The organism is Chitinophaga sp. CF118, from assembly GCF_900112615.1.
In the GTDB taxonomy this organism is placed as follows: Bacteria; Bacteroidota; Bacteroidia; order Chitinophagales; family Chitinophagaceae; genus Chitinophaga.
The window spans coordinates 1-115,343 of sequence record NZ_FOMK01000001.1; the positions used below are offsets into that span (position 1 = coordinate 1).

The following is a 115,343-nucleotide window of genomic DNA, read 5'->3' on the forward strand; positions in this document are numbered from 1 at the left end:
TCTTAAATTTACGGCTCATCTTCAAATCCTGCAGCCTTCTTCTGATCTCCAAGTTATTTTTAGCGAAACATCAGTCCCTTATTGGGTGACTAGAAGTATGCTTCATTTATGCTTTATATATGCTTCACATATGCTTTATATATGCTTTATCTCTCTGAATGTCTTAATGGCAGAGAGTTTCAGTGGGGTTTATTTTCTTGAAATAGAGGGAAATTAGAGCTAAAGAGGATAAGAAAAAGTCTTTTATTTATCTTGATGATGGAAGTTGGTTCCTCATATTTTTATTATCTAAGTTTCGTAATTGAACGTGAATAATTGTGGGGAAATTTGGGAGAGGGGATTACTGACTGTATAATTAGATCACTGTTAATTATAATCGGGTATCGGATTTGTAAGCTTGGTTTGTGTAAATGCTTGCTTTATATATTAGCAAAGGAGATGCTAAAAACCCTGGAACAGAGTATTCAACTTAAAGTTTTTATTGCTTTTGGATTCATAAAAGCATCTTTTCTTATGGCAACTTCATGGTTTATATTTGTTTGCCCTGGCGTATCTCCTGCCCCCAATCATCATCCATGTAGCTACGTAACATTCATAGGAGTCCCCCGCACTGTTACTGGAAGTCCAACAATTAATTTTATATTCGCAAGCACCCAAATCTTGACTTGTTCCCCTGGAGGAAGTGGAAGTGTAAGGCCGATTATTACTGCTGCTTTAAGTGCAGAAATTAATACCGCGGTGGCCACTTATAACTCTTCTAATAATGTATATGTGGCTCATGAATGTGCTTGAATCTGAAAAATGAACAACATGTTAATATTAATTGGATCCTGGCATGTTGATTCAGTGAGGTATATTGTATCAACATCTAAAGATAAAAACTTCCTAGGAACAAGCGACAATGCGGTACGCGTTCAAATATATGATTCTCCTTCTTGCATTAAAGAAGTTTGAAATTTGTTCGAATCAACATTTGGCTGACCGTAAGGAATAATTTAAAACCTCCTTGCATATTAAGTATAATATAGTGGGATATTGTCCAAGGTGCTTACGCTGACATTGAAAGAAGATAAGCTTGTGATTCATACTACATATCCTATAGTATCACCTTACGTTGGATACAAGTTATCCAAAGCGGAAATAGGAATGCAAGCCGATGAGGATCTGGAACCAAAAGCAAGTGGAATATGAAGCTAATCCTATGGAATAACGTATACATTAGGGCTTGAAGTTTGATTTGTAGACGCAACAATAATTTCATAATTTAAAGCGGGTGTAATAACCGGCCTTATAGATCCGGATATGACTTGTTGACTAGCAAAGATGAAGCTTATATAGGGACCACCTGTAGTATAGCCCGGGGTACCAGAAAATTTCACGTAATTAATTGGATTAAGTGCTGAATAAGGAGGTATAATTCCTACAAATTTAAACCATGAAGTTGGAATTGTGCATGCCATAATATCAGATGTTTTTTTAATTAAAAAGTAATAAAGATTTAGCTGAATGACTACTATGAATAAGATTTTGGGTCTACTCTTTGATCCGAAAATGAAACCGATTACCTTTTATATGATGCTTCATTCTTGCATATTGCTATCCTTCTTTCAACTCTAAATTATCCGCAAATTGCCGTTATTCTAAATACAAATAGACTCGGAGAGTAGAAATATTTGAATTTATTGCATTTAGTATCTCATTTGATAAAGCTGAGTCAATAGTAGGTCTTATTACACTAGCTATGATTTGAGGACTCGCATATATATATTGGGGGGTATTACCATTAGGAGTTATGCTTGGTACGCCTCCAAATTGGGTATAGCTTAATGGATTAGTAAAAGCGGAGGGCCAAGAACCTACACCTGGAAAATTGAATAAAAACCATGAACATGCCATAATATAAGGAGCTTTTTATAAATCAAAAAGCGATAAAAATTAATTGAACGCCTACTCTGTTCAAGATTTTCGGCTTCCTCTTTTAATGTTACCTAAAATTCTATTACGCATTTGTAATTATATTAGAAGAGTATACATACTTATTCAATACTGTTTGTATTACTTTGCATATTGTATCGCAAATAACAGATCTCTGCAAGTCGTCCATTATTTTTATGTAAGCGTAACTATAATGTAGATTCTAACCAATGTTAAAATGGGTAAGGCCCTTTAAATATCATGTAATTCAATGAATCATAAGCTGAATCGATGCCAATATCTGAAGCTGTAAATTCAAATCAGACACATGGGCGAGTACATGGACCTCCTTGTATAAATTTCAACACAATTATTTATATCTGATTATGGGTTGCCGCTAATAAAATTATGAGATTCATTTTATATTTCATTCGGAAGATATCAATTAAACACAAATCTGAATTTTTATACTCCCGGTATTTATGAACTATTATTAACAGGATCAGGGTGATATTAATCCCTTGAATTATGCTGAATGATTCTCATGGCATAATGAATTAGGTGGGGTATCTGCAAATTAAACATCTGCCTAAAATTTCGTTAAAATTTCTGTTTACAATGATGAAACTTCTTCATTTTATTCTTGGATTGATCGTAGATAAAAAATACCATTGATAGATACATGGACATAATCATAATGAAATTCTATTTCGCTTTTTATTTAATTATTCAGAGATATTCATAGCGTTATGTAAAGCCTTTAATTGACAATGGTTTTTGTGAGAATGGAGGAGTTTATTATTACTTTCATTGTCAGTCTGTGAAATTATGTAAAGAACGTTTCCGGATCAAGCAGGCCCAGATCGAAGGCTATCAATGCATAAGTTGTCGAAGAACTTAAAAGATCATCAAAAACCCAAAGGGTAAGTATAAATATGGGTCTGTTATTGTTAACGATCTATATTCCTTTACAGAAAATGGCTGCTATAGGGATGTATTAACTACCCTTTAAAGCTAATTATCGTTTTCACAAAGAGATTCCGATAAATGCCCGGTCTTTCTTAAAGGAGAAATGAGGTTGGTTTATCATAATTTTATTATTGCATGTTCATTATTGAATACAAAGAATAGTCAGGAAATTTATATCAGGAATAGAACGTCAAAATACTATCGTAATGGGACTTTCGCAGACAAAAAATACTAGTCAATTTTCGAAGTATAACCACAACAATACTATAAGTCACATACAATGGGGGGAAATAAAACTAAGTTGAAAAAATTTTAAACATACAAATGACTTGAGCCTCAGTTTAGCTAGCCTGTATAATGTTTCTCACAAAGCTATTCAGCAACAAAATGTATCAATCATAGGGTCGTTCTAAAAGGAAGGAAAATTGATCTCTTCTTTCAAACCTGAATTTAGTCTATTTGTTCGTACGAAAACTCACTTCTTAACTCACAAAGGATAACTCAATAGATTAGAGTCATATTCGCTTAGATATTTCCGATTGTTGAATTGATACTATAAAAAATTTTCGATTCGTTAAAATCAACAATGGAGAGAACTGAAAATCCCCAAGAGAGTAAGTACGGGGGATGCCGAAAACCCTAAAATAGAGTAGGCATTCAAACTAAAGTTTTTATTGCTTTTTGATTCATAAAAGCATTTAATATTATGCCTTGTTCATGTTCAGGCTCATGCCCATGTTTATGGTTTAAATTTGTACCTCCAGGGGTTGCTCCTAATCCCACTATCAACCCACTTAGTTACGTACAGTTTTTGGGGGTTCCTCCTTTCACGACTGGCGGTAGCGGATCTCTAGCTTATATCTATACTTGCTCTCAAATAACGGGAGCTGGAATAAAACCAGTTATTGATGCTACTTTAACAACCACAATTAATACTGCAATACTTACTGTTACGTCCGCGTGTAATGTATATATAGTTTAATAAAGGTTTGATAACATAGTTTGAAACAATTCTATTGGGCTGAGATATTAATAACCAAAAACGTGTGAAAAGTGTTAGGGGTGGGTACTCCGACATTGTCTAATGTGCCTTCTCTGATTGATCCCACGTAGGGTATTTAGATGTATTTTACTCATATTCTGATGACGAATCCAATTTCTCCAATCTTCACTACGACAATTGGACTATTCTGTTTCGTCATCTTTTGAACTTTCATGCACAACAAACTTTCAACCACGTTACATACATATGACTGATTCGGCCTAATATTAAAAGCATAAAAGATGGTTTTCAAACAAAACAATTAGCCAATTCTAATTAGCAATAGCAGGTATTATTTTAATGGAATGAGAGCAACAATAATGTATAAAAATAAAAAAAATCAAGATACATTCTCCATCTAAGTTGTCAAGGAAGCTAAAAAGCTCATCAAAAACCAAAAAATAAGTATAAAATAAAGTTTTTACTACTTGTATACTGCGAGCAAATATACGATTTATGCTAGTTTGAAAATTAATGCTAATATCCTACTGTCTATACATGTTATTTTAAACAGTTTTCTAATGATGATACAATAACGAATGAATTGTCTATTCCTAAGATGCCTTGGAAGAAACACATGAACAATATAGATCTACAAAACAGGTTTCTAGTCAAAAAGAGGAAGCCGAAAATCTTGAATAGAATAGGCACGGGGAAAACTGAAAACCCGTTAACAGAGTAAGTATTAAAACTAAAGTTTTTGATACTTTTTGATCAATAAAAGTATTTGTTATTATGGCAGATTCATATTGGAGATTTGTAACTCCAGGTGTTTTCCCTACACCTGTTCTTAATCCGAATAGTTACGTACAGTTCTCTGGTGCTCCTCCCTTTACTACAGGTGGTCCCAATATGGCTTATATATGGGCAAGCGTACAAATTTTAGGTTTTATAACAAGACCTATCATTGGTCCCGCACTAACTGCTGAAATAGCTAATGCGGTTATTAACCAGGTCTCAACACCAAATGCATACGTAAAGCCTTAATCCAAGAAATACGACATGATTTGAAACTATAATTTTAACCAATGACAATTACGATAAAATGAGAGAGGTGCACATTTGCACCTCTCTCATTTTATAAATAAAAAAAAGTTAAGGGAAGTGAACATATACGCTAAATTTTTATTGCTTTCGATTCACAAAAGCGTCTTGCATAATAGTTAATTCAAATTTTATATTTTCAACTCTGTAGTTAACAATCCCTCCTATACAGGAAAAGGGCGATAATGGGTATCGCCATATGCAAAATTGCATTATAGCTTTAACAAAAGAAATTCAGTCAGACCAGGGCATTTCTTAAAGAAGAAATAAGATTTGTTTCTCATAATTTTTTTATTTCAGATTCATTATTGAATACAAAAAAAAGTCAGGAAATTTACATCAGAAAGAGAAAGCCTTAAATACCATCACAACTGGGATTAGGCTCGTAGGACAAACAATACCAGTCAATTTTGGAAGTATAAGAACAACAATACTACAGGTCAACATACAATGGGAGGAAATAATACTATGTTGAAGAAATTCTAATAGATACAAAATGACTCGAGACCCAGTATAGCTAGCTCGTATAATGTTTCTCATAAAGCTATTCAGCAACAAAATGCATCAATCATAGATGTGCCCTCAAAGGAAGAAAAATTGATTTTCCCTTTCAAAACCGTATTTAGTCGATCAATTCGCACGGAAATCTACTTCTTAACACACCAAGGATAAGCTCAATAGTTTGGAGTTACCGTTCCTTAGATATTCCCGATTGCTAAATTGGGCAGTATAAGACTTTTGCTGTACGTTAAAATAAACAGCCGAGAGAGCTGAAACTTAGTAATAGAGTACACTAAGGGAGATGCTGAAAACCCTAGAATAGAGTAAGCATTCATCTTAAAGTTTTTATTGCTTTTTGATTTATAAAAGCAGATTATGCTATGGCTAATTGCCCTTGCCCCTGCTGTGGTCCTAGTGGATGGTTCAAATTCAATACTCCAGGTATTCCTCCAATTCCAGCATGTAATCCATTGAGTTATACATTTGTACCGGGGATACCGCCTTTCTCTCCAGTTGGGCCAAAGATCCAGTATATCTACGCATGCATACAAATAATTAATAGCGTACAAAGACCTGTTATTTGCTCAACTTTATGCACGGAAATCCAGACAGCATTGGCTACTTTAGTATCCTCTCCTAATGTAATTATGGGGCTTTAATAAGGAGATTCATATTTTAAATTTAATCCTCCAGGTATAGGAACACCACCTTCAAATTTATTCAACCCTCTTAGTTTTACACAATTTTCAGGTACACCAACTTACACTACAGGAGGGCCAAACCTGGCTTATATTTTCGCAAGCGTCTAAATAATAATAATAATAATGGGTACTCCTCCAGTTGGTGCTCCCAAACCGATAATGACCTCCGCCTTGGTAAGTGCAATTAATACCGCAGTATCTACATTAACGTCCTCTGCTGATGTATATGTAAAGTCTTAAAATTGTGATTAAATCATGTGATTTAGAATTGCGGTTTGTAGTTATGGTCCATGCGTATGTGCAATTTGTGCGAACGTACAAATTATAGGAGGTATGTCAAGACCGATTATAACAGGGACGTTGTGCACTGAAACCAAGTTGCGACAAGTACTCAGTCTCCAACTAAAAATGTGCTTGGAATGTCTTAATTTTTTGGTAATAATATTAACAGAATAAGTATTTAAACCAAAGTTTTTAATGCTTTTTGATTCATAAAAGTATTGTATATTATGGCAGTTTCATATTTTAAATTTGCGACTCCGGGTATAGCTCCTAACCCTAATACGAACCCCCTTAGTTATGTGTTATATTCTGGGACTCCTATCTTTTGTACTGGTGGTCCACGCATTTGTGTAATCTGGGCGAGTGTTCAAATATTAAACGGTGTACCAAGACCGATTATGACCCCTGCGTTGATAGCTGAAATTAATACGGCTGTAGCAACTCAAGTTTCAACTGCAAATGTGTGGGTAAAGCCTTAATATCAAGCTCACAACCTGAGCTTTAACTTGCAATACTGAGTCCAATATGAGAAAGGGGATACGCGATCCCCTTTCTCGTATTAATCATCTATAAGATAGGGAACTGAAAATATAGCAGGAACAAATGTACATATGAGATCTTGTTAAATGATGATATAAAAGAATAAGTATTAAAACTAAAGTCTCTTTGTTACTTTCTGATTCATAAAAATATTTTAAATCTATCTTAAATCATGACAGATTGATATTTTACATTTTTGAATCCAGGCTCACCACCTAATCCTATTTTCCATCATTCCATTATCACTATTCAATCCTAAGACATAAAAATGTTCCTCATAATTTTTCAACATCAAAATCATAATTAAATGAAAATAATTATCAGGAAATTTACTACAGATAAGAGAGAATAAAATTTGCGATGATGACAGTATGGTACTGAATTTTGGGAACAACAAACATTATCAATATTGGTAATTATTTCGCAATAGCTATTATTCATACAGAAATAAAACTTAATTGATAAATTTAAAAAGTATTACATCTGAGGTAAACCACAGAAAGGAATTCCACTATTCCACATATTAGAGATGCTGTTTAACCCACAAAAAACACGACTATTTCAAATAAAGAATTTATTACCTGATTCTACTGGATCACGGACAGTGAATAATGCGATATGTGCAATCCTGATATATCTCAAGTGGAATTGAAATAATATCTTATTCAGAAATGGAGAACGCTGAAAATCCAAAAGAGAGTAAGCAAGGGGGAAGCTGAAAATCCTTGAATAGAGTAAGCATTCAGACTAAAGTTTTTATTGCTTTTTGATTTATAAAAGCATCTCATGTTATGGCATTCGGATGGTTTGTTTTCAATGGAAATAATTCTTGCGATGGTCCCACTGACCCAGCTAATTATTGTCTTATAAAGATAATGCCAGATTGTATTTGCGGAAATGAGATCTGTGCTATTTATGCAGAAATAAATATCGTTTGTTGTAAAATGAGACCCTGCATTACTTCACAACTGCAAACAGAAATTACAATAGCAAAGTTAACCGGAAAACCTTCTTCCAATGTTTTGTTGAAGAATTGTTAAGATAGTATATAGTTTCCGAAATTATGAAGGGCTGATAATATTATTACTAAGATTATATTCTATCGTTCAAATCCCTATCTACCAAGTAGATCCTTAAAATATTCATTCGCGAACGAATCGTGCAAAATATGACTTACAAACAGCTGTTTTTGTTTGTTCCATCAATTAGGAGAAATTTTTTGTGCTGCAATACAAAGTAGACTCAAGGAGAAGAGCTGAAAATCCTGAAAAGAGTAGGCAAGGGGGAAGCCGAAAACCCTGAAGAGAGTAAGCATTAAACTAAAGTTTTTTGTGCTTTTTGATTCATAAAAGCATTATTTATCATGGCATCTTCATATTTCAGATTTGCAACTCCGGGCATAGCACCTAATCCGGTTATCAATCCGCTTAGTTACGTGCAAATTTCCGGGGTCCCTGCATTTACTACTGGTGGTCCAAACATGGCCTTTATCTGGGCAAGCGTTCAAATATTAGCAGGTGTGCCAAGACCGATTATTCCTGGTGCATTGCAAGCTCAAATTAATACCTCGATCGCTACATTAACTTCAGTTCCTGATGTATATGTAAAACCTTAATATTGGAATTACCATATATCATTGGGGACTGTGGGTTTAATCCGCGGTACTAATGCTAAAATGGATGGAAGCCGCCTCATACATTTTTGAAACGGCTTCCATTCTATAATAATAATATTATTACTAAGGTAATATTTTATTGTTCAAATTCCTTATCAACTGGGCTTGGTATAAAAATATTCATTGACCAACGATTCCAATCTGTGAAATATAACCTACAAGCAGTTGGCATTTCCTGGGTATATCAAGCGGACGTTTTTTTGCATGCAGTAATTAAGGAGAAAGCTGAAAATCCGAAAAAGAGTAGGCAAGGGGGAAGCCGAAAACCCTGAAAAGAGTAAGCATTAAAACTAAAGTTTTTGTGCTTTTTGATTTATAAAAGCATCATCGATTATGGCATTTTCATATTTTAAATTTGCAACTCCGGGCATAGCCCCTAATCCCGTTATCAATCCGCTTAGTTACGTACAATTCTCCGGGGCACCAGCATTTACTACCGGAGGTCCAAACATGGCTTATATCTTTGCGAGCGTTCAAATATTAGGAGGTGTGCCAAGACCAATTATTCCTGGTGCATTGCAAGCTCAAATTAATACCGCTATAGCTACCTTAACTTCAGTTCCTGATGTATATGTAAAACCTTAATATTGGGATTACAATATATCATTGGGGATTGTGGATTTAATCCGCAGTACTAATGCTAAAATGGAAGGAAGCCGCCTCAGGCACTTTTGAAACGGCTTCCTTTCTATAATAACATTATTATTACTAAGGTAATATTTTATCGTTCAAATTCCTTATCAACTGGGCTTGTTGTAAAAATATTCATTGACCAACGATTCTCTGTAAAATATAAACTTACAACAGTTGATATTTTTTGGGTATTGTTATATCAAGCAGGAGGAATTTTTTGTAGTTCCAAAGGTGAAAGGAAAAAATCCTGAAAAGAGTACGAAGGGGGAAGCTGAAAACCCTGAAAAGAGTAAGCATTAAAACTAAAGTTTTTCGTGCTTTTTGATTCACAAAAAGCACCATCTATCATGGCATTTTCATATTTTAGATTTGCAACTCCAGGTGTAACACCTAATCCTGTTATCAATCCGCTTAGTTATGTACAGTTCAGTGGTACTCCTCCATTTACTACTGGTGGTCCAAACGTGGCCTTTATCTGGGCGAGTGTTCAAATATTCGCCGGATCTCCACTACCAAGGCCAATTTTGACTGGTGTATTGCAAGCTGAAATTAATACCGCTATAGCTACATTAACTTCAACCCCTAATGTATATGTAAAGCCTTAATGTTTTAATATATGATTAGGGACTGTTGGTTTAATCCGCGGTACTAATTTTAAAATGGAAGGAAGCCGCCTCAAACACTTTTGAAACGGCTTTCCTTCTAAAGAGGAATTTATCCCTACGAACAATTACATCTTTTTCAGATAATAGATCTGATATACATTTGACATCAAAACATTCAAGATGTCGATAGGAACAACCATACCCAAGGCTCCGAGAAAAACATGCAATAGAACATAATTTTCATAAATGAATAGATTAACGAGCATTCAGCAATTGATTTGGGTCATCCAAAAAGAAGTTCCGACATCTTCACTCTTAAATGTTGGGGCGTATACTCGGATAACAGGTAGTTTAAATATATCCATATTGATGGAAGCAATTAATACTACAGTTAATAATATCGATGTTATCGATACTTTACACAAAGCATTGAATAAATTATTATTAAAAGAAAATATCCAATTTATTAAATGCGATATAGCTACTCTTGACTTTTCACATGATGAATCTCCAAATAAAACTGGGTTACAATGGATTTATAGTGACATGAAACAATATTTTGATATAACTAAAAATCTGTTAAAGATCCGAATTATTCATTGTTCAGAGAATGATAATTTATTATACATCAAGGCTCATAATTTAATTTTTGATAATTATTCCATTCATTTATTTTTTAATAATACTGTATCACTATATACAGCAACACTAAGAAATAAAATACAGAATATTAATGATAAAACATATTCGTATGAATATTTTATAGAGTATGAACAGGAGTATAAAAAATCTGAAGATTTTATAAATGACAAAATATTTTGGACAAATCGAATAAAAGACATACAGCCGACAAGGGCTTTTGAATCTTGTATGAATCATGCCACTGCAAGATCACTTAATTCAAGGCGAAAAGAGTTAATAATATCAAGAGAATTATACCATCAGGTAGAATATTTTTGTCAGCAATATAACTGCACTGTTTTTCATTATTTTATTGGAGTATTCTTTATCTTAAATAATTGCTATGGCAATGAAGCCCCGTTAATAGGATTGCCAATTAATCGCCAGCAAGAATGGTTTAAGAATATTATTGGTCCTTGTATAAATACATTAATTTTCTCGATAAAAATTAGTAAAAACTTATCATTTACAGATATCATAATTTTAATTAAAAGTGAGTTAGAAGAATGTTATAATCATCATAGATTTAATTTATATGATTTACTAAAAGAATTGGATGTTGTAGATCATATCCATAATTTGGTATTCGCATATCAGGACGAGACAAATATAATAGAGGGAAACAATCAGTTTTCTTCTATTAATTATTTACATTCAGGAGAGCAGCAGGAAGATCTGGTTTTTCATTTATTTTCTTTGTCAGAGAAGGAAGATTACATCTTATCTGTTAATTATTGTGAAGATCTGTTTACTTCAGAGATAATAGATACCCTTTTAAGACATTTTAAACACATACTGGAATTTCTACTGTCTCATCCCTCTCAACCTATTATTACCATTCCGTATCTGCTGAAGGATGAACAGCAACAATTGCTGGTTACTTTTAATGATAACTACTTACCATTACCTAATGATAAGACAATCATAGATTTATTCGAAGAACAAGTTGTGTCTAATCCTGCGGCAATAGCCTTATTGTTTCAAGATCGATCGTTTACCTATTTGCAGATTAATGAAGTGGCCAACCAAATGGCCGCTTACCTCAGGCAAGAGTATCTAATCCAGCCAGGACTAATTGTTGCTATCTGCCTTCAACGCAGTGAATGGATCGTCATCATTATGTTAGCTGTACTTAAAACAGGAGCTGCTTATTTGCCGATTGATCCTCTTAATCCACCGGCTCGCAAGAATCATATGCTTCAGGATTCAGACTGTTCTTTAGTTATCGATGGGCATATATTGGATACATTTAAGGAGGTACAGCGATACTACTCGATTATTAACATTCCTAGATGTTTTACCCAGCAAAATACGGCATATATAGTTTATACTTCCGGTTCTACAGGAACCCCTAAAGGTATTGCCATCTCGCACCGAAATGTTTTTTCATTTATTTGGTGGTGTAAGCACTATTTTATTGAGATTCCCTTCGATACTTTGTTTAGTTCGACCTCTGCATGTTTTGACCTATTCATATTTGAAATCTTTTATCCTATTTCATCTGGTAAACAAGTCCGACTGCTTGAGTGGGCAATGTCGATTCCTTACTATTTATCTAAAGCAACAAAAGTAATGTTGAACACTGTGCCAAGTGTAGTGGGCTCCTTACTTAGGGATAGGGTGGATCTAAGTAATGTAAGCGTTTTAAACATAGCAGGGGAAGCTATGCCGCCATTGTTTCTTAAATATCTTGATCCGAATCTAATGGAAATCAATAATTTGTATGGACCATCCGAAGATACCACTTACAGCACTGTCTATAAGATAAAGACAGATGGCAAAGTATTAATTGGTAAACCTATTGCTAATACACAAGTATATATATTGAATGAACAACAGCAACTTGTACCTATCGGGGTTACAGGTGAAATCTGTTTAAGTGGAGAAGGACTTGCTACAGGATATATCAAAAACCCTGCACTTACCGCCGAAAAATTTGTGTCAAACCCCTTCAGGCCCCAAGAACGAATGTATAAAACTGGAGACCTCGGGAAGTGGATGCCTGACGGAAATATTGCTTTTATTGGACGCAAGGATGAACAAATAAAAATTACAGGGTACCGTATCGAGCCTGGGGAAATTGCTTCATGCCTCATGCAGTATCAATATGTTACCAATGCGGTAGTAACTGCGATGACAAATTCGGATGGTAGAAAAGAACTCGTAGCATATGTCGTAAGTCCAGATGAACTAGATGCTGCGGTTCTCCAGAACTACTTGGCAACACTGTTACCGCCTTATATGGTACCAGCGCACTATGTACAGTTACATGAAATTCCTTTGAGTTCAAATGGGAAAATAAATAAAAAACTACTGCCTCCCTTAAATATTGGATAGAAACACATTTTAAACAACAAAAATTTCAATATGAATAAAGCATAAATGGTGAAAATTCAGTGTCTGTTAAATTCTCGATCTCTTAACAAAAAAATTATTCTATTAATTTAGATATTGAACATTAACGAATTACGAAACCTAAGCAATTATTTGAAAATTAAATTTTATTTCATAAGCCTCTAATTCCTTGTGGAATTTAAAAGTCTCAAGGGACTCATTTTAACCGTATAATTCTCTAGAATAATTTCATTTATTCCTGAAATAATCCAACAAGAATCAGATGGATCAAATTTTATAATAAGACAGCAACGAATATCATCTTCTTGATTGATAATTTTAATTAACTCGATTATTTTTAAAGTTCGTTGTATGACATAGTTAAAACTTTGTAAGAAATAGGTATTATTAATTCTTCACACTAAACCAAGATGAGTTTGAAATGCTAAATATTAAAACTAAAATAACGAGGAATAAAGTACATCAAAATATGCTAACGAATTCTCTTTAAAAATTTACAAAAAATGAATGAAAAAACATGGGATAATAATTCTATATATGAAATAATTCAACACCAAATCATTATTCAATTGAAGGAAGAAATAGAGATCAGCCCTGAACTGAGGATAAAAGAAGATCTTGGGTTTTCCTCACTGCAACTTGTTTTTTTTCTGTCAGAGATTACTAAAAAATTAAATCTAAACATATTTGATTTTTTTGATTATGAATTATTAAACTTAAAATGTGTCGCGGATATTTTAGCATTATTATCTAAAAAACTAAATAATGGAAATTGAAGATCAATTATTTGATCTCTTTCCAGAGATAATCCATTAGATTATGTTAAACCCAATCTGCATTTTATCAGTCAACGATTGGTTCTTAGGTTAGCTGTAGAGGCATTAAATTTACTAAGTTTATGAAAATATATGATGTCATAGGGATAGGCGTCGGTCCTTCAAATTTAAGCACGGCTGCTTTAATAAAACCTTTTTCATCAAAGTTAAGTTCCATATTCTTTGATCATAAGAAAGAATTTTCTTGGCATCCAGGATTAATGTTTCCAGATGCAAAACTTCAAGTTTCGATTTTAAAGGATCTTGTTACAATGATTGACCCTACTAATAAGTTTAGCTTTCTAAATTATTTAAAAGAGGAGAGGAAGTTATACATTTTTGCTGCTCGAAATGGATTCAGTAATGTTAAAAGAAAGGAATTCGAGGCTTATTTAAAATGGGTTGTTTCCAAGTTAGATAATTTGTATTTCAATTCCAATGTTGAGGAAATTGATCATACAGGAGAACTTTTTAAGGTTAAGGTGAATAGCGAAATTTTTGAAACAAGAAATATTTTAATGGGTGCCGGATTAACCTCGAATATTCCTAACTTTTGCAGAAGTTGGCTATCATCCACTTTGTTCCATAGTTCACAATTTTTAAAACAATATAACAATTACCGTGGTAAATCAGTTGCAATTATTGGAGATGGACAAAGTAGTTGTGAAATTTTGAAGTTTATTCTAGAAAATGACGATGATTCCCTCCCTTCTCGGATCAATTGGATATTTAGAAACCATAGATTGAATTTACTTGAAGACACACCGTTTGCTAATGAATTATATACACCTAACTATAGCGAGTATATCTACTCATTAGAAAAAAACCAAAGGACAAAATTAATTGAACAAGAAAAATATACTTCAGATGGTGTTTCAGGAAGCATGTTAAATGAAATATATGACTTATTATATTATATGAAATTTAATACTAAATGTGAAATCTCCATTTATAACGATTCTAGTTTAACAGATCTTAAAAAAGAAAACGAAAAATATTTCATGAGCCTCAATAATGAGAGTACGATAGAATCTGAAATTGTTATTTTGGGCACTGGATTCTACTATCAAATACCTAAATGTATAGAACGGTTGTCGAAAGAATATTATATAGAGGATGGCGTGTTTAAGATTGATAAGAAATTCAGGTTGATACCCAAATCTAATATTAAGGGGAGTATCTTTATCCATAACGGTGCAAAACACGTAAGAGGAATTGCAGATCCTAACCTTAGTTTAGTAGCCTGGAGAAGTGGAGTAATAATTAATACATTGCTCAATAGTGATATATATAACATAAGTGATGAAATGACTATCATTGATTGGAAAAAAAAATAATCTCTGTTGTGGCCTAAATGACCAGCTATTGGTTTCCTTAATTCTTACATTGGTTAACTTGAATATAATATGATAAATACAGAATCGGAAGTTTTCTCCCTTACCTGTGGTCAACGTTATTTAGTCTATCGTATCGAAGCTAACCCTGATAGCGGGAAGCCCTTACAAAGAGTCTATCGACTCAACAAAGATTTTAATTATATGGCATTCTGTAAGGCCTTCCACCATATAGTTGCATCTCATCCGGCCCTTAGACTACAACTTTTAAATGTTAAAGGTGAGTGGAAACAATACTTTCCGGATCAAAAGATCAATGTTCCACAAATAAAAGTAAGGGGAATATTTCGTCTATTTAGTTCAATTTATACGGAACTGCTTATATCGGATGAAATAAAAAAAGCATTTGATTTGAGATCTGAATCTCCTATTAAAGCAAAAATATTCAAGGCAAACGGACAGAATATATTGAGTCTATGTGTAGATCATCTTGCAGTCGATGGTATATCATTCAACCTGTTAGAACGAACGTTATTAAACACCTATCAGCAAGTCCTGAATGGATTTTCATTGTCCGACACTCCATCTGAATCATTTTTTAAATATCTATATAAAGAAGTTGAACAAGAAAAGTTCGAACGAGACAATTTGCTATATTGGCAACAGCACTTAAAAGGTTCCCTTCTGAAAATGAATTATCATGTTGAAAATTTATATGTTCCTGCTAATACTTTTAAGTGTCACCTTATTGGTCCGTCATTTGCAACTTTTATTAATTTCTGTCAGACTAATAATTGTTCCATCTTTACTGTTCTAATAGCGATTCAACTACTTATGTTATCTGATATTGGAAAGCTAGATGACATAATACTGAGTATCCCTGTATCCAATAGAGCAAGTGCCGAAGAAGAATCGATTATCGGCAATTTATTTATGCCTTTGTATGTGAGCTTTCCTATTATTTCCGATGAGCCAATTTTACAATTTTTATTTCGAATAAGAGTGTGTATTTTAAATGCATTGCTCCATAAACAATATGATTTTCCCTCGTTGGCTCAATTTATCAATAATGAATCTAGAAAAATGAGGCGAAAAATTATTTTTAATAAAGAGTGTAATTTAATTACAGATGATAACCCAATGGTTTATCCAAATGTACTTTTTGCAGAACGATTAGATAATAATCTAAATAAATCTTTAAAAATTCCTAAATCAAGTTTTAACATAGACGCTGTTCGTACTGAATCAGTATTAGACATTGACATTATATGGGATCATACAACTTGGCCTATTACAAACAGTGATATGGAGTCAAAATTCGGAAGTACACTTCAGACGATTTATGCAATGTGAGACTTGCCATTTTTGTTACCATATACAGTCGAATGGCCTGATGCGAATCTGAATAGAGATAATCGACAATTTAAATCCAACTAGCTTGAAAATTAATGAATTAACCGATAAAATGAAATCCAGCGCGGGAAAGCTGATTGCTTTTCACAATAGAAAGAGAGTAGAGTATACATTTCTTGAATTACATCCACTGGTTCTAAGGGGAGCCTCGTATCTAAAACAAAAAGGGTTTAATCGGGAGACCATATTGGGTATAATATGCAGTAATGATTTAGAATGGGTACTCGCCGACTTGTGTTGCTTATATTGTGGCATAAAATTATTGCCATTGGAGCGGAATGACGATAGTCACCAATATCAGTGTGACAATTTGAAATTAGGCGGCATTTTGGTGGGAAATATCCATTATGCGCCTCCAGATAGATTGAGTATCCCTTTGATTAAGATTGGCGAATTTTTTGACTCAGAAGTAGAAAATTTTCAGATAGATTTTCCTGCTTTCTCTTATGGCCCAAGGGATGTTCTATCCTTTAAATCTACATCGGGCAGCACCGGGCGTCCTAAAATTATTGGACAGTCTGTTGAAAGTGTTGAAAATTCAATATGCGGAATTCAGCATCTATTCAATCATTCTAGACAAGATAGAATTCTGGTTTTCTTACCCCTGAGTTTATTGCAGCAACGTTATTGGCTTTATTCGGCAATATACTATGAGCATACCGTGATTATTGTTCCCTACGAATATTTGTTTACTGCATTAAAAAAGGAAAAACCTACAATACTTATGGGAGTACCGCACATCTATGAACTTATATATAATGAATTTACCTCGATTGCGAAAAAAAATAGCGAGCTAAGTCTTTTGGATTACCTGGGTGGACAAATCAGATATTTATGGACAGGATCTGCTCCCATCGCAAAAGAATTGGTGTCCTTTTATTTTGATTCAAACATACCGCTTTATCAAGGATATGGGATGAATGAAACAGGTATTATTGCTAAAAACGGACCTCATGTTAATAGGATCGGAAGTGTAGGTAAGTTGTTCCACAATATGGAATTGAAATTTGATGAAGAGCAGCAAATCCTGGTCAGAAGCAAACATCCCGTTTGTCACCAATATGAGTTGTCTGCAGAGGAAGATTATTCCAGAGTGTTCAGGAAGGATGGATATGTGGCCACGGGCGATATTGGCTATATAGATGAAGATGGCTATTTATTTATAAACGGGAGGATAAAGGAAATGATTGCCTTATCTAATTCAAAAAAGATCATTCCAAGTGGTATAGAAGCAAAACTGATGGCTCAGCCTGTCATAAAACGCTGTGTAGTGTATGGTGATAACAAACCTTATTTGACGGCTCTGATCATTCCGGAGTCCCAAAACATACTGTTTGATACCATACAGCAGGTAATAAACAATTATAATGAAAGCTGTAAACAGGAGGAATATATTTATAGGTTTTTCCTGCAATACGAGGATTTTACTGAGTTCAATAATTTATTATCCAATCAGAATAAAATCAAGCGGCGAAACATTCTTGAAAAATTTAAATCTGAATTTGAAAAACTATATGAATAACGTTTTATTTTATTATTGAAGAACTCTGTAATGAATGGAAGATTTTGGCCAGCTGTCCATGAAGTCGTTTTTTTAAACTTTTGTTACGGATATACTTGGAGGCAGTATCATTGATTTTGTGGGCAATGGTTTATTAAACCTGAAGACAGTTGGAAATATTTATAACTTATTGAATGATATAATGAAACAATTAAAATGATGGAAGTACAGTTATGTGGCTCCTATTTTGAAATGGGAGAACAACATGGGGCTATATTGAAAGACGAGATTAATGCCTTTTTAAACGATGGCTTATTCCAGATCAATGAGCTATCATGTAAGCCCATTAATAAAAATAACATACATGTTTATGTGGAGGTTTACAAGGAAATGATTCAATTACATTTACCGGAAGTCTATGAAGAAATTACTGGATTGGCTCAGGGTGCAGCAATTACCATTGATGAGGCTATCTTGTTGCAGGTGAGAAGGGAAATAATCGGAATCGGTTCTTTCACGTTATTGGGTGACTGCAGTTCATTTGGCATTCACAAGCCGGGTAATATCGTGACAGCTCAGACGATTGATTTGAATGGACGAATGACCAGCCTTGGTCATGTTATTAGATGGAGGCCAACTAATAAAGATAACCTTGAAGTGTTGCAGTATTCATTTGCGGGATTATTAGGTTATGCAGGCATGAATAACAGGGGACTTGCGATCACCATCAATCTTGTTGTTTCTGATGGTTGGAAAGCAGGCATACCACCCTATCTTTTGGTACGGAAATTTCTAGAATGCAATACTATAAATGAGTGTATAGATTTAATTGAGGAGATACCCATTGCCAGTTCTCGGAGTTTTATTATCCAGGATAAGGAAAGACAGATCATTCTGGAAGTTACCCCGACTCAGCATCGAATAATTGAATCTGGGATTCTACTGCATACAAATCATTATTTGCATGAAGAGCTTCTGCACTTAGACAAGCTAAATATTTTTAGCAAAAATTCATCGATTAAACGGCTTAATATTTTGAAGTCTCATTTGAATGAGCAAAGTGGTTTGGAAGATATCGTTTCCATTTTCAAGGATCATTCCGTATTCCCTGTAGGTATTTGTGCACATAATGAGGATAATTCTAAAAGTAATGAAACGGTAGCATCAGTTATTATGTATCCAGAGAAACAACACTTTTATGCATTAAGAGGTAAGCCTTGTCAAAATAATTATAATCTATATTCATTCTAAAATTATAATAAATGCAATTTAAAGCAAATCTCAGTTTGGAGTCCGATAGTTTGCTACTCAAACCAGTATCATTGGATGATCTTGATTCATTAAGGACAATAGCTTTTGATGAAGACTTATGGCTTTACACACCCACGAAGGTTAGTGACGGCAATTTGCAATCATATCTTGAATCCGGTATCAATGATTGGCAGGCAAACAGAAGGATGATGTTTTCGATATATCAAAAACAAGATGGCAAGATAATGGGGAGTACAAGCATTGGAAATTTTGATTTTAAGAACAGGAGGGCCGAAATTGGTTGGACATGGCTTGGCAATGAATTTCAAGGAAAAGGCTTCAATGAGGAGTGCAAATATCTGCTTCTGTCTTTTTGTTTTGACGAACTTTCATTGCATAGGGTAGAGTTTAAGACAGATGTGAATAATATAAAATCGAGGAAGGCCCTCAGGAAGATTGGAGCTGTAGAAGAAGGTGTTTTAAGGCAGCATACATTGTTGAATAATGGAAAATGGAGAGATACTATATATTATAGTATTTTGGAATCAGAGTGGACTCTTTTAAAAGAACTGTATCATGTTAGTTGAATTTTTGAGCAGCCACTCCTCAGTAGTGGGGACTCTTTTTAGTCAGTATAATCTTGACAATGCTCCTTTCAAGAGTGGCATCTTTATTATTGAGCCAGGCTTTACTTCTATCTTGGACGCACATTCAGTAAAAGAATGTTGGTTTGTTTTCCAGGGTAGCGGTGAGCTATCTTTGGAGGGAACCGTGAAAGTGGTACGCGAAGGAGAGATGATATTTTTCAATTCATTTGAAAAACACCAGATCACGAACACCGGTCCCCGGGATATTAAGATCCTTTCAATCTGGTGGAATGCATAACGCAGATCAATACGACTTGTTAATTGTGGGCGGTGGCATAATCGGATTATTTTCTGCTTACCATATAAAATATCTGCATCCGGAAAAAAAAATATTGCTAGTTACAGAGAAAAAGGTAGGATATGGAAATACAGAAAACTGCGTTGCCCTATCGAGCCCAATATGCGAAAGCCGCCAGATCTATAAAATGTACCTGGAAAGCCTGCTATTATTTGAGCGATATTCAATGTTGGTAGGATATAAAATTTACAAAAGCCCCATTTATTCTATTACTTCATCTACATATAGTATGGGTTTTGATCCTTTGTTCACTAGGCTAAAAGATTCTGATAAAACAGATTTCATAAGGAAATATTCCGATTTTGTGAAGATCCATAAAGACGATCATATTTTTTTCAATGGAATTGCTCATCATTTTAATGTCCATGAATTGATATCGAAGATAAAGGACAGCTATATACAACTGGGAGGAGTTATTGCTGAAGCAACACCTGCAAAGGGCATTGTATATACGGATAATAAGGCTCATATCAATTTGATTGATGGGAATATTATTTCCGATAAGGTTATACTTTGCATGGGGAGTTACCTCCCTTCAAACAACATTATAGATGGCTTACGTATAAGTTCAAAAAACAAGAAAATAGTTGCATTCCAGTCTGACTTTATTCCTGATATTCCTAATCTTCCCGTCTTCAATTTTCCCGATGAGCGATCCTTTTTACTGGCCAGGGGTAACCATTTCTATTTGAGTCTTACTTCTAATGAATGGGGAAGTGGCAAAGAAACGGCCTGGAAATATACAGCAGAGGACGATAGTATCCTGGACGCTATTTTACATAAAAGGATAAACATCGAAAGAGGTATACTGAAAGGCGTTTGGGGAGGAGATAATTATACGGAAGATAAAATTCCCAGAATAAGACATTATAATGAACAAATACTCTATGTGGAAGGCGCTTCAGGTAGGGGACTTAAATTGGGTCCTTACATAGCTGCTGAATTTGAAAGAAAGATGTTTAACTAATAATATTATATATCGTGAGTTTTACTGAGGAGTTAATCAGATACCGTTTACATAGGATGTTAATAATTCCATCTCCGCCAACACCTAACGGGGGATTACATTTGGGACATTTAGCAGGTCCTTATTTGAGATCAGACTTGTACAAAAGATTTTTACAGGTTCGGAATTCGGATGTAAAAATGATTTTTGGAATTGATGCTTTTGATTTGTATATGGCCTTTGATGCAAAAGCCAAAGGAAAGGAGGAAGTCGCTCTCATTAATGAGAACTACGACAAGATCAAGACTGACTTGTCTGATGCTGATATTGCTGTAGATGACCTTATTAACCCATTGGATTATACGAAGGAATTGGAAGATATTGCTGATACCTTTTATAGTTTGGTTTCCGGGCATACCAGGCATCTTAAAAAAATCTCTTATGTTATTAGAAATCCAGGAGAACCTGCTGTACTGCCACCTATGATCCAAAGTACCTGCTTGATTTGTCAAAGTTCTATGAGTGGAAATGTTTGTGAAGGTTGCGGCGGCACTTTTAATATATTCGATTTAAAGGAATGCACAATTGATAGTGAATTGTTATTACCGGCAGAAGAGGATTGTATCTGCCTGGAGATTGACGGGTGGGATGATATATTAACAAGTACATTGAGTTCTCAGCCGATCGTAAAGAAAGTCTGGGAAGGTGTTAGTGATTACTATAAGGGGTTAAAATATATAAACCTTTTGCATCGATACGACTGGGGAATCAAAGTAAAATACGAAGGTATTTATTACAAGCTGAATACATACGCTAACAGATTTATTCTGAATCAGATTTATGGAGCAAGATATCAGACCCTTACCAACAGCGATAGCAATCCATACTCGAGAGGAACTGATGTGAAAATAGTCTCTTTTTTTGGAAAAGATAATATCCTTAGTAATCTATTCAATAAGTTTCATTTCGTTCAGGCCTTGTCGGAGTTTAAAATGGAGGATCTATTTATCGTGAATGATTTTTATTTATTAGAGGGTAAAAAGTTCAGCACAAGCAGAAATCATAAGATTACCTGTAAAGAACTGATGACATCTTATGGTGTAGGGTCGGACGAAATCAGGTTTTATTTGACATTGACTTCTCCTTCAAACAATGAAACGAATTTTACAAAGCAGGGTTTTGAAGAATGCCTGAGTACTGTTATTAATCCTCTTAAGGAAACGATAAACACGTCTGAAATCGACGTTCATAGCAGCGATTTTAACATTAGTGACTTTATTAGAAATGCTGGTAGCGCCTTCTTTGAAAAACAGAACGTAATAATGGATGCTGGTAATTTTGTTCCGGAGAAAAATATAGAACTGATCCATGAATGGCTTGACGTAAGGAATAGTATTGATGCTGATAGTGATAGGGTGTTCTGGATGAAATTAATGCTCCTGTTTCTCTACCCGATCATGCCTTTCTACACCAGTGAAATATGGCGCAAAAGGTTTGATCATCAGGAGATGTCTTTTGAATGTATAAATAATTATGTATGATAGAAGAAATAACGTACACACGCAATTCTAGATGATTTGCTTATAATTGTTGATTTGAGATTTTTGGCAAAGGGAGATAAACGGTTAAAAATAAGCGGAGAATAGCAAAACATAAACAACATCGCTTTGATACGGAGTCTATATTTGAAATATTAAACACAATCAACTTTAAGCGATTTATGCTTTAATGTATTGATCTGACTATAGTGTTGGCCCTTGGAGATAGAAGAGTGATAGGTTGGTCGTTAAGCTCTACCATGAAAGCGATTGACACTGTTATACCGACCTGGAAGATGGCGGAAAAGAACAGAGCCGTAACGCAGCGGTTAATCTTTCACTCAGACAGAGGTATTCAATATGCTTGTAGCGATTTTAAGACCCTTTTAGCCGCCAATCCCATGGTCAGTAGGAGTATGGAGTCGCAAAGGGAATTGTTGGGGTAATGCGATCGTGGAGAGCTTTTTCAAGACGCTAAAACAGAATGTGTATACGAGCAGAAATTCATCAATAAAGAACAAGCAGCGTTAATTGTGTTTGAATTTATAGGAATCTCGTACAATCGCAAAAGATTATATTCTACCTGGGGTACTTATCCCCAGCGGAATTTGAAAGAAATTTAAACAAATTAAATACTACAGCTTAACTGAGTGTTTATTTTATTGTTGCAATTCCATATTAAGTAGGATAAACTCTTTGTATGTAGCACTAAAGGGGGAAGCTGAAAACCCTGAAAAGAGTAAGCATTAAAACTAAAGTTTTTTTTGCTTTTTAACTCACAAAAGCACCATTTATCATGGCATATTCATATTTTAAATTTGCAACTCCAGGCATAGCACCTAATCCTGTTATCAATCCCATTAGTTACATACAGGTCAGTGGTACTCCCCCTTTTTGTACAGGTGGCCTAAACATTTGTTTTATCTTTACGACTGTTCAAATATTAGGAGGTGTACCAAAACCGATTATTACTGGTGCATTGCAAGCTGAAATTAATACCGCTATAGCTACGTTAATTTCAACCCCTAATGTATATGTAAAGCCTTAATGTTAGATTATAATATATAACTGGGAGGACTGTGATTCTAACCAGTGGTACTAAAACTAAAGAAGACACTTAAAAAGTATTTTAGATATCTTCTTTATTTTTAGTAAATAAAAGATAGTGAAAACTTTAATTTGATTAGTCCTTCACGTTATAGTTATATGTTTTTTTATTAGTATGATAGTCTGTAATTATGAAGGTTCATATTTTAAATTTGTGGCTCTGAATAAGAAACTCAACTCAATAGTAAATCTGAAAAGTTGCGAATCGCACTCCTAGCCCTCATTTAATACTTATGGTCAAAACATGATCACTATTTGTAAATCCATACCTCAGAAAAATCATTTTCCCTAGGAATCATTACTACTTTCATGAAAAGTTGTTCCCAATGGTCGTTATTAATAGTATCCCGCATTTTGAGCCAGTTGAGGAGCTTTTTTCAACTCAGTTAAAGGAATAGGATATAGTTGATCAGTTGTTTTCCAGCTCGCACCTTTTTGATGAGCTACCAAACTCATTACTGCATCAATATTACCAGTTCTTTTCAAATCCAGCCAGCGATGTCCCCATTCCGTAAATAATTCAACCTTTCTTTCCTGGAGAATTGCGGTAAGTAAAGTTGTTTTATTATCTGCAGTTGTATTAGATAAGCCAGCCCTGGTACGAATTGCATTTACATCATTTTGTGCACCACCAATATTATTTTGTTGTGCTCTTGCTTCTGCTCTTATTAAATATTGTTCCCCTAAACGCATCACTATTGAGTTTTCAAGGGAGTATGGAAGATCCGTAACACCTATTTTATATTTAAAGGGATAATAATAGGTATTGCTTCCCACTGTAACACTATTTACCCAGCTCATCTTTCGCTGATCATCTGCTTCAAAATTACTCGCAATATTATTACTTAGATAAACGGGATTACCATATGGACTAGGCCCCCATGATGGAAGAATAAATAAAAGGCCTTCTCCTGTATTGAGTGTAGTGGCTGAATTATAAACATCTGGCTTTGCACCTACTCCCCGCAACTGCCAAATGGTTTCCCTACTAAATCTCCTAAAAGCATAATCTGGAGCAGGTAAGTCAAATAACGTTGAATTATTTATAACTGCAGTAGCTTGTATTTCCGTATTAGCCCAATCTTCAGTATATAAATAGGCCCTTGCAAGTAAAGCGGTCGCGGCCCATTTGGTAGGTCGAACCCTTTCGCTTGTTTTTGACATTACATCCGCCTGTAAATAGATTTCACTCAACAAACTTTGTGCGTCCTTCAAATCTGAAATGATCTGTTGATATACCTTTGCTACAGGAGAACGGGAAAGCACTGCATTCACTTGCCAATCAGTACTAATTGCAAGAGGCACAGCTCCATATAAATTGACCAAGTAAAAATAGCAAAACGCTCGCATAAACTTGGCTTCACCCATTAACTGTTGTTTTACTATAGGAGTTAAATGAGGTGCATTCTCTAGCCCTTCAATAGCAGAATTGGTAACAAATATAATTGGATAAATGATTTTCCAGTAATCAGGAGATTGATACGGATCAATTGAACTAGTTAACTCATTAGTATAATAAGCATTATACGTCAAACTACCAGGAGCTACAGATGTCAGCTCATCTGCCGATAATGATGGGAAAAGTGACATACTTGTAAATCCACCTTTGTAGAATTCAGTTGAGTTACTATTACTCATATTGGTGTAGATACCGGTTAATACCGCTGCTGCACTAACATCAGTTGTAAATACATCCGTAACACCGATGGTACTTTCCGGAGGAGCTACTTCTATCAATTTTTTGCAGGCTGTTTGAACAAGCACTAGTAGAAGAAGCACCCACCTTCTTCTCCAGATGTTACAGGCTCTTAAGGAGCACTTAAATGTAGTATTTATACTTTCCATTTTAGTTTCTTTTGAATTTTATCAATTTACTATTTAACGCTGTCCATTGACTATCTATTCACATTTAATCATAGTGTTACCTGGATTCCGGTCGTCCATATTTTTAGTGGAGGAAGTGTAAGTAACCCAAATGGAGTTGCCGTTTCCGGATCTAACCCTTTATAATTGGTGAGCGTCAATAAATTCTGACCTAGTATATATAATCTGGCATTACCCAAATGGATTTTATTTCTCCATTTCTCAGGTAGTCGCCATGACAATGACAAGTTTCTTAGCCGGATATAAGATGCATCAGAATATGCCGCATCGCTAAAATTCGCATTACTCCATGATGCAGTATTGGAGGAATTATCAAACTTCGGCATGGCCTTAATGTCCCCTGGTTTTTGCCAACGATCTAAAACAGAAATGGGCTGATTAGCACTGCTTAAGTCAAGCGTTCCACTGTAATAGTATCCCGCTGGCGATGAACCAAACAAATAATTATGCCTTACTTGCTTTACCACCTGGATTAACAGATCCAATTCAAACCCTTTATATTGAATATTGTTTTCAAATCCACCATAAAGATGAGGTATTGGACTGACCCGGGCTGTCAAGTCCGTAGTCGGATTAGGATATGTTGTAGGTTTACCATCTTTATCAACAACTTGATAATTACCGGTTGCTGGGTCCACTCCTGCTGCATGGTATATCTTCAGGGTCGTTATTGGCTCACCAATAATTAATGTATTAGATAAACTTGAAGCTGTCAAATTAGGAAAACTCAGCAACTTATTTTTAGGAAGACTCAGGTTGATATTACTTGTCCACGATACATCACGATCTCGAATATTCGTAGTACTCAGTGTGAATTCCCAACCGTAATTTTGCACTATGGCGGGAAAGTTCCTATACTCAATAGATTCGAAACCAGTCATTATAGGTAAAGGAGAAGATAGTAGTTGGTTGGATGACCGGTTCTGATAATAGTTAGCATTTAACAGTATCCTATCTTTTAAAAACCCGAGATCAAGGCCAAATTGTAATTTCCGGGTCTCTTCCCATTGCAGGTAGGAATTTGGCAAATTATAAGGCGTAAGTCCAACTGCTCCTTGGTAAGGTATAGGTACAGTCGTATTTTTATAGGCGCTAAGGTACTTGTAATCACTGAACTGGTCGTTACCAGTAGAGCCATAACTAGCTCTAAATTTACCAAAACTCAGGATAGATAAATTCTGCTGTGCAAAATTCTCATTAGAAAAAATCCAACCTATTCCTACAGCACCAAAATTGTGGAACTGATTCCTTAAACCAAAACGGCTACTACCATCCCTACGGGCAGTAAGATTGATGATGTATTTTTCTTTCCAGTTATAATTTATTCTGCCAAATAACGCATTATATCTATATGAGGATGATTGTTTAGCATTACTTACGTTTTGCGCGTTACTAATATTTCCCAATACAAGATCATTAGCATAACCCCTCCCATATTCTGTTTGTAGCGTAGTATTGTTTTGTTGGATAGTTCCTCCAACTAATGCTTCCAATCGTCCCTTTCCAATCTCTTTCTTAAAATTTATCTGAGGTTCAATCAACCAGGAGTTAATGTTTCCATGGTTAAAGGAAGAAGTTCTTTCATAGAAAGATCTAAATTCAGGAGGAATAGATAATGATGGTTCTATACCTATTTCATTTGATTGCAGGCTACCAAATCCAAAATTTGTTTTTATGTCAAGCCCTGGCAAAATCTCATAACTGATCACTGCACTACTCATCAAGTTCGTAGTTTTTACTGTATACCGGTTATATAAATATGATAATGGATTAATCCAGGTAGAGTTACCACTCGCATCAGGAGCCCAGTTCAAACTGCCATCAGATTTGTTTAAATCCGGCGCTACAGGTGCTAATGTAACCGCAATATTGGTAAGGTCTTTTTGCAGGAGTTGATTTTTATCTACCATGTAGGCACCAGACAACTGGAAACGGAATTTCTGGTTAGAAGAAACATTATTCAAATTGAAGCGAAGTGAAGCTTTTTCATCATAAACATCACTGGGAAATACAGTCGTTTCCTTACGATATCCAGTACCTATCAAAAATTGAGTATTCTCATTTCCCCCGGAAATGTTACCCTGTATATTAGTAATATGCGCCGTACCACCTATTAATTTTTTTTGCCAATTAGTATATCGGGTAGTATCCCACGTGCCATTAAGATCATAATCATAATCACCAGGGGTAGAGGTTGTATTCCTGAGTGCTTCATGGCGCATTTCAAGATATTGTTGAGTGTTAAGCAAATCTAACATATGGGTTACTTTCCCCCAACCACGTTGTATATTAAAGTCCACCTTTGTTTTCCCGGGCTTTCCTTTTTTAGTAGTGATCAGGATTGCACCATTGGCGGCACGTGAACCGAAGATAGCCGTAGCATCAGCATCTTTTAGAATATCTATACTTTCAATATCTGTTGGGTTGATAAAACTAAAAGGACTACCAGCCCCGGCTATTAAACCATCCAGGGTAGTCGGACTTTGGGTACCGGAAGTACCCAGAACAGTTTTTGTTGTCCATAATAATCTGGATGGATAGGGCACCCCATCAATAACATATAGAGGATCGTTCCCAACCCTAAAAGAAAGACTATTTTGGCCTTGAATTTGAACGTTTACACCCCCACCTGCATACCCTGTACTTTGGGTAATATACAAACCGGGTACACTTGCTTCAAGTGCGAGTAATGGATTGTTTACAGGTTGTCTTGCTATGTCTGCAGCTTTGATTGATGATATATTACCAGTGCTGTTACGTTTGGAGGTTTGGCCGTAACCAATTATTTGTACTTCATCTAATGAGGAAGCTGCTGCCTTTAATGTAATAATTCCCAGATTATTTCGGTCGATTTTCAATTCGTAGGATTCAATACCAATGCAACTTATAACAAGTATGTCTCCAATATTAGCTTGTATAGAAAAATGACCTTCTAAGTTCGATTTAGCACCTGTTTTGGTACCTTTAACAATAATCGATGCACCAACGATGGGCTCCCTTGTTTCCGCTAAGAGAAGAGTACCAAAGATTTCCGCTTGTGATGGAGACGCGCTGAACTGTTGGTTAGCATAAACAATAAATGGAGTAAATACAATTAAAAAAACAGCCAGCATAAATAAGAAGGCTTGTTTCATCGCATTCACAAATATATTACTGTTTATTCGATGATATATTGTATTACTGTTCTTTATGCGTTGGCTGCTAAAGCCAGGTGCAGTAATTGGCTGGTTATAATACGCAGATTTTTGCATAAATTGTAGGAGTTTAGTTGATAAAAAATTAGAGTCTTGAAGATTACTCAATGTTGGATCGACTGATCGATAAACCGCTACGGATTAGGCTCCGTAGCGGTTTGCTTTTACATTATTTTTTCTCAGGATCCATTTCTATGTCTATTAGATTTCCCTGGGTAAATATCTTTTTTGCAAAATCACGAATCATTTCCGGCGTTACTGAAGAAACAAATTTTTCATAGTTATTATGTCTGTCAATTCCATAAATAACGTATTGGGAAGCTGTATAATTCCAATAATTAGCATTTTTTTCAGCAGCCCATTCCCTGACAGACTTAAGTAAATTCCCTTTTGCTTTATCCACATTTTCAGGAGCTGGACCTTGTTCTATGAGTTTATCGATCTCTGCATACATAATCTTCATCAGTTTTGCTTTTTTAATTGGATCAGGATCTGTAGCAAACCATATCGAGAAATTAAAATTGTCTTTAGGAAACTTGCTAATGGACCCAGCAGCACCAACATAATACACCCCCCCTTCTTTCTCCCGCAAGTTTTCAGTGTAATTGATTGTTAATATTCTTCCCACAAAAGACATCATCACTTCGTTTTCCAACGTATAGGGGATATTATCTCCGGTATACGCCACATGAACACTTGATTTAGGCGTTACCATACTATGGGTAAACTGTTTTCTGATCATTCCTTTAGGCGGATAGATTCCATAATCTTTCACTTTTTCATAGCTATTTACGGAAGGAAGCCCTCCTAAATAAGTTTCTACAAGTGGCCGGATACTATCTACTGGTAAATTTCCTGTAATAATGAAAGTGAAATCGCGAGCATTAGCGAAACGCTCCTGGTACATACGAAGCACTTTATCATAATCAACTTTATTTATTATCGAAGAATCACGTTCTGCTGAAATTGCCCTCGGATGGTGATTACTCATAATTCCGGCTACTGTATCCCTGAAAACAAAACTGGGTTCAGCATAACGGTTATTAAATGCTTCTAAGGACGATTTTTTCCAAGTATCAAAATATTGCTGATCCTTACGAGGAGGAATCGCCATTCTCAAATACGTCAGCTGAAATAGCGTTTCTTTATCCTTTATGGAGCCTTCCCCTTCCAACGACTCACTGAATTCTGTTACCGATGGAAGTATCCATGCATCTTTTCCAATAAGCACTTTATTCAATTCACTCATGCTCAAATTTCCAAATCCCCCATAAAAGCTCATTCCGGTAAGTTTAGCAGATGGCAGATTCTGATCACTTGCCTGGGAGTAGCCACCTGGGCTATAGGCAGATATATTCAATTTATCTTCTTTATAGTCTATCTTTTTAAACCAAACTTTTGCTCCATTGGAAAGAGTCCAACATGTGAAGCCGAACGGCTTACTTTCCGTTTTTACTATTTTACCTGGGATAGGTTTTTTCTCCAGTAATTGTGTAGAGGCCGTTTCATATACATAAGGTTCTAGTTTGACGTTTTTTGATTCGTTCCAGATCCGGATGATGTCTTCTTTAGCTGGAAGATGATTATCATCTTTGGGGGTCATAGCATAGATCACAAGATTAGAATCTCCCATCGATTTTTTTGCATAGTAATTGATGGTGTCAATGGTCAGCTCCGATAATAGCTTTTTACCCATATTGTATTCCCATTCTGCCCCTGGAGCTGGCTCATTGGTCAGAAAATGTTTAGTATACTCATTTATATATATAGATGTTATCTTATTAGCGCGATCGGTATATTGTTTTTCCAGTCCAGTTAATGTGCCCTTTTTAAAATCTTCGAGTTCTGCTGCTGTAAAACCAAATTGATGCATCCGTTCGATCTCAGTAAAAGCACCATTAAATGCCTTTAATACCTCATTTTTTTCTTTTGGATAAACTGTGAGGTTCCATGCTGGTTTTAAAGAGGCAAAAACAAAAGTTGATGAATAAATAGATGCAGAGGAAAAGGGGGCATTTGTCTTTTCACGTACTTCATTAAAGCGATTAATTAATAAGCTAGCAATTGTCTGGTTAATGAGATTCATTTTATACCACGCCAATGCTGATTTCTGTGCCATAGGCCATTCTTCCATTTTCCAGTACGCAGCTAATGTGGTCGCAGTAATTTCCTTATCGATCCCATAAGCAATGATGGGTTTCGCATTATCCGGAATAAGTGAATAAACCCGTTCAGCTGGTTTGATGGGAACCGGGATATCTGCAAAAAGGCGTTTGATCTTTTTCTCAATCTTATCTACATCAATATCGCCTACTACGATAATACCCTGCAAATCGGGACGATACCATTTTTTATAATAATCCCGAAGTTCCTGATACTTAAAATTATTCACCACATCTATACTACCGATCGGAATCCGATTGGCATAAGGTGTACCCGCGTAAATGACTGGGAAAATCTCATTTTGCAGTACTCGCAAATCACCTCCGGAGCTGAGTCTCCATTCTTCCCTAACAACTCCCCGCTCGTCGTCGATATCCTTATCATTAAGTGTTAAAAATCCAGCCCAATCGTGCAACACCAATAAAGATGTATCTATAATACCCTCCCGGTTTAAAGGGATATTGATCAGCTTATAAATCGTTTCATCATACGAAGTTGAAGCATTGATATTACTTCCAAACCTGATTCCTTTTTTCTCCAATTCTGTTATGAGGGAATTTCCTGGGAAGTGCTTTGAGCCGTTAAATGCCATGTGCTCCAAGAAATGAGCCAGTCCACGCTGATTTTCATCCTCCAGAACAGAGCCTACTTTCTGCACTAAGTAGAAATCAGCCCGTTCCTTGGGTATTCTATTATTTCGGATATAATACGTTTGCCCATTAGGCAATTTACCAGTACGGACCTGGGGATCCAGAATGATTTGTTGCCCCCTGCTAATATTAATTGCTGCAAAGAGAAAGAACAAGCAAAAGGAAAGAATAACTTTTTTCATATTACTTTTTGAATGACGCATTGCTGCTTAAGTTTAGATTGATTCTTATTTTTACAGTGCTGTTATCTTGGGTTCTGAGGCATTACTTCTCTCTTTAATACCTCTTGAGGAATCAACAACACATAACGGGAATCATTTGGTGGAAGAGTATAAGTTACTCCGTTCAAAACACGGGTGAGTGAGACAGCGAACCTTGGATCTTTATTCAATCTTCTCAAGTCTGTCCATCTCAATCCTCTGTACAACAATTCCTTTCTTCGTTCCACAAGTATTTTTGTCAATGCATCAACGGCGCTTGTTGCTGTCATATCTGTATATTTTTTCGTCGCCCATCTTGTTCTGATCAAGGTATTCAGATCTGTAATGGCACTACTAGTGTTGCCAGCCCTTGCATAACACTCTGCTCGTACCAAATACATCTCGTCGGTTGCCAGCCCACAAAACAACGTATAACTTAAGGATCCGTCATAACTCCCCCTGAATTGATATGTATTTATGTCTACCCCGCTATTTTGACGAAAGAAAATAACTTGCCTCAAATCATCGTCCTCGTAAGATTTATACAAATTAGAATCCACCTTCGCTACGAATGGGTTAAGAGTTGGCGTTGCTGAACTAACGGCAGAAAAAATGACCTCTGAATTATATTTGGCAATAGGCAAAAATGCATTAACATTTAGTGTATTGAAATCGATGAGTGTATTATAATTCTGGAGGCATTTATCTGCATGAGTAAACGCATTCGGATAATCCCTCATGGACAGGTATACACGTGCCAGCAGGGCATGAGCCGCCGCTTGCCCGGGTCTGGCTTTGGTAATAATAGAAGTAGGCCGGGTAGCTGGGAGTAATGTTACTGCTTCATTCAGATCCTCTAGTATTCTATCGTATGTTTGTTTTACAGTTGCTCTCTCTGATTTCTCACTAATATCTGGCGATAAGCGCAATGGAATGCACAGATCCGTTCCGGACGTTGCTGAATCAAAAGGTTTGGCCCATATTTGTGCAGCCTGATAAAAGCTAAAGCTCCTGAAAAACAAAGCAGCGCCTTTTATTTGACTCCAAGTCGCCTGCTCATCTATAGTTGGTGTTATCTTTCCTAGTGTTTCCAATACCTGGTTAGCGTACAATACTTTCTGATAAGTAGCTGACCATTGAAATGTTGGTACATCAGCATCAGCGTTCCATATATAGCCATCTCTATAAACAATGGACTGTGTATTCCAATTTGCAAACGTAAGATAATAGTTGTCAGCTGAAGGTTCACCTACAGGATAGCTAATACCCATAATTATATAATTATCCAACAACGCCTGGCAATCTGCTAACGTTGAAGGCAATACCATCTTTTTGTCGGGTTTGACATCAAGATATTTCTTGCAGGAACCGAGGCCACAAATTAAGGAAAGGCATAGCAACATTCTACAAATGGCATTCGCTATAATAGAAAATCTGCTATATGTTATAATAGTTTTATTCATGGTGCCTAATTTTTATAATAGTTTAGAAATTGGCGTTTAATCCGAATGCAATTGTTCGTGGAGCAGGAAACCCTGCTCCATAATCAGGATCTATTCCTTGCTTATTAGCCCGCCATATGATACCCAGGTTAGATACATTAGCATAAAAACGTATATTCCTGAAATACCCATTGGATTTATCAATGTTATAACTGGCTGTGATATCCTGCAGGCGGATGTGGTCGGCTTTTGACACCAGAGCGGCTGAACCTTGATAGAAGAGATCCCTGTAATAATCAGCAGGATAAACCATAGAAGGTACATTCGTTATTTTTTCATCCCCTGTTTTTTGCCAACGTTGTGCAAAGTCCGCATGTCCTTGCCCGTAATAAAATAGTTGATTATAATTAGTGCTGGTTCTGCGGAAATAGTAATTAAGTTTATAAATAATGTTTGCAGAAAGACTAATATTTTTCCAGGAAAAAGTATTCCGGATAGACCCAAAATAAACAGGTATTGCACTGCCATGATATTTCAAGTCATCCACGCTAGGAGCATAAAGATTTGCATAATCTTTACTGATCAGTCCTTTACTATCATAACCTTGCGGATCACCTGTTAAAGGATCAAGGCCTGCCCATTTATAACTATAAACAGCAAAAAGTGGTTTATTTATGATTGGTATTAAAGCATCTGAAGCAGATGTGAATAGACTGCCAGAAGGAACTTCTGCTGGTATATAATGGGTTATTTTGTTTTCGTTATAACTGAAAACAAAATCTGTATTCCATTTAAATTGATGAGCTTCAAAATTGGTAGAATGCAAGGTCAGGTCAATTCCTTTCCCCTTCATATCCACACTATTTATAACTGTAAGGTCAAATCCGGTGCTCAGACCAAGAGGAGTAATATATAACACATCCTTAGAATTCTTAGTAAAATATTCTACGCTTCCCGATATACGATTATTTCTAAAGCCAAAATCAAGTCCAAGATTCATAATGCCAATCTTTTCCCAACGGAGTTCTTTGTTAGCCGGATTCCCTATACTAGCGTAAGGTAAATTTGTAAAAGGAGCAGGGTAATTAGCATACTTAATAATACTAAGGGCAGATATGCTATTGCTGCTATTACCATTATAGCCATAGGTTGCCCTGAACTTGAGATTCGGTAATACCTTAGCTTTGTAAAATGGCTCTTCAGAAATATTCCAGGCCGCGCCTGCAGACCATAACGGTACGCCCCTTTGGTTGGTTTTAACTCCAAACAAATTAGCAGCATCTTTCCTGGCACTTGCGGATATTGTATAACGGGATTTATAAGTATAAGCTGCATTAGCGTATATAGAAGTAAACCGGTTGGTATTGTCTCCAAAATACAGACTATTAGGTATCGTTCCTCCTCCTGTTGGTAATGTTGAGGCCGGGAAATAGGTTGTAAAGTCAACGCTTTTATAACCTAATATATTGTCATCATATCCGTAGGTAGTATGGGTATTGGAAAGATCATGTCTTTCCCTTACTTCAGCCCCTGCAATGGCAATCAAATGATGTTTGGAGTTCCAGCTTTTATTCGCATTAATTTGTCCGCGAAGAGTATGCGTATTTACGTTGCGGTTGCTTACATCAAGAATGCCACCCAAGGGTATTGGCCTTTCGATAAGAGAGCCCACCGGTTGGGTAAACAAATTGATCAGGTTTCGAGTATAGTAAGATTCCATCCCCTGCCAGTTCCTTGCATCAAAAAGCGTCCTCCCGTATTGATATTTCACATCGACACTGAAAACATTATTGAATTTATAATTAGCACCCATGTTCATTAACCAATCGTTCGTCCTTACGATATTTGAACTTGCATCCAGTTCTGCTAAAGGCCTGTATTTCCAATCCAACAAACGTGGGTCTATATCTCCGGCTTTCCCAACAAATTCCTCACGATAATCTCTCCCTACCACTAATGGATTGCCCTGGCCATCTGCCAGGCGGCTATAAGGCAGTATAGATGGAGAATAATATAGCGCACTAAAAACACCAAGATCTTTAGATTTAGTTTGTGTATAAATATTGCCAAATTGGACTTCCAGGTTTTTAAAAGGTTTGAAAGATAAATTAGTCCTAAGTGTAATGCGATCATTCGAACTACGCACTGTACTACCAAGGCCTTTGTCATAGCCAGCAGATACAAAGTAGTTCACCATTTTAGAACCACCATTGAGGTTGATAGCATACTGTTGATTGATAGCCTTACGATAAACATATTTCAAATAATCATTTCGCACATCATATTGGCGTAGGGCATCAATCTTTCTCTCAGCAGTATTAAGAGTGATAGTACCTGATCGCTGTTGATCCAATATTTCTACTACCGGCGATATCAGTGGCCAATAATATGTATCATTAAGCTGGTAATCATAATTTCCTTTAGAGAATAACCATTTTTCAACATCAATAAAATCGCTTGATTTTATCTGCGGCAGGTAAAACAGGTTGGGTTTATTAGTAATGGCTACGTTAGAATTGAATGAAACCTGGAGGGGTTTATCATACCCCCCTTTTTTTGTAGTTATCACAATTACTCCATTGCCCGCCATTATTCCCCAAATAGATGCAGCCGCTGCATCTTTTAATATTGTAATGCTCTCTACATCATTGGGATTAATATTGCTCACATCACCCTCATATGGGATGTTATCCAGAACAACTAATGGAGTTTTTCTCGCTTCCAGTGTGCTCAGCCCTCTAATAGTAAGTTGATTTAAGCCGGGTGAAGCACCAGGTAGCAACCGTTTGTCAAATAATATACCTGATGCAATTCCTTCAAGCCTTGCTATAACAGTTGGCCCTGTTGTACGGTTGAAAAGCTCGTTATCTATTTTCTCAAATGAGCCTGTAGCTCTCTCTTTGGGAAGGGTTTGGTAACCGGTACTTACGATTGTAACATCTTTCAATGCCAGTGTAGCGCGCTCAAGATGAATCTGTAAGTCCACATCAGCCCCGGAAACAGAAATTTCTTTGGTTGCATAACCTAAGTACGAAACCACCAATACTGCTTCATCGGCTGGAACAATAACAGAAAATGCCCCGCCACTCCCCGCTCCAATTGTATACTTTGTTTTCTTCACAACAATTGAGGCGCCTGACAATCCTTCACCTTTTTCATTATATACCTTACCCGTTATTCTAATTGAGCTCGTATCTACAGCAGGAGAATCTTTCTCTATCCGGGAAATACTTACGGTACTTCCCTTTAGCCTCAGAACTATCGTTTTACCTACAATGGCATATGTCAAAGGCTGATCTTTGAAACATATCTCCAATGCTTTCGCAAGTGGAACATCTTTAACCTCTATACTAATCTTATTATTTGCCTTCTCCAGCCATGCATTATCATAAAAGAACACCAATCCGGTTTGTTTTTCTATCGCTTTAAAAACCTGTTCTAGCGGCGCATTTTTTACCGAGAGGGTGATATTTTGCGAATATCCCCCGGCACTTGCCTGCAAGCAGGCAACCAGTAATAAAAGACCTGTAAACTTCATAATCAATAGCGTTTTATTTCTATAGGTCCGCCGGGCATGAAGAAATACTTTAGCCCATAGGGACTCTTTGCAAAGAGTAATCAATTGCATAACTTTGATTGGTTTGGGTGATACTAATAAACTGTCTTACACGATTGGTTGTATAGAGAAACCCAGGCATTAGCCGGAGGTGCAGCAAACACTTCCGGTTTTATGCAAGTGGGCATAAATAATGTCTTATTTTCATTCATTTGAAAAATAGATCCTACCTGGAAACGGGCTGGTTGTTTCGGATCTGTTTAAGAAAATATATAACCTAGAAACATTCTATGTAAACCATCTAAGGTATTACAACAATCTGTTTGTTCTCAATTCTAAAATGCACATCGCTTAATTCCAGTATTTTTAACACCTCAGATGCATTGGCCTCACGCGAAATTTTACCTCCAAATTTCCTATCAGGGATTTTTCCCTCATAGCTAATATCAACATTATACCATCTGGCAATCTGACGCATAACTGAGGGCAAGTCTGCCCGATTAAACTGGAAATATCCATTTTTCCAGGCCATCACTTCTTCAATATTGGCATTTTCAACAAGTTTGATTTGCCCTATCTCTTCCATCTGTGCCTGCTGTCCGGGAGCAAGCAAGGTAGTGCTTGCCCCCTTTGTCACTTTTACGGCTCCTTCCAATAAAGTTGTTCTAATGTCTCCTTCATCAGCATAAGCCATTATGTTAAAATGAGTACCAAGCACTTTTACCTGGCCAACGCTGGCTTCTCCGGGAGAAGGGAGAATATCTACCATAAAAGGAATTTTCTTTCCTGCTTTAACGCTTACCTGGGCAACCTCAAAATATGCCTCTCCAGCCAATTCAACCTTTCGTTCCTTATCATTGAAAACAGTTGGAAAACGTAGGGAGGATGCCGCATTCAGCCATACTTTACTGCCATCAGGTAATTGCAACTGGTATTGACCACCACGGGGAGTAGAAATAGTATTATAAGCAGCGGCTGCATCGCTTGAATTATGGCCCTTTTCATATACTAACTGACCGCTATCCAGCTTTATGACCTTAGCGTTCCCCTGTTGAGCAAGGACACCGTTCTCCGCACTATCCAAAGTAATTACTGAACCATCTGCCAGTAAAAGTGTAGCAGTATTCCTGCCGGGAGCTAAATCCTTATTTCGAACTTCGATACTATAATCCGGGGTACTATTTTGATTGATTAAGTAAAATGCTGCCATGCTAATGAATAATATGCTTATAGCTGCAGCTATATATCTGAATTTTCCGGAACTCAACAGCCAGATAAATCGGGACCTTGGCCGGTCAATTTGGTCACAGATATGCTGAAATACCTCAGCCTTCCCTTCCTCCAACTCTTTAAATCTTGTTGTAAAAAGAATCATAGTTTCCTGATCTACGATCTCCCGGAATAACTTATTGTTGGTCTTTTTTTCGCCTAGCCAGTGATTTAGTTGTATTTCCTCCTTGTCATTAATATTCCCATTCAGGTACTTAAGAATAATATCTCTTATCTCATATACCTGTTTTAAGTCCATCTCATTCATAGAGCAGATACCTTTTACGGATATTCATTAATAGAAACAACTGAAGGAAGGAATAGTATGAAAGAAAGAGAAGAAATATGAGGTTTCTGTATTATTTATTTATAAGCTGTACAAAGTAGGGCCACAGCAGGAGGCCAACCATTAAATGTTTGTTGCCAAGTTTTTTTCTTAAAAGCAGTAAAGCCCTTGCCTTTTGGGTTTTTACCGTATTAATGGAAATATTCAGTTTATCAGCAATCTCCTGGTTTTTCATCTGTTCCAGGTAACTCATTTTTAAAACGTTCTGGCATTGATTAGGGAGTTTTTCAATGGCATTATACAGGGTCCAGTATACTTCTGTAAAAAGGATCTTATCCAGCACCAAATCCTCCTGATAGATAGGATACTTAGTTGATTCTTCGTATTTCTTAATATGGCTTTTATGTTTTAAAATATTACGGCAGGCATTTTTTGTGCTGATATACAGGAAAGCTTTGATATTTTCTTCCGTATTAAAGCTTCCACGTTTTTCCCATAATTTAATAAAAACATCCGTTACAACATCTTCAGCTGCAGGTTTATCCAAAATTATTTGTTCGGCAAAAAAAGAAAGTGGTATATAAAATAAATCATAGAAATGACCAAAGGCAGTGATACTACCTTTTTTGAATTCAGTAATGTAAGAAAACGTGATACTATTGTATTCTACACGATGCATTGAGCAATAAATAATTAATTGTTTATAATTTCCTTTTACTCAACTTAATGTAATGTAATAATTTTGGCCTGCCGCCAATTGGATTATTTAAATATCTGTATCAATATGAGTATACATGTACAGGCATATCCTCTTTGTATTTCATAAAGTAGTAGCAGGCCGGCGAAACTTGTCCAAACTGGATAAGTTTATAACTTCAATTGTTCTTAGTAAAAAAGATTAAAACGATAAGTCTAAGGTAAGAATTTTTGATTTCGATAACAGATAATTTACTCATCAAAATCACATACGTGCAAGTAATAATATTACCTGATTATAAATACATTCCCTGGTAAATACTTTTTCCCGGATGTAAGTATACAAAAGAAATATAAGCAATTAGTTAATAAGATGTTAACTAAACAAATCACATTGTATTGAGGCTATCCACATCAAGAAAACTTGAGAGTTTTCCAGTGTTATATAAGTCATTATAAATATGAAAATCATTCACAGAGTCAAACTCAAGCCATCCATTTTTTATTTTCTCCACATGCAATGTCACTCCTTTAAAGATCAACCAATTCAGGAATGGGGTAATTGAAGTCTGGTGAGCACTCTCCTCTCCCATCTCAACTATATAAATTGCCCACATATTTCTCAATAATGGAATCACTTCCCTGGAGATTTTTATAAGCCCGATATACTGGGCATCAATAAGGGAATAATCTTCTACCTTATTCCCAATTTCCAATAATTCACCCTGTTCATTGATTGAGCAACTCTCCAGATCAGCAAAGGGGTTTTCCATCCGCATCGTCCAGTAATCCAGATACTTTTCATCTACTGCTACTACAATGGGATTGTTATTGATCAACAGGCCATCCAGTACTTTTTGCTCGAATATAATATCACCATAACAAATAAGAATATCAGTATCCTCATCCTGCAATCCTAAAAATAAACTGTATAACATATTTGTACTTTTGTACAACCTGTTATATACCGTATTGTACCCCAGCGTATCAATGGCTTCATGCAAATAGCCGGTCACAATCTTAATATCATCGATACCGGCATTCTTCAGTACTCTTATTTTGTACTGCAAAAGATCTGTGCCCTGAAAGGTTATTAATGACTTTGGTATATCGGCAGTGAGGTGAGCCATTCTTTTGCCCTCTCCGGCAGCCAGGATAAGTGCTTTCATTTTGTTAATGCTTTTAGTATATAGTTATCTACTTCATTTAATGATACTGCCCGCTCCGGGTGCCACATAATTCCAAAAATCTTCTTTCCTCTGTATTTAAATGCTTCTACTGTTTCATCCTCCGAATAGGCTAATGGGATTAAATTGCTTCCCAGTTTGGAAATACAGTAATTATGATAACTATTTACAATCATCTTTTTTCCAGGTATAAAATTCCCGGTAGAAATAAGATGATCCCCTACATGTCTTTTATAAATTATTTCGGATCCGAAATAATCTGCAATTACCTGTGCACCTCTGCAAATGCCAAGAACAGGAATGGCATTTGCCAAAGCATAATCTATAATCTTCCTGTCTATAAGATCTCTTTTTATAGAATCATTATTATTTGAGAATTTCGACAGATCATTTCCTCCTGAAAGGATGAAACACGAAAACTTAATATTGGCTAAATAACCATCTACGATCTCCTCATCATTCACTAAAAGAACCGGAATGAGAGAAGTTCTCTTTGCAAAGTTATACAACTGCCTGTCTATGCAATCAATATATTCATTTCTTGCATCAATGTAATCAGCTCTTACCGTTATTCCAATAAACATATTCTATTTTTTGATCCTTGCAGTTCAAAATAATGTATGATTTGTCCACCAGGTCATCAAACAGGTTATCACATCCTATTGCAGCAGGGATTCCCAATTCAGTACACCTGAGTGCAAGATGGGAATTACTGCCACCATATTTTGTTACTATCCCCAGAATATCGCTGGAAAAGATGAAATCATATCCGGGATCTGCTCTCTCAATAAGAACAATCTTATTCGTAAAATCAACATCGGCATCTATTTTATCCATCAGCACCACTTCTCCCTTCACTATTCTTGTGGTAATAAAGTTGGGTTTGGGAGTATACTCTTCGGCATAATAGATGTCCTCCATGGAACTGATATAAGAAGGCAATGGAATACATTGACCAATCATATGTTCAACGGTATTCTCCTCTATTTTCTTCTTCAGTTGGCTCATAGTAATCTTCTTCTCATTAAAGCTACGCAAAGAAGGAATATCAACATCTAACAATTTATCAACTGGTATTTTATGTTGTTTACCCCACATTTTTATCTTTTCAAGTGAATCCGAAAGGAATATTGAAAAGATGAATTTTCCACGTTCCCGGTTTATAATTGCCTTTTCGAAAAAGCTAAATAATGCCTTTGGTGTGGTATCCAATGAATATAAATTCAACAATGCTGCCAGTTTCTTCTGCTGCTCGCTGGTAATCTTGAATTTAGTATTCAACTGTACATTTGAAATGTAACTATTATTTATTAAAAAAGACTCCATTTGCAGGCTATCTAACCTGTCTTGTGTAAGATCGTAAGTCCCGGGCCTTAAATGGCCATACTTACCCTTGAATTCTTCAAGAGAAATAATGCCCTTTCTAAAATTATCCATATCGAACAGCATCTCTTTCTCTACCGTATCCAGAGATAGTTTAAAGCGCTCTACATCAGTTTTACTGAACAGGTTCAGTTCTATAAGATCCCTTAAAATACTTTCCGCAATAAATGCATACCGGGCCAGTATTGCAAAATAATAAGTACCCGTTCTTGCTACATTCAATATTTCGAATAAAGCATCCAGTGAAGGGTCATTTTTCAGAGAGCGATACTTCTCTGACTTTGAAAAACTTTCCAGCTTTAAGGTTTCTTTCACGATAAACTCAAGACTGCTATCGCTCTTTGGATTAAGTCCGTTTAACAGAATATCTCTCAATGGACCCTCTAATTGTTCGCCCGCTTCTTTGTTTGTCAATCCAATTTTTGCTAATTTCTTCTCCATTAAAAAGGAGAAACTTGAAATAGCAATTTCAAACTCCATTTTATCATGCAGTGTTTTGTTGGAATTTAAAAGCGCAGTAGAGCGCTCAACAATATCATTCTTAAACTCCGAACTCAATTTCTCCGGCAAAAGACTTCTTATTGACTTACAAACATCTATATATGGATGATTGCAGATCTTTAACATTAAATCCGGACCTACCTCCTTATTATATCCCATTTTCACTCTTGCGGCACGCCAGATCTTATTTGTGATAAGATATTCATATAAAGAATAACTAAGTGCATGAGGATTAAACCCTATCATTTCCGCAGGATTCCAATCCGTCATATTACTTAACGCCAGTAAATGAGGATCCTTGAAATGACCGTTTGAAAGATGTTTTATTTCTTTAAATATTTCCTTTTCGGAAACAGCCGTTTGTATAGTGGCTACAGAGGGAGACATAAACCTCACCTGGAATAAATGAACGGCATTAGACTCGTCAATTCCAAATTCAATGTCTATACATTTCTTTTCGAAAAGAGATTCTATTTCATTTAGTGCTTTAATCAGCTGAACTAAATAAGCCGCATTCTTTTCCAGGATCTCCTGCTTGATATTCTTCTGAATAAATATCTTTCTCGGAATATCTACTCCTTGTGTAATAGTATCCGTAGTACCATTTGTACTATTTATATTTAATAAATAATACGGTGAAACAGAAGTGGGTTTATAATTTAAAGCTACTCCATGATAAACAGTATTGCCTACGTATTTCTGGACAATTATTTTGTGCTTGTCATTCACCCCTTCTTTCTCTATGATCTCCTCAAATATGGAATCAATTTTCTGTACCAGGTTATCATTAACTTCCTCCCTGGTTAATACAATAGAGTTGTACTGACCAACAGTTGATCCCAGATCAATATCTTCGGAAGCTGAGCTGGATCTGAGTATAACAGAATGGTTTCCCAACAAAACACTGCGTAGACCAACAAAAAAATCTTCACTTCTCGAAATCCATTTATCATACGATATAACATGAAATTGTGGCACTGTGGATTTCTTAATTATGTCGCTGAGGTATAACAGTAAATCTGCTTTGTTGTATGTACTCATGTTGGCTGTATTTCAGGGTTATCGAGCCTGGTTAGTTAACAAATAAAAATCATTTCAGATTAAATTTACAAAAACATTTTTTCAATAATCACGCATGTAGAATAAGGGATGGGATATCATAACTCCCAACCAAAAATCATAATTCGTATGCTATAAAAATGCAGTGAGATAAAATAATTTTAGGTACTTTTTCACCATACAAAACCCGCCCATATGTTAACAGAAAATTCTGCTACAAATACAAAAACAGAAAATGCCTATAACGAAACAGTACCTTATCCTGACAATGACATTAACTATTCGATGATAGATAATGTTATAACCAGCCACTTAAGCCTGAGCGGATTTACTGCGTATAATAAATTTGATGAATTATTATATTGTTTGAAGATCCAAGAAGATTTTCCTTCTTTTCAGAGTATATCCAAGTGTTTCTCCGATTGGGGCATTCCCAATCAGATTCAACAAATAAAAGAAGAGCAGTTCAGATTACTAAATAATTACTTTTTTTTAACTACTCTTCAATGGCCAGAAAGATGCATTCTTGTTGTCAAGGCAGATGATCTGGGAGTTACTTATTTATCTTCAGTAGGAGAATTTACAAGAATAGGATACGGTGATTTCTTCAAATTATGGAATGGTTACATTCTCACTATCCAAACTATTCCTAATGAAGAGATGAAATTGGTTCGCAATCCAGCAGACAAATATTCCATAGAAGAAAAACTAGGCGATCGTGAAAGTATTAAATCTGAGATTGCCAGACTATCATCGAAAAAATCACCCGTGTTAATAATAAATCTATTCCGTTTAATATCCTATCATTTTACATATATATTTTTCCGGCTAGGAATTAAACCGACTACATTAACTTTCCTATGGCTCTTATGCTTATTAGGAGCATCAGCACTGCTTGCAGATAATCTATCACTAACTAATAGATTAATCGCTGCCGGGTTGATTATCTTTCACTACATATTAGACTGTTCAGATGGTGAATTGGCAAGATTCACTAAACAAGAGTCTTCATATGGACACACAACAGAACATATAGTACATTATACTTCAATGTTTTGTTTAATTGTTGGAATAACAATTGGTTTATACAAAGAAACAAATAATCCTAATATTTTATTTACCGGACTAATCTGCCTATTATTCGATACTTTATTTCATACCACTTTATATCTTACACAACTTTGGTATAATCCCAGTCTTCAATATAAAATACTAGATAAGATTCGTCCCATACTCAACAAAGTTCTACCTATCAATCCAAATTTATTCTTAGTCTGTATACTCTTAAATTGTCTTTATTTCTCTTTGATCTTCTGGTCAATTCTCGCTTTTATATTATTCATCACCATGACATTGGCATATCTCATTCCTGAATATAAATTATTCAAACGGAACAGTGCCTTACGAAGCCATTATATAAAATAGCCCAATTCTTTTAAAGCAGCTGCCAGGTATTCATACTGGCTGATATGGTTATATGCCTGTACCGAAATACGGATCCATAATTGAGGGTCATGTTTAGGAAAGATCATTACAGGAACTACAATACCATAAGCAGAGAAAAGAACTTCCGGCAAAGGATGGATATAGTTAAACCCCTTAGCAGACAAAACTCCTTTACCCAGGTAAATATTAGCAAGACTTCCTATCATATTATCAGGAATTGGGGGCGTTGTCCCCAATTCCTTTTCAAGGTATTGTTTTGCTGTTAGTGTCAAATCCCTGTTATGTTTCCTTAGCAGTTCCCAGGAACCATACAGGTCGTTCATCTGCTGCAAAGCAGTGGGTACACATAAGTATGCGGTGGGGTCATCGGTTCCACTCCAGAAAAACTTTTTTGCCCACTCGTCAGACAGATCATAGTGATAACTGATTTGTAAAGGACTTATCTTTTCCTGCCTGGAAGGATGTACATATAATATAGCAGATCCTTTTGGAGAACATACCCATTTATGACAATTCCCTACATAATAATCAGCCCCCAGTTTATCTATGTCAAGGTCCAGCATCCCGATTGCGTGCGCTCCATCAACCAATACTTCTATCCCTCTTTGCTTAAACAGCAGCAGGATTTTCTCCAATGGGAAAATAGTGCCCGTTACAGAAGTAATATGGTCTATCAACAGTAATTTTGTACGGTCTGTTATTTCATTTTTCAATGCATCCACCACTTCATCTTCATCCTTTAAAGGAAAAGGTACTGTCGCCACTTTAATAGTAAATCCCTTTTTTCCCTCATAGTATTTTAACACCTCCATACAGGCACCATACACATGACTGGTAGTGAGCACTTCATCTCCTGGATTAAAATCGAGTGAGTGAAAAATGGTGTTTACCCCCATTGTAGCATTCTTCACAAAAACGAGATTACTGGCTGTGGTACCAATAAACTTTGCAATTTCTTCCCGTGCATTATCCCACAGCGGCTCCAGTTCACGTTTCATAAAACTGACAGGTTCCGCCTCCATCCGTTTTCTGAGTCTTGATTGTTCTTCCAGAACGGCAACAGGTGCTGCTCCATATGAACCATGATTTAGAAATGTATTTTTGGGGTCCAGTGACCAGAGATGTGCTTTGTCCGAATAATGTGCAGCAGTCATAATATGTATGTTGGAAACGAATGTATGTAATCCCGGAATAATAAAAAACAAAACGGTTTATATCAGCTGGCAGTAAGAAAGGACGGTTTAGCATAATTCCCCTTGCACAAATTCATAACTGAAAACGAATTTTTATAAGGAAATTGACATTAAGAAGGGCTGAAAAAGATAAATCTATATAATCCTGTTATAACAAAATCTAACCTGCTAACTTTTGCTTATGTAAATGAATATGCAATGGATAGATGCTACAAGAAATAAAAAGGGAGATCCTATGATTCTTGCAAAAATATGTTAGTCGAAAAATTACCCGAATAAATATGATTGCGAATTTTTTCATCATCTTGATAAGCGTAATACTCATTTCCCTTTGGACCTATGCCACCTATTCTAAATTGAGCGATACCAGGAAGTTCAGGCAAAGTTTGATGCAGCAGGTATTCCCAAAATGGGTTGGTAGCATACTGTTTTGGGTATTACCTCTTGCCCAGTTAACCACGATCTGGCTATTGCTGTTTACAAAAACAAGGCTATTAGGAATGTATGCCTCCTTCTTGCTGATGTTTGCCTTTACACTGTATGTGGCAGGCGCAGTATACCAGGTGTATGACCGTTATCCATGCCCTTGCGGAGGTTTGTTCACCCGTATGGGCTGGTATAAACATCTCCAGGTAAATCTGTTGCTTACATTATTGGCTTTCGCAGGAATCCTTCTGATGGAATTCAGATAAAAAAAAGGAAGGGAAAGTAAAAACAATCCCCTCTACGGATAAACTAAAATCTACTACTAAGGAATAGATTGATATTAGGTGACAACCAAGAAATAATCACCTAATCCCCTGTTACGTAAAAATATCTTTCATAATCGAGTTGCTGTCAAATCATAGAAACAACTGAATGGATACTTAGGATGAAAGAGTATCAAAATAAATGTTGTAGTTCATCATAGATATTCAGTAGATCATTTGACTTACCCTGCTTATCAAAAATTGCTTCCCAGGTATTAAGAGGTTCCCAGATACAGGTACCTATCTCTTATGATCCGGCAGATTAAAAACCACCGCATTCAATACGAAACATGCAAAAAGAGAATATATCAGTTTTTTCATAAAATGGACCTTTTAATAATATAAGGTCAGTTTAACGGGGCCTATCCCCTACTTATTTTCCCGAAACTATCTGCGCTATTTTTAAACATAACGATGTTTCATGTTTTACTTCCGCTATAGCAAACAGACTCTGGATCTTACCAATATAGTCCATCTTTAATAATTTGTTCGAGCTGAACAATTCAAACTCCTGTATATCTGCCACCAGTATTTTTAAAAGATAATCGGAGCTTCCATTCACCCTGTAACATTCCAGCACTTCGGGGAAGGCCTTTATCTTCATCTCAAAATCTACCAGAACATCGTGCCGGTGCTCCTTTAAAGTAATAGTGGAATAAGCCATCAGGTGTTTTCCCAGCTTCGCTTTATCCAGAATGGCAACATAGCGCTGAATGTATCCTTCTGTTTCCAGTTTTCTGATCCTTTCAAAAACCGATGTTACAGATTTACCCAGCCCCGCAGCAATTTCTTTATTTGTAAGCCGGGCGTCATCCTGCAAAAGATCGAGGATACAGAGATCCGTTTTATCAGGTAAGAAACTCATGGTGTATAATTTCTTTTATTAAATGTACACAAAGCTTATTGATAAGAAAAAAAATCTGCTATCGCCCCTCTTTTCAGTTTTGTTTTCGGCGCAGCAATTTTCTGCAACAATTATGATGACCTTGCAACGACTCACCAAAACAAAATAGCTTTATGGATCCACGCATAATACTGCCCCTGCATGCATTAAATATTTCAGATATAGCGCTGGTGGGAGGTAAGTGTGCCTCTCTCGGAGAGATGATCAAAAACCTATCTGAAGCAGGTATCAGAATCCCATCAGGGTTTGCAGTTACCACTACAGCTTACTTCCAGTTCCTGCAGTTAAGTGGTCTTAAACAGCTCATAGAAGAGCAAATGGCCAGCGTTAACTTTAACGATCTCGTTACATTAAGGAGGGCCGGTTTAAAGATCAGACAAGCTATCAGTAATACAAAATTCCCTCATGAACTAAGCAAAGAGATTATATCTGCTTACGAAGCATTATCAAAAGAATACGATCAGGAGTATACCGATGTGGCCGTAAGATCATCTGCCACAGCAGAAGATTTACCCGATGCTTCATTTGCAGGCCAACAGGAAACCTTCCTGAATGTAAGAGGTCCTGCGGCGCTTATAGATGCCGTACGTAATTGCTTTGCCTCTCTGTTCACCGACCGCGCTATCAGTTACAGAGCCACCTTCGGATATGATCATTTTAATATAGGTCTTTCTGTATGCGTACAGAAAATGGTAAGATCCGATCTCGGTGTTTCCGGTGTAGCTTTCTCCCTGGATACAGAATCCGGATTTAAAGATGTAGTAGTCATTAACGGATCATATGGTCTGGGAGAAATGGTTGTACAGGGATCGGTATCACCGGATGAATTCATTGTATTCAAGCCTGCACTGTTAAAGGGTTATTCCGCTATCATTGAAAAGCGGATGGGGGTGAAGGATAAAATGATGGTATATGGTGAAAGCAGCGATCAGCGAACAAAAATAATTCCTATAGAAAAAACACATCAGAATAGTTTTTGTCTTGATGAAGGCAACATATTACTGCTTGCAAACTGGGTATGCAAAATAGAACAATACTACTCTACATTAAAAGAGAAATGGTGCCCGATGGACATCGAATGGGCGGTAGATGGATTAACAAATGAACTCTATATTGTACAGGCAAGACCTGAAACAATTCACTCCCAGAAAGATCATAAGTCCATTACCTCCTATACAATTGATTCTGCTGCTACAGCCGGAAAGAAATTGTTAAAAGGTATAGCTGTAGGCGATAAAATAGGTGCCGGTAAAGTGAATATTCTTTTCTCGCTCGACAAAAGAATTACTGAGGGCATAGTGTTTAAACCAGGTGATGTACTCGTAACAGATATGACTGACCCCGACTGGGAGCCTATCATGAAATTAGCGGCTGCCATCGTTACCAATAAAGGAGGAAGAACCTGTCATGCGGCTATCATTGCCCGCGAAATGGGTATCCCGGCTATTGTTGGTTGCGGTAATGCTACAGAACTCTTATCTGCTGGTCAGGAAATAACTGCCAGTTGTGCGGAAGGCGACGAAGGAATTATTTATGATGGCATTCTCCCCTTTACAGAAGATTTTATAAATCTGGACGAACTGCCCGCTATCAGAACTCCTCTCATGCTCAATGTAGCTTCTCCTTCACTGGCATTCCGTTTTTCTAATCTGCCTGCTAAAGGTGTTGGTCTGGCCAGGGAAGAGTTCATTATCAACAACTACATTAAAGTCCACCCGCTTGCGCTGCTGAATCACAAAACATTGCAGGATCCGGCATTAACAGCGGAAATAAATACACTGATAAAAGGATATAAAAATGAAGAAGATTTCTTCATCACCAAACTGGCATATGGCGTTTCTAAAATAGCAAGTGCATTTTATCCCAATAAGGTAATTGTGAGATTCTCCGACTTCAAAAGCAACGAGTACTATAACCTGCTGGGTGGTAAATACTTTGAACCGGTAGAAGAAAATCCAATGATTGGATGGAGAGGTGCTTCCCGTTATTATTCTGAAAAATATAAACCGGCATTCGCACTTGAATGTATGGCTATCAAAAAAGTACGGGAAGAAATGGGCTTGTCCAATGTAGTGGTGATGATTCCTTTTTGTCGTACCGTTCCTGAACTACTGCGCGTATTAGATGTGATGAAAGAATATGATCTGGAACGCGGTGTAAACGGACTGGAAGTATATCTCATGGCCGAAATTCCGTCCAACATTATTATGGCGGAAGAATTTGCTGATCATATAGATGGCTTCTCCATAGGTTCTAATGACCTTACCCAACTAACACTGGGACTGGATCGTGACTCATCACTCGTAGCTCCTCTTTATGACGAAAGAAATCCAGCTGTACTGAAAATGATCAATATGCTGATTACTGCTGCCAAAAAGAAAAATGTTAAAGTGGGTATTTGCGGTCAGGGACCATCCGACTACCCCGAATTAACAAGACTACTGGTAGCAGCCGGAATAGACTCCATTTCAGTTACACCGGATGCTATTATAAAAACAGTATACGCCATTCACGATGCAGAAGCAAATACCCGCTCTCACCAGCCCAGGGTAGTTACCGCTCCCATCTAACCTATATTACTTGTCCATTCTGGGGCTGTATTCTCAAAAGCAGAATACAGTCCTTTTTTATTATTTTCCTATCCAAAAAATATCATAATTTACTCTAAAATTACATCCATGAAGAGAATAGCTTTTATTCTGATTACCCTCCTGTTTACAACAGGCAAAATGTTTGCACAAAATACAACTGCGGATAAAGTTTTAGGCATCTGGCTGAATGAGGAAAAAGATGCAAAAGTAGAGATCTATAAAACAGGGAATAAATACTACGGGAAAATAATCTGGGGGAAAAATATCTTTGATGCTGAAGGTAAACCAACCCGGACCGACATTAAAAACCCTGATCCAAAACTGAAGAGCAGACCTCTGATCAATCTTGTAATACTTACAAATTTCACTTACGATGACGGGGAATGGGAAGGAGGAAAGATATATGATCCCAAAAGTGGAAAAACATATAGCTGTGTGATGAAATTTAAAGGCGAAATCCTGCAAATAAAGGGTTACATCGGCATTACCCTCTTTGGCAGAACTACCGTATGGACACGGGGCTGATTATTGCCAATACTATGACTAAAATATAATGTGCTGACAGAGCGCAATTGTTAATGATCAATAAATACACCTTATCTGCGTGATGCTTAGCTGAAGTAAAATAAAGATCTGATCTAAAATCTTATCTCAAGCTAAATTAAAAAACAGGCAGATACAGCGTATTTATTGATCATCAGCAATCTGGCAAATACTATTAAACCATTACCTCTACCGCTTTATCATACAATAACTCTTTCTCTCCAAATAAACGCTCCGCAATAATATCACGCTCTTTACAATATGCAATCAGTTTATTCGACTGGATAATAGGATTAGACTCATCCGTATATTTAATACTGCTGATGAACTCTACCCAGGGCTCCTGTCCCATTGCATACACATAAACCTCCTTAGGATTAAAGATATTGATCAGTGAGATTCCCTTTTCACTATCCGATCCCGACAAGCGACGGCTGTTATCCTGCTCCCTGGATAGTTTCTTGGTAAGCAACGGACCATACAGCCAGGAAAGCGGAGCGCCATCACATTCCATTCCCAGGAACATTACATCAGGATTACCAACTATCTTGTGAATCCTTTTGTATAAAGCAGATTCCACGATTCTTGAATCCGCCAGGAACACCAGTTTAAAATTACCGATCTGTACAAAATAACAAGCCTTTGTAAGGATGTTCATATCACTGTGCTCACCTGTGAAAGGAAGTCCTGTGATAGCCGCATCGGAAAACTTAACAGTTTCCATTTCATCGATAGCTGTTACATTATCAAACCCGATATTGTTAAACATCAGCTTCAGTCCCGGATCTTCCAGTTTACCACTATTCGTATGAGGAACAATAATATTCCTGATTTTATGACGCAGCGGCAGCAGCGTTTCAAACAATATATGATCCTGGTGATTGTGGGTGATTAACACGTAATCAATTACATCTGGAAGATCCCCATCAGAGAAGTGTGCCACCTCAGAATCATAACCGTAATAGCTGATCAGCGGATCTACCAGGATACTGATATCTTTTGTTTCCACCAGGATACAGGCATGCCCGAAATAACGCATCCTCACTTTATCACCCAAATATTTATTATAAACAGGAGGAGGAGTTTCTGTAAAGAACGTTTCAAATAACGGAGACTCACTATCAGATATTCCCAATAATCCCTTGATATATTCCAATGACCGTGGAGTACGTTTCATCCTGGCCAGTTCATCAATTCCCGGATGATCAAATGGAATCTGCAGATGTAAAACATCCGGCTCATTCAGTCGGGGTGTACTTAAACAAAAAGGACGATGATCATTATTCGTAATCCAGAGCGCAATACTTTGCGATTGCTTATTATACAATTCACTTTCATACAATAAAGGTTCAAAAAATCTGAATCCCGGATTGTTATGACGGTCATAATATAACTCCACAAAACCTTTCAATGGTTCAGGTACTTTCGCATACAATGATTCCAGTGAAAATCCTTTCCCTTCGTCCTGTAACAATTTATCCAGTTCCTTAATAGCTTTTGAAAACTTAATCAGCGGTTGCTGATTCGCCAACGTTTCATCCTGCACTGCTTTTACTTCGTTCACTCTCTGTACCGGAATATCCATAAAAGGTCCGCCTCGCAATTTCGGATTCAATACAGCCTCAGCATGCAATTGTGGCGCCATGAGATAAGACTCCATAATAGTCATATGCCTGCCCGTGATATTCATAGCCGCAGTAGCCGGAGAGATAAGGTGACTCCATGCATACCAGCGGTCCACAAGAGGCTCCATTACTAAATTGGGTTTCAGATACAATAGCTTTCCATTCATAATAAATTCTTTTATGGTCTCAACTTAATTAATGATTATTTTTCTTTTATTAGTGCGCCGGATTCCATCCTGTATAATGAATCTGCCCTTTCATAATACTTGTCATCATGTGTGATGGCAAGAATAGTAAACCCTTCCTCTTTTAATATTGGAATGATCTTCAGATAAAATTTAGCCCTGAAAGCAGGATCCTGATCTGCTGCCCATTCATCCAGTAACAACACCGGCCGGTTCTCCAGTAATATTGCAATAAAGGCCAAACGTTTTCTTTGTCCGGTAGAGAGTTTCAGTGAAGAGAACCGGTCTGTTTCGATAGATATTTTATCTTCCAGTTCAAATAACTTCAAATAACGGTTTGCCCGTTCCTTGTCAATTACACCAATACCATATAAGCGGTCAAACAGGTGAAAGTCGGAAAATACAGGAGCAAATAAAGTATTGGGAATTTCACCTGAAACAATCTCTTCACCATTCAAAAAGAGCTTTCCTTCCTGTGCCTGCAACAATCCCAACACTATATGCAACAAAGTCGTTTTACCACTACCGTTACCACCATAGATAAAAACAACTTCCCCTTTCTTCAATTCAAAATCTATTGGTCCCAGCGAAAAACCTGTTTCTGAAACGCGGTATTCAAAACGAACCGACTGATACTCCAAATGCTGCAATGGCGGTAATACCTGTTCTGTTACTGGTTTTTCATTCTCTTCAAATGAACGTAGTAAATCATCCAAACGCACTGCCGCAATATTACCGGCTCCTAAATCAGGCATTAAACCTGCAATGGACTCTAATGGCCCTACCAGGTAGAGTGTTACGATAATACAACTCATTAGTACAGGAGCCGGGATATTCAACCATGTACCTCCCAGGAAGAGTAAGCTTATCAATGCCACATAAAATAAAAACTGGCTGATGAGATTATTATTATAATAACCTGTAAATCCCTTGCTGGCATTTTCATAATTGCGCAGGGATTCCTCCTGTAAAGGCCCTTCTACCAATGCATCACCTTTAGCAGGATTAATTTTTATTTCCCGGAAACCATCAATCACCTGCCGGATATGATGAAACAATACATCTTCACTTTCCCTTGCATTTTGCAGATATTTAAGATTGGTACGGGAGCCCAGCATAAAAATACCTACACCGGAAAAAGCAACCAGCGCTATAAAAATCAGTACAATAAAAGAGAGATAAGCCAGATAGATCAGGCAACCGATCACTGTTACAATAGCTGTTACCAGTACAATAGATGATAGCGCGGCGTGCGAAACGGCCAGCACATCTTTTGTAACGGCCACATACAATAATTCCTGCTTTTCTTTCATGTCATGATAACCAGATCGCAATCCCGAACGTATCAATTGCATGCGAATGTCATGTACAATCTGCTGGGAAAAACGAATGGTAATACCTGACAATACTCTGTTAAGTACCAGGTATATCAACAATAAACCCAGGGCGGAAAGAAGGAAAGCAAGATTTGCTTTCTCTCCTTCCATTAACCCGTTCAGTGTTTTATTAATCATCACCAGGAGCCAGACATGAATACCTCCGGCACTGAGTCCCAGTAAAACAAGCATAATAAAAATCCTCACTCTTCTTTTAAACACAAGCGCTAATAACTGCATATTGTTTCAATATTATTTTTCAACTATTCCGGCCACTAATGCAGCTTCATCTTCCAGGATATTGGCATGATGTACGGTATCAATCCTGATCAACTTCAACTGATCTTTTCCTGCTAATACATGATCCACATTATTAAAAGGCAGTTGTAGTAAATAGTCCTGCACTTCAAATTTATCAGCAGGCAGTGAATCATCTCCCAACGTTGCTTTAAATAAAACTACGCGGGTCGTTTTCAGCTGACGGGAAATAAACTGGTCTCTCAACGCATATTCTGCCAGCAGGAAACTCCTTACCTGATCGGCAGTTGCTTCGATATCCAAGCCTTCTACTGCCCGTTGAACATCAGCTTCTGTTGGAGGCGTTCTGTAAGTCGCCAGTTTTTCATCACCATCACTCAATGCAGTATCCAGCAGGTAAACAGTAACATCATTGATACCTCTGGCTTCCAGTTGTGCCGCAATTTCCAGCGCAATCTGTCCGCCTAATGACCATCCCAGCAAAACATAAGATGTCTGTTTAGTTATTCGCTGAACTTCCTCAATATGTGTCAGGTAATGATTCGCCAGTTGTGACAGGTTATTTATCTTTTCCTCGTGATACAGGTTATAAGAATCCACACCATAACAACTATACTCAGCGGTTAACTGTTGCGCCAGTGAAGTATATACTTCACTACCTCCGCCTCCCGGATGAATCATAAAGAGATTGGACTTATTTACAGCAGTATTCAGTTTAACAATGATCTTACTTACAGTAGCTTCCTGTAAATTAACAGCTAACTGACGTACAGACCTCGCCATAAAAATATCTGCAATCTTTATTCCCGGCTGGAAGATTGTATTGATCCTGCGCATTAAGCGGATGGCAGAGATACTATTACCTCCTGATGCAAAGAAGTCATCATCGATGCTTATTTTATCAGCATCTAATCCTAATACTTCTCCATAGATCACACACAATTGTTGCTGTGTTTCATTCTCTGGTGCGTGATAATTATGACTGTCCGTAAACTCAGGATCTGGTAATGCTTTCCTATCAAGTTTTCCGTTTATCGTTAATGGCAGATGGGTGATATGAACCAATACTGCTGGTACCATATACTCCGGCAAATGATTATGCAGGTGTTTCAGGATGCTGTCATGATCTAACGTTACATCCGATACATAATAACCTGCCAGGTATTTACTCTGTCCCTCTATTGCAATCACCACCGATTGACGGATACCTTCGTAAGCTGAGAGTTTCGATTCTATCTCTCCTAACTCTATACGATAACCACGGATCTTTACCTGAAAGTCGTTACGACCAATATACTCCAGGCTGCCATCTGATAAATACCGTACTAAGTCGCCCGTCTTATATAATCTTCCATAAGAGGTATTGATAAACCGTTCCGCTGTTAACGACTCTTTATTCAGATAACCACGCGATAAACCAGCGCCCCCTACATACAGCTCTCCTATCGCTCCTGTTGGAACCGGATGCAAATAACTGTTTAATACATAGGCATGCTGATCCGGAATTGTAACACCTATTAAGGAACCTCTGTCAAGCTCTGAAGATCTGATTTCTTTATACGTTACATGCACTGTGGTTTCGGTAATACCGTACATGTTGATCAACTGAGGGGCTGTGTCTGCATAACGGCTGTACCAGGGCTTTAACTGCGACAGGTTCAACGCTTCTCCTCCAAAGATGATATAACGTAAACTGCTCAAAGAGCCTGCTCTGCTAATAGCGATATCACTAAACTGATAAAACGCATTAGGCGTTTGGTTCAATACTGTTACGCCTTCTGTATCACACAGGTCATAGAATTGTTCAAGATCACGCGTTTGTTCACGGGTAGGAATTACCAGTTTACCACCATATAATAATGCACCCCATAATTCCCATACACTAAAGTCGAATACATAAGAATGGAATAAGGTCCACACATCCTGTTCATTAAATCCATACCATTCATTCGTAGCATTGAACAAACGAACCACATTCCCATGTTCCTGCATTACACCCTTCGGCTGACCAGTAGTACCGCTCGTGTAAATAACATACGCCAGGTTTTGGGAAGTAGCAGTCGCAACAGGATTAGCAACCGGATAATTATTTATCTCATTTTCAATCGCAACTGTAATAACTACTTTCGCATTGATATCCGATAAAATGTAATTAACCCTTTCTGATGGATAACCCGGATCAATAGGCACATAAGCAGCACCGGATTTCAACACACCTAAGATAGCCACTACCATAAATGATGAACGCTCCAGGCTGAGTCCTATCATATCATCTGGCTGAATGTTGTAGTTCTCTTTCAGATAAGCAGCCAGCTGATTAGCGCGTTCATTCAGTTCTTTATAAGTCAACGCAGTTCCCGCAAATACTGTTGCAATACGATCAGGTGTTTTAGCTGCCTGCGTTTCAAATAATGACTGAATGGTATTATCAGCAGGATAAGTAATATCTGCATACTGTATTTCATCAGCATAACGCAGGTCACTTGTTTTCAATGCAGGTTGAGTAACCATCTGATGGAGTAAGGATGTTATACCCTCCAGTACTTGTTGGATCTGATCTTTATCAAACAACTCTCCCGCATATTGTAACCTTAATACAATTTCAGCTCCTGCTTCATAAGCAATGATGCCCAGCGGGTAATCCATCTTCTCTACCGAATGTCTGAATGCAAGTACCAGCGTTTCCTCTTCGTCATGAGCTTCCGGAACAGGATAGTTTTCATAAACAAACAAGCTGTTAAATAAACGGGTACCATTCTTTTGCAGTTTAGCCAGGTTGATATCACTACGGTTATTTACCTCATTGATATGCTCCTGCAATGCCCGTATCTCTGCCACAACAGCACCAGCGGTATGTTCCATAATTACCGGAAGAGTATTGATAAACAATCCTACAGATTGCTCAATATTATCTATTGGTAAATTACGGCCGGAAACAGTCATACCCACTACGGTGGTATTGCTGTTGCCATACACACTCAACTGCTTATGCCAGCAATATTGTAGTACCGCATTTATTGTAAGACCATTATCCAGACAGAACTGTTTCAGACGGGTATACTGTTCTTCTTTTATAATCAGCTTTTGCTCTGCGGTTTCCCTGATATGCCTGTAATCTGATAATACCAGATGTCTTTGGTCTGCTTTCATCAGACTGCTAAGATCTTCCTGATCTTCCAGCATACGGATATAATTCTCCCAATAAGATTCGTTATCCTTTCTGTGTTGTTGCAGGTATTGCTGTGCATTCACATAACTCTTGTCTGCTTCCACATGCAACGTTTCCCCATTGAGTAATTGCAGATAAATAGTATGAATGGTTTCCAGCAATACAGGCGAACTCCAGCCATCCAGGATAGCATGATGACTACTAAAAATGCAAGTGTAATGATTCTTACTACGTTTCAGCAAATACACCCGGAACAGGTTTCCGGCAGATAAATCATAGGCTTCCAGTCTATCGTCCGCTAATATTTTCTCAAGCTGCTTTTCATTATCCAGCTTCGCATAACGCCAATCCAGTGCGCCTTGTTTATCTATCACCTGCACCAGTTCTTCCTCCCAACTGAACCTTAACCGTAAAGCACTATATTTCTGTTGCGCATACTTCCATGCCAGCTCCAGCTTTTTCAGGTCTAACGGATTATGATAATCCCAGATCTGCTGCACTCGGTAAGCATCATCTACATCACCCTGGTTCAAAGCATGATAGATAAATCCTTCCTGCAGGCTGTTTGCAAGATAAACACCTGCTATTTCACGGGTTGACTGTAAATGATCCAGGTAGTTTTTTGATACGATGTAATCTACATCAACCGGCGTGAGGTAAGTACGCTTTGCTTCACTTAAGTAAGTGATGATCTCTTCCAGTTTTGCCTTGTAGCCTGCGGCCAATGCCGTTAATAATTCTTCCGGCAAACTACCGGCGATGGCAAACTGTAACTGACCATCGGTAATACCACCATTAATACTGATAATACTATGCGAATGGTTTTCGGGAGAAGAAGTTAAACCACTGCCGTCGCTGGAAATAGTCCACAGATCTCCGGCTTCTCCTTCCATCTGATCAAACTGACCAAGATAGTTAAAGCTGATACATGGCAACTCCTGTGCTGTGTATCCTATCAGAGAACCATAGCCAATACCATTTTTAGGCACCTTCCTCAGCATTTCTTTCACGGATACAATATTAGTATCTATAACTCCTTTAACAGTCTCCAGCATCACAGGATACATTGTGGTAAACCAACCCGTAGTTCCTGTAATATCAAGATCAGCTGCTAACTGCTCTCTGCCATGTCCTTCTAACAGGACATAATTAGTACTATTTCCACTCAGTTCGGATAAAGCCATTCCTAATGCAGTCAGCAGCAGATCATTGATCTGTGTTTGATACACAACACTACTTTTACGCAACAATTGTGAGGTGTGTGAGCGGTCCAATGTTATACCTGCTTCACTTATTTTATCAGTGGATTTCTCTTTCAGAATAGTATTACTGTCGCTCACACCAGCAATAATATGCTGCCAGTATTCCTTCTCACCCTCATTAGAATATCCGGCTACAGCGTTCACCCATTGGCGGTAACTGCTGCCTTTCATCCCCAGGATTGTACCATTCCCCTGTTTAGATAAATGCTGATATATCGTTTGCAGATCGTCACTGATAATACGCCAGCTAACAGCATCTATGATCATATGATGGAAGGCAAAATAAATTCTTGCACGTCCATCTGCATATCCTTCCAGGTAACCTATCTGGAAAGTTTTACCACCAAACAGATCAAAATCATTTTGCCAGCTGGTGAGCAATTCATGCAAAGCGGTTTCGGTTAACTCCTTAACATCTACATAATTGATCTGTATCGCAGGTAATTCCTCCTTGTAATACTGCGTATAATCTTTCCGGTAACTTAATCTGAAAGCATCATGATGCTGTACCAGTAATCCAACACTTTGTGTAAGGAGTTCCTGATCTAAAACCGGCACATCCAGCATAAAGGATTGGTTCCAGTGATTGTAAGCGGGGAATAATCCTTTGTGAATATTACTGAAGAACCATTGCTGAACAGGCAGTAATCCTACTTCTCCTGTTAAGATTCCCTGTTCGGCTGTAATCTTTGTCCCAGCAGCTTTTGCAATAACATTACTATATAAAGCAGCAATTGTTTTATGCGTAAAAATGTCTTTTACATTGATATGAATGCCCAACCGCTGCCTCAACCGGCTAACGAGTTGTATGCTCACAATACTATCACCTCCCAGCCGGAAGAAGTCATCATGAATACCTACTTTAGAAACATCAAGGTTTAACACCTCTGCATATAGCGCACATAATTTAGCCTCTGTTTCATTTTCCGGTGCATGGTAATTTTCACTTCCGGTAAATGCAGGATCTGGCAATGCATTTCTGTTTAGCTTTCCATTTACCGTCAGCGGTACATGATCGATATGCACAAGCACAGCAGGGATCATATATTCCGGTAATAATTCAGCTAAGTAAGTCAGTATGATATGCTGATCCAATGCCGTTTCCGATACATAATATCCTACCAGGTATTTGCTGGTGCCTCTGTCCTTCGCCAGCACCACTGCCTGCCTGATACCGGGATATGTAGAAAGTGCAGATTCAATCTCGCCTGTTTCAATACGATAACCTCTTATCTTCACCTGGAAGTCATTACGACCTGCATATTCCAGGTTACCATCCGGCAGGTAACGCACCAGATCACCGGTTTTATAAAGCCTGCCATAAGCTGTATCAACAAACCGCTCTTTCGTTAATGCTTCCAGATTCAGATAACCTCTTGCTACTCCGGCTCCGCCAACATACAACTCTCCTGTGGTTCCTACCGGAACCGGCAGATAATTGTTGTCCAGCACATAGGTCGTCATGTTTATACCCGGACGACCAATATTTCTACTGCCGCTTCCTTTTGTATAATGGTGGAGTGTAGCACATACAGTCGTTTCAGTAGGACCGTAAGCATTAATGAGATGAACGCCTTGCTCATTATACATTTCCATTAACCGGGCATCTGTAACATCTCCTGCTACAATCAATGTTTCGAGTGGCAGGATATATTCCTTGTTCAACAAAGCAGGAGGAATAGTCGCAATCTGAATAGCATTGTTTATAACAAAACTATTTAACAGGGAGAGGTCAGTTCTTGTATGATCGTCTGCAATGTATAACGTGTTGCCGTAAATGAGAGTTGCATATATTTCCCACACATGTGCATCAAACACATAGTTAGCATACCATAAACTATTTTTATTGCCCCTCGATAATCCCAATTCAGTTCCCTGCATTGTTGCCAGGTTCAATACACCACGGTGTTCAATCATTACCCCCTTAGGTTGTCCCGTAGTACCACTGGTGTAAATAACGTATGCAAGGTTCTCTGCCCTGGTAGTTGTTGCAGGATTTGTAACAGGATAATTATCGATCTCCTTCACAATGTTATCTGTAATAACCACCTTAGCATTGATATCCGATAAGATATAATTGATACGCTCTGATGGGTATCCCGGATCAATTGGAACATAAGCCGCACCTGATTTAAGAACACCTAACATGGCGACTATCATAAATGCAGAACGTTCCAGTCGAAGTGCTATAAGATCATCCGGCTGAATGCTGTAGTTATCCAACAGGTAAGCAGCCAGTTGATTCGCACGTTCATTCAATGACTGGTAAGTCAATGTCTGTCCATCATAAACTACAGCTATCTGATCTGGTGTTTTAGCCGCCTGCGCTTCAAACATTTCCTGGATCGTTTTATTATCCGGATACTGTTGAGCTGTTGCATTCCACTGGTGAATGATACGATTATAATCATCTTCCAGCAGCGTATTTAAGGCCGGTTTATTTTCAATCAGCTGATAGATATTCCGTGCATAATATTGCATGAAATAATCCAGGTAAGCCTGATCAGATATATGATCATGTGCTGTCATGGAAATATGGAAACCTCTATCTCCATACTGGGAAACGTTCAATACAAATGGAATATTAGACCTTTCATATCCGGAGCCTTCTTCTATACTATCCACACTCTCCTCAAATATGTGAAAGTGCACAAAGTTAAATGCGAACTGATACAACTCCTGTCCGAATAGTGATTTGATCTTTCCGTATGGATATCCTTTGTAATTATATAATTCCAGTTTCTGGCGGAACACAGCAGATAGATCGTCATCCTGCTTAACACAATACCTGAAAGGAATGGTATTTAAAAACAGACCGAATAACTGATCGCCACCTTCTTTTTCCAGACGGTTGTTTACCACAAGACCAATAGTAATATCATCCTGATTTAAGAATCGGGCCAGCGTATGCAGGTAAACATAGATAAACAAAATATCTACACTTACGTTTAATGACTGAGCCAGGGACAGAAGGGATTTACTATGCTCTTTTTCCAGCTGTAACACGGAAGAATAAAGCCCGTTATCTGAAAGAGCCGGATCATGTTTCCATGCAACAGTAGCAATGTTCAGATCAGAAAGATAATCTTTCCAGAACTCCGTAACTGCCGGATCATTGATCACCGCTTGTTCTTTCGCAACAAACTCTCCATAGTGTAAATCTATATCACCACTTATTGGTTCATTCCTGGTATAGGCATTTATGAATTCATTTACCAAAGAGGCAATACTCCAACCGTCTGTAATAGCATGATGGAAAGAGAAGATAAAATCGTACTGATCATCCAGCTTATTAATAATGATCCTGAACAATCCTGCTTTTCCAAAATCAAAACCATGCTGACGTTCTTTATCAATAACCTCTTCCGGATCCTGCTGCTCCATCACCGTAATATCCAGCGTAGTTGTGTGCTGAATGATACAGTCATAACCATTGTCCGACAACACAAATCTCGCTCTTAACAGTTCATGTTTATGTACAAGTTGTGTGAAGACAGACTCCAATTTATCATAGTCGAAAGCATGATCTATTCTATACCGGAACACGTCGTGATAAGTACCTGCCTGCCCCTGTTCAGATTCAAACAACATTCCTATTTGCAGATAACTGGCAGGATAGATATCCTCAATACCATCCAGGTTTGTATAGATGCTCTTATCTATTAAACTAAATGGCTGATATACATCTTCTATAACATGTTGTTTCTGCTGTAACAGGAACTGACTGATACCCCTGATGTGTTTCAACATAAACACATCCTTCACTTTCAGCTGACTCTGTAATGCTTTATTGATCTTACTTACCAACCGGATAGCAATGATGCTATCTCCTCCTAACCGGAAGAAATCATCGTCAATACCAATCTTTGTTACATCCAGATTTAATACTTCTCCATAAATGACACACAATTGTTTCTGTGTTTCATTCTCTGGTGCATGGTAATTGTGACTGTCTGTAAACTCAGGATCTGGTAATGCTTTCCTATCAAGTTTTCCGTTTATCGTTAATGGAAGATGTGTGATATGAACCAATACTGCTGGCACCATATACTCTGGCAAATGATTATGCAGGTGTTTCAAGATGCTGTCATGATCTAACGCAACATCCGATACATAATAACCCGCCAGGTATTTATTCTGTCCCTCTATTGCAATCACCACCGATTGACGGATACCTTCGTAAGCTGACAATTTTGATTCTATTTCTCCCAACTCTATACGATATCCACGGATCTTTACCTGGAAGTCATTACGACCAATATACTCCAGACTGCCATCTGATAAATACCGTACCAGGTCACCCGTCTTATATAATCTCCCATAAGGTGTACTGATAAATCGTTCCGCTGTTAACGACTCCTTATTCAGATAACCGCGCGATAATCCAGCGCCTCCTACATACAACTCTCCTATCGCCCCTGTTGGTACCGGATGCAAATGGCTGTTTAATACATAGGCATGCTGATCTGGAATTGTAACCCCTATTAAAGAACCTCTGTCAAGTTCTGAAGATCTGATCTCTTTATAAGTTACATGCACTGTAGTTTCGGTAATACCGTACATGTTGATCAACTGAGGAGCAGTATCTGCATAACGGCTGTACCACGGTTTTAACTGCGACAGGTTCAACGCTTCTCCTCCAAAGATGATATAACGTAAACTGCTCAAAGAACCTGCTCTGATAATAGCGATATCACTGAACTGATAGAATGCATTCGGCGTTTGGTTCAATACTGTTACGCCTTCTGTATCACACAGATCATAGAACTGTTCAAGATCCCGCGTTTGTTCACGTGTAGGAATTACCAGTTTACCACCATATAATAATGCACCCCATAATTCCCATACACTGAAGTCGAATACATAAGAATGGAATAAAGTCCATACATCCTGTTCGTTAAACCCATACCACTCATTCGTAGCATTAAACAAACGAACCACATTCCCATGTTCCTGCATTACACCTTTCGGCTGACCAGTAGTACCACTGGTGTAAATTACATACGCCAGGTTTTGAGAAGTAGTTGTCGTAGCAGGATTAGTAACCGGATAATTATTTATCTCATTTTCTACAGCAGCTGTAATAACTACTTTCGCATTGATATCCGATAAAATGTAATTAACCCTTTCTGATGGATAACCAGGATCAATAGGCACATAAGCAGCACCAGCTTTCAACACACCTAAAATAGCCACTACCATAAAGGAAGAACGCTCCAGGCTGAGTCCTATCATATCATCGGGCTGGATGTTGTAGTTCTCTTTCAGATAAGCCGCCAGCTGATTCGCTCGTTCATTCAATTCTTTATAAGTCAATGCAGATCCCGCAAATACTGTTGCAATGCGATTTGGTGTTTTAGCCGCCTGCGCTTCAAATAAAGACTGAATAGTATTATCAGCAGGGTAAGTAATATCAGCATACTGTATTTCATCGGCATAACGCAGGTCTTTGATACGTGCATTACTCCGCTGTGCAAGCTGGGTTAGAATTCTTTTATAAGTACTGATATAACCTTCAATAGTAGTTGCTTCAAATAAGCTGGTAGCATAATTAAATGTACCTGCTATCTCAATACCACTATCATCCACCATTGTTGTAATATCAAACTTGGCAACGTGAACGCCGGCATTCCCCTCATAAGCCTCCAGCAATTCATTCATGGCAGTTTTCTGTTCTCCGCCAAACTGTTCCATACCAAACAATACCTGGAAAATAGGATGACGGGAACTATCCTGCGGAATTTCCAGTTCACTCACCAGTTTCTCAAACGGCAGATCCTGATACTGTTGCGCCTCTTTCACAGCTTCTCCTACCTGTTTAATAAATACAGCAATGGCCTGTTCAGGATTCAGTTCTTCACGTAATACCAATGTATTCACAAAGAACCCGATCACATCTTCTATCTGCCTGTGATGACGATTCGCAATAGGAGTACCCAATACGATATCCTGTTGGTTACTATAACTACCAAGCAACAGGTAATATCCACCCAGCAGTAAGCTATACATACTCACTTCCAGATCTTTCGCCACTGTCCTTAAAGCAGCGCTGGTAGCAGCATCTATTCTGAAATCAATATTCGCACCTGCATAACTTAACTGAGCTGGTCTTGATTTATCTACCGGTAAGTTCAGCGTTTCATAACCGGATAATTTCGCTTTCCAATAAGCTAATTGTTTCTCCAATACAGCACCAGTGAGATAACTTCTTTGCCAAAGCGCAAAGTCTTTGTATTGAATTTCTAAAGCAGGTAATGGTTCAGTGTTATAATAATTATGCAGCAGTTCACGAATCAGAATATCAGTCGACCAACCATCAAATGCAATATGATGCAGTACAATGCTGATATAATGAATCCCTTCTAACTGGTACATTTTCACCTGCACCGGATACTCTTCATCCAACCGGAATACATGATTCACTGCCTGATTGATCATTGTTGCCAATGCATTTTCAGTAGTAACTAATATTCTTTCCACTGGCAAAACATCATTCATCACCAGCTGATATCCACCTCCTTCACTACTCATCTTTATAAGACTGCGTAATACCTCATGTCGCCGTACAATGGCTTGCAAACCGGACAATACTTTTTTAGCATCCGTCGCATTATGCAACTTAAATACTAACGGTATATTATAAGCATTACTACCACCTTCATAAGTTTCAATAAACCACAAACGTTCCTGTGCAAAAGACAATACCTGCTCTTCCACATGATGAATAACCGGCGCAATAATCTTAACTTCTTTCCCGGCACCATTCTCTATCTGCTCTGATAACTTCCTTATACTGGTATACCTAAATAACACGGATACACTGATAGGATCATCTATCCATTTATTCAGTTTGCTCACCAGCTTAATTGCCAGTATACTATTACCACCCAACCGGAAGAAATCATTATCAATACTGATCTCATCTTCCTTCAGTTCTAATACATCCGCATAAAGAGCACACAATTTCCGCTGCAGATCATTTTCTGGTGCATGATAACTGTTAGCATCAGTAAATGTTGGATCAGGTAAGGCGTTTCTGTCCAGCTTCCCGTTTACCGTCAACGGTAAATGTGTAAGATGGAACAATACAGCAGGCACCATATACTCCGGCAGTTCGCTACGTAAATAAGAGAATAGCAAATCCTGATCCAGCGCAGTTTCCGACACATAATAACCTACCAGGTTCTTCACACCCGTGCTCACTTCTTTTGCCAGTACCACTGATTGTTTAATTTCAGGATACGCTGACAGTTTCGCTTCTATTTCTCCCAACTCTATACGATACCCCTGAATTTTCACCTGGAAGTCATTCCTGCCAATGTATTCAAGATTACCATCTGCCAGATAACGAACCAGATCGCCCGTTTTATACAATCTTCCATTATCAGTAAAAGGATCATTGATAAACCGTTCCCCGGTTAATGCAGAAAGATGCAGATAACCTCTTGATACGCCCGCACCGCCAATATAGAGTTCTCCCGCAGCACCTGCAGGAACAGGGCGCAGAGCATTATCCAGCACATACAACCTGTAATTATGATAAGGCTTACCAATAGAGAAATGTTGTACCGTTTTATCAATCACAAAATAAGACGCTCCTACGGTTGTTTCTGTAGGTCCGTATTCATCAACAATCTGCTCTGCATATTGTAAAATGTTACTGATATGATTGCTGAGTAATTTCTCTCCTCCTACGATGGCTATTTTTACTGAAAGACCGGCATGACTGATCAGCGATAAATAACCAGGAGTGGACTTCACCAGTTCTATTCTGTTATCAAGCAGGTGTTGTTCATATTCATTAACGTTTATAATATCCCTTCCAAATACATAGACTGTTTTACCGGAACAAAGCGGGAACAAAGTAGTAGTAACCGACAAGTCGAACGATAAGTTGCTGGAGAAGTCAACATTCTCAATATCTGCCGGAATCAACCCTGACAGGTTGAATAAATAGTTCAGTACATTCCGGTGTTCCACCATTACACCTTTAGGTTTCCCGGTAGTACCACTCGTGTAAATCACATAGGCAAGATGGTTAGCACTCGTAAATGTTACAGGGTTTGTTGCAGGCCTGGAAACCTCAATTATTATTTCCATTGCAGCACTGTCTATCGCAGCGATGGATACAGCCGTAAGCTCTTCCAGTCTTTCCATATGATGCTTATTCGTAAGCACCACTTTTGTTTTCGTATCTGCAATGATATAACTGATACGCTCATCAGGGAAAGCGGGGTCCATTGGCACATAGGCACCACCTGATTTTAACACTGCAAGGATAGCCACCAGCATATAGTTTGAACGATCCAGGCAAACTGCTACCAGGTCGTCCGGACGTATATCGTAAGTCGCCTTCAGATAAACGGCTAACCGGTTGGCCTGTTCATTCAGTTCACGGTAAGTCAGCGGCTGACCATTATACACCACTGCTGTATGATCCGGTATCTGTGCGGCTTTTGCCTCAAACAGTTCCTGGATTGTTTGTACTTCCGGATACAATTGTTCCGTAGCATTTCTGTGATAGATCACCTCCTCATATTGCGCTTCATTCAGATAACTCAGTTCTTTAATCTGCTTCCGGCGGTTCCGTACCTGCGTGAGTGTGGCAAGCTGTTCCAGGATTACTTTATAAGTAGTAATATATTCTTTGATCGTATCTGCATCAAACAGGCTGGTAACATAATTGAACAACCCAAGTATTTCCCTGCCGCTATCATCCATCAATGTGGAAATATCAAACCGGGCTGTTTTATATTCTTCATCACCTTTATAGAATTCCAGCAGTTCGTTTACTGAGTTCTCCTGTTCATCACCAAACCTTTCTATTCCAAACAAAACCTGGAAAATAGGATGACGGGAACTGTCCTGCACCACTTCCAGTTCTCCCACAAGTTTTTCAAAAGGCAGATCCTGATGCAACTGAGCTTGTCTTACAGCCTCTCCTACCTGCCGGATAAAACTTACCAGTTCCTGTTCAGGATGCAGTTCCTGTCGTAAAGCCAGCGTGTTTACAAAGAACCCGATCGCATCCTGAATCTCTTCATGATGGCGGTTCGCAACAGGGCTACCTACAACAATATCCTGCTGATTACTGTAACCCGAAAGCAACAGGTAATAACCACTCAGCAACAGGCTGTACATACTTACTTCCAGCTCACGAGCCACAGTTCTTAATGCATCACTGGTTATCTCATCTATGCTGAAAAACAGATCTGCACCTGCATAACTGATCTGCGCAGGTCTTGAACGGTTAGCCAGTAAATTCAGCGTTTCATAACCGGATAATTTCGTCTTCCAGTAATTCAACTGTTTCTCTAATACAGCACCCGTTAAATAGTTTCTCTGCCAAAGTGCAAAGTCTTTGTACTGGATATTTAAAGCTGGCAGTGGTTCTTTAGTATGATAGTTATGCAGTAATTCACGAATCAGAATATCAGTGGACCAGCCATCAAAAGCAATATGATGTAACACAATACTTACATAACTGGCTCCCTGCCATTGGTAAACTTTTACCTGAACAGGATATTCACGATCTAAGCGGAATACATGATTCATTGCCTGCACGATGGCCGTTGTTAACTCAGCATAGGTATTAACTTCCAAACGTGTTACCGGCAAAGGCATATGATTATCATCTATTACCATTTGGTATCCCGCACCTTCACTGTTTATTTTTATCAAACTGCGTAATACCTCATGCCTGTGTACCACAGCTCTTAAACCAGTCAGCAGATTTTCAATATCAGTCGATTCCTTCAACTTAAATACTACAGGAATATTATAAGCATTACTACCTCCTTCATAAGACTCAATAAACCATAAACGTTCCTGCGCGAAGGACAACAACTGATCTTCCACTCGATCAACCAACGGAGTTATTATCTTTACCGCTGTCGCTGTTTCATCAAACAATTGTGCAGATAATTTCCGGATGGTATTGTGAGTAAAAATCACAGCGATAGACAACTGTGTGTTCATCACTTTATTCACCTTACTTACCAGCTTAATTGCCCGGATACTATCACCCCCTAATCTGAAGAAGTCTTCATCAATTCCAATCTTCGCATTATCCAGTCCTAATACCTCTCCATAAAGCGCACAGAGTTTTTCCTGGATTTCATTTTCAGGAGCACTATAAGTACTGATATCTGTGAACACTGCTTCCGGCAATGCTTTCCTGTCCAGTTTCCCATTGACCGTTAGCGGTAGCTGTGTGAGATGTACAAACACCGGCGGTACCATATATTCCGGTAACTGGGAATGCAGATATTCTGATAAGAGTGTATTATCAAGCAACGTGTCTGATACATAATAAGCCACGAGATATTTACTCTTATCCGCACTTTGTATTTTCGCTAATACAACAGCCTGTTTTATTTCAGGGAAAGTAAGCAGTTTAGATTCTATCTCACCTAACTCTATACGATGTCCGCGGATCTTTACCTGGAAATCGTTCCTGCCCAGGTATTCAAGAGATCCATCCTGTAAGTAGCGCACCAGGTCACCAGTCTTATAAAGTCTGCCATTAATTTTAGCTTTCTTTTCTTCAGTAGTCTGGAAAGGATTATTGATAAACCGTTCTTCAGTTAATGCAGCAAGGTTTAAATATCCTCTGGCAACCCCTGCCCCGCCAATATATAATTCACCAATCGCACCTGTAGGCAATGCCGAGTGTTTACTATCCAGTACATATGCTGTAGTATTTGCTATCGGGCGACCAATACTTGTATTAAACCGTTCAGCAGTATTCAACTGGTTCAATGACCATATCGTTGTTTCCGTAGGGCCATATACGTTCAGCAGATAAGCAATGTTATGTTTTGAAAGAATTCCATTAAGTAATTCGGTGCTGATCGCTTCTCCTCCTACAAATAATTTTAACCGGGGATTATTAAATATGAATGCATCATATTTAGCTGACAGTAATCCCGGAGTAATCTGAATAAAGGTATACTTACTTGTATCTACAGATACCACCTCACTATCAGACAACTCAATACAACCACCACTGATCAATGGTAATCCATATTCCAGTCCCCAGATATCAAACACATAATTAGTAATTGACAACGTATTGATCTGTTCATCCGTGTCAAAATAAGTATCGCGATAATAGGTAATCAGGTTAATGTAAGAATGCTGTTCTATCATTACACCTTTCGGCATTCCTGTAGTACCACTGGTATAAATCACATACGCAAGGTTACCTGGCATGCTTATATGAGCAGGTATTTCACCTGCATAAGCAGCATACAAAGTTTCACTGTCTATGCGTTCCAGTGCCACCCCGGAAGCCTCTGTTAAGAGTTCCAGTCCTACAGGATGTAACTCATTTGTTAATACAACGCGGGTATTTGTATCTGAGATGATATAACCGATCCTCTCCAATGGTAGATCAGGATCTACAGGCACATATGCAGCACCGGATTTTAACACCGCCAGGATTGCTATCAGCATATATTCTGAACGGTCCAGACAAAGAACTATCAGATCATCCGCCTGAACATCATATCCCTTCTGCAAATGTACCGCCAGTTGATTAGCACGTTCATCCAGTTCTTTATAAGTCAGTTGCCGGTCTTCGTACACAACTGCTACATTATCCGGAGTACGGGCAACCTGTACTTCAAATAATTCTCTGAATGTTTTATCATGCGGATAAGTGCGTGAAGTATTATTCCAGTGATGAATAATCTGATTGTAATCATCTTCAGGCAGTGTATTAAAACCAGTTTTCCGATTGATAACTGCATCCAGATTCCGCTCATAATAGCGCATGAAATGAACCAGATAAGAATAATCCGCCACTTCTTCGTGCGCCGTTAATCTCACCTCAAAAGAGGTTTGGCCGGTCTGGGAAACGTTCAGTACAAATGGAATGTTTGTTTTCTCATATCCCATGCTGGATGGAACATCATCCTGCTGCTCATCCAATATGTGAAAGTGTACAAAGTTAAAAGCGAACTGGTATACATCATGTCCAAAAATAGATTTGATCTTTCCATAAGGATATCCTCTATAAGGATATAATGCCAGTTTCTGCTCAAATACAGATCTGATATCGTCTTCATTATTGTTAATCCTGTACCTGTAAGGGATGGTGTTTAAGAACAATCCAAATAGCTGATCGCCACCCTCTTTTTCCATACGGTTATTAACCACCAGGCCAATAGTAATATCATCCTGATTTAAGAATCGGGCCAGTGTATGCAGATATACATGGATAAATACGCTGTCAGCACTTATATCCAGAGAGCGTGCTAGAGATAATACCTGTTGGCTCTTTTCTTCTGTAAGTTCAAATACAGCATCCCCAAAATCATTCTCCTCATTATCTGAAATATTATTCTTCCATTTTACATTGGTAGTATCAAGGTCTGCCAGATAATCTTTCCAGAATGCTTCAATACCCGGATCATTAATAACGCTTTGTTCTTTCGCAATAAATTCACCATAGTGTAGATCAATAGTACCCGTTACCGGCTCATCTGATGTATAGGCTTTAATAAATTCACTTGAAAGAGAAGCAATACTCCAACCATCTTCAATAGCGTGGTGAATAGAGAAGATAAGATCATAGGTATTCTCAGATTTATTAATAATGATCCTGAATAATCCCGCCTTTGTAAAGTCGAAAGGATGTGCATGTTCGCTATTAATAATATCTTCAGTGTAGCCCTGATCAATTACCTGTACATCCAGATCAATCTCATGTTGTATAATACAATCATAGCCATTATCTGACAATACAAATTTTGCTCTTAACAGTTCATGCTTATGCACAAGCTGTTTCCATATCGTTACAAACTTATCATAATGGAAAGGATGATTGATGCTGTAAGCTGAGATATTATGATAGGTCCCTTCACTACCCTGCCCTGATTCAAACAACATCCCTATCTGCACATAACTTGCAGGATAGATATCCTCAATACCATCCAGGTTTGTATAGATACTCTTATCTATTAAACTGAATGGCTGATATACTTCTTCTATAACATGCTGTTTCTGTTGTAACAGGAACTGACTGATACCTCTGATGTGTTTCAACATAAACACATCCTTCACTTTCAGCTGACTCTGTAATGCTTTATTGATCTTACTTACCAACCTGATAGCAATGATACTATCTCCTCCTAACCGGAAGAAATCATCGTCAATACCAATCTTTGCTACATCCAGACTTAATACTTCGCCATAGATCTCACACAATTGTTGCTGTGTTTCGTTCTCTGGTGCATGGTAATTGTGACTGTCCGTAAACTCAGGATCTGGTAATGCTTTCCTGTCAAGCTTTCCATTTATCGTTAATGGAAGATGCGTGATATGAACCAATACTGCTGGCACCATATACTCCGGCAAATGATTATGCAGATGTTTCAAGATGCTGTCGTGATCTAACGTTACATCCGATACATAATAACCTGCCAGGTATTTATTCTGTCCCTCTATTGCAATCACCACCGATTGACGGATACCTTCATAAGCTGACAGTTTGGATTCTATCTCTCCCAACTCTATACGATATCCACGGATCTTTACCTGGAAGTCGTTACGACCAATATACTCCAGACTGCCATCTGATAAATACCGTACTAAGTCACCCGTCTTATATAATCTTCCATACGATGTACTGATAAATCGTTCCGCTGTTAACGACTCCTTATTCAGATAACCGCGCGATAATCCAGCGCCTCCTACATACAACTCTCCTATCGCCCCTGTTGGTACCGGATGCAAATGGCTGTTTAATACATAGGCATGCTGATCTGGAATTGTAACCCCTATTAAAGAACCTCTGTCAAGTTCTGAAGATCTGATCTCTTTATAAGTTACATGCACTGTAGTTTCGGTAATACCGTACATGTTGATCAACTGAGGAGCAGTATCTGCATAACGGCTGTACCACGGTTTTAACTGCGACAGGTTCAACGCTTCTCCTCCAAAGATGATATAACGTAAACTGCTCAAAGAACCTGCTCTGATAATAGCGATATCACTGAACTGATAGAATGCATTCGGCGTTTGGTTCAATACTGTTACGCCTTCTGTATCACACAGATCATAGAACTGTTCAAGATCCCGCGTTTGTTCACGTGTAGGAATTACCAGTTTACCACCATATAATAATGCACCCCATAATTCCCATACACTGAAGTCGAATACATAAGAATGGAATAAAGTCCATACATCCTGTTCGTTAAACCCATACCACTCATTCGTAGCATTAAACAAACGAACCACATTCCCATGTTCCTGCATTACACCTTTCGGCTGACCAGTAGTACCACTGGTGTAAATTACATACGCCAGGTTTTGAGAAGTAGTTGTCGTAGCAGGATTAGTAACCGGATAATTATTTATCTCATTTTCTACAGCAGCTGTAATAACTACTTTCGCATTGATATCCGATAAAATGTAATTAACCCTTTCTGATGGATAACCAGGATCAATAGGCACATAAGCAGCACCAGCTTTCAACACACCTAAAATAGCCACTACCATAAAGGAAGAACGCTCCAGGCTGAGTCCTATCATATCATCGGGCTGGATGTTGTAGTTCTCTTTCAGATAAGCCGCCAGCTGATTCGCTCGTTCATTCAATTCTTTATAAGTCAATGCAGATCCCGCAAATACTGTTGCAATGCGATTTGGTGTTTTAGCCGCCTGCGCTTCAAATAAAGACTGGATGGTATTATCAGCAGGATAAGTAATATCGGCATACTGTATTTCATCGGCATAACGCAGGTCTTTGATTCGTGCATTACTCCGTTGTGCAAGCTGGGTTAGAATTCTTTTATAAGTACTGATATACCCTTCAATAGTAGCTGACTCAAATAAACTGGTAGCATAATTAAATGATCCGGTAATTTCCTCACCGCTATCATCCAACATCATAGACAAATCAAACTTCGCTACCTGGTAATTGTCCTTACCCTCATATGCTTCCAGCAATGCATCTACTTCATTCTTTTGAACACCGCCGAATTGTGCTACTCCAAATATTACCTGGAATATAGGATGACGGGAACTATCAGGCGGAACGGCCAGTTCTCCCACCAGCTTTTCGAATGGCAGATCCTGGTACAACTGAGCTTCTTTTACTGCACTACCCACTTGTTTAATGAAGGCTGTAACTGCCTGTTCAGGATTCAACTCTTCACGTAGCGCCAGTGTATTCACAAAGAACCCGATCACATCTTCGATTTCTTTATAATGACGATTTGCAAGTGGACTACCGATTACAATATCCTGCTGATTACTATAACTGCTTAACAGCAGATAATAACCACTCAGCAGTAAACTGTACATACTCACTTCCAGATCTTTCGCCATTGTTTTTAAGGCGGCACTGGTAGCAGCATCAATATGAAAATCAATATCTGCACCCGCATAACTTAACTGAGCTGGTCTTAGCTTATCTACCGGTAAGTTCAGCGTTTCATAACCAGATAATTTCGCTTTCCAATAAGCTAATTGTTTTTCCAATACAGCGCCTGTGAGATAACTTCTCTGCCAAAGCGCAAAGTCTTTGTATTGAATTTCTAAAGCAGGCAGTGGTTCAGCGCTACTATAGTTATGTAATAGTTCACGAATCAGAATATCAGTCGACCAACCATCAAATGCAATATGATGTAATACAATGCTGATATAACGGATCTCCTCTAACTGGTACACTTTCACCTGCACCGGATATTCTTCATCCAACCGGAATACATGATTCACCGACTGATTGATCATTGTTGCTAATGCATCTTCAGTAGTAACCAATATTCTTTCCACCGGCAAAGCATCATTCATCACTATCTGATATCCACCTCCTTCACTGCTCATCTTAATAAGGCTGCGTAATATCTCATGTCTCCGTACAATAGCTTGCAAACCAGACAATACTTTTTCAGTATCAGTTGCATTACGCAACTTAAATACTAACGGTATATTATAAGCATTACTACCACCCTCATAAGTTTCAATAAACCACAAACGTTCCTGTGCAAAAGACAATACCTGTTCCTCTGCATGATGAATAACCGGGGCAACAATCTTAATTTCTTCACTGGTACCACTCGCAAGTTGTACCGATAATTGTCTGATAGTATTGTAGCTAAAGATATCCGCAACACTGACATGAGCATCCAGTAATTTATTTAAGCGGCTTACTAAACGGATGGCCAGAATACTATCACCTCCCAGCGCAAAGAAGTCATCATCAATACTGATCTTATCTTCCTCCAGTTCTAATACATCTGCATAAAGCGCGCACAATTGCTGCTGGATTTCGTTCTCCGGAGCATGATAACGATTGCTATCTGTAAACGTTGGATCAGGTAATGCATTTCTATCCAGCTTACCATTTACCGTCATAGGCAGATGATCAAGCCAGATAAGCGATACGGGTATCATATACTCCGGCAAATGTTCTGCCAGGTGAGTCAATAAAACGGTAGAATCCAGAGAGGTAGCTGATACATAATATCCTACCAGGTATTTACTACCATCAGTACTTTGTTCCCTGGCCAGCACAACCGCCTGCCTGATACCAGGATAATCAGCCAGTCTGTTTTCAATCTCTCCTAACTCTATACGGTAACCACGGATCTTTACCTGGAAATCATTTCTACCAATATATTCAATGGAACCATCCTGTAAGTAACGCACCAGATCACCCGTCTTATACAGTCTGTTATTAAGATCATCCTTCTTTTCTGTAGAAGTCTGGAAAGGATTATTTATAAACCGTTCGTTTGTTAATGCAGGAAGATGCAGATAACCTCTGGCTACGCCTGCTCCTCCAACATATAATTCACCTACAGCTCCCACCGGAACCGGCTGCTGATAGTTATTTAATATATAGGCAGTTGTATTGGCAATAGGACCACCTATATTCCTGTTACTGCTTCCTGTTGTATAATGATGGAGTGTAGCGCATACCGTAGTTTCCGTAGGTCCGTAAGCATTAATAACATCTACACCTCGCGCTTTATATAACTCCATTAACTGAGGGTTCGTTACATCGCCGGCTACGACTAACGTTTCTAATGGCAGTAATTCTTCTTTATCCAGTAAAGCAGGCGGAATAGTCGCTATCTGGATAGCATGATCTTCTATATAAGTTTTTAATAAAAAGAGATCTTTCCTCAACCTGTCATCTGCCAGATATAAACGATGTCCATTAAGCAGAGCAGTATATAATTCTGAAGCATGCGCATCAAATACATAATTCGAGTACCATAAACAATGTTTATATCCTGCAGATAATCCGAATGCGGCACCCTGGATAAAGGCAAGATTTACCACACCACCATGTTCTACCATAACACCTTTAGGCATTCCCGTTGTACCACTGGTATAGATCACATAAGCAAGGTTATGTACCTCTGTGCTATGAACCGGATTAGTAACAGGATAAGCACTAACATCGGGGCGGTATTCATCTGTAATTACCACCTTTGCCCTGGTATCTGATACGATATAATCTATTCTCTCCTGAGGATATCCCGGATCCATAGGCACATAGGCTGCTCCCGATTTCAATACTGCCAGCATAGCTATCAGCATATATTCAGACCTTTCAAGACAGAGTGCAATCAGATCATCAGGATGTATATCATAAGTTGCCTTCAGGTAAGCTGCCAACTGGTTTGCACGTTCATTCAGTTCACGGTAAGTCAGCTGTTTGTCGTTATACACGATCGCTACCTGATCCGGCATCCGTACTACCTGTTCTTCAAACAGTGAATGGATAGTATGATGCGATGGATAATCTTTCGCTGTATTATTCCATTCATGCACAATCTGTTTAAACTGTGCATTACCCAGGTAGTGAAGATCTTTGATCCGCTGCCGCTGATTCAGTTGAGATAACTGTAACAGGATCTCTTTGTAAGTAGCAATATATCCTTCAATTGTGGCGGCTGTAAACAGACCTGTTGCATAGTTAAGCGTACCAATAATTTCTTTGCCACTGTCATCCAAAGCCATAGATAAATCCAGCTTGGCTACATTGAAGGCATCCGCGCCTTCATACATTTCCAGTAATTCAGCCACCGCTTCTTTTTCAACTCCTCCAAATTGTTCAAGGCCAAACAACACCTGGAAAATAGGATGACGGGAACTATCCGGTGCTACTCCCAATTCTCCTACCAGTTTCTCAAATGGCAAATCCTGGTACAACTGTGCTTCCCTGACAGCATTCCCTACCTGTTTGATGAAAGCACCCAACTCCTGCTCAGGATCCAGTTGCTCTCTCAATACCATTGTATTGACAAAAAATCCGATCACATCTTCCAACTCCCTGTAATGACGGTTAGCTATTGGACTACCAACAACAATATCCCGCTGGTTACTGTAAGTGCCTAATAACAGGTAATAACCACTTAACAGTAAAGTGTACATACTTACTTCTTGTTCCCTGGCTACTCCCCTAAGTAAATTACTTGTTACCTCATCTATTGTAAAATCAATATCAGCACCTTCATAATTTAACTGTGCAGGTCTTACCTTATCGGTTAACAGGTTCAGTGTTTCGTAACCAGACAATTTATCTCTCCAGTAACTTAACTGCTTTTCTAATATGGTACCTGTTAAATAATTACGTTGCCATAGCGCAAAATCCCTGTATTGAATATTTAAAGCCGGCAGTAATTCCGTTGTATTATAATTGTGCAGCAATTCGCGGATAAGCAGATCTGTGGACCAGCCATCAAACGCAATATGATGCAGCACTACACTTATATAATGCTCCTCATTAAAAGTATATACTGTTACACGGATAGGGAATTCCCTGTCCAACCGGAACACGTGATTAACAGATACTGCAATAGCTGCCGACAACTCTTCCTGCGAAGTTATATGAAGTTGTTCTACTGGTAACGGCATCACTTTATCATCCATCACCAACTGGTAACCCTCTCCTTCACTTCCTGTTTTAATAAGGCTTCGCAACACTTCATGCCGGTGTACAATGGCCCTCAGTGCAGATAACATCCGTTCCAGGTTTGTTGTATGCAGAAGCTTAAATACAACGGGAACATTATACACATTACTTCCACCTTCATATGCTTCCACAAACCATAAACGTTCCTGTGCAAAGGATAACAACTGTTCTTCCGGATGCATTACAACAGGAGCTGTAATCTTTAGAGTTGTGGCATTATATAACTGTGCAGATAATTTCCTTATACTCGGATAAATAAAGATGCCGGATACATTCATCTGTGTACCCATTGCATTGTTCACCTTACTTATCAGTCTGATAGCAGAGATACTATTACCTCCCAATCTAAAGAAGTCATCATCGATGCTTATTTTATCTGCATCTAATCCTAATACTTCTCCATAAATGACACACAATTGTTCCTGTGTTTCGTTCTCTGGTGCATGGTAATTATGACTGTCCGTAAACTCAGGATCTGGCAATGCTTTCCTGTCTAACTTCCCGTTTATCGTTAATGGAAGATGTGTGATATGAACCAATACTGCTGGCACCATATACTCTGGCAAATGATTATGCAGGTGTTTCAAGATGCTGTCATGATCTAACGTTACATCCGATACATAATAACCCGCCAGGTATTTGCTCTGTCCCTCTATTGCAATCACCACCGATTGACGGATACCTTCGTAAGCTGACAGTTTCGATTCTATCTCGCCCAACTCTATACGATATCCACGGATCTTTACCTGGAAGTCGTTACGACCAATATACTCCAAACTGCCATCAGACAAATACCGTACTAAGTCACCCGTCTTATATAATCTTCCATACGATGTACTGATAAATCGCTCTGCTGTTAACGACTCTTTATTCAGATAACCGCGGGATAAACCAGCGCCTCCTACATACAACTCTCCTATCGCGCCTGTTGGCACCGGATGCAAATAGCTGTTTAATACATAAGCATGCTGATCCGGAATTGTAATACCTATTAATGAGCCTCTGTCAAGTTCTGAAGATCTGATCTCTTTATAAGTTACATGCACTGTAGTTTCCGTAATACCGTACATGTTAATCAACTGAGGTGCAGTATCGGCATAACGGCTGTACCAGGGTTTTAACTGCGACAGGTTCAGCGCTTCTCCTCCAAAGATGATATAACGTAAACTGCTCAAAGACCCCGCTCTGCTGATCGCGATATCACTGAACTGATAGAATGCATTAGGCGTTTGATTCAATACTGTTACGCCTTCTGTATCACATAGATCATAGAATTGTTCAAGATCACGCGTTTGTTCACGGGTAGGAATTACCAGCTTACCACCATATAATAACGCACCCCATAGTTCCCATACACTGAAATCAAATACATAAGAATGGAATAAAGTCCACACATCCTGTTCATTAAATCCATACCACTCATTTGTAGCATTAAACAAACGAACCACATTCCCATGTTCCTGCATTACACCTTTCGGCTGACCAGTAGTACCACTTGTGTAAATAACATACGCCAGGTTTTGAGAAGTAGTTGTCGTAACAGGATTAGCAATCGAATAATTATCTATCTCATTTTCTACAGCAGCTGTAATAACTACTTTCGCATTGATATCCGATAAAATGTAATTAACTCTTTCTGATGGATAACCAGGATCAATAGGCACATAAGCAGCACCTGCTTTCAATACACCTAAAATAGCCACAACCATAAAGGAAGAACGTTCCAGGCTGAGTCCTATCATATCATCTGGCTGGATGTTGTACTTCTCTTTCAGATAAGCAGCCAGCTGATTAGCACGTTCATTCAATTCTTTATAAGTCAATGCAGATCCAGCAAATACTGTTGCAATGCGATCAGGTGTTTTAGCTGCCTGCGTTTCAAATAAAGACTGGATGGTATTATCAGCAGGGTAAGTAATATCTGCATACTGTATCTCATCGGCATAACGCAGATCCTTGATCCGTGCATTACTTTGCTGTGTGAGCTGGGTTAGAATCCTTTTATAAGTAGTGATATAACCTTCAATAGTAGCTGACTCAAATAAATTAGTAGCATAGTTAAATGAGCCGGTAATTTCCACACCACTATCATCCAACATTGTTGTAATATCAAATTTAGCAGCTACATGGTTCTCTGCACCAGTATAAGGTTCCAGTAATTCATTCACTGCTGCTCTTTGTTCTCCGCCAAACTGCTCCATACCAAACAATACCTGGAAAATAGGATGACGGGAACTATCCTGCGGAATTTCAAGTTCACTCACCAGTTTCTCAAAAGGCAGATCCTGGTACTGCTGTGCTTCTTTCACAGCATCTCCTACCTGTTTAATAAATGCCGGAATTGATTGTTCAGGGTTGATTTCCTGCCTTAATGCAAGTGTATTTACAAAGAACCCGATCACATCTTCTATCTGCCTGTGATGACGGTTGGCAATTGGAGCACCTAATACAATATCCTGCTGATTACTGTAACTGCCCAGCAACAGGTAATATCCTCCCAGTAACAAGCTATATAAACTTACTTCCAGCTCTTTTGCTTTCGCTCTTAAAGCGTTGCTGGTTACGGCATCAATACTAAAATTCAGATCTGCGCCATCATAACTCAACCGGGCAGGTCTTAATTTATCCGTTAAAAGATTCAGCGTTTCATAACCGGACAACTTAGCTTTCCAATAACTTAATTGTTTCTCCAATACAGCTCCTGTCAGGTAATTTCTCTGCCAGAGGGCAAAGTCTTTATATTGAAGATCTAAGGCAGGAAGCGGTTGCGCGTTATAATAATTATGCAGCAGTTCACGAATCAGAATATCAGTCGACCAGCCATCAAATGCAATATGATGTAACACGATACTAACATAATTCGTTTCCTGCCAGCGATACACTTTTACCTGAATAGGATATTCCTTATCCAGTTGAAACACATGATGCACTGATTGATAAATTTCTTCATCCAATGCTTTAACGTCCAGCATTTCTACTGGTAGTTCATCATTCAGAACCAACTGATAACCTACTCCTTCCTTATTCATCCGGATCACACTTCTCAATACCTCATGCCGCAGTACAACAGTTTTCAAACCGGAAATAAATCTTTCCAGATCTGTTGATGCATGCAGCTTTAAAACCAATGGTATATTATAAGCATTGCTACCACCTTCATAGGCTTCAATAAACCATACCCTCTCCTGTGCAAAGGACAATAACTGTTCTTCCTTATGCTGAATGGCAGGTACAATCATTTTCACTTCATTGGTAGTCACCAGCTGTGAAGATAATTTCCGGATAGTTGTCTCACTGAAAAGAGTAGCTACACTAACATCAGTATTTAATAGTTTATTCAGCTTGCTGACTAACTTAATTGCAAGAATACTATTCCCTCCTAAGCGGAAAAAGTCATCATCAATACTGATCTTATCTGCATCCAGCTCCAATACATCTGCATAAAGTGCACACAACTGTACCTGCGTTTCATTCTCAGGAGCAACGTAAGCATCTATATTTTCAAGTGTAGCAGACAGTAACGCCTTACGATCTACTTTCCCATTTACAGTTAACGGTAACTGCGTTAAATGTACCAGCATAGCAGGCACCATATAAGCAGGTAATACACTATTTAAATATGCTGTAAGACTATCATGATCCAGCATAATAACAGACACATAATATCCTACCAGGTTCTTCACACCCTGACTAACTTCCTTTGCTAATACCACTGCATGACTAATTTCAGGGTAAGCTGACAGTTTTGTTTCAATCTCCCCTAACTCAATACGATGCCCTTGAATCTTCACCTGGAAGTCATTCCTGCCAATATATTCCAGATTACCATCTGCGAGATATCTAACCTCATCACCAGTTTTATACAATCTGCCATCATCTGAAAAAGGATCATTGATAAACCGCTCCCCTGTTAATTCGGGGAGATGCAGATAACCTCTGGTCACACCGCTACCACCAATATACAGTTCACCTCTGGCACCTGCCGGAACAGGACGCAGTTGATGGTCCAGCACATATAGCCTGTAATTATGATAAGCCTTTCCAATGGAGAAATGTTGAACTGTCTTATCAATCACAAAGTAAGACGCACCCACTGTTGTTTCCGTAGGTCCGTATTCATCAATAATCCGTTTTGCGTAATTTAATATACTGCTGATATGACTACTGAGCAGTTTCTCTCCACCCACAATAGCCAGCCTTATAGTAAGTGCAGGATCATTGATCAATGATAAATAACCCGGGGTGGATTTTACCAGTTCAATCTTATTATCAATAAGGTGTTGCTCATATTCTCTGACATTCACTACATCCCTTCCATATACATAGATCGTTCGTCCAAAACAAAGCGGGAACAACGTTGTGGTAACTGACAAGTCAAAAGCGAGGTTGCTTGAGAAATCAATGTTATTAATATCTTCCGGGATAACATCGTTCAGGTTGAATAAATAATTCACCACATTACGGTGCTCTACCATTACACCTTTAGGTTTTCCGGTAGTACCACTGGTATATATAACATATGCCAGATCGTACATTTCAACTAACGGTTCAGGATCTATTTTCGGATAAGAGATCTCTATGGTTAATTGTAATACCATATCATCCAGGTTTACAATATCAGCAGATGTAAGCTGTTGTAACCTTTCTGTATGCTGTTCATTACTCAATACCACTTTTGCATTCGTATCAGAAAGTATGTAACTGATCCTGTCATCAGGGTAACCCGCATCTACCGGCACATAAGCACCACCTGATTTAAGTACCGCCAGGATAGAGATCAGCATATATTCCGACCGGTTCATGCAAATGCCCACCAGATCGTCCGGCTGGATATCATATGTTTCTTTCAGGTAAGCTGCCAACTGATTGGCGCGTTCATTTAATGCCTTATAAGTCAGTGTCTGTCCCTCATAAACAACAGCAGCATGATCGGGCAGGCGTGCAGCCTGTGCTTCAAATAACTGCTGAATTGTCTGATCTTCAGGGTAAAGACAATCAGTATTATTACGCTGGTGTACAATTGCTTCGTACTGCGCTTTACTCAGGTAACGCAGTTCATTTGTGTGAATCTGCGGACGGCTGAGCAACTGATCCAATAAAACCGATACGCCCTCCAATACTTCATGGATCCTTTCTGTGCTGAACAATTCCTCTGCATACTGCACCCTGAAACTTATTGTTTCATGCTGCTCATAAGCAGTAACGCTTAACGGATAATCCAGCTTTTCAATCGTATCCTTAAATTCCAATGCCAGTTCTCCTTCAAGGTCCTTTGGCATGGGATAATTCTCATAAGCAAACAATGTGTTAAACAAACGTTCTCCACCTGTTTGTAATTTAGCCAGGTTCACATCACTACGATTATTCACCTCATTCACATGCCCCTGCAATTCCCTAATTTCTTCTATCACCGGAGCGGCCTTATGTTCCATGATGACCGGCAACGTATTAATATACAATCCAACAGATTGTTCTATATCATTAACCGGCAGATTACGACCGGATACAGTAAGCCCCAATACGGTTGTATCTGTAGCGCCATAAACGCTGAGTTGTTTATGCCATACATACTGTACAATTGCATTCAGGGTAAGACTGTTTGCCACACTGAATGCTTTCAGTTGTTTATATTGATCACCCGTTATCGTTAATACCTGTTCTGTATGTTCCTTAATTAACCGATAGTCCGACAGTACAATATGTTGCTGTTCATCTTTCAATAAACTACTCAGGTCTTCCCGATTCTCCAACCGGTTTACATAGGTTTCCCAGTAAGACTGATTATCTGAACGATGTTCCTGCAGATACTGTTGAGCAATACCATAACTATGATCCGCAACGATATCTACCTGCTCATTTTTCAGCAGTTTCAGATACACTTCATGGATATAACCGAGTAGTACCGGCATACTCCAGCCATCAAGAATCACGTGATGACTACTGAAAATGCAGGTATAATGTTTTTCACTCTTTTTAATAAGATATACTCTGAACAGGTTACCTGCTGCAAGATCATATCCTTTTAACTGATCTTCTACCAGCAGTTCGTTCAACAAGTCTGTTTCCGCATAACGCCATTCAAAAGCACCTGTCTTATCAATTACCTGTACCAGCTCTTCATCCCAGTTAAAACGTAATCTTAAAGATGGGTATTTAGCCTGTGCAATTCTCCATGCCTGTTCTAATTTACCAGCGTCTAAAACATTATGATAATCCCACGTATGCTGCACACGGTAAGCATCATCTATATCACCCTGTTTTAACGCATGATAAATAAATCCTTCATGCAGGCTGTTGGCAAGATATACACCCTCAATTTCTTTTTGCTGCTGTAATTTATCCAGACAACGTACAGAAATCACATGATCTATATCACTCACTGTTAAATAAGTCCTGCGCTGGTTATCCAGGTAAGTCGCAATCTTTTCCAGTTGCTGCCGGTAATCATTTGCCAGATCTTCCAATATCTGCGCAGGCAGACTACCTGTAATGGCAAAACGGAGTTCTCCGCCAATCACCACTCCGTTGATATCAATCAGAAGAGATTCCTGGTTGAGAGATGAAATTTGTGCTCCACTTTTTTCATCTGTAATAGACCATTCCGCACCTTCTTCTTTATCGAACTGTCCCAGGTAATTAAATCCTATTGCTGGCAATTCCTGGTTTACATAACCTATCAATGCACCATAGCCAATACCATTCTGTGGTATCTGCCGCAATGTTTCCTTTATGGATACAATATGCTGCCCTATATCAGTTGCATTTGTTGAAAGCACTACAGGGAACATAGAAGTAAACCATCCAACTGTATTGGTAATATCAAGATCGGGAGATAATGTTTCCCGGCCATGACCTTCCAAAAGAATATGGTGGATATGTTTGCCTGTTAAACCACGTAAAGCAAATGCCAGTGCACTGAGTAAAAGATCATTGATGCGGGTATGATAAACACTGTTGTTATTCCTTAACAGCAATGCAGTATGCGCAGCATCAAGACGAATATTAACTTCGCTAACAGTATTTATAGCTTTCGTTTGCAACACTGCATTGCCAGCGCTTACACCTGCAATGATCTGTTTCCAGTAAGCCGTTTCTTTTGCATGGTCCTTTTTATAAGCGGACAAGGCATCTACCCATTGCCTGTAACTGGTTCCTTTTTTAGCTGCCAGATATTCTTTTCCGGCAAGCAAATGATCATAAATACGATGCAGATCTTCTGTAATAATACGCCAGCTGACTGCATCCACTATTAAATGATGCAATGCAAACCAAATTCTTGCGCTACCATCTGCATAACCATCCAGGTAAGCGATACGGAATAAAGCACCCGCAGACAAGTCAAAATTACTTTGCCATGCTGTTAGTTGCTCCTGATCTGCCTCCCCGTTTACAGATAAATATTCAAGCTGAACCGGAGGAATCTCTTCATTGTAAAACTGTGTATGTCCGTTATAACTTATCCTGAATGCATCATGCTGCTGAATCAGCAAAGCGATGCTCCTTTCCAGAATCTCCATATCCAGCACGGGTACCCGCACCATGAAGGACTGGTTCCAGTGATGATAAGCAGGGAATAAACCATTATCTGCATAATGGAAAAACCATTCCTGGATAGGTAATAATCCCAGTGTTCCTTTTAATAATCCCTGCTCCGACTTTAAAGCAATTACATGATCACCAGCTTTTGCTATAACATGTTTATATAAAGATGCAATTGTTTTATAGGTAAAAATATCCTTTACACTTACCTGTATGCCCAAACGCTGGCGTATTCTGCTAACCACCTGGATGCTCACAATACTATCTCCGCCTAATCTGAAAAAGTCATCATCAATACCAACCTTCGCGATATCCATTCCTAATACGTCCGCATAAATCCGGCATAACTGTGCTTCGGTTTCATTTTCCGGTGCCTGATAATTATCACTTCCGGTAAATGCAGGATCAGGTAATGCTTTTCTATCCAGCTTTCCATTTAATGTTAATGGCAGCTGTGTCAAATGTATCAATACAGCAGGCACCATATATTCCGGTAACTGGTCATGCAGATATGCTAACAGCGTACGCTGATCTAAAGCAGTTTCAGCTACATAATATCCCACCAGGTATTTATTATCCTTTGCCAGCACTACTGCCTGCCTGATTTCCGGATAGGCTGCCAAACGGTTTTCAATCTCTTCAAGTTCAATACGGTGTCCCCGGATTTTTACCTGGAAATCATTTCTTCCTACATAAGAGAGATTTCCATCTGGTAAGTAACGTACCAGGTCGCCCGTTTTATAAAGCCGGCCATAAGCAGTAGCAATAAACCGCTGACTGGTTAATTCCGGCATGTTCAGATAACCACGGGTTACACCAGCACCACCAATATACAATTCACCTATTGCACCTATTGGCACGGGCTGCAGATATTTATTCAGCACATATGCTGTTGTATTAGCTATTGGCCGGCCAATACCCGCATGATTACTACCCAGGTTAACGATAGAAGTAACCGTTGTTTCCGTAGGTCCGTACGAATTGATCAGGGTATAATTGTCTTTACTCAGCCTGTTCTGCAGGTCCGCATTTAAATGCTCACCACCAGAATTCACACTTCGTAAAGTATGCACAGATCCTATTGGTAACTGTTGCAAAAATGAAGGTGTCATTTCTACGTAGGTAACCTTATTATCTGTCAGTGTTTTTATAAACGCGGCTTCATCTCCCCAGCTATGATCACTGATTACAAGCAGTGTATGCCCATTGAGCAATGGCAGTAAAGTTTGCTCCACAGAAGCATCAAATACATAATTCGCAAATTGCAGGATGACTTCATTCTTACTGAAGCCATATTTTACATGCAGATCAGTAACAAGATTCACCACTCCACTATGCGCTACCATTACTCCTTTTGGCTGACCGGTTGTTCCACTTGTATAAATTACATAAGCGAGATGGTTTGAACCAGTAGCTGTAACAGGATTAATAGTTGAATAAGTACTAAGGTCTGCTTTGAATGTATTATCAATTACAACTTTCGCTTTTGTATCCGACAATATATAATTCACTCTCTCCTGTGGATAAGCAGGGTCCATCGGCACGTAAGCAGCACCGGACTTCAACACAGCTAATATCGAAATTACCAGGAACTCAGAGCGTTGCAGATGAAGTGCAATCAGATCATCCGGCTGAATATCGTAGTTAGTTATCAGATAAGCAGCCAGTTGATTCGCCCGTTCATTCAGTTCACGATATGTTAGTTTCACTCCCTCATACACAACGGCTGTATGATCCGGTGTTTTTTCCACCTGTGCTTCAAACAGCTGTTGCAGTGTTTTCTCTGCCGGATATGGTTTTGCTGTATTATTCCATTCGTGAATGATCTTTTTATATTGCGCTTCATTCAGATAACGCAGTTGTGTTGAATCCAATGCAGGATCTGCTACCAGTTGATCCAGTAAAGTCGTAACACCTTCTAATACCTGATAGATCCGTTCACTATCAAATAACTCTCCTGCATATTGTAACGTAAATACAATTTCACCATCCCTTTCACTGGCTGTAACACCTAAAGGATAATCCAGCTTTTCAACTGATTCCTTAAATGCCAGTACCAGTTCATCGGTATCAATGTTTGCGGGCATAGGGTAGTTTTCATACACAAACAATGTATTGAATAAACGTTCTCCATTTTGCTGCAACTTTGCCAGGTTAATATCACTCCGGTTATTCACTTCGTTGATCTGTTCCTGTAATAGCCGGATGTTCTCTACAATATTGCCCGGCTTATGTTCCAGGATCACCGGCAGGGTATTGATGTATAATCCCACAGATTGTTCAATCGTATCTATTGGTAGATGACGACCGGACACAGTCATCCCCACTACAGTTGTATCTGTGTTGCCATATATACTTAACTGTTTATGCCAGCAATATTGTAATACGGTGTTTAAAGTCAGCCCGTTTTCAGCGCAAAAAGTTTTCAATTGCGCATAACGTTCTTCTTTTATAATGAGTGTTTGTTCTTCTGCATGTCTGATATGCCTGTAGTCTGATAAGATAATATGCTGCTGATCTTCTTTCAGCAAACTGCGCAAATCTTCTTTGTCTTCCAGTTGTGCCACATAAGACATCCAGTACGACTGATTATCCTCGCGATGACTTTGCAGATATTGTTGCGCTGTTTCGTAACTATGATCGTTCTCCTCATTAACCGGTATTCCTCTAAGCAATTGCAGATATACTTCATGAATATAGCTTAACAGAATAGGTGTACTCCAGCCATCGAGAATAGCATGATGGCTGCTGAAAATGCAGCTATAGCTTTTATCATTCCACCTGATCAGGTAAACTCTTAACAGATTGCCCGCAGATAAATCGTAAGATTCGGAACGGTCTTCTGCTAATATTTTATGGAAGAATGTTTCCTGTTCCTCCTTGCCGGCATCTATATAACGCCAGTCAAGCACTGCTGATCTGTCAATCACCTGCACCAATTCATGCTCCCAGCCAAACCTCAAACGAAGTGCACTATACTTCCGCTGCGCATATCCCCAAGCCTGACGGAGTTTTGCCAGATCAAGACTATTATGATAATCCCATGCCAGCTGTACCCGGTAAGCATCATCTACATCGCCCTGACTTAAAGCGTGATAGATAAATCCTTCCTGTAAACTATTGGCCAGATAAACTCCTTCTATTTCCCGCGTTGCCTGTAGCTGATCCAGATAAGTATCCGCTATAACATAATTTATATCGGAAGGAGTGAGATAACTACGTACAGACTTGCTTAAACCAGTGATTACAGCGGCTAACTTTTCCTGGTAAACAGCTGCAAACTTTATTAATATTTCCTCCGGCAGGGCACCTGTTATTTCAAATTTCAGCTGATCATCTACTATCCCACCGTTTATATCAATGATGTGATAGTTCCGGTTGAGAGGAGATACTGCCAGACCACTATTCTCACTGGTGATAGACCATCCTTTGCCCTCTTGTGCATCAAACTGCCCGAGATAATTAAAACTGATACGTGGTAATTCCTGTGTAGTATATCCTACAAGCGCACCATAACCAATACCATTTTGCGGCACATTCCTCAGTGTTTCTTTTGCTGATATTATATTTGTAGCAAAATCCTCCGGGTCGGTCGACAATAAAACAGGGAACATCGTTGTGAACCACCCTATTGTACTATTGATATCTATATCTGCAGATAAGGTTTCCCTGCCATGCCCTTCCAATAATACATAATGCTTTTTCATTCCTGTAAAGCCGCGGAGAGCCATTCCCAGAACGCTGAGCAGAATATCGTTGATCCCAGTCTGGTACACCTTATTACTTTCGCGCAGCAACAGATTTGTATGCAGGCTATCTAACACTATCGTCGTTTGGCTAACTGTCTCAGTTGCCAGCCTTTCCAGTACTGCATTATTTTCCCTCACACCGGCAATAATCTGTTGCCAGTAATCGGTTTCTACCTTTCTCTGAATGAGATCATCTTTTTTATACCCGGTCATCACTTTCACCCATTGCCGGTAGCTCGTACCTTTCCTCCCTAATATGTTTTTCACATCAGCCGGAGCGCCAGATTCATAAATTCTCTGCAGATCATCACTGATGATACGCCAGCTTACACCATCTACTACCAGGTGATGTAATGCAAACCATATCCTTGCACTGCCATCTGCATAACCTTCCAGGTAGCCCACTTTGAATAATCTACCCTGGGAAAGATTAAAATCACTTTGCCACTCCGTAAGCAAGGCAGACAAGTCAGATGCTGATAACTGACGAACATCTGCCGTATTGATTTGTATAACCGGCAGCTCTTCCCTATACTGCTGAGTTTTCCCTTTATAACTTATACGAAGTACATCATGATGTTGTACTAATAACTTTATACTTTGTTCAAGTAACGTTTTATCCAACACTGGCACCTTCAGCATAAATGCCTGGTTCCAGTGATTGTAAGCAGGGAATAAACCCTTATCCACACTATCAAAGAACCATTGCTGGATAGGTAATAATCCCAGCTCACCTTTTAACAATCCCTGCTCTGTATGAATTTCTACGGCGGACAAACCCGCTTTCGCAATAACGTGTGTATACAGTAATGCAACCGTCTTGTATGTAAAAATATCTTTTACACTAACCTGCGCGGACAAACGTTGACGGATTCTGCTCACTACCTGTATACTGGCAATACTATCTCCGCCCAGTCTGAAGAAATCATCCGTGATACTGATCTTTGCAGCATCCAGTCCTAATACTTCCGCATAGATCCCACATAATTGTGTCTGGATCTCATTTTCCGGTGCCTGATAATTGCTACCATCTGTAATCTGCGGATTAGGTAATGCTTTCCTGTCCAGCTTTCCGTTTACCGTCAATGGTAACGCAGTAAGATGTACGAATACGGAAGGCACCATATATTCCGGCAGCATGCTGCCAAGGTAATCTGACAAAGCCACCTGGTTAAACGGAGATGCCGATACATAATAGCCCACCAGGTATTGCGGAGCACCTTTCCGTTGCTCCCTTGCCAGTACCACAGCTTGTTTAATACCGGGATAAGAAGAAAGTCTGGATTCTATCTCACCTAACTCTATCCGGTAGCCTCTTATCTTCACCTGAAAATCGTTACGACCGATGTATTCCAGGTTGCCATCCGGTAAATACCTAACCAGGTCGCCTGTTTTATAAAGCCGGTTATTGCCAGTGCTAAAAGGATCTGCTATGAAGCGTTCCTTTGTCAGTTCTTCCATATTCAGGTATCCACGCGCAACACCAGCACCACCAATATATAATTCTCCAACCGCACCCACCGGAACAGGTTGCAGGTAGTTATTCAATACGTAAGTAGTAGTATTCGCAATAGGACGGCCAATGTTATTGGTATTACCATCTAAATTGACAATAGAAGTAACAGTCGTTTCCGTAGGCCCATATGAGTTAACCAGGAAGTAACCACCTTTAATCAGCTTATGGAGCAGCTCTGTACTTAAATGTTCTCCACCTGAATTTACAGTTCGCAGTGTATGAACAGACGCAATAGGTAATTGCTGTAAAAAGGACGGTGTCATCTCAACATAAGTCACCTTATTTTCTACAAGCGTTTTAATAAATGCCGCCTCATCTCCCCAGCTGTGATTTCTTATTACCAGTAAGGTATGTCCATTCAGCAGCGCGAGTAATATTTGTTCAACAGATGCATCAAATACATAGTTGGCAAACAGTAACAGCACTTCATCCTTACTGAATCTGTATTGGGTATGCAGGTCACTTACCAGATTCGCTACTCCCCTGTGCTCTATCATCACTCCTTTTGGTTGGCCCGTTGTACCACTGGTATAGATAACATATGCCAGGTTATTAGCCGTAGAAGTAACAACAGGATTAACAGTAGTTTTCAGATGAAAATGATTACCATCAATCGCCTCAATAGCAACATCAGAGAGGAGATTTTTCAATCTCCCGGTATGTTCTTCATTCGTTAAAACAACCTTTGCTTTTGTATGAGAGACAACATAGCTAATTCTATCATCCGGATATCCAGGATCCATTGGAACATACGCACCTCCTGTTTTCAATACTGCCAATATGCCAATCAGCATATGAGCAGATCTGTCCAGGCAAAGAGCCACTAGTTCATCCGGATGTATATCATATGTTTCTTTCAGATAAGCAGCAAGTTGATTAGCGCGGTTGTTCAGCTCACGATAAGTGAGTCGTTGTTCTTCAAAAACAACAGCGATATGCTCAGGTGTTTTCTCTACCTGTGCTTCAAACAATTCCTGAATAGTTTTATCTGAAGGATAATCTTTCCCGGTATTATTCCATTTGTGAATAATCTCCGCATACTGGGTATCACTCAGTAGCTGATAGGCAGCTACCTTTGCAGGGCGATCTTCCTCTAACATCTCACTGAATAACTTCCTGTAGGTATCAATGAAGTTAGCCACCAGTTGTCCGTCGAGTTCTTTATTATTATACCTCACCCTATAGTTCAGCTGACTATCCCGCAGCTCCTGTTCAAATACAAGTTTATCCGGTAAGTCAATATGTAATTCATCTCTGATTTCTACCTTTTCTATACCCTCATAATTAACAATCAGGTTACGCAGATTGGTTTGTATAAATCCCAATTCCAGCATACCTGTATTGGCTGCATATCCCACGATCTCCGCCACTGGCAGGTACTTGGCTTTGCTGGCTTTTTGTTCTGCAAAATAGGCCAGCGTTTGGCTGATCAGTTCATCAATTGTTGTTTCTCTATTAAATCTGTAATCAATGATAACAGTATTTACATGCGCACCGTAGATCAGTTCCTTTCCTTCCAGAATAGCCACAGGATAGTTAATACCAATTATTTCCTGCCCTGTTATTTTATGCAGCAAAATAGCAAACACCAGTTGTCCGTATATATAAGGAGTGATCTTATACATACGGGTAAGTTTACGGACCCTTGCCAGATCACTTTCGCTCACACTGAAATGATATTCGCTAACCGGATTTTGTGTGATAACTGTTTGTAAATTTCCTGTATGTTTCAGAAAGGAAAGATCAACACCGGAAACACCATCCATATGTTTTTCCCAGAAGGCATGCATGGATGGTTTATGCTGTACCAGCAAGTCATGCAAGGTCACAGACAATTGCTGATGGAGTTTTATTTGTTGCTCAGGAGCAAAGGCAGCGCGGTATTTGCTGTCATTATAAAAGCGGCTGCATTCTGTAAGGATGGTATCATAACTTAATCCATCCACCAGGATATGTGGAATCAGGTACAATAAGCGATAGCGACCATCGCTCACTTTGATAACGTGAAATCTAATTAAGAGATCATGTTCCAGATCAAACGGCTGTAATGCCAGCTGAAGAATTTCCTGTTCCGGCAAATCATTGGGATGATAATCTATGAGTGTGACTTTATCAGATAATTCCGGTCGCTTTATCCAATATAAATTGTCCAGTACATAACAAATATTACTGCTGATAAGCAGGTAATCATTCACAAATCTTATTAAGCTTTTATTCAACCGCTCCAGATCAAGGTCGCCTGACATATATTGATCCAACACCATGTTGTAATCGCTACGAGATGGATTCAACAACCATTCATTATAGAATATTTTCTGGTATGGTGTTAACTTTACTTTAAGTTGGGCAATAGATAATTTCTCGCCATTACGGGCATTAATAACTGGATCTTCTCTTTTCATGATCAATCAATGAGGGAAAATGATTACTATTCTGCATGCGTATACGCATCAGGCATTCGGGAACAGACATGTCTTATACATATGCACCAATGATCTATTGATACAGCATTGCTACGAAACAATATCCGCCTTATTTGTTCAGTTTATTCAAAGGTATTCACCCCGTTCAGGTATACCTGTTTACGAATATTAATGATTAATGAGGGCATTCATAATAAATCCAGGATTTAGATACGTTTAAAGTGGCTCTTAAACAGTGTTTACAAATCGGTTCAGGTATACTTACTACGAATACTAATGATTAATGAGGGCATTCATATTAAAATCTGAGATTTAGATACGTTTAAAGTGGCATTTAAACTCGGTTTATAAATAAGATTCTTTACTAGTTCTCTTAGACCTTTCAAAAATATACAATTGCAATAACTAAAAAAAATGCATTTATAGAATTGATGTGAACTTTGTATTAAAAAATAATTCGCACTGCTAGTATCTATTTCCTGTAAAATATAATGAAACATTTGTAGCTACATAGTTTAAACAGAATGGGCATTGTGTAATAAATATAAATATTTCTTGATTTGCTTTTCACGGGAAACACGGAATATGCATATTCATGTAGATAAACTATGCGGACAATAGACTGATATTCCCGTGAATTATACGATATTTGCACCCCTATTCAAAACTATTATGAAGGTTTGTATTGCAGAAAAACCAAGTGTGGCAAGAGATATTGCAGAAGTACTCGGTGCGAAGCAACGCAAGGAGGGCTATTATGAAGGTAACGGATACCAGGTGACCTGGACATTCGGGCATTTCTGTACCCTTAAAGAACCGCATGATTATTTTGAGTATTGGAAGTACTGGCGGCTGGAAGATCTGCCCATGATCCCCACCAGCTTTGGTATCAAGCTAATTGATAATGCAGGCGTTCAGAAACAATTCAAAATAATAGAGCAACTGGTTCAGCAGAGTGACGAAGTGATTAACTGCGGAGATGCCGGGCAGGAAGGAGAATTGATACAGCGATGGGTACTGTTAAAGGCTCAATGTACCGCTCCTATCAAAAGATTATGGATCTCCTCTCTTACAGAACAAGCTATCCGTGAAGGCTTCCAGAAATTAAAAGAAAGCGAACAATATAATAACCTCTATGCTGCAGGTAGTGCGCGTGCTATTGGCGACTGGCTACTGGGCATGAATGCTACCCGCCTTTTTACGAAGAAATTTGCCACCGGGAAAGTAGTATTATCTATAGGCAGGGTGCAGACACCTACACTGGCCATGATCGTACAACGGCAAAAGGAAATCAATGCCTTCGTTTCTGAGGAATACTGGGAGTTGAAAACCATCTACCGGGAAACAGAATTCACCGCTACCATCGACAGACTAAAAAGCCTGGATAAAGCCAATAAAGGATTGGCCTATCTAAAGGAACATCCTTTTGAAATCACCGCCTTCGAAAAGAAAGAAGGTAAAGAAGGTAATCCCCGGTTATTCGATCTGACAGCTTTGCAGGTGGAAGCTAATAAGAAATATGGCTTTTCGGCAGATGATACACTCAAATATGTACAGAACCTGTACGAGAAAAAGCTGGTCACCTACCCAAGGGTAGATACTACCTATCTCTCCGAAGACTTACATCCCAAAATTGCCGGGATCATGCAGGATATGACACCTTACAGTGCATTGACAGCTTCCATCCTGGCAAAGCCTATTCCAAAACTGAAATCCGTATTTGACGATAAAAAAGTAACGGATCACCATGCAATTATTCCAACAGGTATGTACCCCGGAGGAATAGGGCTGGAAGAAAAACGTATTTACGATCTGATAGCCCGTCGTTTTATTGCGGCCTTCTACCCCGAGTGTAAGATATCCAATACCACCGTACTGGGAAAAGTAGGACAGGTAGAATTTAAAGTGACTGGTAAACAGATCCTGGAACCGGGATGGAAAGAAGTATACGCGAACGATACGCCTGAGAAAAAAGAAGGAGAAGAAGAAGAAAAGGTACTTCCGCTCTTTGTGGTTGGTGAAAGCGGCCCTCATAAGCCCCGTGTACATCAGGGAAAAACAACACCTCCCAAAGCCTTTACAGAGGCTACCTTGCTAAGAGCAATGGAAACTGCCGGCAAGCAGGTGGATGATGAAGAAATGCGCGAGATCCTGAAAGATAATGGCATTGGCAGACCTTCTACCCGTGCCAATATCATTGAAACACTGTTCCGCAGAAAGTACATCGAGAAGAAGAAAAAGAATATCTATGCCACTCAAACCGGCATGGATCTGATCGATACCATACAATCAGAATTACTTAAAAGCCCGGAGCTAACAGGTATATGGGAGCGTAAATTACGCCTGATAGAAAAGGGTGAATATGCGATGGAAACTTTTAAGCAGGAGTTAATACAAATGGTTGTAGACCTTACCATAGAAGTAAAAACCAATACCCATAAGATCATCACCATTGCTCCCGATCCTCCACCGGCAGAGGAAACTCCTAAAAAAGAAACCAAGCCTAAAGAACCGAAAAAGGCGGTTGTGATCGAAGAACTGAATTGCCCTAAATGCAAAGAGCACCTGCTTAAAAAAGGGAACACTGCCTATGGTTGCGCCAATTTTAAAGCATGTGGTTTTAAAATCCCATTTGAAATTCTTGGGAAGAAGTTATCAGACAAACAGATTATAGATCTGCTAAGTAAAGGCAAAACCGGGAAGATAAAAGGATTGCAGATGCCGGGAAGTGATCAGGAAAAAGAAGGCAAACTGGTAATGACCGGCGACTTTAATATAGAATTTAAAGAGGGCTGACCTGAAAAGATCAGCCCGGATTTTCATCGGGTTATGGTTTATTGGGAAACCCTTTAATTGCTCATTCAAGACTGAGGTATAGGGATATTTATAAATCGCTGAATTCTTTTCGTGCATCAAAACATGGACACGCTTTTTTAACAAATGGAAAGTCCCGGTGGCCCTGAATCTGCGCTTTAGGGTATTGCTGTTTTAACCTGGAAACCAATATTCGCATAGTTTCCTGTTGTGCAATAGTTCTGTTGTCTATCGGCTTGTTATTGGCATCTACGCCGCCTATATAGCTTACGTGAATGCTGCTTGCATTATATCCTGCTACGCCGTTACAGATCCTATCTTCTGCTGCCAGTTGTAATACAGTGCCGGACTTATCTATCAGGTAATGATAACCGGGACTTTTCCATTTGAGGTATACTATCCAGTACTGCTGGATTGCTTCAGGAGGGGTATCCTGAGGGGTTGCTGTACAATGGATGACAATAAAATCAATTTTACGCATTGTTATTTGTTAGGGTTACTCCTCTCCAATACATCTTCCAGCCGCTCAATCACTTTGGTATTATTATCTATAACACCTAACATTTTTTCACGGTCGTCATCAAGGTATTTGGTAAGGCGATCTTCCAGTTTTATCTGGCGTTTCCATAATATCCAGGCAATACTAATCAATACAACAACTGAAAATGCCTGATCTCCAAGGCGCTGCCAGATCGTTTGGGCAGCATCAATCTGAGTTAATAAATTCATTATAGGGATAAGGTATTAACAATTATGTTTCAGGGTCAACTGCTCTATCAGCAAGCGATTACAATACAAAGAAACAAAGTATCTGCTACCTGAAAAAATTGGAAACCAATGTTTATACTTTACTTGTACAATCATTAAACAAACATTGTCTAATCATTAAAAATGTGCTTATAATAGTAAAAAAGAGGCCGTCAAATACTTTGAACGGCCTCTTCTCTCTATAAAATAACTACCATACTAACCACGGATACAACGACTGTAATTGTTTTACATCCGGCTGCTCCTGTTTCATGATCTGTTCCAGTCTATCACTATTACACTTCATACGGTAGATAATATTGCTGTTTCTGACCCAGAATTCATTTGATAACTCCTGTATAGCCATATCATACCGCTTGCTCTGCAGTTTAATGTAGTAATAATACCTATAGAGCAAACACTCATCCCTTAAGGCTATTAGATCTGAAGAACGCCCTTTCTTAGTGGTCTTGGCCACGGGCTTATTTACGTAGTTGTTAAAAAGTGCCTTTTGTCCTCTCATAGTAGGGAACATTTAAAATTTCAAAGGTGAGAATTCAGTGCAACAAGGGTTGCTGTCTAGATAAAACCGGATAAATTGAGGTTACGGGGGGGTGCTCCGTCAATAAATTGTTAGAATAGAGTACGTTTGAGTGAGGATACAGTATAAATTTTCATAAATTTGTCTTTTAGGTATCATAAGACCAAATTTAATACCACACTTACTATACTTTCTGCGTAGTAGTTACATTTCAAAGAAGGTTATTTGCAATGTTTATTTCTCCCAAAAAAGAAAACATATAACTAACTGACAACCAATAAAAATACTTTAACAAAGAGATGAAGAAAATCCTTACTGTCGCAACTTGTTTTACTTCTACCCTCCTTTACGGGCAAAACAGTCTGCCAGACACTCTTCAGGTAAAGATCCTTGATGAAGTAATCGTTTCAGCTTCAAGACAGCAGGAAAAGCTCTTGCATTCTCCGGTTAGTATAGAAAAAGCAGACACAAAATATTTTAATGGAAATGCGGCGCCTACCTTTTTTGATGCACTGCAAAATTTAAAGGGAGTACAAATGATTACCCCCAGCCTGGGCTTCCGGGTAATCAATACAAGAGGATTCTCCAATACTACCAATGTACGTTTTGCGCAATTAATTGATGGAATGGATGTGCAATCGCCACATATCGGTGCGGCAGTTGGGAATGCCCTTGGGCCTACAGACCTGGACATTAAAAGTGTAGAGATTGTTCCCGGCTCAGCATCTGCATTATATGGTATGAATACCATCAACGGACTGGCAAATTTCACTACCAAAAACCCTTTTACAAGCGAAGGGCTTAGCTTTCAGCAGAAAACGGGGGTTAACCATGTGGGTGATGCCCTGACAGGTGCAAAAATATTTTCAGAAACAAGCCTGCGCTTTGCTCATGTTATATCACCCAGGTTTGCTTTTAAGTTAAATGGTAGTTTCATTAAAGGCTATGACTGGATTGCAGATGATCACACAGATCTGAATGCTGCCGCAAATGTGAGTGTGGGCCTCACCGGTACACAAAATCCGGGCATTGATCCCGTTAATGGTTATGGCAATGAATCTTCCAACAGGCGATCATTACTGCTGCAAGGAAAAAGTTATGTGGTGGCAAGAACAGGATATTTTGAGAAACAGATAGCTGATTATTCTTTACAGAATATCAAAGCTGATGCAGGACTTTATTACAAATTCAATGATCAGGTAACGCTGGTATATACCTACCACGTAGCCAATTTTAATAACGTGTATCAGCGGGCCAACCGCTTCCGGCTGCAGAATTATTTATTGCAACAGCATGGCCTGGAATTTTCATCCCCATCCATAAAAGCCAAAGCATATATCAATTCAGAGAATACCGGGCAGTCGTATAACCTGCGCTCCCTGGCAGAGAATATGGACAAGTCTTATAAAACAGACGACAAATGGTTTTCGGATTATACTCAGCAATTTAATACAGGTGTTACCGGTGGACTATCTCCTGCTGATGCCCACCAGTCCGCACGAACATATGCAGATGCTGGAAGACCAACACCTGGTTCTCCTGCATTTAACAATACTTTCTCAAAGCTGCAAAGCATCAATAACTGGGATAGTGGCGCCGCCCTTAATGTAAAGGCCAGCCTGGTGCATGCAGAGATACAGGCAGATCTTACACAGCAATATTTATCTTCACTAAAAGATAAAGCCGGCCTCGAAATGTTAGTCGGTCTTGATACCAGGTCTTACATTATACAACCTGATGGCAACTATTTTATTAATCCTGTGCAGGGAAAAAATGGTAAGAATATTATTTACGGCAGATGGGGAGGCTTTTTATCTGTCAGCAAAAGACTGATTCATAATAAACTAAAAGTTGGTGCGGTAATGAGGATAGATAAAAATGATTACTTTTCAACAAAAACTAATACACGTATAAGTGCCGTATACTCTCCAACATATGCACATAATATCAGAATCTCATACCAGGATGGCTACCGTTATCCCAGCATATTTGAAGCCTATTCAAATGTAAACAGCGGCGGAGTAAAAAGAGTTGGCGGCCTCCCTGTAATGTCTAATGGTATTTTTGAATATGCCTGGCTGAAATCATCTATCGATGCTTTCCAGTCGGCTGTCAATAAAGATATTAATACACTCGGCATTACTAAAAATGAAGCGATAGAAAAGAATAAAGGATTATTACAACGGAATAGTTACTCCTATCTAAAACCTGAACATGTACGTTCATTTGAAGCCGGTTATAAAGGCTTGTTTCTGAACAATCGTTTATTTGCTGATGTAGATTTTTACTATAACAAATACACCGCATTTATTGCACAGGTAGAAATGAGTGTGCCAAATACACAGCGTGCAGATTCCGTTCCGTATTCCTTATATGATAAGAAAACCCAGTCACGATACAGGATGTGGACGAACTCTGCAACTACTGTTTATAACTATGGTGCAGGACTACGCTTAAAATATGATCTGCGTAAAGGATACATAGCAGATGGTAATGTATCTTATGCAAAACTGGAAAAGAAGAGTGAAGATGATGGACTGGAGGATGGATTCAACACTCCTCAATGGATGGCTAACATTTCCCTGAGTAATGAAAACATCTTTAAGAACTTTGGAGCAGGGATTACTTACAGATGGCAGGATAATTATTACTGGCAATCATTCCTGGTGAATGGGAATGTGCCGGCTAATTCATCTATAGATGCACAACTGAGTTATACAATGCCTAAACTTGCTGTGAGAATCAAAGTTGGCGCATCTAACGTGTTGAATCACTATTACACTTCTTTCCTTGGAGGACCACAGGTAGGAGGATTCTATTATACAACAATATCATACGGATTGAATTAACCGCTCATAATCCTCTCTGGTATCTATATCAATAGCCCCTGAGGGAAAGTCAACAACAGCAACATCTTCAGGAAACTTCTGAAGCAGTACTTTTGCCCCTTGCTGTCCATTCAATGTACACAATGCATTAAAGTAATGTTTATCAAAAAGAGACGGGGTACCAATGGTATTGTTATAAGCGCAGGCTATCATTCCTTTCCCGGTAGCTTCTTTCTGTGCTGCCATCTGTAATAACAGGGATGCAGATACGTGCGGCTGATCGCATACGAGTATGGTCACATCCTCCAAAGCAGGAAATAATTTCATCATCTCTGTTATTCCCTTGCTGATAGAGGTACCCATACCTTCCTCCCATTCTTCATTCCGTACAAAAGTCAGATCCGCTATTTCGGGTTCAATCAACTCCGCATTGGCGCCAGTAACCACAACAAGAGCATTACCTAATGCCCTTGTTGCTTCTTCTGCAATTCTGCGGATGAATGTTTTATGTTGATAAAATAGTAATTGTTTAGGGCTTCCGAAACGGGAAGCATTTCCTGCGGCGAGGATCAGTATACCATGTTTATCTGGAGGTCTTTTCATAAGCTGGTTCACTGGCATGAATAGGACCATTTTTATCTCGCAATGACGTTGCCTGTTTTCCCGTCAGCACACTTTTAATTTCTGCTATAATAGATAGCGCAATTTCTTCTGAAGTTTCAGCACCCAGATCCAGTCCTACAGGGCCAAAAATCTTTGAACACTGCTTTTCGGACAATACCACTCCCTGTTCTCTGAGTTCTTCCAGCATCCGTTCTAATTTCCGCCGGGGGCCTAATGATCCTATATAATAAGTTGGGACATCCTGCAATAGCAATGCTTTCAGCGTTGCCAGATCATAGTTGTAATTGTGAGTCATCAGCACAAAAACAGTTCGCTCATCTATTTCCAATAATGGAACAGCCTCTCCCGGTTTTGCTACTATGATCCTGTCTGCTTTAGGAAATCTTTGCTGATTAGCCAGAGCAGGTCTGCCATCCACAATAGTAGTATGCCAGCCCAGGATCTTTGCCATTTCTGCCACCGGTATTGCGTCATTCCCTGCACCAACAATTACGAGCGAAACAGGTGGTTGTAACAATTCAATAAAACCATCTACCTGCTCATATTGAGTAACCAGAGAAGTCTTATTGTAGAGTACATCTTCTGCATGTTGTACTATTTCTGCTTCCAATGTTTTATCCGCAACATTGCTGAATACAGCATCCGGTGTATACAATAAACAGGTACCCGGCTGAGAAGCCACTGCTGCCTGCTTCAATGTAAAAAGAGTAGCCAGCACAGCATCCTGCCGTTGTGCCATGGCCTTTTCCAGTAACGCTATCGCATGTACCGGGTTTGTGGGATCAATGGGTTCAAACAGAATATGTATGATTCCATTACAACCCAGCTGAATACCAAATTTTGCATCTTCCTCATCCGTAGTGTCGTAGGTCACCAGTTTATTCTGTTGCTGGGAAATGGCAAATAATGCTTTCCTCAGGGCATCGCCTTCCAGGCAGCCACCACTGATGGCCCCTGTCAGTTCACCCGTTTCAGTGACCAGCATCCTTGCTCCCGGCCGTCTGTAAGCGGAACCTTCCACATGCACAACGGTTGCCAGTGCAGTTCTTTTTTCTGCCTGTTGTGCCGCTTTAAATGACTGTATAATATCTGCTACTTCTTTCATGATCATTTATCCGGGAGATAAGCTCCTTTATCGATCCACAATTTGAACTGTTTTGCAAATTCTGTGTGTGTAAGCGGTGGCAATGTACGACCATCACCGGGATTCCATCCTCCTAACACCAGCTTATCGGAGGTAACATGCGCGATCAGTTGTTCTCTTGATTTTCCTCCATTCTCTTTTGGATTCAGCAACTGAGCGGCCAGTTGCCTTGGGCTTTTACCCTGAAACACCATCTTCATATCTGCCGGAGGAAGATGCCAGTTAGGATTACCCGGTGGCATATGCATTCCTGGTGTATTCTGAGGCTGATGACAATTTGAACATTTCAAAGCATATAGCCCCTTCCCGTCATGTCCTCGTTTCACACCTTGCGTATGTAAGTGACTATCATCGCCCTGCAAAGGCACATCGCCTGATGGATGGCAATTCATACAGCGTGGATGCATCAATACCCTGTAAGCCTGTAGAAATGCCTTTTTAGAGCCAACGCTATCTTTTGCAATGCCTTCTTCTTTATTGTTTGTACCTGTTTTAAAAGATAATGTCATGAAAGAAACGGACAATATCATGAACAACAGGTATATTATACTGGTCTTTTTCATAGTGATCACGCTTTAAGGTTAATGTTGCCGAAGGGTTGCTGACGAAGCCGTTTACCTGTTGCGGCAAAAACTGCATTTGCAATAGCTGGTGCAGTGGGCGGTACGCCACATTCTCCGGCTCCTCCCATTTTGTCGGTGCTGTCTACAATATGCACTTCAATGACAGGCGTTTCACTCATTCTGGCTACCCTGTAATCGTGAAAATTGCTTTGTTTAACATGTCCTTTTTCCAGCGTGATCTCACCATACAATGCTACTGCCACTCCAAAATTAATACCACTTTCCATCTGCGCACGTACACCATCAGGATTTACTGCCAGTCCGCAATCAATAGCGCAAACTACCTTATGTACTTTCACAAGACCATTCGCATCAATTGATACTTCTGCTACCTGCGCAACATAACTTCCAAAAGACTCATGCACGGCTACTCCGTTGAAATGTCCTTCAGGTAATGATTGTCCCCAATTCGCTTTTTCAGCAACCAGGTTTAGCGCAGCCAGATGACGTGGATGTTTTTTAAGCAATGTACGGCGATATTCAACAGGATCTTTGCCGGCAGTATGTGCCAGTTCATCCACCAATGTTTCCATTACAGAGGCTGTGTGGGTATGTCCCACCGAACGGAACCACAATACAGGCATGCCGGTTGTTGTGGTATGCAATCCTACATAATGATCCGGTACATCCTCCATATAGGGAGAGTCAGACACTCCTTCAACAGAAGTAGGATCTATTCCGTTTTTTATCATTGCTGCAAAAGGCCCCGCACCTCCCATGATGGATTGTCCTACAATTGTATGATCCCATGCGATAGGCATTCCTGCTGCATCGAGTCCTATTTTAGCGCGATGTACAAAACTGGGACGGTAATAACCACCTCTGATATCATCCTCACGCGTCCATACCATTTTAATGAACTTACCGCTGTTTTTTGCGATCTCTACGGCTTCCACTACAAAATCAGAAGTTGGGGTCGCTCGTCTTCCAAAGCCCCCACCGAGAAATACGGTATGCATATTCACCTGTTCAGTTTTGAATCCCAATACTTTTGCAGCTGCTTCCTGATCAGTCATCTGCATTTGTGAACCAGTCCAAATCTCACATTGTCCATTCTCAATTTTCACCGTACAGTTGATGGGTTCCATAGGTGCATGGGCCAGATATGGGAAAGAATATTCTGCTTCTACTGTTTTCACGGCTTTTGACATGGCACTATTCACATCCCCTTTCTGTGCAGCAGGTAATCCTCTTGTACCGGCCAGCTGCCTGAATTCAGCTAACTGTGCAACGCTGTCAAAAGACGCAATTGCACTGTTAATCCATTCAATTTTCAGTGCATCTCTTCCTTTTTTAGCCGCCCAGAAATGATCTGCGATAACGGCTACTCCAGTTGAAACCTGCACCACATCACGTACACCGGGTATTGCTTTCGCCTTTGTAGCATCAAACGATTTCACTTTACTCCCATATACCGGAGGATGTGCCATCACAGCTGTAAGCATTCCGGGGAACTGCATATCCATACCAAATTTGGCGGTACCGTTCACTTTGGCAGGAGCATCCAGTCGTTTTGCTCCTTTGCCAATATATTTCCAGTCTTTAGGACCTCGCAAAGGCACATCTTTTGGCGGAGGTAATGTTGAGGCAGCTGCGCTCAGTTCTCCATAACTGGCACGTTTAGTTCCTGCTATTACCCAACCATTTTCTGTCCGGCATTCTGATTCACTTACGCCAAACTTTTTAGCTGCAGCAGAAACGAGCAACACACGGGCAGTTGCACCAGCTTTCCGGTAGCGGTCAAATTCAGACCATGTGGTACTTGATCCACCAGTGATCTGTATTCCAAATGCTGTATGCCTATAAGGATCTCCCGCGGGGCTATGTTCTACCTGGATTTTGCTCCAGTCTGCATCAAGTTCTTCTGCTATTAACATGGTTAGGGTAGTCCATATTCCCTGTCCCATTTCTGAATGTGCCAGCACCACATGAACACTATCATCAATTCCTACACGCAAATAAGCGTTGGGAACAAAATCAGTATCTGCAGAAACTGCTGCTCCTTTCAGGCGGCTTACACCAGGCACAACAAAGGAGATCATCAGTCCTCCGCTTAATATAGCGCCTTTTTTGAGGAAGTTCCGGCGGCTTGTATTGGTTGTCATATTTTTTATTTTACGCCTGCTTCATGTTGTAATTTTGCTGCCAGATGAATGGCCTTACGGATCCGTGGGTAAGTTCCACAACGGCAGATATTGCCTGTCATAGCATCATCTATATCAGCATCGGTCGGATCAGGATTTTCCCGGAGTAACACTGCGGCAGACATGATTTGTCCGGACTGGCAGTATCCGCACTGTGGTACGTCTTCGGCTATCCAGGCCCGCTGTAAAGGATGGCTGAGATCCGGAGAAAGTCCTTCTATCGTAACAATTTCCTGGCCTTCAGCTCTGGAAACCAAAGTTACACATGACCGTACTGCCTCTCCATTAAGATGTACAGTACAGGCACCACACTGCGCCACGCCACAGCCAAACTTTGTTCCCGTCAGTCCCAGGATATCACGTAATACCCAAAGTAGCGGCATATCAGGACTAGCATCAACAGTATAGTCCTTATGGTTGACCTTTAGTTTAATCATAATATTTGCTTTCAATAAGTAATAGTAAAGGAGATACGGGATTTCAAACTAGCTTCCTACTAGTCTTAACATATATTTGATAAAAGTAGTTCAACTGGGAGAGAATTAATTATACAATTCAAACAGAAAATTATAAAAATCAAATAATTGGGGAATTATAGGGTTATAGATTGGTGATGATCATAAATACACTGTGCCTCATTACCAATTGCGTGCAATCAACAAATCTATTGGACAATCTCATTTTAACAGCATGAGCCATTCTGTATGGATTAAAAAAACTAACCGGATACTTTCTGTATCCGGTTAGTAACATGTTGGCATAAATTATAAACACCGGGCAAACAATGATTAATCACTAATAGCTATTTCTTAAAGTTGAATGATCTTGAAACATTAAATCCAAAAAAGATATCGCCTTTCCCCCAGGTTCCGTCTGTTTTGGCAAGATAGTAAGGTGCCACCATACCATTCGAATTGGTGAATATCAACTGAAATACGTGACCACCTGTTTCAATATCTATACCCAGGGAAAGGGAGTTTTTCATACTTGTACTAACTACCTGATCTGGTAAAAGGTAATTGTATTCAGCTGTTAAACTCATTCTTTTGGTGAACTTCATCCGGCCTCCAACGCTTACTGCAAAAGCATCATTCTTATCCTCTGGAGTAGGAACAAGGTTGAAATGCATCCAGGTAGGCACTACCTCTAAAGACAGATTACGCGTGAATTTACGGGCAATAAGTATCTGGGTAGTATAACTGGTACGATACTTTCCGTTCAGATATGGCTTATCAGTATAACGTTGTGTATAGTTGCTAACCAGTCCGTAAAGGCTTACTGAAACAGGGCTTAATCCTGTAGTCTGTTGTAACAGTTTATATTTAAGCGAACCATCAAAAGCCTTATCAACGGAACTGCGGCCAACTCCTACAGACAACCTGTCGGTAATACCATAATCCAATCCGAAGCGGATTGAAGCATTATCCAATCCAAAAAGTTCATACGAACCCGCGTTCAGTTTACCGAACCGGTGCATAATCAGGAACTGCAGACTTTTTCTACCGGGAGATTCTACAGTCGGCAAATTGACAATCTGTGTGGCTTTAAATGTGCCTGTCACTACCTCATGCTTTTGCTGCAGGCTGAGAGAATCGTCCAATGATTGCAGGAGGTTGTTATCCTGGGCTGCTACAACACCACATTGAAGTACTAAAAAGAATAAAATATAAATGATTGTTTTTTGCATAGAAGAAACTATTTAGCTGGTAAAAATTCTGCACTTACCTGTACAGGTATTTCTGACGCGATTTTATCTTTAACCAGTGACGGTATTTTTATGTTATAATCTGATGGTTTAATCTTAAATGCAGATTTACCAATAAGTTTGCCCTGTTGTAATTCCAGTTCAGCAGGTATACTAACTGGTTGCGTTACGCCGTGTAGTGTAAGTTTACCATCAATCTGTACTTTATAAGTACCAGGTGTAGTTCCAATATTACCGGTAATAGTACCTGCAAACTGCGCCTTCGGATATTTATCGCTTTCCACGTAATTCTCATTGAAATGATCCTGCATCAACTGCTTTTCAAAAAGAAAGTTTTTTTGTAACAGCGTAAAAGCGATCGTTTTCTTTGATGCATCTATAGCCGCGAATACCTGACTGTTTACAGCCTTGATATCTTCCATCGGCGTTTTAGAATTGAAACTGATCTTACCGTTGCGGGTAATCCAGGATTGTGCTTGTACGGGTATGTACAGCAGGCTGGCAATTATTATAGAATATATTATTTTCATATTGTTCCTGTTAGTTATTTTGTGTACCGCGATTAATCCAGTCCCTGATGATGTTAATGTTACAATCGGACAATTTAGATCCTCCCAGTGGCATTGCAGCAAAACCGGAAGCATGTGTAATAGTACCAAGCAGGTTACCATTATCTGCCTGTGTTTTCAGTTTGGCATAGCTATCCAGGGAAATACCACCGGCAGCAGAGCCATTACCATGACAACCATAACAATAATTTGAAATGATGGGCTGCACATTTGCCGCATATTTCATGTTCACTGTATCACAGGTAGTGCCACCAGTGCCGGTAGTATCTGTACCTTTCGCTAAGTCTGTTTCATTACTTTTAGAACAGGATACCATCATCATCAGATTGCAGACAATGATTATTGCACCCATTGGTAAGAGTACTTTTCTCATATTTTTTACTTTTTATGGTTAACGATAGTAGCATCGATTAGACTTACATCCATTATAAATCCTGTGCAACGGCCTTTGATATGTACCAGTTCTCCCACATTCGGAGCAGGTGTATTTACTCCGCTAACAAGCGTACAATTAATCCCTCCCTGGCTATTCTCTCCGGATAATAAAATGGAAAGATCTGCACCACTTTGTTGTACGTCAGTTACAGTACCTGTTACCTCAAGTATTTTGTTGCCATATTGTATATTAGCTGCCTGCTCATCTTTCACAAAAGCTTCAAACAATTCTTTTGCAGACACCTGTTTATCCGTTTGAATGTCTGCCGCAGTTTTTCTGGGCATGTTGTACAGGTGGTATCCTATTGCCATGAGTGTAAGGCACAGGATTCCCCCTGCGAAAATGATTATCCTTTTTCGCATCATGTTTTTTTTTGATTTAGAACTAAAAACGGATAGGCCGAGTGATACCTACGTTAAGGCCCACACTTGTTAGTGGCAGATTACCAATTCCAACTCCACCGGCTGGTATCTTCAGATATGGTTCTACACGAAGTGTACCTATTGCACCTAAACGATGCTCATAGCCTACACCCACATGTATAATAGAAAACCAGTTCCGGGTAGAATTCTTATAAGCCCAGTTTTTTGTATCGATATTATTATCTAATTCGTATTTGTAGTCATAACTCTCCTTACCCATTATGTAAGAAGAAACCCCTCCATTCACATACCAGTTGCTCTTTTCCTTTATCTTAAATACATAGCGCACATTCAAAGGAATCTCAATCATACGGCACCAGCCATCTACATTAATGATTTTCATACCCGGATATGTAGGGATCTTTTTTGTACTGAAATAACTTCCTTTGGAATAATAATACTTGCGTTCAAACAACACACCTGTTTCTACTGCTACACGCCGGGAGATTCTGTAACCAACTATCACTCCTGCATTGTATCCTACCTTGCTTACACGCTGTCCTTTCACTGTACTGAAATCCGGACTGGCAACGATTCCCGCATAAAGGCCTTTCTGCACCGGAACTTTTAATTTTACAGAAGGAGCTGACACCGTACTATCCGGATGTAGTGCAAGTTTTGTAATAACTCTTCCAGTTTGAAGGTGTGCTGATATAGACTCCTCATTTTCACTGGCAGTTGGTAATAAGTGCAGGCTTAAACCTGAGTTATCAGTCAAACCAGTTAAAGAAATCCCGGTACTATTATTTGTATTTGCCGGAACAAGGTTGTTAGAACCATTATTCTTAAAAGGCGTATTCCCTTGCTTCTTTAGCGGAACAACGATCTTAGCTGTAGCATTATTCCCTGCGGAATTTTCCTGAACAGGAATGTTACTCACAGATGTACTGTTATTCATCCCGGCTTTTACCGGAACATTGATTTTACCAACAGTTGTGACATTATTCCTGGCAGTGTTTACCTGAGCAGGAATGTTACTAACAGTTGTGGTACTTCCGGCTTTTTCCGGAACAGGAATATTACTTACAGATGTACTGTTATCACTCTCTGTGTTATCCGGAACGCTCTTGTTATTTTTCAAAGTCATCTTATCACTTTCCGTTGTATTCAGTGGAGCAGTAGTAGTAACTCCGGTATTAGAGATCGACGTGCCACTACCTTCCCTGGGTGGTAAATTACCCATTTTCAATACTGACACACAGGTAATAAACAGCAGGAATGTAAGTAACGGTCTCCATAGCCATTTCAACCACTTGCTGTCCCTCAACCTTTTATTAGAAGAGGTTTGCTGGCTGTTTGACTGAGGCAACCGGCGCATCACGGCATCCCAATCTGACCCGTCAGTCTTTAAGGGATACTGCGAAGCTGCGTTACGAAATAATTCGTCCATATCGTCATCTAGGAGCTGCATATGTCAAATTCCTGTGTATCATTGTTTAATTTCTTCTTTAAATGGGCTCTTGCTTTCGCCAGGTTAGATTTGGAGGCACCTATACTAATCCGCAACTTATCCGCAATTTCCTGGTGTGAAAAACCATCTATTACATACATATTAAATGCTACCTGGTAAGAGGGGGGTAACTCCTTTACCAATATGATCAACTCCTTGTAATACAACTTTTGTTCCGCAGATTCACCCATATCCGCTTCTTCCCAGACATAATCCGGAATCCCTCCTATTTCAGGGATCATATTCTTCCTGCGTAACTCATCGATAGCCGTATTCACCATGATTTTTCTAATCCAACCCATCAGCATCCTTTCCAGATCTTCCGAGTCTTCATAACTAAACCGCTCAAAATGACTGAATAACTTCACAAATCCATCATTCACAATATCCGCAGATTTTTCATATCTGTAAATATACCTGAATACTATCTTAAATGCATAGCCATAATACCGCTCATACAGAAGCTTTTGGCATCTGGGTTGGTTTTCCTGGCACCCAATTATTATAGCAGTCAGTTGTTCCAAATCAATTAATAATGGTCAAAAGTTGTCATGTTACAATGATAATACGGGGATTTGATAGATTGGTTGCCTGGAAGAAGATATTTTTTTTGAAAAAAACCTTCTCAGGGTCTAAAAACGAACTAACAATTTAATAATCAACATATTAATAAAAATGCAATTTCAAAATAAATAAGGTGTGTGTCCTGAGGCTATCAGGATGGATAATCGGCGTTAACTCCATAAAGCTTTGTCTATTAACAGAAAGGAATGTAAATTTTTATAATAAACAACAATTAGTAATATGATTTCTTATTGAAAAGGTATGGTAGTTATAGACAGATAATAATAGGTGTGTTATTAAATTCGGGGAATGTTCGGGATGTCTTCCAGGAGAATTGGGAGAGTCTGGCAACCTACTCTGAACTTTCCTGGAAGTCACTCCAATCACTCCCAAATAGAAATGAAAACATTAATGCTCTTTCCATAACCCTCCGGAATAATTATTTAATATTTACCTGGACAGAAGACCTGAATTAAATGCGTAAAAAGTAAATTCCCGGTGCAATCTTTTCTGCATTAAACTGATTATAGGTTAATCAATATTTACTTTTCTAAAAAAACTCAATTATTTTTTGAACTGAATTTAGTATTTCCTTATATTCGTTACTCGAAAATATTAGAGCAGCTTGGTAACTAAACATCTCGGCTGCTCTTTTTTGTTACCCGATCATTATTTTTCTCCCCTGTTAAAAATTGAGGTACTTATTTATTAATCATTTATTCAATTAAATGAAAGTAGAAGTTATTGACCAAAAGCAAGGTAATAGGTATGATAAGATCATTAAAGAGAATATGGATGCGGCATTACCTGGTATTATGAAAGATGTACTGAATTTAGAAGTTTCCAACAGCGAAGCAATTCCTGATAGTATTCAGTACACAAAAGAAAGAAGACCGGATGTGTTAAAAAAAATCACAGACCGGAATAACAATGAGTATGTGCTTCATATAGAATGGCAGTCTCAAAATGATAAAAATATGGCGTATCGTATGGCAGAATATGCGGTGATGTTATATCGTAAATATCGCATACCGGTGGAACAATACGTTATTTTTATAGGTAAGGGAGGCGTTAAAATGAGCAGTGAGCTTAAACACAAAAACTTACAGTTCAGGTATGAAATTATTGACTTTAAAAAGTTTGATTATAAACTTTTTCTGCATTCAGAAAAACCTGCAATAAAAGTATTTGCAATTTTAGCTAACTTCGAAGAAGATGGTGAAGATAAAGCTGTAGAAAACATTTGCAATGAAATAAGAACTGCTGATGACAAGGGTTCTACAGGAAATAAGTATTTTAATCAGTTGCGTGTCTTAATGAATATACGAAATACAAACATTAAACTTAAATTTAAAAAAATGCTGTCAGTTAAAACATTTTACACGAAAGAAACAGATGTACTTTATTTGATTGGGAAAGAAGATACACAAAAAGAAATTGCTACAAATTTGAAAACCCTGGGAATTGATATTGCATTAATATCTCAGGCAGCAGGTCTGTCTATTGAAGAAATAGAACGACTTAACTAACCAGATTTAAAGCGTAATTATCAAAAGAACTATTTCCGCTTTGACAAGTTAAGATTTTAAAAAAAATAGTTACCCAATCATTATTATTCTCCCCTGCTAAAACTTGAGGTACTTATTTATTAATCATTTATTCAATTAAATGAAAGAAGAAGTTATTGACCAAAAGCAAGGTAATGGGTATGATAAAATCATTAAGGAGAATATGGATGCGGCATTACCTGCTATCATGGAAAATGTATTGAGTCTGGATATTTCTGAAAGCATAGAAATTCCTGATGATATTCAATACACGAAAGAAAGAAAACCGGATGTGTTAAAAAAAATCACAGACCGGAATAATAATGAGTATGTGCTGCATATAGAATGGCAGTCTCAGAATGATAAAAACATGGTGTATCGCATGGCAGAATATGCGGTGATGTTATATCGTAAATATCGCTTGCCTGTAAAGCAATATGTCATTTTCGTTGGTAACAATGGTGTTAAAATGATCACTGAGATTAAACACGAAAATCTAAAATTCAGGTATAAAATAATTGACTTTAAAAAGTTTGATTATAAACTTTTTTTGAACGCTGAAGATCCTGCAATAAAAGTATTTGCTATTTTAGGTAACTTTGAAAAGGATGGTGATGAGAAGGCGGTAGAGAATATTTATAATGAAGTAAGAAGGGCTGATACTGAGGGTTTAACAGGAAAAAAGCATTATAATCAGCTGCGTGTTTTAGTGCAATTACGTAATGAAAAAATTAACTTAAAATTCAACAATATGATATCGACAAGTTCATTTTACAAGGTGGAAAAAGATGCACATTATTTGATAGGTAAAGAACAGGGATTAGAGGAAGGTAAAGGGATCGGAATAGAACAGGGAATAGAAAAAGGTAAAGAAGAAGAAAAAAGAGAAACAGCTATAAGAATGAAAAATCTTGGATTTGAAGCAGAATCAATTGCTAAGTCATTAAACATTTCTGTTAGAAACGTAAAGAAACTTCAAAGCGAAATAAAAGATCAATAAATAGAAACCCTTTAAAGATGAATCAAACGTATTGCATAGAAGATTATTTATCCTTTGATGATGGATACCTTAATGCCCAAATAAAAATGGTAAAAAAAATGAAAGAACTCCCTCTTATCAATTACTTACAGTTATTTGGAACTTATTCAAATGTTGGGTTAAATGGGGGGCCACTTAACCCAACACTGAAATCTGGTTAAACTGAAATACCACTATTTTTTAAGCAACTGTTTTCCTTTTACAATCATTTTATACCCACTTCTTTTTACTGATATCGCACGCTGATATCCCTCCCCTCCACTACGCTGTTTTCCGTAAGCAGCAAGGACCAGCCGGGCTGTCAGCACTCCTATCACCTTTTTATCACTCTTTTCTACAACAGGTAAGGAGTCAACATTATATCGATCCATTAAAGCAGCAGCTACACTTAATTTACTATCGGGATATACATATACCTCTGGCACTCCTTCTACGGTAACGGTCTTATCCATTGCCTCTTCTGCCCTGATTCCCTGTAGTATATCAGGAGAATAAGCATCCGGTGTTGTGACCCCGCGACGTTGAATTTTCTCTGTCATGATACTGCTTTTCATCAGGAAAAATGAAACGAAATAAGAAGCGGTACATGCACCGAGTAATGGTAATAGGCCATGAGGTTGCATAGTTGTTTCAAATGCAAATACAATAGATGTGAGCAATGCTCTTGCAGCACCTGCAAACATCGCGGCCATGCCTATCAATGCGCAGGTTGGCAGATTGATATCACTATGAGGAAACACTGTTAATACCAGCATTCCCAGACCTACGCCCGTTGCTCCGCCAATGGTGAGTAATGGTGCCAGTGTACCTCCTGAAGTACCACTGCCTAAAGAAACAGACCAGGAAATAAATTTGAGGATACATAATCCGATGACTATCTGCAATGATAAATTACCACTCAGCAATTGCGAGATGTTACTATATCCTACACCAAGTGTATAGGGTGCAAAATATCCGACTACGCCTACGGCAATAGCTCCTATGGCTGGCCACCACATCCAGTGAATCGGTAATTTCTCAAACAGGTCTTCTATAAAATAAATGCTTTTGGAGATGAAAGCTGCTATTACACCAGTTACGGCTCCCAGTAAAATATACCACATCATTGCCTGGGAAGTGGCAGCAGGAATTACCGGCATTTCAAAGACCGGTGCTGTACTGAAAAGCATGAAATGCATAGCAGTTCCGGTAGCGCATGCCAGTGCTACGGGAATGATAGAACGGGGTGAAAACTCAAACAATAATAATTCTATGGCTAATAATACAGCGGCTACCGGTGTGCCGAAAATAGCGGCCATACCGGCGGTAGCTCCTGCTGTCAGCATGATTTTCCGTTCATTGGGGGTAATATTCATGATCTGCCCTGCCAGTGAACCTAATGCACCACCTGTAGCGATAATAGGGCCTTCTGCTCCAAACGGGCCACCTGTGCCTATTGCAAAGGCTGCGGAGACAGGTTTCAACCAGGTAATAATCGGTTTGATCTTGCTGTCATTCGTTAGTACCTGTTCCATCGCTTCGGGGATACCGTGCCCTCTGATGGCGGCAGAACCTAGCTTTGCCATCACTCCCACAATAAGACCTCCAATTACAGGTACTATTATTACCCAGATGCCTAATGTATTATGCGCTGGACTGCTTTCCTCAAAAGAAAAACGCCCGTAAAAAGATAAATTGGTAATTAAACTGATCAATGCTACCAGTCCTTTGGCTACAAAACCAATCACGATTGCATTAAAAACTGTCTGAATACTCAGAAAGAATACCCGCTTTGAAACTACCGGCCCTTCCGGTTCGAGATAAGCATCTATACTAAGATCTAATGATGGCGCAACAGGAACAGACCGATCACTGTTTTCTTTAAACCGCATGAGTTGTTAATTTTCCACAAAAGTATTACATAAACAATACTTTTAAGAACATTTTTTATATTTTTGCTCAATAAACATTGCACAGACAATATATGAACCATAATCATGGTGATTGCTTTTTATGCCGGTACAGCCTGCCGGAGTGGTTCACAGCCATCAGTACAAATGCCAGGCTGGTCAGCTTTAAAAAGGGACAATCCATCTTTACAGAAGGAGATGTTGTAACAGGGTTTTACTTTCTGCATACAGGTAAGGTGAAAATTCATAAACAATGGGGGGAGGATAAAGACCTGATTATAAAATTTGCCGGAGCTGGAGATGTACTGGGACATAGAGGGATGGGCACCAATCAGTTCTATCCCGTGTCTGCTACAGCATTGGAAAATATCACTGCCTGCTTTGTTACACCAGAGTTTCTTAAAACTACCCTGAAGGTTAATAATGAACTGACTTACCAGCTGATGCTTTACTATGCCAATGAATTACAGGAAGCAGAGAAAGGCATCCGGAATATGGTGCATATGGATGTAAAGAGCCGTATTGCAGATTCTTTACTGAAAATAGCCTCCCTGTTCGGAATAAATGATCAAGGTGAAATTAACAGTACACTTACACGGCAGGATATTGCTTCTTTTGTGGGTACAACATATGAAACCTTATTCAAGCTCATGAATGAAATGATTCATGAAGGAGTTATTGAATCATCAGGGAAAAATATCCGGATACTGGATAAAAAGAAACTGAACTCATTTATCAAAAATGGATAATCCCTGAAGCTGTTCAATAAAAAAGCCGCTCCAATATTTTTGAAACGGCCTTTTTCGAATGTATTGCTATTAAACTTATTATTCCGATTTCAGGCTCTTTATAGGATTTGCCAGTGCTGCTTTGATCGTCTGGAAACTGACAGTAATAAGGGTGATGGCAATGGCAAAGAATGCGGCCAGCACAAATACCCACCAGCTGATATTTATGCGGTATGCAAAATCCTGTAACCACCTGTTCATAATGAACCATGCTAATGGTGAACCTATAATCAATGCTATCATTACCAGTTTTAAAAATTCTCTGGATAACAGTGTTACAATACCGCTCACTGTAGCTCCCAATACCTTGCGGATTCCAATCTCTTTAGTTCTTTGCTCAGCGGCATAAGTCACCAGCCCAAACAGTCCCAGGCAGGCTATGAGAATAGCAAAAAAAGCAAATGACAAGAACAGTTTACCGGTACGCTGCTCTGCATTATACAACCTGTTAAAATCATCGTCCAGGAATGAATATACGAATGGCTGGCCTGCCATCCCATCCATACCATGAAAAGCACTTTCTATTTGTTTAACAGTGGCTCCAATATTTTTTGTTGAGATCCTGAATGCCATGGTAGACCTTACTTCGGATAATCTGAATACTACTGGTGGTATGATATTTCTCAGAGAACCTGCATTAAAATCTTTCACTATCCCGATCACATTTAATGCCTGTCCGCCACTATATAATGTTTTACTCAACGGGTCTTTTCCAAATCCTAATAAACGGGCTGCGGTTTCA

57 protein-coding genes and 1 pseudogene (1 of these 58 running past the window's edge) are annotated in these 115,343 nt (G+C 38.8%); 27 read left to right on the forward strand and 31 right to left on the reverse strand.

The genetic code is table 11. From position 1 onward, the window contains the following. The 17 genes and pseudogenes from BM176_RS32690 to BM176_RS00100 form a co-directional block, all read left to right on the forward strand. A partial coding sequence (locus tag BM176_RS32690; RefSeq protein WP_218162124.1) for a hypothetical protein occupies positions 1-217 on the forward strand: 217 nt, incomplete at its 5' end. Between the two features lie 4,443 nt (positions 218-4,660). Continuing rightward, entirely contained in the window at positions 4,661-4,912 is a 252-nt protein-coding gene (locus BM176_RS00020; RefSeq protein WP_090098287.1) for a hypothetical protein, read from the forward strand. A gap of 3,444 nt (positions 4,913-8,356) precedes the next feature. Further along, a complete protein-coding gene (locus BM176_RS00030) occupies positions 8,357-8,608 on the forward strand; it encodes a hypothetical protein (protein WP_090098291.1) in 252 nt (83 codons plus the stop codon). Positions 8,609-9,001: 393 nt separating this feature from the next. Continuing rightward, positions 9,002-9,253 (forward strand): hypothetical protein, encoded by a 252-nt coding sequence (locus BM176_RS00035; RefSeq protein ID WP_090098293.1) that lies wholly within the window; start codon positions 9,002-9,004, stop codon positions 9,251-9,253. A gap of 395 nt (positions 9,254-9,648) precedes the next feature. Continuing rightward, a complete protein-coding gene (locus BM176_RS00040) occupies positions 9,649-9,906 on the forward strand; it encodes a hypothetical protein (RefSeq protein ID WP_090098295.1) in 258 nt (85 codons plus the stop codon). A 246-nt stretch (positions 9,907-10,152) separates the two neighbouring features. After that, positions 10,153-12,924 carry a non-ribosomal peptide synthetase gene (locus BM176_RS00045; protein ID WP_090098297.1) on the forward strand — a complete coding sequence of 924 codons (2,772 nt, stop codon included), beginning with the start codon at positions 10,153-10,155 and terminating at the stop codon, positions 12,922-12,924. Between the two features lie 521 nt (positions 12,925-13,445). Continuing rightward, entirely contained in the window at positions 13,446-13,718 is a 273-nt protein-coding gene (locus BM176_RS00050) for a hypothetical protein (protein ID WP_090098299.1), read from the forward strand. Positions 13,719-13,840: 122 nt separating this feature from the next. Then, on the forward strand, positions 13,841-15,094 hold the full coding sequence (locus tag BM176_RS00055) for a lysine N(6)-hydroxylase/L-ornithine N(5)-oxygenase family protein (RefSeq protein WP_090098301.1): 1,254 nt from the start codon (positions 13,841-13,843) through the stop codon (positions 15,092-15,094). A gap of 69 nt (positions 15,095-15,163) precedes the next feature. Beyond that, positions 15,164-16,444, forward strand: a complete 1,281-nt coding sequence (locus tag BM176_RS00060; RefSeq protein WP_090098303.1) for a condensation domain-containing protein — start codon at positions 15,164-15,166, stop codon at positions 16,442-16,444. 85 nt (positions 16,445-16,529) lie between these two features. Then, entirely contained in the window at positions 16,530-18,026 is a 1,497-nt protein-coding gene (locus BM176_RS00065) for an AMP-binding protein (RefSeq protein ID WP_143097659.1), read from the forward strand. A gap of 195 nt (positions 18,027-18,221) precedes the next feature. Then, the gene (locus BM176_RS00070) at positions 18,222-19,256 is read left to right on the forward strand and encodes a C45 family autoproteolytic acyltransferase/hydolase (RefSeq protein WP_090098307.1); all 1,035 of its coding nucleotides are present in this window, start codon (positions 18,222-18,224) and stop codon (positions 19,254-19,256) included. A gap of 11 nt (positions 19,257-19,267) precedes the next feature. After that, the gene (locus BM176_RS00075; RefSeq protein ID WP_090098309.1) at positions 19,268-19,843 is read left to right on the forward strand and encodes a GNAT family N-acetyltransferase; all 576 of its coding nucleotides are present in this window, start codon (positions 19,268-19,270) and stop codon (positions 19,841-19,843) included. After that, positions 19,833-20,141 carry a cupin domain-containing protein gene (locus BM176_RS00080; RefSeq protein ID WP_090098311.1) on the forward strand — a complete coding sequence of 103 codons (309 nt, stop codon included), beginning with the start codon at positions 19,833-19,835 and terminating at the stop codon, positions 20,139-20,141. The genes BM176_RS00075 and BM176_RS00080 overlap by 11 nt, the downstream gene beginning before the upstream one ends. Further along, complete coding sequence (locus BM176_RS00085) at positions 20,134-21,168, forward strand: FAD-dependent oxidoreductase (RefSeq protein ID WP_090098313.1); 1,035 nt, start codon at positions 20,134-20,136, stop codon at positions 21,166-21,168. The genes BM176_RS00080 and BM176_RS00085 overlap by 8 nt, the downstream gene beginning before the upstream one ends. A gap of 56 nt (positions 21,169-21,224) precedes the next feature. Further along, complete coding sequence (locus BM176_RS00090; RefSeq protein WP_090098315.1) at positions 21,225-22,688, forward strand: class I tRNA ligase family protein; 1,464 nt, start codon at positions 21,225-21,227, stop codon at positions 22,686-22,688. 473 nt (positions 22,689-23,161) lie between these two features. Beyond that, a pseudogene (locus BM176_RS33080) lies at positions 23,162-23,308 on the forward strand (IS3 family transposase); the annotation flags it as partial. 173 nt (positions 23,309-23,481) lie between these two features. After that, positions 23,482-23,733: a hypothetical protein gene (locus BM176_RS00100; RefSeq protein ID WP_090098319.1), complete on the forward strand. Its 252-nt coding sequence runs from the start codon at positions 23,482-23,484 to the stop codon at positions 23,731-23,733. A gap of 395 nt (positions 23,734-24,128) precedes the next feature. On the opposite strand, the gene BM176_RS00105 is transcribed toward BM176_RS00100, so the two are convergent. The 10 genes from BM176_RS00105 to BM176_RS00150 all read right to left on the reverse strand — a co-directional run bounded on the left by BM176_RS00105 (position 24,129) and on the right by BM176_RS00150 (position 43,244). Continuing rightward, positions 24,129-25,637, reverse strand: coding sequence for a RagB/SusD family nutrient uptake outer membrane protein (locus BM176_RS00105; RefSeq protein ID WP_090098320.1), 1,509 nt, complete (start codon positions 25,635-25,637; stop codon positions 24,129-24,131). A gap of 68 nt (positions 25,638-25,705) precedes the next feature. After that, positions 25,706-28,810 carry a SusC/RagA family TonB-linked outer membrane protein gene (locus BM176_RS00110; RefSeq protein ID WP_177230250.1) on the reverse strand — a complete coding sequence of 1,035 codons (3,105 nt, stop codon included), beginning with the start codon at positions 28,808-28,810 and terminating at the stop codon, positions 25,706-25,708. 229 nt (positions 28,811-29,039) lie between these two features. Then, on the reverse strand, positions 29,040-31,886 hold the full coding sequence (locus BM176_RS00115) for a M16 family metallopeptidase (RefSeq protein ID WP_090098324.1): 2,847 nt from the start codon (positions 31,884-31,886) through the stop codon (positions 29,040-29,042). 41 nt (positions 31,887-31,927) lie between these two features. Then, positions 31,928-33,346, reverse strand: coding sequence for a RagB/SusD family nutrient uptake outer membrane protein (locus BM176_RS00120; RefSeq protein WP_090098325.1), 1,419 nt, complete (start codon positions 33,344-33,346; stop codon positions 31,928-31,930). A gap of 22 nt (positions 33,347-33,368) precedes the next feature. After that, positions 33,369-36,863 carry a SusC/RagA family TonB-linked outer membrane protein gene (locus BM176_RS00125; RefSeq protein ID WP_177230252.1) on the reverse strand — a complete coding sequence of 1,165 codons (3,495 nt, stop codon included), beginning with the start codon at positions 36,861-36,863 and terminating at the stop codon, positions 33,369-33,371. Positions 36,864-37,182: 319 nt separating this feature from the next. Next, positions 37,183-38,418 (reverse strand): FecR family protein, encoded by a 1,236-nt coding sequence (locus BM176_RS00130; RefSeq protein WP_090098328.1) that lies wholly within the window; start codon positions 38,416-38,418, stop codon positions 37,183-37,185. A gap of 91 nt (positions 38,419-38,509) precedes the next feature. Beyond that, the gene (locus BM176_RS00135; RefSeq protein WP_090098330.1) at positions 38,510-39,115 is read right to left on the reverse strand and encodes an RNA polymerase sigma-70 factor; all 606 of its coding nucleotides are present in this window, start codon (positions 39,113-39,115) and stop codon (positions 38,510-38,512) included. A gap of 406 nt (positions 39,116-39,521) precedes the next feature. Then, positions 39,522-40,301, reverse strand: a complete 780-nt coding sequence (locus BM176_RS00140) for a phosphocholine cytidylyltransferase family protein (RefSeq protein WP_090098332.1) — start codon at positions 40,299-40,301, stop codon at positions 39,522-39,524. Then, complete coding sequence (locus BM176_RS00145; protein WP_090098333.1) at positions 40,298-40,903, reverse strand: gamma-glutamyl-gamma-aminobutyrate hydrolase family protein; 606 nt, start codon at positions 40,901-40,903, stop codon at positions 40,298-40,300. The genes BM176_RS00140 and BM176_RS00145 overlap by 4 nt, the downstream gene beginning before the upstream one ends. Beyond that, positions 40,875-43,244 (reverse strand): PEP-utilizing enzyme, encoded by a 2,370-nt coding sequence (locus BM176_RS00150; RefSeq protein WP_090098336.1) that lies wholly within the window; start codon positions 43,242-43,244, stop codon positions 40,875-40,877. The genes BM176_RS00145 and BM176_RS00150 overlap by 29 nt, the downstream gene beginning before the upstream one ends. 213 nt (positions 43,245-43,457) lie before the next feature. On the opposite strand from BM176_RS00150, the gene BM176_RS00155 reads away from it, so the two are divergent. Next, positions 43,458-44,687 carry a CDP-alcohol phosphatidyltransferase family protein gene (locus BM176_RS00155; protein ID WP_090098338.1) on the forward strand — a complete coding sequence of 410 codons (1,230 nt, stop codon included), beginning with the start codon at positions 43,458-43,460 and terminating at the stop codon, positions 44,685-44,687. Here BM176_RS00155 and BM176_RS00160 read toward each other — a convergent pair. Further along, positions 44,675-45,862: an aminotransferase class V-fold PLP-dependent enzyme gene (locus BM176_RS00160; RefSeq protein ID WP_090098340.1), complete on the reverse strand. Its 1,188-nt coding sequence runs from the start codon at positions 45,860-45,862 to the stop codon at positions 44,675-44,677. The two genes, BM176_RS00155 and BM176_RS00160, sit on opposite strands and share 13 nt — an antisense overlap. A 320-nt stretch (positions 45,863-46,182) precedes the next feature. Here BM176_RS00160 and BM176_RS00165 point away from each other — a divergent pair, with 320 nt between their 5' ends. Next, positions 46,183-46,593 carry a MauE/DoxX family redox-associated membrane protein gene (locus tag BM176_RS00165; protein WP_090098341.1) on the forward strand — a complete coding sequence of 137 codons (411 nt, stop codon included), beginning with the start codon at positions 46,183-46,185 and terminating at the stop codon, positions 46,591-46,593. Between the two features lie 430 nt (positions 46,594-47,023). Here BM176_RS00165 and BM176_RS00170 read toward each other — a convergent pair whose 3' ends face one another. Further along, positions 47,024-47,515, reverse strand: a complete 492-nt coding sequence (locus tag BM176_RS00170) for an Lrp/AsnC family transcriptional regulator (RefSeq protein WP_090098343.1) — start codon at positions 47,513-47,515, stop codon at positions 47,024-47,026. Positions 47,516-47,667: 152 nt separating this feature from the next. On the opposite strand from BM176_RS00170, the gene ppsA reads away from it, so the two are divergent. Both ppsA and BM176_RS00180 read left to right on the forward strand, forming a co-directional pair. Then, on the forward strand, positions 47,668-50,124 hold the full coding sequence (gene ppsA / locus BM176_RS00175; RefSeq protein ID WP_090098345.1) for a phosphoenolpyruvate synthase: 2,457 nt from the start codon (positions 47,668-47,670) through the stop codon (positions 50,122-50,124). Positions 50,125-50,232: 108 nt separating this feature from the next. After that, a complete protein-coding gene (locus BM176_RS00180) occupies positions 50,233-50,670 on the forward strand; it encodes a DUF2147 domain-containing protein (RefSeq protein ID WP_090098347.1) in 438 nt (145 codons plus the stop codon). Positions 50,671-50,863: 193 nt separating this feature from the next. Here BM176_RS00180 and BM176_RS00185 read toward each other — a convergent pair whose 3' ends face one another. Genes BM176_RS00185 through BM176_RS00195 form a run of 3 tightly spaced genes read right to left on the reverse strand, consistent with a single transcriptional unit; the run spans position 50,864 to position 92,706 of the window. After that, positions 50,864-52,480: an MBL fold metallo-hydrolase gene (locus BM176_RS00185; protein WP_090098349.1), complete on the reverse strand. Its 1,617-nt coding sequence runs from the start codon at positions 52,478-52,480 to the stop codon at positions 50,864-50,866. 35 nt (positions 52,481-52,515) lie between these two features. Further along, positions 52,516-54,114, reverse strand: coding sequence for a cyclic peptide export ABC transporter (locus BM176_RS00190; RefSeq protein WP_090098351.1), 1,599 nt, complete (start codon positions 54,112-54,114; stop codon positions 52,516-52,518). A gap of 12 nt (positions 54,115-54,126) precedes the next feature. After that, a complete protein-coding gene (locus tag BM176_RS00195) occupies positions 54,127-92,706 on the reverse strand; it encodes a non-ribosomal peptide synthetase (RefSeq protein WP_090098353.1) in 38,580 nt (12,859 codons plus the stop codon). Positions 92,707-93,399: 693 nt separating this feature from the next. Here BM176_RS00195 and BM176_RS00200 point away from each other — a divergent pair. Further along, positions 93,400-95,523, forward strand: coding sequence for a type IA DNA topoisomerase (locus tag BM176_RS00200; protein ID WP_090098355.1), 2,124 nt, complete (start codon positions 93,400-93,402; stop codon positions 95,521-95,523). A gap of 88 nt (positions 95,524-95,611) precedes the next feature. Here BM176_RS00200 and BM176_RS00205 read toward each other — a convergent pair whose 3' ends face one another. The 3 genes from BM176_RS00205 to BM176_RS00215 all read right to left on the reverse strand — a co-directional run bounded on the left by BM176_RS00205 (position 95,612) and on the right by BM176_RS00215 (position 96,811). Further along, entirely contained in the window at positions 95,612-96,022 is a 411-nt protein-coding gene (locus tag BM176_RS00205; RefSeq protein ID WP_090098357.1) for an N-acetylmuramoyl-L-alanine amidase, read from the reverse strand. Positions 96,023-96,024: 2 nt separating this feature from the next. Next, complete coding sequence (locus BM176_RS00210) at positions 96,025-96,270, reverse strand: hypothetical protein (protein WP_090098360.1); 246 nt, start codon at positions 96,268-96,270, stop codon at positions 96,025-96,027. Positions 96,271-96,499: 229 nt separating this feature from the next. Next, positions 96,500-96,811: a hypothetical protein gene (locus tag BM176_RS00215; protein WP_090098362.1), complete on the reverse strand. Its 312-nt coding sequence runs from the start codon at positions 96,809-96,811 to the stop codon at positions 96,500-96,502. A gap of 317 nt (positions 96,812-97,128) precedes the next feature. Between BM176_RS00215 and BM176_RS00220 the strand changes: the two genes are divergently transcribed. Beyond that, on the forward strand, positions 97,129-99,678 hold the full coding sequence (locus BM176_RS00220; RefSeq protein WP_090098364.1) for a TonB-dependent receptor: 2,550 nt from the start codon (positions 97,129-97,131) through the stop codon (positions 99,676-99,678). Here the strand turns inward: BM176_RS00220 and BM176_RS00225 are convergent. The 11 genes from BM176_RS00225 to BM176_RS00275 all read right to left on the reverse strand — a co-directional run bounded on the left by BM176_RS00225 (position 99,661) and on the right by BM176_RS00275 (position 109,298). Further along, complete coding sequence (locus tag BM176_RS00225) at positions 99,661-100,260, reverse strand: nucleotidyltransferase family protein (protein ID WP_090101500.1); 600 nt, start codon at positions 100,258-100,260, stop codon at positions 99,661-99,663. The two genes, BM176_RS00220 and BM176_RS00225, sit on opposite strands and share 18 nt — an antisense overlap. Next, entirely contained in the window at positions 100,241-101,386 is a 1,146-nt protein-coding gene (locus BM176_RS00230) for an XdhC family protein (RefSeq protein ID WP_090101501.1), read from the reverse strand. The genes BM176_RS00225 and BM176_RS00230 overlap by 20 nt, the downstream gene beginning before the upstream one ends. Positions 101,387-101,388: 2 nt before the next feature. Next, positions 101,389-101,988: a hypothetical protein gene (locus tag BM176_RS00235; protein ID WP_090098367.1), complete on the reverse strand. Its 600-nt coding sequence runs from the start codon at positions 101,986-101,988 to the stop codon at positions 101,389-101,391. 5 nt (positions 101,989-101,993) lie between these two features. Further along, the gene (locus tag BM176_RS00240; RefSeq protein ID WP_090098369.1) at positions 101,994-104,153 is read right to left on the reverse strand and encodes a xanthine dehydrogenase family protein molybdopterin-binding subunit; all 2,160 of its coding nucleotides are present in this window, start codon (positions 104,151-104,153) and stop codon (positions 101,994-101,996) included. A 5-nt stretch (positions 104,154-104,158) separates the two neighbouring features. After that, positions 104,159-104,629: a (2Fe-2S)-binding protein gene (locus BM176_RS00245; RefSeq protein WP_090098371.1), complete on the reverse strand. Its 471-nt coding sequence runs from the start codon at positions 104,627-104,629 to the stop codon at positions 104,159-104,161. A gap of 365 nt (positions 104,630-104,994) precedes the next feature. Further along, positions 104,995-105,879 carry a DUF5777 family beta-barrel protein gene (locus tag BM176_RS00250; RefSeq protein WP_090098373.1) on the reverse strand — a complete coding sequence of 295 codons (885 nt, stop codon included), beginning with the start codon at positions 105,877-105,879 and terminating at the stop codon, positions 104,995-104,997. An 8-nt stretch (positions 105,880-105,887) separates the two neighbouring features. Next, entirely contained in the window at positions 105,888-106,427 is a 540-nt protein-coding gene (locus BM176_RS00255) for a YceI family protein (RefSeq protein ID WP_177230253.1), read from the reverse strand. 10 nt (positions 106,428-106,437) lie between these two features. Further along, the gene (locus BM176_RS32065; protein ID WP_143097661.1) at positions 106,438-106,839 is read right to left on the reverse strand and encodes a c-type cytochrome domain-containing protein; all 402 of its coding nucleotides are present in this window, start codon (positions 106,837-106,839) and stop codon (positions 106,438-106,440) included. Positions 106,840-106,844: 5 nt separating this feature from the next. Next, the gene (locus BM176_RS00265; protein ID WP_090098379.1) at positions 106,845-107,267 is read right to left on the reverse strand and encodes an OB-fold protein; all 423 of its coding nucleotides are present in this window, start codon (positions 107,265-107,267) and stop codon (positions 106,845-106,847) included. A gap of 19 nt (positions 107,268-107,286) precedes the next feature. After that, positions 107,287-108,735 carry a porin family protein gene (locus BM176_RS00270; RefSeq protein WP_090098381.1) on the reverse strand — a complete coding sequence of 483 codons (1,449 nt, stop codon included), beginning with the start codon at positions 108,733-108,735 and terminating at the stop codon, positions 107,287-107,289. Beyond that, positions 108,723-109,298, reverse strand: coding sequence for an RNA polymerase sigma factor (locus tag BM176_RS00275; RefSeq protein ID WP_090098383.1), 576 nt, complete (start codon positions 109,296-109,298; stop codon positions 108,723-108,725). Before BM176_RS00275 ends, BM176_RS00270 begins: the two co-directional genes overlap by 13 nt. Before the next feature lie 768 nt (positions 109,299-110,066). Here BM176_RS00275 and BM176_RS00280 point away from each other — a divergent pair. From BM176_RS00280 to BM176_RS00290, 3 genes are all read left to right on the forward strand, one after another. After that, positions 110,067-110,867, forward strand: coding sequence for an Rpn family recombination-promoting nuclease/putative transposase (locus BM176_RS00280; protein WP_090098385.1), 801 nt, complete (start codon positions 110,067-110,069; stop codon positions 110,865-110,867). 139 nt (positions 110,868-111,006) lie between these two features. Next, a complete protein-coding gene (locus BM176_RS00285) occupies positions 111,007-111,885 on the forward strand; it encodes an Rpn family recombination-promoting nuclease/putative transposase (RefSeq protein WP_090098387.1) in 879 nt (292 codons plus the stop codon). Between the two features lie 17 nt (positions 111,886-111,902). Next, positions 111,903-112,085, forward strand: a complete 183-nt coding sequence (locus BM176_RS00290) for a hypothetical protein (RefSeq protein ID WP_090098389.1) — start codon at positions 111,903-111,905, stop codon at positions 112,083-112,085. Between the two features lie 12 nt (positions 112,086-112,097). On the opposite strand, the gene BM176_RS00295 is transcribed toward BM176_RS00290, so the two are convergent. After that, entirely contained in the window at positions 112,098-113,795 is a 1,698-nt protein-coding gene (locus BM176_RS00295) for a chloride channel protein (protein WP_090098391.1), read from the reverse strand. Between the two features lie 92 nt (positions 113,796-113,887). On the opposite strand from BM176_RS00295, the gene BM176_RS00300 reads away from it, so the two are divergent. Beyond that, positions 113,888-114,562, forward strand: a complete 675-nt coding sequence (locus BM176_RS00300) for a Crp/Fnr family transcriptional regulator (RefSeq protein ID WP_090098393.1) — start codon at positions 113,888-113,890, stop codon at positions 114,560-114,562. A gap of 78 nt (positions 114,563-114,640) precedes the next feature. Here BM176_RS00300 and BM176_RS00305 read toward each other — a convergent pair whose 3' ends face one another. After that, positions 114,641-115,343, reverse strand: the 3' end of a protein-coding gene (locus tag BM176_RS00305) for an ABC transporter permease (RefSeq protein WP_090098395.1). The gene runs 1,709 nt beyond the window's last position; only the last 703 of its 2,412 coding nucleotides appear in the window; its start codon lies beyond the right edge, outside the window; the stop codon is at positions 114,641-114,643.

Coding starts and splice junctions, on each gene's coding strand:
- BM176_RS00215 (WP_090098362.1), bottom strand. CDS start 96,811: ATGAGAGGACAAAAGGCACTTTTTAACAACTACGTAAATAAGCCCGTG.
- BM176_RS00085 (WP_090098313.1), top strand. CDS start 20,134: ATGCATAACGCAGATCAATACGACTTGTTAATTGTGGGCGGTGGCATA.
- BM176_RS00205 (WP_090098357.1), bottom strand. CDS start 96,022: ATGCGTAAAATTGATTTTATTGTCATCCATTGTACAGCAACCCCTCAG.
- BM176_RS00160 (WP_090098340.1), bottom strand. CDS start 45,862: ATGACTGCTGCACATTATTCGGACAAAGCACATCTCTGGTCACTGGAC.
- BM176_RS00270 (WP_090098381.1), bottom strand. CDS start 108,735: ATGCAGCTCCTAGATGACGATATGGACGAATTATTTCGTAACGCAGCT.
- BM176_RS00155 (WP_090098338.1), top strand. CDS start 43,458: ATGTTAACAGAAAATTCTGCTACAAATACAAAAACAGAAAATGCCTAT.
- BM176_RS00180 (WP_090098347.1), top strand. CDS start 50,233: ATGAAGAGAATAGCTTTTATTCTGATTACCCTCCTGTTTACAACAGGC.
- BM176_RS00265 (WP_090098379.1), bottom strand. CDS start 107,267: ATGATGCGAAAAAGGATAATCATTTTCGCAGGGGGAATCCTGTGCCTT.
- BM176_RS32065 (WP_143097661.1), bottom strand. CDS start 106,839: ATGAGAAAAGTACTCTTACCAATGGGTGCAATAATCATTGTCTGCAAT.
- BM176_RS00110 (WP_177230250.1), bottom strand. CDS start 28,810: ATGAAACAAGCCTTCTTATTTATGCTGGCTGTTTTTTTAATTGTATTT.
- BM176_RS00070 (WP_090098307.1), top strand. CDS start 18,222: ATGATGGAAGTACAGTTATGTGGCTCCTATTTTGAAATGGGAGAACAA.
- BM176_RS00170 (WP_090098343.1), bottom strand. CDS start 47,515: ATGAGTTTCTTACCTGATAAAACGGATCTCTGTATCCTCGATCTTTTG.
- BM176_RS00090 (WP_090098315.1), top strand. CDS start 21,225: ATGTTAATAATTCCATCTCCGCCAACACCTAACGGGGGATTACATTTG.
- BM176_RS00055 (WP_090098301.1), top strand. CDS start 13,841: ATGAAAATATATGATGTCATAGGGATAGGCGTCGGTCCTTCAAATTTA.
- BM176_RS00020 (WP_090098287.1), top strand. CDS start 4,661: ATGGCAGATTCATATTGGAGATTTGTAACTCCAGGTGTTTTCCCTACA.
- ppsA (WP_090098345.1), top strand. CDS start 47,668: ATGGATCCACGCATAATACTGCCCCTGCATGCATTAAATATTTCAGAT.
- BM176_RS00195 (WP_090098353.1), bottom strand. CDS start 92,706: ATGAAAAGAGAAGATCCAGTTATTAATGCCCGTAATGGCGAGAAATTA.
- BM176_RS00245 (WP_090098371.1), bottom strand. CDS start 104,629: ATGATTAAACTAAAGGTCAACCATAAGGACTATACTGTTGATGCTAGT.
- BM176_RS00210 (WP_090098360.1), bottom strand. CDS start 96,270: ATGAATTTATTAACTCAGATTGATGCTGCCCAAACGATCTGGCAGCGC.
- BM176_RS00190 (WP_090098351.1), bottom strand. CDS start 54,114: ATGCAGTTATTAGCGCTTGTGTTTAAAAGAAGAGTGAGGATTTTTATT.
- BM176_RS00235 (WP_090098367.1), bottom strand. CDS start 101,988: ATGAAAAAGACCAGTATAATATACCTGTTGTTCATGATATTGTCCGTT.
- BM176_RS00280 (WP_090098385.1), top strand. CDS start 110,067: ATGAAAGTAGAAGTTATTGACCAAAAGCAAGGTAATAGGTATGATAAG.
- BM176_RS00125 (WP_177230252.1), bottom strand. CDS start 36,863: ATGAAGTTTACAGGTCTTTTATTACTGGTTGCCTGCTTGCAGGCAAGT.
- BM176_RS00050 (WP_090098299.1), top strand. CDS start 13,446: ATGAATGAAAAAACATGGGATAATAATTCTATATATGAAATAATTCAA.
- BM176_RS00165 (WP_090098341.1), top strand. CDS start 46,183: ATGATTGCGAATTTTTTCATCATCTTGATAAGCGTAATACTCATTTCC.
- BM176_RS00100 (WP_090098319.1), top strand. CDS start 23,482: ATGGCATATTCATATTTTAAATTTGCAACTCCAGGCATAGCACCTAAT.
- BM176_RS00120 (WP_090098325.1), bottom strand. CDS start 33,346: ATGAATAAAACTATTATAACATATAGCAGATTTTCTATTATAGCGAAT.
- BM176_RS00135 (WP_090098330.1), bottom strand. CDS start 39,115: ATGCATCGTGTAGAATACAATAGTATCACGTTTTCTTACATTACTGAA.
- BM176_RS00060 (WP_090098303.1), top strand. CDS start 15,164: ATGATAAATACAGAATCGGAAGTTTTCTCCCTTACCTGTGGTCAACGT.
- BM176_RS00200 (WP_090098355.1), top strand. CDS start 93,400: ATGAAGGTTTGTATTGCAGAAAAACCAAGTGTGGCAAGAGATATTGCA.
- BM176_RS00035 (WP_090098293.1), top strand. CDS start 9,002: ATGGCATTTTCATATTTTAAATTTGCAACTCCGGGCATAGCCCCTAAT.
- BM176_RS00030 (WP_090098291.1), top strand. CDS start 8,357: ATGGCATCTTCATATTTCAGATTTGCAACTCCGGGCATAGCACCTAAT.
- BM176_RS00140 (WP_090098332.1), bottom strand. CDS start 40,301: ATGAAAGCACTTATCCTGGCTGCCGGAGAGGGCAAAAGAATGGCTCAC.
- BM176_RS00225 (WP_090101500.1), bottom strand. CDS start 100,260: ATGAAAAGACCTCCAGATAAACATGGTATACTGATCCTCGCCGCAGGA.
- BM176_RS00290 (WP_090098389.1), top strand. CDS start 111,903: ATGAATCAAACGTATTGCATAGAAGATTATTTATCCTTTGATGATGGA.
- BM176_RS00240 (WP_090098369.1), bottom strand. CDS start 104,153: ATGACAACCAATACAAGCCGCCGGAACTTCCTCAAAAAAGGCGCTATA.
- BM176_RS00285 (WP_090098387.1), top strand. CDS start 111,007: ATGAAAGAAGAAGTTATTGACCAAAAGCAAGGTAATGGGTATGATAAA.
- BM176_RS00115 (WP_090098324.1), bottom strand. CDS start 31,886: ATGCGTCATTCAAAAAGTAATATGAAAAAAGTTATTCTTTCCTTTTGC.
- BM176_RS00145 (WP_090098333.1), bottom strand. CDS start 40,903: ATGTTTATTGGAATAACGGTAAGAGCTGATTACATTGATGCAAGAAAT.
- BM176_RS00080 (WP_090098311.1), top strand. CDS start 19,833: ATGTTAGTTGAATTTTTGAGCAGCCACTCCTCAGTAGTGGGGACTCTT.
- BM176_RS00220 (WP_090098364.1), top strand. CDS start 97,129: ATGAAGAAAATCCTTACTGTCGCAACTTGTTTTACTTCTACCCTCCTT.
- BM176_RS00250 (WP_090098373.1), bottom strand. CDS start 105,879: ATGCAAAAAACAATCATTTATATTTTATTCTTTTTAGTACTTCAATGT.
- BM176_RS00295 (WP_090098391.1), bottom strand. CDS start 113,795: ATGCGGTTTAAAGAAAACAGTGATCGGTCTGTTCCTGTTGCGCCATCA.
- BM176_RS00045 (WP_090098297.1), top strand. CDS start 10,153: ATGAATAGATTAACGAGCATTCAGCAATTGATTTGGGTCATCCAAAAA.
- BM176_RS00300 (WP_090098393.1), top strand. CDS start 113,888: ATGAACCATAATCATGGTGATTGCTTTTTATGCCGGTACAGCCTGCCG.
- BM176_RS00185 (WP_090098349.1), bottom strand. CDS start 52,480: ATGAATGGAAAGCTATTGTATCTGAAACCCAATTTAGTAATGGAGCCT.
- BM176_RS00130 (WP_090098328.1), bottom strand. CDS start 38,418: ATGAATGAGATGGACTTAAAACAGGTATATGAGATAAGAGATATTATT.
- BM176_RS00105 (WP_090098320.1), bottom strand. CDS start 25,637: ATGGAAAGTATAAATACTACATTTAAGTGCTCCTTAAGAGCCTGTAAC.
- BM176_RS00255 (WP_177230253.1), bottom strand. CDS start 106,427: ATGAAAATAATATATTCTATAATAATTGCCAGCCTGCTGTACATACCC.
- BM176_RS00230 (WP_090101501.1), bottom strand. CDS start 101,386: ATGAAAGAAGTAGCAGATATTATACAGTCATTTAAAGCGGCACAACAG.
- BM176_RS00150 (WP_090098336.1), bottom strand. CDS start 43,244: ATGAGTACATACAACAAAGCAGATTTACTGTTATACCTCAGCGACATA.
- BM176_RS00075 (WP_090098309.1), top strand. CDS start 19,268: ATGCAATTTAAAGCAAATCTCAGTTTGGAGTCCGATAGTTTGCTACTC.
- BM176_RS00040 (WP_090098295.1), top strand. CDS start 9,649: ATGGCATTTTCATATTTTAGATTTGCAACTCCAGGTGTAACACCTAAT.